Here is a 90,097-nt window from a genome sequence, read left to right on the forward strand (position 1 = left end):
GCAGCGCCCAGGGATGGGTTCACCGGGGGGCGCCTAGCTCGGTTCTGAAAATCCGCGTCCAGTGCTTCCCTGCCAGCAAACTAGCTAAAGAACTTGGCAGGGCTGGAATTAACTTAAGCGCGCTTGTAACGCCGTTACAATCGGCTGATTGGCATCCGGGAAGCGATACTCCGAGAGCTCCGCCACCGAAACCCAAGCCAACTCCTGTCCCTCAACGCCACGCTCTATCCCATCAAACTCGGTAACGCACCAGGTATCCAGGAATACCTGCTTGTCTCCATAATCGTGGCGGACTTCGATTAACGGCTCCATCGCCTTCACATCAATATCGAGCTCTTCCTTCAACTCGCGGGTCATGGCCTGCTGTATGGATTCATCGGCTTCGACCTTGCCACCGGGGAACTCCCAGCGTCCCCCCATGTGCAGGTGTTCAGGACGCTTGGCCAGAAGAATACGGCCATCAGCGCCAAGGATTACACCTACCGCCACATGAATATGCTTGATCGCTGCCCCCCCCATCAGGTGCGGTACTCCGCATTGATGGTCACGTACTCGTGGGAGAAATCACAGGTCCAGATATGCTCGCAGGTATCACCCCGCTGCAAATCCACGGTAATGGTAAATTCGGACTTGTCGAAGACCGCCTGTCCCGCCTCCTCGGTGTAACCGTCCGCACGACCACCCGCATCCACGATCTGCACATCGTCGAGAAAAATGGAAATCTTACCGGTATCCAGATTCTCCAGCCCCGCATTACCGATCGCCATTACCAACCGGCCCCAGTTGGGGTCAGAAGCGTAAAGTGCAGTTTTGACCAGCGGTGATTCGCCAATTTCAAAGGCAGTGCGCAGGGCCTCCGCGGAATTTCCCGCGTTGTTGACCTGTACCGTGACAAACTTGGTCGCGCCCTCACCGTCTTTCACGATGGCCTGTGCAAGCGCGATATGTACCTCAACAATCGCCGCCTTCAACTGTGCATAAGCCTCGCTGTTAACGTCACCAATCACCTCTCCGGTGGCGCCGCTGGCGATCAGCACACAGGCATCGTTGGTGGACGTATCACCGTCCACACTGATGCGATTAAAAGACGCGGCAACCGCTTCCTTCACCAGAGTATCCAGTATCAGCTGGGGGATTGCTGCATCGGTCGCCACATACGCCAGCATGGTCGCCATATTCGGCTGGATCATGCCGGCGCCCTTGGCGATGCCCGCAATGGTGATGGTTTCACCGGCAATCTCGACCGTCCTGCTCGCAGTTTTCGGGCGTGTATCCGTGGTCATGATCGCCTGCGCCGCAGCCTGCCAGGCATCGGACTGCAACCGGGCAGCGGCGGCGGGGATCGCATCCAGGATTCTCTGTACCGGCAGATGCTCACCGATCACACCGGTGCTGAACGGCAGTACCTGAGTAGGCTGAATACCCAGGGCCTGTGCTACGCCCTCGCAGCAGCGGTTGGCATCTGCCAGGCCGCGTTCACCAGTGGCGGCGTTGGCGTTGCCCGCATTGATGAGCAGCGCGCGTATATTGCCGGCGGCAATATGTTTGCGTGCCACCAGTACCGGCGCCGCGCAGAACGCATTCTGGGTGAAGGTCGCAGAGACACTGGCACCCTCGGCTACTTCGATTAACAGCAGATCGTCGCGTTGCCAGTTTTTTATCTTCGCCGGCACTGCAGAAAGGCGAACACCGGGAATTTGCGGCAGGGACTGCGCCATGTTTTTCACCATGTTGAGATGATTCGGATATTTGAAAGGAACAGAATTATATAAACGGCGAACGGAAAACAAAAAGGCCCGCAATCTATGCGGGCCTTTTTGTTCTGTCAGCCTGGGCTGATCAGGACGGAGTGGAAGAAGTCAGCTTGCCGTGACACTGCTTGTACTTCTTGCCAGACCCACAGGGACAGGGATCATTGCGGCCTACTCGAGGACCGCGTCGCGCGGGCTCCTGAGCGGCCTCTGTCTGGGCTTGGGTCTCAGCTTCCGGGATCGCGGATGCCTGTGCATGCTGAAGCTCGAGCTGCTGGCGACGCTGGGCTTCCAGGCGGCGCTGCTCCATCTCTTCCATCTGCTCACGGGTCATCGGTTCTACATGGGCCAGTACGCGGATAACTTCGTGCTTGAGGTTATCCAGCAGGCTCTGGAACAGGTGGAACGACTCGCGTTTGAATTCCTGCTTGGGGTTCTTGTTAGCGTAGGCGCGCAAGCCGATACCCGCGCGCAGGTGATCCATGCTGGAGAGGTGCTCTTTCCACAGCTGATCGAGTACCTGCAGCATCACCTGACGCTCGATGGTAGGCATCAGGTTTTCGTCACCGGTGCTCTCCGCAATACGCGCCAGCTTGTTCTGGTAGGCCTGCTGGGATTCTTCGACAATCTTCGCGCGCAGGCTCTCCTCGTGCAGGGTGCGGTCTTCGTCCAGCCACTGCTGAACCGGCAGTTGCAGGCCCAGTTCCGCCGCCAGTTGCTGTTCCAGCGCAGGAATATCCCACTGTTCTTCGACGCTCTGTGGCGGCACATGGGTAGAAATCAGCTCGTTTACCACGTCGTCGCGGATCGCGGTGATGGTGTCGCTGATGGAGTCCGCTTCGAGCAGTTCGTTGCGCTGGGAGTAGATCACCTGACGCTGGTCGTTGGCCACGTCATCATATTCCAGCAACTGTTTGCGGATATCGAAGTTGCGACCTTCTACACGGCGCTGTGCTTTTTCGATGGCATTGGACACCATGCGGTGCTCGATGGCCTCACCGCGCTCCATGCCCAGCATCTGCATAAAGTTCTTCACCCGGTCCGAGGCGAAGATACGCATCAGGTTGTCTTCCAGGGACAGGTAGAAGCGGGTCACACCCGGGTCGCCCTGACGGCCGGCGCGACCACGCAGCTGGTTGTCAATCCGGCGGGATTCGTGGCGCTCGGTACCGATGATGTGCAGGCCACCGGCCTCGATCACAGTCTCGTGGCGTTTCTTCCACTCGTCCTTGATCGCGTCGATTTCTTCATTGCTCGCCTCGCGGCCTTCGCGTTGCTGCAGCTCTTCGACTTCCGCTTCCCAGTTACCACCGAGCACGATATCAGTACCGCGGCCCGCCATGTTGGTGGCGATGGTGACGGTACCCGGGCGGCCGGCCTGGGCGATGATCTGCGCTTCTTTCTCGTGGAACTTGGCGTTCAGCACCTGATGCTCGATCTTCGCTTTCTGCAGCATGCGCGACATCTCTTCCGAGGTCTCGATGGAGGCAGTACCCACCAGAATCGGCGCTTTCTTGTCGCGGCAGTATTTGATGTCCTCAATGATCGCTTCTAGCTTTTCATCCTTGGTGAGGTACACCAGGTCGTTCAGGTCGTCGCGCTGCTTGGGCTTGTTGGTGGGAATTACCACCACGTCCAGGCCATAGATCTGACGGAATTCGAACGCTTCGGTATCTGCGGTACCGGTCATACCGGACAGTTTGGGGTAGAAGCGGAACAGGTTCTGGAAGGTTGTGGAAGCGAGAGTCTGGCTCTCGCTCTGGATCTGAACGTTTTCCTTCGCCTCCAGCGCCTGGTGCAGGCCCTCGGAGAGACGGCGGCCAGGCATGGTGCGGCCGGTGTGTTCGTCGATCAGTACCACCTGACCGTTCTGCACGATGTAATCCACATCTTTGTGGAACAGCACGTGCGCGCGCAGCGCGGCATTCACGTGGTGCAGCAGGCCGAGGTTACCCGGCGCATAGAGGGATTCGTCTTCTTTCAGCAGGCCGCCGCGGGTCAGCAGATCCTCGATCAGCTGGTGGCCGTCTTCGGTCATCTCCACCTGACGGGTTTTCTCGTCCACGGTGTAGTGGCCTTCACCGCCTTCTTCACCACGCTCAAGCTGGGGAACCAGCTTGTTCATGGCCATATACAGCTGGGAGGAGTCCTCTGCAGCGCCGGAGATAATCAGCGGGGTACGCGCCTCGTCGATCAGGATGGAGTCGACCTCATCCACAATGGCGAAGTTCTGTGCGCGCTGGGTACGATCTTCCTTGCGCAGTACCATGTTGTCGCGCAGGTAGTCGAAGCCGAACTCGTTGTTGGTACCGTAGGTGATATCTGCCTGATAAGCGGCCTTTTTGTCTTCCGGGTGCTGCTGGGATACCACGATACCCACGGTGAGACCGAGGAACTCGTAGACCGGACGCATCCAGTTGGCATCGCGGCTGGCGAGGTAATCGTTCACGGTAACGATGTGGACACCCTTGCCTTCCAGCGCATTCAGGTAGGCAGGCAGGGTTGCCACCAGGGTTTTACCCTCACCGGTGCGCATTTCTGCAATATGCCCTTCGTGCAGGGTCATACCGCCGATCATCTGCACATCAAAGTGACGCATACCGAGCGCGCGGTCACTGGCTTCGCGCACTGCAGCAAAGGCCTCCGGCAGGATCTGGTCGAGAGTCTCACCATCCGCAAGGCGCTGTTTAAATTCTTCTGTCTTGGCTTTTAGCGCAGCGTCATCCAGCGCCTTGTACTCATCTTCCAGCGCATTGATCTTGGCGACCACCTTGCGCATACGCTTGAGTTCCCGGTCATTTTTTGAACCGAAGACTGTTTTTATCAGTTTGCCAATCATTATTCAGAAACCACATTAATGCTGAGTGTGCCCCGCCCTCCCTGATTCAGGGGGCGGCGCGAAAGGGTGCAAGTAAACAGGAAGGCGCCAACGCCCGCAACCATTCAACGCCAACCGCCGGGCCCTGATGAAGCACAGGGCGCCAGACGATGCAGCGTTTCGAGCGCTGCCGCGCAATGATAGAGGATAGTTGTTATCTGCCGGTTCGGCGGATATAGGTGGCGGGGTCTACAGGACGGTTGTTCTTGTAGACTTCAAAATGGACATGAGGGCCAGTAGAGCGACCGCTCGACCCCATCAGGGCAATGATCTGCCCCTTCTTCACGATATCGCCCAGCTTGACCTTGAGCTCGCTATTGTGACCATAGCGTGTTTTGTAACCGTTGCCGTGGTTGATTTCCACCAGCTGGCCGTAACCGTAGCGATCTTCCGCCCAGGTCACCACGCCGGCAGCAACAGATACCACGTCGGAGCCATTCTTACCGGCGAAATCCACACCCTTGTGCCAGGAGCGACGACCACTGAACGGATCGGTGCGGTAACCGTAGCGGGATGACATCCAGCCGCGGGTAATCGGGCGCCCGGCAATGAACTGCTCGTCCTGCAACTGACGGCGGGCCATCAGAGAGTCCAGGGTGGAGAGCTGCATCTGGCGGTCTTCGATCTGATCCGAGAGGTCGCCGATGACTTCGAGGAATTCCGGGGGCTGGTAGGGGAGTTCGCTGGCGCCGCTGATGCCTGGGTCCTCCGGACCACCGACCGCGGGTACGCTGCCGAACTGGAACTCACCTTCGTCCAGCTTGGCAATAGTGGTGAGACGCTCACCGAGGGCATCCAGTCGGGTCAACCGCGCTTGCATCTCCGCAAGCTTGACCGTGAGTGCGGTAAGCTGCTCACGCGCCTGCTGATCGGCGTCATCGATCTGTTCCTGCTGCTTGCGCAGCGCCTTGCTCCATGCCTTGACCGCACGGGCATCGAAAACGTCGGATTCAGCAGTGGGCAGATTGGCACCCAGCCACAGGGCACCCACGGGCAGGCCCAACAGGCAGAGGCTGAGCAGCGCTTTGCTAAGCCCTCCAAAGTTGAAGCTGCGGGAGACACCTCCACGCTCATTGACGAGAATAATTTTCATATCAGGCGTGCAAGAATTGCGACATTATTTGTTTTATTTGGTTTAGTCACCGGGCCGGCTTTTGACGGCATCGAACCGGTGCGGGACTGTCGCTTCCTGCTGTCCCAGGGCCATCCCCATGGCCAGTGGTTGTCAGCACCTTATCCAAGTTACTGACTACCGGAACCTACTGCGCGCCCGATAGGGGCACGTAAAAAAGCCGGCAATTTCTGTGCCGGCTTTTGCGTCTGCGCCTCTTACACCGCCAGAATCGGCTTGACGTAAGAGATAGGCGCTTCCTGTTCGTCCTCGAAAGTCACCATTTCCCAGGCGTCTTCCTGCGCCATCAGGGTGCGCAAAGACTTGTTGTTCAGTGCATGGCCGGATTTGAAGGCCTTGAACTCACCGATCACGCTGGTACCCAACAGGTACAGGTCACCGATGGCATCGAGAATCTTGTGCTTGACGAATTCGTCTTCATAGCGAAGACCGCCTTCGTTGAGAATCCGGTACTGGTCGATAACAATCGCGTTATCCACACTGCCACCCTGCACCAGGCCCTTAGAGCGCAGATATTCGATTTCGTGCATGAAACCGAAGGTGCGCGCGCGGCTCACTTCCTTGACGAAGGAGGTGCTGGAGAAATCCACCGAGGAGCTGAGGTTGCGCCCCTGAAATACCGGGTGGTCGAAATCGATGGTGAAAGACACCTTGAAACCATTGAAGGGCAGGAAGCTGGCAACCTTGTCGCCCTCTTCCACCGTAACCGGCTTCTTTATACGCAGGAATTTCTTCGCAGCAGACTGCTCCTGAATCCCCGCGGACTGGATCAGGAATACGAATGGGCCGGCACTGCCGTCCATAATCGGAACTTCCTGGGCGGAAAGCTCGACGATCGCGTTGTCGATACCCAGACCAGCCATGGCAGACAGCAGGTGCTCAACAGTGGCAATGCGCACATCGCCTTTCACCAGAGTGGTGGAAAGCAGGGTGTCGCCCACGTTTTCAGCACGCGCTTCAATCTCAACCACCGGATCCAGATCGACCCGACGGAATACGATACCACTGTTTACCGGCGCCGGTTTGAGGGTCAGAACGACCTTTTTACCGGTATGCAGGCCAACACCAGTGGCTCGAATGGCATTTTTGAGAGTGCGCTGTTTGATCATCTATGTCTTGGTTCCCATTCGGTGAGCTGCGCACGAACCGCAGCGAGCCGGCGATAGTAACAGAAAATAAACGCCAAAACTACAAATAACGACCCGGTCATCCTTGTAGTCCAGGGCAGGGCTTTTCAGCTCTCATCCCTGTAAGCATAGCCCAGTGCGAGGACTGTAACGCCAACCTAGCGCACAGGAATGCCTTTAATTGTACGACCTGACCTATCAGCCGGTGATTAAAAAATGTTAACCCTGAAGCCAAAACCCATTAGTCAGGGCACTGGTCACGATTTCTGGCACTGTTCTGATGCCACTGAGGGTCGGAATAACCGGTACGGGAACCTGAAAAAGGTTTTCGACTGACGATTCCCTTTCTCAATGAATGCCCGCCTTTAACTGCAATGCCGTGAAATGACATGCATTGAATTGAAACAGTTCAGAGCAGTACCCCAGATTGTGCAGCGACGGGCTGAACACATCCTGAACGGGGTACTTCTCCTGGTGGCAGCTTCCCTGCGTCCACAACTTCATCCTGGCCCGGCGATGTCGAGAGATCGCGCCCTTGGAGGACACGCCCCGACATCGCACACCGGAGCGGGCGGAGACCCGGCCTGGCCGGCCGGGTGTAGACATGAGCAGATGTTTCCGCCCCACGACTCCGGTGGGTGCGGGACGGAATCAGTCTGCCTGGCGACGCAGGAATGCGGGAATATCGAGGTATTCCATATCCTGATCAGCCGGGTTTAGTGGCGGCATGGACCGCGCAGGGCGCTCCTTCTCCACCCGGCTACCACGCACTTCCTGGGTGTCACGGGCGGCCTCTGCCGGTGCGGCCGGACGTGCCGCTTCACGGCTCTCCGGGCGACGGGCGGTGTTATCCACAACCTTGGTGGGACGGGCAACCTGGGCGGTGGCCTCGCCAAGACCGGCGGCAACCACGGTCACGCGCATTTCATCACCCAGCTTGTCGTCGACCGCGGTGCCGATCACCACGGTGGCGTCGTCGGAGGCGATCTCCTGAACGATCTGGCCCACTTCTGAGTATTCACCCAGGGTCAGCTCCTGGCAGCCACCCTCTTCACTACCGGTGATGATATTCACCAGAATACCGCGGGCACCCTGCAGGTTGACGTTGTCCAGCAGCGGGCTGCGAACCGCTTTCTCAGCAGCTTCACGCGCACGGTTCTCACCGATGGCGGCGCCGGAGCCCATCATTGCCATGCCCATTTCAGACATCACGGTGCGCACGTCGGCAAAGTCCACGTTCATGATGCCCGGGCGAATCATCAGGTCGGCAATGCCCTGCACTGCGCCCAGCAGTACGTTGTCCGCCTCTTTGTACGCAGCCTTCATGGTGATCTTGTTGCCCAGCACTTCCAGCAGGCGATCATTGGGGATGGTAATCAGGGAGTCGACCTTGTCGCGAAGCTCGAGAATACCGTCTTCGGCAACTGTGGCGCGCTTGCGACCCTCGATCATGAACGGGCGGGTCACTACGGCAACAGTGAGGATGCCCAGATCCTTGGCGATTTCTGCAACGATCGGTGCACCACCGGTGCCGGTGCCGCCACCCATACCCGCGGTAATGAAAACCATATCCGCACCGGTCAGTACTTCCGCGATGCGCTCGCGATCTTCCAGTGCGGACTGGCGACCCACATCAGGATTAGCGCCCGCACCGAGGCCACGGGTAATGGTGTTACCCAGCTGCAGGATGGTCTGTGCCTCAACATCCTTCAGCGCCTGCGCGTCAGTGTTCGCGCAGATGAAATCCACACCATTCACTTCGCTGGCGATCATGTGCTTGACGGCATTACCGCCACCGCCACCAACACCAATCACTTTAATGACAGGCTTGTCCTGTACGCTATCTACGAGTTCGAACATTGCTGTTCCCCTTTTTTGCTCATGTCCAAATTTTAATTATCGATCCCGGTAATTATTTTCTGAATCAGAGGTTGCCTCTGAACCAGTGTTTGACCTTGTCCCACCACTGGTTTTCGCTGCGCTGAACCGTGGAGTTCTTACTGCCCTTGTTGTCTTCCACCTTGATCGCATACATCAACAGACCAACACCGGTGGAATAAATCGGATTGCTGACGATATCGGTCAACCCCGAAATTCCCTGCGGTACCGCGAGGCGCACAGGCATGTGGAAAATTTCCTCGGCCAACTCTACAGCGCCTTCCATTTTTGAAGAACCGCCGGTGAGGACAATTCCCGCTGCACACAGGTCTTCAAAGCCACTGCGTCGCAACTCCGCCTGAACCAGGGTGAAAAGTTCGTCGTAACGCGGCTCCACCACTTCCGCCAGCGCCTGACGGGAGAGATCCCGTGGTGCACGATCGCCCACACTGGGCACCTTGATGGTTTCCCCTTCGCGCGCCAGCTTGGCCAGGGCGCAAGCATATTTAATCTTCAGTTCTTCCGCGTGCGGCGTAGGTGTGCGCAATGCCATTGCAATATCATTGGTGACCTGGTCACCGGCGATAGGAATTACCCCGGTGTGGCGAATGGAACCGCCGGTAAACACAGCGATATCCGTGGTGCCGCCACCAATATCCACCATGCATACGCCCAGCTCTTGCTCGTCATCGGTCAGCACTGCATAGCTCGAGGCCAACTGCTCGAGAATGATGTCTTCCACTTCCAGACCACAGCGGCGGATACACTTTTCGATATTCTGTGCCGCATTTACCGCACCGCTCACCAGGTGAACCTTGGCTTCCAGGCGCACACCGGACATACCCAGAGGCTCCTTGACGCCCTCCTGGCTGTCGATCAGGTATTCCTGCGGCAGGGTGTGCAGGATTTTCTGGTCCGCCGGAATCGCTACCGCACGCGCGGCATCGATCACCCGATCCAGATCCTGCTGAGTAACTTCGCGGTCCTTGATCGCCACGATGCCGTGGGAGTTCAAGCTGCGAATATGACTTCCGGCAATCCCCGCATAGACAGAGTGAATCTCACAGCCAGCCATCAGCTCCGCTTCCTCAACCGCGCGCTGAATGGACTGCACCGTGGATTCGATATTCACCACCACGCCCCGCTTCATACCCGTGGAGCGATGAGAACCGATACCGACGATATTCAGTTCGCCGTCTCCGGTCACTTCACCGACAATCGCCACGACCTTGGATGTACCGATATCCAGACCGACGATCATGCGTGGTTCAGTTGTTTGTGTCATTGGATTTTCAACCTCGCTGGACGAATGCGCCGATCCACATTGAGCATGTCAGATCAGGGCCGGGCCCAGCTTTTTATCTGCCTGTTTTGTTGTCAGTTTTCTTTTGTGTCTTTTTGTTTCCATTGCACCGCAACTGCATTGTTATAGCGGGTATCTACACCCACGATTTTCTGCAGATGCGGCGCCAGTACACCGCGCGTCAGACTGAGGAAGCGATCCACTCGCTCCAGCAGTTCATCGTGCCCCAGCTGTAAGCGGATACCGCTCACCAGCTCGAGCTGCCAGCCCGCCAGATCGTCAAACGACAGGCGGCGCACTTCCATATCTTTTGTGGTGAGCAGCCCGGCCAGCGCCTGGTACTGGGCCATAATCCGCTCCACCAGTTCCGCATCCCCGGCAAGTTCCGGCAGACGCAGTTCCTTCATGTTTTCAGGTCTTGGCAAAAGCTCACCGCTGGCGATCAGCAGCTGGTCTCCGCCCCAGATAGCGAGAGGCTCGGCCTCTTCCACTACCACCTCAACACCGTTGGGCCAGCTGCGGCTGACCGAAGCATTAACAATCCACGGGTTGGCCATCAGTGCCTCCCGCATCTCGCTAATATCCAGCGAGAAAAACCCTTTGCGCAAATGCGGTAGCAGGATGTCTTCAACCTGTGTTTCCGTCACCGCGCGAAACGGTGCTTTTACCCGTACATTTTCCAGCGCATCCACACGGCTCAACTCTACCGCTGGAGCCTGTTGCCACAACCAGCGAGCGCTGTAGCCGAGCCCCGAGCCCACCAGCAGCAGGAATGCGACTGCCAGCAACAGCCGCAGCGGGCGCAGGCCCTTTTCCTCGTTCGGGTCCGGCAGCGCGCGAGCCCCTCGAGGCGCCGGCTTGCCGCGACCTTTTTTTTGCTGCTGTACCTTTTTTTCTCTCGCCACGTTTACGCTTCGCTAAACGGTCATCGGGACCGATTACTGATCCGATCCGGGCTTGTCACCGAGCCGCCATTCCGACAACTGCTGAGCAAGGCCACCGACATTGCCGGCACCCTGGGTGAGGACGATATCGCCGGGCTCCAGCAGATCCGCCAGTACCGGAGGTACCTGCTCTACCTTTTCCACAAAGATCGGGTCTATCTGGCCGCGGTTGCGGATACTGCGCGCTAGCGTACGGCCGTCCGCGCCAGGAATTACCGCTTCACCGGCGCTATATACATCCAGAAGAACCAGTTTGTCGACCTGAGAAAGCACCTGTACAAAATCTTCGAACAAATCCCGCGTGCGTGTGTAGCGATGCGGCTGATAAACCATCACCAGTCGACGCTCGGGCCAACCATCGCGCACGGTTTTGATGGTCGCCGCCACTTCGCGCGGATGATGACCATAATCGTCCACCAGCATCACCGGTTCCGCATCGCTGGCGTCACTCACCGGGTACTCGCCGTAAATCTGGAATCGACGTCCGACGCCCTGGAATCCGTTGAGGCCCTCGCGAATAGCTGCATCACTGACCCCTTCTTCGGTCGCCACTGCGATCGCAGCCGTCGCATTCAGAACGTTGTGGATCCCGGGGGTATTCACACATACATCCAGCACGCTGCCATCCGGTCGGTGCACATTAAAGAAACTGCGCAGCGGCTCCTGGCGCACATCAGTAATGCGAAAATCATTGCTCTCTTCAAACCCGTAGGTCGTCACCGGTCGCGCCATACGCGGAATCACTTCCTGCACATTGGCATCATCTCCACAGACCACGGCCAGGCCGTAAAACGGCAGGTTGTGGATAAAGTCGATAAAGATCTGCTTGACCTTTTCGAAGTCCCCGCCGTAAGTCTCCATATGATCCGCATCGATATTGGTCACCACGGTGACCATCGGCTGCAGGTGCAGAAACGAGGCATCGCTCTCATCTGCTTCAGCCACCAGATAGCGGCTCTCGCCCAAGGCGGCGTTGGCACCGGCGCTGTTCACCAGCCCACCGATCACAAAAGTGGGATCCTTGCCATCAGCGGCAAAGATCGACGCGATCAAGCTGGTGGTGGTGGTCTTACCATGCGTACCAGCTACCGCAATTCCGTAGCGGTAGCGCATCAGCTCACCGAGCATTTCCGCGCGACGCACCACGGGAATACGATGGTCCCGCGCGGCGATCAACTCCGGGTTATCCCCGTAAATCGCAGACGAGTTGACCACTACATCCACATCGCTGACATTTTCTGCACTGTGCCCAATCAGCACCTTGATACCCAGACTGCGCAGACGCTCGGTCACCTTGCTTTCGCGCAGGTCGGAACCGGAAACTTCGTAGCCCTGGTTCTGCAAGACTTCGGCAATACCGCTCATTCCCGCACCGCCAATACCAATAAAGTGGATGCGGCGAATACGACGCATGGCAGGTACGTGGTAGCGACGGTCGCCGTTATCAGTCATATTTTTCTCAGCAGTTTCTGAATTCTTTGATTCGCGAGACATATCAACACCCCATCTCTTCGCGACATACGTCCAACACCCGGTCGGTCGCATCAGGTCTGGCGACACGGCGTGCAGCCTCAGCCATTGCCAGTAATTTTTTCGGCTCGGCAAACAACTCCTCGAGTAATGCGGCGAGCTGGTCTGGGTCCAACGCATCCTGCTGGATCACTCGCGCCGCGCCGGCCTTTTCCAACCACTCGCCGTTTTTGGTCTGGTGGTCATCAATGGCAAATGGGAAAGGCACCATGATGGCACCGAGTCCCGCAGCCGCAATTTCAGATACGGTGAGTGCACCGGATCGACAGATCACCAGATCCGCTTGCGCGTAGGCACCGGCCATATCGCTGATAAACGGAACTACCTGAGCCTCTACATCGGCACGTTCGTAGGCTTCCTTTGCCAGATCCAGGTGACGCTGACCAGCCTGGTGTACTACCTGCGGGCGCTTGTCCGCTGATAGTTTTGCCAACGCTTGCGGCACCAGCTCATTGATCGCCACAGCGCCGAGGCTACCGCCCAGCACTAGCAGACGCAGCGGTGAGGACTTGCCCACCCGCTCAGCCGGCGCTGGCAGTTCTGCAATTTCTGAGCGCACCGGATTACCCACCTCCTGAGCGGCGGGCAAACCACTGGGGAATGCCTCCAGCACGCGACTGGCAATTTTCGCCAGCAAGCGGTTGGTAGTACCGGCCACCGCGTTCTGCTCATGGATGATCAGCGGTATCCCGGCGAGTCGTGCGGCAACGCCGCCCGGTCCGGTGGCAAACCCGCCAAACCCAAGCACCGCATCCGGTTTCACATTTTTGACCACCTGGCGTGCCTGCCAGATCGCTTTACTGATCTGAATGGGCGCTTTCAGCAGAGCTCCTGCACCCTTGCCACGCACCCCTTCCACCGTAATAAAGTGCAGCGGGATATCCGCCGCAGGAATCAGCTGCGCTTCGATACCGCGCATGGTACCAAGCCACTCGACCACGCCACCCTGCGCCTGCAGCGCACGGGCAACCGCCAGTGCCGGGAAAACATGCCCACCAGTTCCACCTGCCATCACCAGAAATTTTTTGCCGGTGAACGGCGCGTTGTCAGTCTGAGTCATCACGCCGCCTCCCCGGTTTTCCGATCACCCAGTTGCAGGGGATTGAAAATAGGCAGTTGTCGAATCTTGGCGATACTGCCCTCCGATTCCTTTTGATCACTGTTCAATTCTTTCTGTGCGCGCCACGCCAGGCCAAACAGGGCGAAACACACCACCAGGCTGGAGCCACCGGAACTGACAAACGGCAGCGTCAGCCCCTTGGTTGGCAACAGTCCGGAAGCAACGCCCATGTTGACGAAGGCCTGTCCGGCCAGCAGCACCGCAATGCCGAAGGTCAACAGTGCAGCAAAAAATTCCTGCTTCACCAGCGCCTTGCGCACCAACCGCAGCAGAGACCAGGTGAGTGCCACATAAAGACCTATCACAACCAGGCCACCGAACATGCCCCACTCTTCCGCCAGAATCGCAAACACAAAATCCGTATGCGCTTCCGGCAGGTAAAAAAGTTTCTGCACACTATTGCCGAGACCGACACCAAACCACTCACCGCGGCCGAACGCGATCAGTGACTGGGTCAACTGGTAGCCACCGGCATACTGTTCACCCCAGGGGTCGAGGAATGTCGTCAGTCGCTGCAATCGATACGGACTCACCAGCGCCATCAACACCAGCCCACAGGCCGCGAGCCCTACCAGCAAAAACGTGTGCGGCAGACGCGCGCCGGCGAGAAACACCATCGCCAGGGCAGTGCCGGAAATGACCACCACCGAGCCAAAATCCGGTTCCAGTAACAACAGTATCGCCACAATACCCAGCACAGAAATCGGCACCATAAAGCTGCTCCAGTGCCGCAACTTCTCGTGGCGCCGCGTCAGAAAGCTGGCGAAAAAAATCAGACAGCAAAACTTGGCAATCTCCGCCGGCTGCACGGTAATCGGGCCCAGGGCAATCCAGCGCATACTGCCGTTCACCGCACGCCCCACACCGGGAATCAACACCACCAGCAACATGCCGCAGGCGAAAATCAACAGGGTCCAGGACAGGTTGGACCAGGTCGCCAGCGAGACGCGGCTCACTACCAGTGCACCAAAAGCACCGGCAGCCAGGAACACCAGGTGCCGCTTCAGGAAATACCAGGCATCGTTGTACACGTCAGTGGCAAATGCGATAGAAGCCGAGGCCACCATCACCACACCGATACTGGCGAGCGCCAGCACACAGAACGGCAGGAGCCAGGCGAGCTCATCAATCTGATCATTCGCCGCCACTTTCAATTTGGTCTGATCCTTGCGGCTCACTGCGCACCTCCTGCGTCCTGCGCAGTATCGGCGTCGCTACCAGAGGCTGCGATCTGCTTATTGACCGCACGACGAAAATCTTCGCCGCGCGCCTCAAAATTCCGGTACATATCAAAACTGGCGCAAGCCGGCGACAGCAATACAAAATCACCGCTGTGCGCCATGGCAGTCGCTGCTGAGACCGCTTCATCCATAGTTGACGCTGGGGTCTGAGCTACTTTGTCTGCGAAGGCGTCCGCGATTCTGGGCCCGTCCACGCCGACGGTGACTAGTCCGCGCAGGGTGTGCGCGGCCGCCGCCAGCGGAGAGAAATCAGCTCCTTTGCCATCGCCACCCGCGATCAGCACGATCTTCCGCTCACCGTCGACAAGGCCATCCAGTGCCGCACGAGTGGCACCGACATTCGTGCCTTTAGAATCATTTACAAAAGTGATGCCGTCGCGATCCGCTACCCGCTCACAGCGGTGGGCCAAGCCGGTAAATGTACGCAACACCTCCAACATGGCAGACATAGGTAAGTCAACTGCAGTACCCAGTGCCAGTGCCGCCAGCGCATTGGCCACATTGTGACTGCCCACCATGCCCAGCTCGGCGGTCGGCATCAGCTTGTCGGCGCCCTGTGCCAACCAGCTTTCACCATCGGCGTAGATAACACCAAATTGCTGCAGGTCCGGACGATCCAGCCCGAAACTCCACTCGCGGCTTTCCCGCGACAGGGGCCCACGGGTCAGTGGATCCGCGCGATTGATTACGAACTGGCGCGCGTGGCGATATACCCGCTGCTTTGCCCGGTGATATGCGGCCAGGTTCTCGTAGCGGTCCATATGGTCGGCGCTGACATTGAGAATCGTCGCAACTTCGGACTGCAGCGAGTAAGTGGTTTCCAGCTGGAAACTCGACAACTCCAGCACAAACAGTTCCGGCAGCTTTTCTTGCCCGGTCAGCAGATCCAGTACCGGCACCCCGATATTGCCACCCACACGGACGTCCACGCCCGCGGCTTCTGCCATCAACCCCATCAGGGTTGTTACGGTTGTCTTGCCATTGGAGCCGGTAATCGAAATCACTTTGGGCGCAGGCTCGGCCGCTGCCAGCTCGCGGGCAAACAGCTCGATATCGCCAATCACCGGGATATCCGCCTCCACTGCCGCAGCAATCGCCGGTTCCGCCACACCGATACCAGGACTCGCGATAATCTCGCTAGCCGCCAGCAGCGTCTCACTGTTAAGAGGACCGCATTCCACAGGCACGCTGGGAAACTCTTCACGAAAGGCTGCGAGTGCCGGGGGCGCTTCGCGACTGTCTACCACAACCGGAGAAATACCCTGGCGCAGCAGAAAGCGCACTACCGATTGCCCGGTAGCGCCCAGTCCGATCACCACTTTTTTCTCTGAGGTTGCGATGAGGCTCATTGGCTCTTTATGTATTCCAGTGTGTGTTTAATTCAAATCAGCGCAGCTTGAGTGTCGCCAGACCGGCGAGCACCAGTACCACGGTAATAATCCAGAAGCGCACAATCACTCGCGGCTCTGGCCAGCCTTTCAATTCAAAATGGTGGTGCAGCGGCGCCATACGGAAAATACGTTTTCCGGTCAGCTTGAAAGACGCCACCTGCAAAATCACCGATACCGTTTCCATCACGAATACCCCGCCCATGATGAACAGTACGATCTCGTGGCGGGTGATGACGGCAATGATGCCCAGCGCTGCACCCAGTGCCAGCGCACCCACGTCGCCCATAAACACCTGGGCCGGATAGGTGTTGAACCAGAGAAACCCCAGCCCGGCCCCACCCAATGCAGCGCAGAATACGGCGAGCTCCCCCGCTCCGGAAATCGATGGAATATGCAGGTAGGTGGCAAATTCCACGTGTCCCACCAGATAAGCAATCACCCCCAGTGCGCCGCCAACCATGACCGACGGCATGATCGCGAGACCATCCAGGCCATCGGTGAGGTTGACGGCATTACTCGACCCGACCACTACAAAATATGTCAGCAGTACAAATGTGATGGGCCCCAGGTTGATCGCCACGTCCTTGAAAAACGGCACAAACAACTGGGTTTCCGCGGGCGTGGTCGCACTCATATACAGGTAAATTGCTGCGCCCAGCCCGGCAACCGATTGCCAGAAATACTTCCAGCGGGCGATCAGTCCACGAGAATTTTTTTCCACGACTTTCTTGTAGTCGTCTACAAAACCCACTGCACCAAACACAAAGGTAACCAGCAGGGTTACCCACACCAGCCGGTTGCTAAGGTCAGACCACAGCAAGGACGCGGAAAAAATTGCCGCGAGGATCAGGGTGCCACCCATGGTAGGGGTACCGGACTTGCTCAAATGGGACTGCGGGCCATCGTCCCGCACGGCCTGCCCCACCTGAAGCCGGTTCAGCCAGGTGATCATGCGCGGCCCTACCAGCAGAGAAATACCCAGCGCGGTCAGCGCGCCGAGAATGGCGCGCACGGTCAGGTAATTGAAGACCGAAAAGCCTTTCTCAAACTGTTGTAGATATTCAGCCAGCCATAGCAGCATCGTTAAAACCTTCTATTGATTCCCGTTGGTCAGTGCCTGCACAACCAGTTCCATACGCGCACTGCGGGAACCTTTCACCAGCACAGTGGTGTTTCCATCCAGCTCCGGCGCCAGCGCCCGAACCAGGGCCTCGCGCTCGGAAAAATTCCTTTGTTTGCTTGGGTGCCCAGCAGCAAATTCGATGCTCGCTGCCGCACTCAGGGTACCCAGGGTAAACAGTTGATCGACACCGCGTTCACGGGCCAGCTGCCCCATATCACGATGTGCGCGATCCGCTTCCGGACCGAGTTCTGCCATGTCTCCCAGAACCAATATTTTCTTGCCTTCCCGCTGCGCCAGTAGCTCGATGGCTGCACTGACGGAACCGGGATTCGCGTTATAGCTGTCGTCAATAAGCGCGGCTCCAGATACGCCGGTAAACGACTGCATACGGCCGCCAACACCCGCCAGCGCACTGAGCCCCGCAGCAATTTCCGCAACCGGAATACCCGCAGCGTAGGCACAGCCCGCGGCGACCAGCGCATTGTGCACATTGTGTTCGCCAAGCAACTGCAGTTGCACCGGGTGGGATACGCCCTCGATCACCAGATCAAAAGACGGGCACCCCAGTGCATTCAACGCGATATTGTCCGGGTGGATCGCACATTGATGCCCGAAACCAACCTCGAGGATACGCACACCTTCGGGCATTTCACCGCGCCAGTAATCCGCGTAATTATCATCCGCGTTAATGACCGCGATTCCACCGTTATCCAGGCTGGTGTAGATCTGCCCCTTGGCGGTAGCGATGCCATCGACGGAGCCGAACCCCTCCACATGCGCCGGCATCACATTGTTCACCGCTGTGATCCGCGGCTTTGCAATTCCGCACAGATATCCGATTTCGTTAGGGCCACTGGCCCCCATTTCGACGATCAGGACCTCGTGTTCCGGCGCCAGCGAAAACAGGGTCATGGGCACGCCGAAGTGATTGTTCAGGTTGCCCCGGGTAACGCACACCTTGTGACGCTGCCCGAAAATTGCCGCCAGCATTTCCTTGACGGTGGTTTTGCCGCAGGAACCGGTTATCCCGATAACCGGCCCATCGAACTGCTCACGACACAAGCGACCAATCTGGCCAAGGGCCACAGTGGTATCGGATACCAGCCACTGTGGCATCGCCGAGCCTTCGATGGCTTTTTCCGTCACCACCCCGAGAACCTTGCCGTCTACCTGGGCAAGGAAATCGTGGGCGTCAAAACTCTCACCGCGCAGGGCAACAAACACCGAACGTGCATCCAGCTTACGGGTATCGGTGCACACCGCATCGAACTCCACGGAGCCATTGACCAGTTCACCACCAAAACGCTGTTGCAGCTGTTGCAGGGAGAGCGGTGCGATCATCAGCGGCTTCCCTCCATTTCTTGCTCGGCTCTGCGTGCGAGAGCCTCGGCGGCCTGTTCGCGATCACAGAAATGTAATTTTTCTCCGGCGATCAGCTGGTAATCTTCGTGCCCCTTACCTGCAATCAGAACCGTATCGCCGGCGGCCGCTTCGCCAATGGCATAGTGAATCGCCTCGGCGCGATCGACCTTTACACTGCAGTGATCGCCGTCGGCGCCACCGTCAATGCCTTCGAGAATTTCATCCACAATTGCCTGCGGGTCTTCCCCGCGCGGGTTGTCACTGGTCACCACAGCATGATCGGCAAGTTCTGCCGCAATCCGGCCCATGGGCGCGCGCTTGCCGTTGTCGCGGTCTCCACCACAACCGAAGACACACCAGAGCTTGCCGCGGCAGTATGGACGAGCCGCCTCCAACGCCGCGCGCAATGCGTCCGGTGTGTGTGCATAATCCACCAGCACATTGATTCCATCCGCAGTCCCTACTGCGTTCGCGACACGCTCCATACGCCCAGGTACTGGCTGGATATTGGGGAACTCGGCAAGAATTTCCGCGAGCGGCATACTTGCGGCGCCCACAGCGGCAACGACCGCCAGCGCATTGTGGATGTTGAAATCGCCAATCAGCGGGGCGCGCAGCTCGCCTTCTCCCCAGGGGGTGATCAGATCCACGGCAAATCCGTCGTCAAGACGTTTCAGGTTGCGCACCTGAAGATCCCCGGACTGCAGCCCATAGGTAATCACCTTGAGTCCGCGCAGCTTGCAACGCTCTACCATCTGCGCACCGAACGGGTCGTCAATATTGATCACACCGCGCTTGAGCTTGGGCAAACCGAACAACTTTTCCTTGGCTGCGCCGTAGGCAGCCATATTGCCGTGGTAATCGAGGTGGTCGCGGGTCAAGTTGGTAAATACCGCGGTATCGAACACCAGCCCGTGCACTCGCCCCTGGGACAGTGAGTGGGAAGACACTTCCATGGCTGCTGCGCGCGCGCCCTGGGCATAAAACTCCGCATAATCGTGCTGCAGGCGCACCGGGTCTGGCGTGGTCAGGCCGGTCTCATGCAGGCTGATCGCGCCATCTTTCCAGACGCCATTGCCAATGGTGCCCATCACCGCAGCGCTGCCGAAATGCTTCGCCAGTAACTGGGAAGCCAGGTAGGCACAGGTGGACTTGCCATTGGTACCCGTTACCCCGACCAGGTACATGGATTCCGATGGATGTCCGTAAAAGCGCGCAGCGATCTCTCCCACTCGCGCAGCCAGCCCGGGAACAGTGACAACCTGCACGCCGTTGTGCTCTTCACTGCCCAGCACATCGCCATCCGCCAGCACTGCGGCAGCGCCATTGTCGATGGCAGCATCAATAAACTGACGCCCGTCTACTACGGTGCCGCGCAGTGCCATAAATACGTCACCGGCTTTGACCTGGCGGCTATCGAGCGCCACGCCAGTCACTTGGATATCCGGTATTCCCGCGTAACCCGGCACCAGGGTCACCAGGGAAATTTTTCGATTCAAAAATGCATTCTGCTGGTTCACGATGCAGTACCTCTCTCGTCCAGCTGCGTCGCCAACTGCTGCTCAGCAGGGGCAACCTTTTCCGGTGGCACCTGCAACAGGCGCATGGCACCGGTCATTACTTTGCCGAATACCGGCGCGGCCACTTCGCCGCCGTAGTACTTGGCATTACTCGGATCGTCGATGACAACCACCGCTGCGAGGCGCGGATTATCCGCCGGAACAAATCCGGCAAACACCGACCGGTAGCGATTATCGGCATAGCCGTCGCTACCCACTTTGTGCACCGTCCCGGTCTTGCCCGCCACCCGATAGCCTTCCACGGCGGCCCGTTTGCCGGTGCCCTCGGGGCCAATCACGGTCTCCAGCATAGCGCTCACCTGACGCGCCAATTCAGGCTCGACCACGTGTTCACCCGGTACCGGCTTTTTCCCTTGCGCCAAAATCAGCGAAACCGGGCGCTTGAGCCCGGCATTGGCGACGACACTGTAGGCCTGGGCCAGTTGCACGGCATTCACCGTTAAACCGTAGCCGAAGGCAAAGTTGGCCAATTCTATGGGATGCCAACGATCCCGGGTGGGCAGAATGCCCGGCGCCTCCCCGGGGAATCCGCTGCCAACCGCCTCTCCGAGCCCCAGACGGTAAAAAAGTTCACGCAGGGTTTCCGGCTCCAGATCCATCGCCACCTTGGTGATACCGACCTGGCTGGACTTGGTGATCACCCGGGTCAGATCAATTTCGCCGTAGTTCACCGGATCCAGCAGCGTCTTGCCCGGCAGGCGGATATAGCCGGGGCTGGTATTGATACGGGTATGGGGCGTGTAGCGCCCGGTCTCCAGTGCCGCCAGCGCAGTCAGCGGCTTAATGGTGGACCCCGGCTCGAATTGGTCGATCAGCGCACGGTTGCGCATCGCTGCTGCCTTTACCCCGTGACGATTGTTCGGGTTAAAAGAAGGTTGATTGGCCATCGCCAACACGTCGCCACTCTGGGTATCCAGGATCACCATAAAGCCGGAGGCGGCACCGTTTTCCGCTACCGCCTTCTTAAGCTCCCGATAGGCCAGGTACTGCAGGCGCATATCAATGGTGAGCTGCAGGTCGCGACCGGGGCGCGCCTCCTGCTTCACTGCCAGATCCTGCACCGTGCGCCCTTTCAGATCTTTCACCACCTGACGCTTACCTGCCTCTCCCGCAAGGGACTGCTCGTAGGCGAGCTCAAGCCCCTCCTGACCGAGGTCGTCAATATTAGTAAAGCCCAGCAACTGCGCAGTGACCTCGCCGGCCGGGTAAAAACGGCGGTATTCCTTCTTGCTGTATACGCCCGCCAGATCCAGGCCAAGCACCTTGTCGGCGCGCTCTGGCGTCATATGTCGACGGAGGTACATGAAGCCCTTGTTGCGATACTTTTCCAGTCGCTTGGCAAGACGCGCCGGCGGCGTACCCAACGCCGCCGCGAGCGCGCGCAATTCTTCCGCACTTGCCTCTTTCAACAACTGGGGATTTGCCCAGATGGTCTGCACCGGGGTGCTCACCGCGAGCAGTTCGCCGTTGCGGTCAAGAATGGAACCCCGGTAGGCGGCAATCTCTTCGGTGCGAATGGTGCGCGCGCGCCCCTGGTCCTGCAGGAAGCGGTAACCCTTGTCCTGCTCCGGCAATACCTGCAGACCCGCCAGGTGCACGATCAGGGACACGGCCAGCAGGCACAGCAAACCAGCCACCAGCGCAAAGCGCCAGCGGGCAATGCCCGGCTGTTGTTGCTGTTTTTTCACTGCACCCATGATCGAAATATTCCCTGCGCTTTTCGCGCACCTTTTATCTACTTGCTCTTTCGTCGTACTGCTTCTTGCTTCTTTTTATTACTTACTGTGGCTAACTATTTGACCAGTACCCGCTCTGCCGGTGTCGGAGCCCGCATATGCAGCTCCTCCCGGGCCACCTGTTCGATCCGGCTGTAGGCCGACCAGGCACCGCGCTCCAGCAACAACCGCTCCTGCTCGTAGCGCAACTCATCGCGATGGTGTTGCGCCTTTTCCAGCTGGGCGGTCAGCGCCCGACTTTGCTGGGTGGTGTGCACCACGCCCAGAGCTGAAACCATCAGCAGCCCCCAGAGTCCGGCCAGTAACCATCGGTTTCCGTTCAAATCCACCTCAACTCACTGCCATCAGCCCAGTCGCTCAGCCACGCGCATTACGGCGCTGCGCGACCGCACGTTGTCACCGATTTCTTCGGCCTCGGCCTTCACCGCCTTGCCCAGGGAACGCAGCGTGCGGTGAATCTGACTGTCCATTACCGGCAGGCCGCGCGGCAATTGCGGCCCCTTTTCCTGTTCTCGGATGAATCGCTTCACTATGCGATCCTCTAGCGAGTGGAAGCTGATCACCACCAGGCGACCGCCCGGCTTCAGCAGCGCCAGAGATTTCTCCAGTGCAGCCTTCAGATCATCCAGCTCCCCGTTGACGTGAATCCGGATGGCCTGGAATACCCGTGTTGCCGGATGCTTCCCTTTTTCCCAGGCAGGGTTGGCAGCTTTCACCACCTCAGCCAGATCCAGGGTGCGCGCAAACGGCTCTTCTACCCGCCGGCGCACGATAGCCCCAGCCATGCGGCGCGCAAAACGCTCTTCCCCGTATTCCTTGAACACCCGGGCCAGCTCGGCCTCAGACTCCGTGTTCACCCAATCCGCGGCACTCATTCCGCGGCTGGTATCCATCCGCATATCCAGCGGGCCGTCCTGCATAAAGCTGAAACCGCGCTCAGCCTGATCCAGCTGTGGTGAGGAAACCCCCAGATCCAGCAGAATTCCGCTTACCTGCCCGGCCATTCCGGCTGCGGCCTGATCCATATCGGCAAAGGATCCGTGCCAGATATCAAAACGCGGCTCACTGCCAAAACGCTCTCCGGCAAATTCGATGGCCTGGGGATCCTTATCCACCGCCAGCAGGCGACCGGCCTCTCCCAGCCGCTCGAGCACCAGTGCACTGTGGCCACCGCGCCCAAAGGTCCCGTCTATATAAAAGCCGTCGGGATCTACCACCAGGGCATCCACAGCCTCGCGCAACAACACACTGCGATGCAGATCTTGGGACACCCCGCGCCCTCCTGAATTTGTTAAAAATCGTTTGTGAAACTTGCTGCCGGAACCCAATTAGAGCGACAGAGATGCCATCTCTTCCGGCATCTCTCCGTCGCCCTCGCTGTCATCCAGCCAATCCATCCAGCGGTCTTCACTCCATAGCTCGAGCTTCTTGCCCTGACCTACGAGCATCAGTTTTTTCTCCAACCCGGCGTACTCACGCAGGGTCGGCGGAATCAGGACACGGCCATTGGCATCTACCTGCAGCTCGCAGGCATAACCAATCAGCAGCCGCTGTGCGCGGCGAGCAACCTTGTTGAAGCTGGACAGCGCTTCGATTTTAGGGAGAATTTCGCGCCACTGCGCCTCTGGATAGACGAGCAGGCAGCGCTCTTCCGTATGCGCAGTAACGACCAGCCGGCCACCACAATCTTCCAGCAGCGAGTCCCTGACTCGCGCCGGAATGGCCAGACGCCCCTTGGCGTCCATATTGATTGCGTGACTTCCCAGATACATGGATCAGCTTCCGCGATCGCCCCTGGCTCGGTTTTGATTGTGAAAGGCGAAAATTTGCGCGATTTGCCACAGGGATGCGTGATTAACCACTCACAACCACATTCATCCCACCAAGCCCCACAAAATTCCACTTTTCTCCACTTCCGACACTATAAATCTGGACGGCATAAAGTCAAGGAAATCGACAGTATCTCCAGAGAAAAAACCCAGTATTTTCGCGGCCTACAGGCGAAGTGTTTACATTTTGCGCGCAACCATGGGTGAGCAAATATGCAACAGAGCAAGCACTTACTTTGGCAAGCTGACAAGTTACTTTAAGTTTGAGTTGGAGCGCCCTGAAGCCAAACAAAAACCCGATTTGCGAGTGGACACTAACCGGACTGGCCACCGGAGGACGAGAAACGCGCCAGGGGCGCACAAGAAAGGATACGGGTGCCACCCCCCTCGAAGAAGACGGGAAAGCGGTACCAAGGACTCATGTTAGAACATCAGGGCATATAAAAATCAGCTTTTATTATTTTTAATGGGAGTCGAGTCGCTGTAGCTTTGCCGTATCCAAAATTTCATCAGGAATACACCGCAATGGGCTTTTCAGCAGGACTGAGCAAACAGAGCGCCACTACACGCACCTTCCATCACGGTGCGGACCTGGACGCGCTCAATCAGCGCTTCAAAGGCAGCAAGCCCAGTGAAATCATGCAGTTCACCATCGCCGAGGCGGAGAACCCAGTGGTGTTTACCAACTTCCGCCCACTGGCAGTGGCTTTCCTGCACCTGGTCACCCGCGCCAAACCCGATATCCCGGTGATCTGGGTGGATCACGGCTACAACACGCCGGAAACCTACCGTCATATCGAGAAAGTCATCAAGCTACTCGATCTGAACCTGTACACCTATTCCCCGAAAATGTCGGCGGCGCATTACAACGCGGTCTACGGTGGTATCCCCCCGCTGGACACCCCGGAGCACGACTTCTTCTCCCGCACGGTCAAGCTGGAGCCGTTCAATCGCGCGATGCAGGAACTGAAGCCCGACGTATGGCTGAACGGTATCCGCCACGATCAAAATGCCCACCGTCAAGGTCTCGATATCTTTACCAAGGGCAATCACGGCACCATCCGTGTGGCACCCATGTTCCACCTCAAGGAAATTGACGTGGAAGAGTACGTATACGAGAACGACTTGCCGGACAACGATGTGTACTTCGATCCAACCAAGGGCGAAGAGCATCGCGAGTGCGGGCTTTTACTGCAGAAATAAGCGGGAAGGCTCAGGAAGAGAGCCAGCTGCGCCGCAGCTGGCAAACATCGGAATTTGGTGAGTCAGCCGATAAGCCGGGTTCTGTCGCGGACAATCATTCATCTGGGATGCCTGTCGCCAGACACCTCAAGCGACCTACCCGCCCTCAGTGCGGGTCACACCTATAGAGGGCCTATTTGGTCTTGCTCCGAACGGGGTTTACCGTGCCGCGGACTGTTACCAGCCGCGCGGTGCGCTCTTACCGCACCCTTTCACCCTTACCTGTGCTCCCCCAAACCGAAATCCAGGGAAGCCATCGGCGGTCTACTCTCTGCTGCACTTTCCGTAGGCTCGCGCCCCCCAGGCGTTACCTGGCGTTCCACCCTATGGAGCCCGGACTTTCCTCCATCCCATCACCCGAAGGCGACGAAACAGCGATTGCCTGGCTGACTCGGCGCGAAGAGTAATGACCGCTGCAGGCAGATGCAAGCAGAACCTCCGGCCTGCGCGTCAATCACCCCGATCGCCCTACTTTTGCGCCAGCGACCAGTTATACAGCAGCTTTTTGTTTACCCCGGTAATCTCCGCCGCCACCGCGGCCGCACGCTTGGGCGGCAATTCGGCCAGCAACAGTTTCATCACCCGCTCAGCTTCCGCATCCAGCTCCGACGCCTTACCTTCAGCCGCCCCCCGCACCAGCAGCACAATCTCACCCCGCTGTTGATTGCTGTCGGCCTCCACCCATTTCACCAGCTCCGCCAGGGGCAGCAGGTGAATGGTTTCGAACGCCTTGCTGATTTCTCGGGCGATCACCGCCTCGCGGGTGTCGCCGAAGGCTTGCTGCATGGCGCGCAGGGTATCCAGCACCCGGTGCGGCGCCTCGTAAAACACCATGGTCCGGGTCTCTCCCGCGAGCTGCTGCAGTGCCTTCTCCCGCGCCAGTGGTTTAGCTGGCAGAAACCCCTCAAAGCTGAAGCGGTCACTGGGCAGGCCGGCCGCAGACAGCGCGGCAACAAAAGCGCACGGCCCCGGGATGGGCACCACGGTAAAACCGCGCTCGCGCGCTTCGCGCACCAGGCGATAGCCGGGATCGGAGATCAGCGGGGTACCCGCATCGGAAATCAGTGCCACCGTCTGCCCCGCTTCCAGACGCTGCAGAATTTTTGTGGTCCTCTGGTCATCGGAGTGGTCGTGGTACGCCACCAGGGGGGTATCGATGGAAAAATGGGAAAAAAGTCTCTGACTGTGACGGGTGTCTTCCGCCGCCACCAAATCCGCGGATTGTAGAACTTCGACCGCTCGCGGTACCATATCCGCCAAATTGCCAATGGGCGTCGCGACGATATATAGCACCGCTGTATCCAGCCCCATAGTTCACTCCAGAATAAGTTTTGTGGGAGAAGAATATGTCCGCCCTTTACCGGCGAATCCCCTTCGTTATCAATAGCCTGGCAGCCGCCACTCTGGCGCTGACCCTGGCCGGGTGCCAGACTCCGAGCACCGAGCCCGGCGCGCAGGTCCCGGCCAACACCGGCAACCCTGCCGTAGCGGACCGCCAGAATGCCATCCGCCTGTTGAATAGCGCCAACCAGTTGCCATCCCCGGAAAAAGACCGGGCACAGCTGCAGGCGGCCGCCATTCTATACACTCTGGGCGATAACGCGACGGTCCGCCAAGCTGCCGGCACCATCGATGCAGAGCAGCTGACAGACACCGAGTACGCCAAGTACGCCCATGTGTACGGTAGCGCCCTGGCTGCAGACGACGAGTTTTTCGCCGCGCTTGACCTGGTAAGCGCTCCGCGCCTCGAGCAAGCCTGGTTCCAGATCCCCGCCGATACAGCCCTGCCGCTGCGCAATCTGCGCGCCGACCTGTGGAGCCTGATGGGCGATATCGACAGCGGCATCGCAGAGCGCCAGCGCATTGCCCCTCTGGCCCTGGACGACGAAGCCATTGCCGCCAATAACGATGGATTCTGGCAATTGCTTACCCAGCTACCCTCCAGTGAACTCAAGCAGCGTGCCGCAGAGAGCCTGGACTCCAAAATGCGCGCCTGGTACCAGCTCGCCCTGCTTGGACGCGATACCCAGGCAGATATCAGCACCCAGCTGACCGCGCTCAGCCGCTGGCGCCAGCAATGGCCATCCCACACCGCCGTCTCCCACCCGCCCCAGGCGCTGCAGCTACTGGAACGCCTGGCGTCCCAGCGCGCGCAGAATGTCGCCCTGTTGCTGCCTCTCTCCGGTCCCCTGGGAAGCGCGGGACGCGCGATTCGCGACGGCTTTATGGCAGCCTACTACAGCGCCCTGGATGCCGGCGCCCCGACACCCCAGGTGCGGGTTTACGACACCGGCACCAGCCAGCAGTTTGAGGAAATCTACCAGACCGCCGTTAACAACGGCGCTCAAGCGGTAATCGGACCGCTGGACAAGAACAAGGTCGCCAATCTGCTGGCCACCGAAACCCTGCCGGTGCCGACCCTGGCACTGAACTATGGCGATCAGGGGCGACTGACTGACGACCTGGTACAGTTCGGGCTTGCCATCGAAGACGAAGCCCGTCAGGTGGCGCGACAGGCTTATCGACAGGGGCATCGCCAAGCGATGATCCTGGCCCCGGAATCCAGCTGGGGGCAGCGCGGCCTGGAGGCATTTACCGAAGAGTGGAACCGACTCGGCGGCACCGTCAGCGAGAGCCGCAACTATCGCGACAATACCAACTTTTCCCAGCTGGTCAGTGACTCCCTGCTGATCTCCGAGAGCAAGGAGCGCGAGCGGGAGCTGCGCAGCAAACTGGCAGCTCCACTGAAATTCACACCGCGTCGTCGCGGCGATGTGGATATGCTGTTCGTGCTCGCACAACCCCAGCAGGCACGACAGATCAAACCGATGCTGTCGTTTTTCTACGCCGGCGAGTTGCCCGTGTTCTCCACTTCGCAGATTTTCGCCGGCAACGTCGACCGTCAGCGCGATCGCGACATCAACGGCGTGCGCTTTACCGCACTGCCATGGCTGTTTGAAGATGACAACAAGACCAAGCAGAACATTGTCAAACAGGCGGCACCGGCACCCGCATTTGCTCGTCTCTACGCCCTGGGTGCAGACGCATTCCGCCTGTATCCGCGCCTGCCCATCCTGCGTCAATTCCCGCAGCAACAGGTATATGGCCTCACTGGCGCACTCAGCCTGAGCGCGGATGGCCGTATCGTGCGCGAGCAGATCTGGACCAAGATCGAGAAGGGAGCACCTGTGCCAATTACTACCGGTGAAACCGGTGTAATCGCCACGGATAGCAGTGCGAGCATCGATTAAACACAACTTACATTCATCCATAGAAAGGGAATTCCATGGATACCACCAGTATTGGCAACCACATGGAGGCCGTCGCCGAGCGACATATCACCGGTGCCGGCCTGCGTGTTGTGGAGCGCAACTTCCGCGGCCGTTTCGGGGAGATTGACCTTATCGCGCGCGACGGCAATACGCTGGTTTTTGTTGAGGTCCGCTATCGGCGCAACCGCAACTTTGGCGGTGCCGGCGTTTCGGTGGATTTCCGCAAACAGCGTAAATTGCTGGCCACCGCCAATGGTTATCTGCAATATCGTAAAATTGACTGCCCCTGCCGGTTTGATGTCATCACCATCGAGCGGGGCGAACGAAACGAATCCCTGAATATCGATTGGATTCAAAACGCCTTCGGGCAATAGGCTCATCCAGATGGAAACCACAGAGTAAATGGAACAGAGAGTTGTAACGCTGTTTCACCACAGCATTGAAGCAACAATGAATGCCGGTGAACTTTTGGCACCGCTGATTGCCGAAGCCAGCGAAATGATCGTGCACACACTGCTGGCAGAAAACAAACTCCTGATCTGTGGCAACGGTCTCAGCGGTGCCTTGGCGCAAAGCTTTTCCGCACAATTGATGGGTGGCTTCGAGCGCGAACGCCCCGGGCTTCCTGCGCTAGCGCTGAACGGGGACGCCATCACCACCGGTACGGTAGCGCGCAATCACGGTCGCGCAGAGTCCTACGCTCGCCAGATCAGGGCGCTGGGGCAGCCGGGAGATCTGCTGGTGATCATCAGTACTCACGGCAGCGATTCCAATCTGGTTCAGGCAGTGCGCGCCGCACACGACCGGGATATGGGCGTGCTCGCGCTCACCGGCGGCGAGACAGACGGCGACTGCACCGCCCTGCTGGATGTGCACGATATCGAACTGCGTGTACCGTCACCGGTCGCATCCGAGGTACACCAGGTCCACCTGCTAACCCTGTTCTGTCTGTGCGATCTTATCGACAGCAGCCTGTTTGGCGGATATGAGGAATGATCCATGCAATTGAATACAGGTAAACCATCTTTGACCCCATTAAAGCTGACCATTGCTGCCTGCGCCCTTTCCCTCGTGAGTGGTTGCGCAACGGTACTCGACGCCACCCACGACGGCCCCATTCAACCGGACCCGGGCGAGCGCACTTTCGGCACCTATATCGATGACCAACAGCTGGAAACCATCACCAAGGTCAATATCGGCAAGGCGCACCCGCAGTTGAAGGTGGCAAATATCGACGTAACCAGTTTCAACGGGGTAGTACTGCTCACCGGCCAGGTGTCCAGTAACGAACTGCGCAACCTGGCGGGTGGCACCGCACAGCAGGTGCACTCTGTACGTCAGGTCTACAATGAAATCCAGGTACGCGGCACCACGTCCGTGCTCGCCCGCACCAGCGATACCTGGCTGACCACAAAAGTAAAAAGTGTGTTGATGACCGACAAGGAAATCGACAGCGGCCGCATCAAAGTGATCACCGAAAATGGCGTGGTGTACCTGATGGGACTGCTCACTCGCCACGAAGCGGAAAATGCCGCAGAAAAGGCACGCACCGTGGGCGGTGTGCAGAAAGTAGTGAAGGCTGTGGAATATATCGACTGATATTCCAGATAGTTCGCGCAATAAAAAACGGAGGCCTGAGCCTCCGTTTTTTATTGCGCAAATGATGCGGATAAGCAGCCCGTAAAACCGGGCTGCTATCCAAACCGGCTTACGGGCGCTCCACAGCTACCGCTGTTGCCTCACCACCGCCGATACAAAGGCTCGCTACGCCGCGTTTCAGGTCGCGATTTTCCAGTGCAGCAAGCAGGGTCACGATGACCCGCGCACCGCTGGCGCCGAGCGGATGGCCGAGCGCACAGGCACCGCCATTGACGTTGACCTTGTCCCGCGGCAGATCCAGCTCTTTCATTGCCGCCATGGTGACCACGGCGAAAGCTTCGTTGATCTCGAAAAGATCCACATCTGCGGCGCTCCAGCCAGCTTTCTCCAGCAGGTTGGCCATCGCCGACACCGGTGCTGTGGTAAACCACTCCGGCTCGTGGGCGAACTGGCTCTGCCCTTTCAATACCGCCAGAATACGGATGCCGCGCGCCTTCGCTTCGCTCTCGCGCATCAGTACCAGCGCCGCTGCCCCGTCGGAAATCGAGCTGGCATTGGCCGCAGTAACGGTACCATCCTTGCGGAAAGCCGGACGCAGTTGCGGAATTTTGTCAGGACGGGCGCTACCGGGCCCTTCGTCCACGGACACTTCCACCTCGCCCTTGCGGGAACAGACGGTAACCGGCGTAATTTCGCGCTCGAAAGCACCGCTCTCGATAGCCGCATTGGCGCGCGCCAGTGACTCCAGCGCGAACGCATCCTGCTCCTCGCGGGTAAATGTGTATTTGTCGGCGGTACACTCGGCAAAGTTGCCCATCAGCTGACCGTCATAGGCGTTTTCCAGGCCATCGGTAAACATGTGATCGAGTACTTCACCGTGTCCCAAACGCATACCGGCACGTGCCTTGGGCAGTAGGTAGGGCGCATTGCTCATGCTCTCCATACCGCCAGCAACGACAACTTTCGCGTCTCCTGAGAGCAGTGCGTTGCGGGCCATCATGACGGTTTTCATGCCCGAACCGCACACCTTGTTGACGGTGGTGGTCGGGGTGCCCTCGGGGATACCTGCCCCCAGGGAAGCCTGGCGCGCCGGAGCCTGGCCGAGGCCGGCCGGCAGCACACAACCCATCAATACCTCATCCACATCGGCAGCCGCCACACCGGCGTCCGCGAGCGCGCCGCGGATGGCAACCGCGCCCAGCTCGGGGGCACTCAGACCCGACAGTGCGCCCTGCATCGCGCCCATGGGTGTGCGGGATATTCCTACAATGACCACGGGGTCTGTAACTTGCTCGCTCATGCTGTAATCACTCCAGATTTAACGGCAAACGCCACAAAAAGCTGACCAGCATTGCGGCGACTCGTATTTTCGCGGCAGATTATACCCCATCCCGGGGGGGCTTCGCCTATCCACCTTTCGTTGTATTGTCCATGGTAGTATCAGGCGCAAATTAGGGATAAACCGATCCCCCCGACAAGACTGACCTTTGACAACAGGAAGACTGCACCCATGGAAGTTTCAACCATCGTCTGGCTGGTAATTCTGGCTGCGCTGGCGTTTTACATCATCAGCATTTACAACAAGCTTGTATCCCTCAAGAACCGCTATGAAAACGCGTTTGCCCAGATCGAGGTGCAACTCAAGCGTCGCTACGACCTGATCCCTAACCTGGTGGAATCTGCCAAGGCCTACCTAAAGCACGAGCGGGAGACCCTGGAAGCAGTGATCAGTGCGCGTAACTCGGCGCTGGCCGGCCTGAAAGCCGCCGCCAGTAACCCGGGCTCCGCCGCGGCCATGGCAGACCTCGGCAACGCCGAGGGGGTTCTGGCCAACGCCCTGGGTCGACTGAACGTGGTCATGGAGGCCTATCCGGATCTGAAGGCCAACCAGACCGTTCAGCAAGTAATGGAAGAACTGACCAGCACAGAGAACAAGGTGTCCTTTGCGCGCCAGGCATTCAACGACGGGGTGACCGCATACAACACCTTCCGCCAGAGCTTCCCCCCGGTCTTCTTTGCCGGCTTCTTCGGCCACCGTGAGAACGGCAAGCTGCTGGAATTTGCCGATTCTGAAGTCTTCCAGGCTGCCCCCAAAGTCCAATTCTGACGCGCTGCCATGAACTTTTTTGAATATCAGGACAAAGCCCGGCGCAATTCCACCCTGCTGGTCGCGCTGTTCGCGGCGGCAGTGCTCGGTCTGATCGCCATTACCACCCTGTTTATTGCCGTGCTGACCCACTACTCCCGAGGACAGGGCTCGGCCGCTTCTGTCGGCGCCATGTTGGGCAACCTGGGATGGCACACGGTGGCCGGCATTGCGGTGACCATCGCCGCGATTATTGCCGTGGCGACGGCGTTCCGCCTGCGTCAATTAGCGGCCGGAGGGCGCGCAGTGGCGGAATCCCTGGGGGGAAAGAAGATCAATATTTCCCCCTCAGGCCTCGCGGAACAGCGCGCCCTGAATGTGGTGGAAGAGATGGCGCTCGCATCCGGGACCCCGGTGCCGGATGTCTACATCATCGAAGACGACGCAATCAACGCGTTTGCCGCCGGCTACAAGCCCGCCGATGCCGTGGTCGGACTCACCCGCGGCTGTATTGAACAACTCAACCGGGACGAGTTGCAGGGTGTTGTGGCCCACGAGTTCAGTCATATCTTCAATGGCGACATGCGCCTCAACTTACGCATTGTCGGCCTGCTGCACGGCATCCTGATCATCGGCTTGCTGGGCAGCTGGCTGCTGCGCGGCAGCTACTGGAGCGGCGGACGCGATAATCGGGGGCGCGCGGCCGCCTTGGGCATCGGCGCTGGACTGGTGGTGATCGGGTACACCGGCACCTTTTTCGGCAACCTGATCAAGTCGGCAGTGAGCCGCCAGCGGGAATATCTGGCGGATGCCTCGGCCGTGCAATTCACCCGCAGCAATCAGGGAATCGCCGGTGCGCTGAAAAAAATTGGCAACTACACAGCGGGCTCCAACCTGCACGCCGCAAACGCCAGCGAATTCAGCCACATGTATTTCGCGAGTAGCCTGAAACACTCACTACTTGGGATGTTCGCCACGCACCCGCCACTGGCTGCACGTATCAGCAGACTGGACCCCGGCTGGCAGGGCTGGAGTGCACAGGTACAAGGATCGCAACCGGCTTCGGATCTTACCGAAGCGGCGCGCCCCACCGCTGGCGAGCAGGTATCGCAGCTGCACGAGGCAATACAGGCTCCCCCGATGACCGCGCCTGCCGACACCGGCAATCCGTATCAGGCCCAGTTAGGCCAGGTACTGGAAACCGTCGACAACAATATTGCCTCCCCGTCCGCAGGGCATATGGCCCTGGGACGCGAGCTGCTGTCCCGGGTTCCGGCGGACCTCAAAGCCGCAGCCCATGATCCGTTTGTCGCCCGCGCCCTGGTATACGGCCTGTTGATAGCGCCGGAACAGCAGGCACTACAGCGCGACATCCTGGCCAGCGCAGCGCACCCGGCTGTACTGCGGGAATACACCAAAATTGGACCGGCGCTCAAACAGCTGCCCGTGGATTGCCGACTGCCACTGCTCGACCTGTGCATACCGGCACTCAAGGCACTGGCGCCCCAGCAGTACCAGATCTTCAAACGCAACGTGATCAAGCTGTTGCGTGCGGATGGCAAGATAGAAATCTGGGAATGGGCGCTCTACCGGGTACTGATGCACGGCCTGGAGGGCGCACCGGATTTTCAGCGCAAAGCCGGTAACGGTAGCGCCAAGAGCATCAGCGACGCGCATAGATTTCTCCTGGCCACCATGGCCCACGCGGGTCACGAGGCCTATCTGGATGCCCGCCGCGCCTACGACGCGGGGCAGACACATCTGGGGTTATCGCCCACCACCCTGCCCGCTCGCAGTGACATCACCCTGCAGAGACTGGACAAGGCACTGGCGATCGCCTCGGGTACCGCGCCGCTGAAAAAGCCCGCATTTCTCAAATCCCTCGCCGTAACCCTGGCCCACGACGGTGTGGTTGAAGGCACAGAGGTGGAATTACTTCGGGCAATTGCAGACTGCCTCGATTGCCCCATGCCACCGGTCGCCCTGAACGGCATCACCACCGCCACTGCGCCGACGGCAGATACAACCGCTGCCTGAGCAGCCCCAACCGCAAGATTTGAATTAGTGAAACGCAAGAAGCCGGCGTTAAGCCGGCTTCTTCATGTCTGCGGAAATCTTGATTCTGTCCGCTAGGTGTAGAGATGCTGGTAAACAGGACCAACACCCATGGTCCAAATGATAACTGAGCAAATCATAATGGTGACCAGCCCCACCAGCCCGATGGTAAGCACGGCACTTGCGTACAGAAAAGCACGCTCTTTACTCATATTCATCAGGATCGGTATACCCTCGTACAAAAGGTAAACCGAGTAGATTCCCGCAAGCCCCATCACAGTCACCACCAGCCACAGATGGGGATAGAGCATTACGATCCCCGCCAGCAGCACCGGCGTGGTAATGAAAACCGCCAACGCGGTGCCCTCGTAATGCCGCGTGGGCTCATCGCCCTCGACCCCGTAGGCCTTGGCCATCCAGTTTATAAACTCGCCCACCAGGTAGATCCCGACCAGCAGCGCGATGTAGGTAATCACCGCAAGGCTACCCCCACTGGCAGGGGTGAGCTTGGATACATGGCCGCCGAGCTCGAACCCGACCTGGGTAACGCCGATATACCCCGCAATACAGGGAATCAGCGCCAGAATCGGCACATGGCTGAAGAATACTTGTAGAAACGAGTGCTTATCGGCGCGAATCGCCTGCCACTCTTTGTCCGGGTTGGTAAAAATGCCGATGGTATGGCTTAGTAATCTCACGCGAGTCTCTCCTACGCACTGCTTGATTGCAGTATCGGAAGACCACCGCCAATTCACCAATCGATAACAGGAATAAGGCGTCAACTTTTACGCCAGCAAGCACCGAAGTAGAGCAGGAAAAGAGTTCCGCGACGGGAATCTGCGGGCGCAGACAAAACTCGAGGGCCGAGACAGTGCAAACCCCGGCACTGACCGGGGCGCACAGCCACTGACGGGTAGCGTTACTTGACCACCCGCAGAGAGGGCTTTTTGGATGGCTTTTTGAGCGTGGTTGGCGGGGTCGGCTCCGGCGGTTCCGGCGTTTCTTCCGGTTCGAATACCATACCCTGCCCGTTTTCCCGGGCATAGATGCCAACTACCGCCCCTACCGGCACCTGGATGTCGGTAGGTACACCGCCGAAGCGCGCGTTGAAGCGGATAGCATAGTTGTCCATGGTCAGTCCCATCACCGCGGTTTCAGAGACATTCAGGACAATCTGCCCATCTTCATTCACGTGCTGCTGGGGAACCAGCACACCGTTCATATGGGTGTCCACCAACAGGTACGGGGTGCACTTGTTGTCGGTAATCCACTCATAGAACGCCCGCAACAGATAGGGGCGATTCGGGGTCATCGGCGGCTTATTCAATCAGCACCTCAAGAGCGCATTTCGCGCTCAAATTCGGTCAGACTCTGCTGGAATGCTTCCCGTGCGAACAGGCGATCCATGTAGTCCAACAGCGGCTTGGCCTGTTTGGTCTTGGGCAGCGCGATTTCCAGCTGGTCCAGACGCCACAACAGGGGGGCCATACAGCAGTCCACCAGCGAGAACTCCTCGTTAAAGAAGTACGGCAGGTCGGTAAACATCGGCGCAATGCCCACCAGGCTGTCGCGAAGCTCTTTGCGAGCGGCAGCCACATCTTTGCCGCCGGCGAGGATCTTGTCTACCAGCGGACACCAGTCGCGCTCGATACGATGCATGATCTGACGGCTCTGCGCACGAGCTACCGGGTAAACCGGCAGTAGCGGCGGATGCGGGAAGCGCTCGTCCAGATACTCCATCATCACCTTGGTTTCGAACAGCACCAGATCGCGATCCACCAGGGTGGGCAGAGAGTTGTACGGGTTGAGGTCTGCGAGCTCCGACGGCTTGTCGTCTGGATCTACATCAATGATATCAACGGAAACACCTTTCTCCGCCAGGACGATACGCACCCGGTGGCTAAAGTGACAACGACCATCGGAAAAGAAGGTCATGGAGGAGCGCTTGTTAGTGGGCACACCCATTGTGGAACTACCTCAATCTACCGGCCGGTGTTAATCCGACCTTTTTCAAAACGGAAACCGGGCGGCTGGGCTGAACCGGAAAACCGGCCGCCCACCACCCGGAAAAACTGCTGGCTATCGCTTAGTGGTGAATATCTTTCCAGTATTCGCGATTCAGCAGCCAGGCAAAGATAAAGAACACCAGAATGAACGCCAGCACATAGAAGCCGATACGTTTGCGGGATTCCGCCATAGGTTCCGCAACGTATTCCATGAAGTTCACCAGGTCGTACACCGCCTGATCGTACTCCACGTCGTCCATGGAGCCCTTCACCTTGTTGACCTTCAGGCTACCGCAGTTGGCATCCATGATCGGGTTACCCAACTCATCGCGCACCACCTTGCCGTGATCGCGCTTGGGACCGGGTGCACATTCAGGCAGACCCTGGAGCTCCATCAGCACGTGCGGCATGCCCACATTGGGAAACACCTTGTTGTTCACCCCGGTCGGACGGCTTTCGTCCTTGTAGAAGCTTCGCAGGTAAGTGTAAAGCCATTCAGGAGAGCGTGCGCGTGCAACCAGGGTCAGGTCCGGGGGCGCGGCACCAAACCACACCTTGGAGTCATCCGGGCGCATGGAGATTTCCATCAGGTCGCCGATTTTGTCGTCGCCCAGCACCAGATTCTGCAGCATCAACTCATTCGGGATATCCAGATCGGTAGCGACACGCTCCCAGCGGGAGAAGTTCGCACTGTGACAACCCATGCAGTAGTTGACGAAATACTTGGCGCCGCGCTGCAGGGAGGGTTTGTCAGCCAGATCGATGTTGATGTGGTCCAACTCAACAGAGCTCTCCGCACCTACCGCCTTGATCGGCACAAACGCCAGCAGCGCAACAGTGATAAAGCCACCCACCAACAGAATGAAGGACTTGCTGCCAGACGGACTGGTAACACGAGCCGGCTCCGGATGCACTGCATCGCGGTTGGTCAGCCACGGAAGTACCGCGAAGAAGACTGCAAACAACAGCGATACTGCGCAGACAAACAGGCTCGCTTTCCAGTTGACCAGGGCCATCCACAGGAACATGAAGGCGAAGGCACCGCTGACGATCCAGGACGCCAACCCTTTACGGGTGGTCGGATTGGTCCAGATCGGCATGGTTACAAAGAACGCGAAGTAGAACAGGGTCGCTACCTGCGCCAGGAAATTACGTCCGGGGGTCGGAGACTTCACACCCAGATAGCCCAGGATGATGAACACCGCGGCAAACACCAGCAGCAGGACTTTCGGCAGAATACCCTTGTAGCGGATGGACCTTACCGGGCTCTTGTCGAGCCAGGGCAATACAAACAGGACCGCAATGGCCGCACCCATGGCCACCAGGCCGAGGAACTTGGCAGTCAGCGGACCGATGTCCATGGTCACTGCACGCAGCACAGCGTAGAACGGCGTGAAGTACCATACCGGGGCAATGTGTTCCGGCGTCTTCAGCGGGTTCGCCTCTTCAAAGTTGGCGTATTCGAGGAAGAAACCGCCCATTTCCGGGAAGAAGAACACCACCACACAGAATGCGAACAGGAATACCGCAATACCAACCAGGTCGTGCACGGTGTAGTACGGATGGAAGGCAACGCCGTCCAGCGGCACGCCGTTTTCATCTTTGTTCTTTTTAATCTCGATGCCGTCCGGGTTGTTGGAACCCACTTCGTGCAGCGCCAGGATGTGCAGCACAACCAGCAGCACCAGTACCAGCGGCAGCGCAATCACGTGCAAAGAGAAGAAGCGTGTCAGGGTAATACCGGAGATCAGGTAGTCACCGCGAATCCACTGCACCAGGTCTTCACCGATACCGGGAATAGCGCCAAACAGGGATACGATCACCTGTGCCCCCCAGTAGGACATCTGGCCCCACGGCAGCACGTACCCCATGAAGGCTTCCGCCATCAGGACCAGATAGATACACATGCCGAAGATCCACACCAGCTCACGCGGCGGCTTGTAAGAGCCGTACATCAGGCCGCGGAACATATGCAGGTAGACCACCACGAAAAACGCCGAGGCGCCGGTGGAGTGCAGGTAGCGGATAATCCACCCCATTTCGACATCACGCATGATGTATTCAACGGAGGCGAAGGCCCCTTCCGCGGAAGGGTTGTAGCTCATGACCAGCCAGATACCGGTCAGCAGCTGGTTCACCAGTACCAGCATCGACAGTACGCCGAAGAAGTACCAGAGGTTGAAGTTCTTGGGCGCGTAATACTTGCCCATGTGGGTATCCCACGCGCGGTAGATCGGCAGGCGCTGATCGACCCAATCACCCAATGCGGTTAACCAGTTCATACGGCGCCCTCCTGATCCACACCAATTACGATGACGTCGTCACTTTCATAGGAGTACGGCGGTACATCCAGGTTGGTCGGCGCAGGAACGCCCTTGTACACACGGCCGGCCAAATCGTATTTGGAACCGTGACAGGGGCAGAAGAAACCGCCCATCCACTCGCTGCCACCGAGGTCTGCAGCACCCACTTCCGGGCGGTACATCGGTGCGCAACCCAGGTGGGTACAGAGACCGACCAGAACCAGAGTCTGGGCCTTGATGGCACGATTTTCAGGATCGACGTAAGCAGGCTGATTGGATTCAGCTGACTGGGGATCGCGCAGCAGCGGATCCACTTTGACGAGGTTATCCAGGGACTCCTGGGTCCGGCGCACCACGTACACCGGCTTGCCGCGCCACTCGACGGTGACCATCTGGCCCGGCTCCAGTTTGCTGATATTGTATTTGACTGGCGCGCCGGCGGCTTTTGCCTTGGCGCTCGGATTCCAGGAGGCGACAAAAGGTACAGCGACCCCAACCGCGCCAGCACCACCTACAACTGAGGTGGCAGCGGTCAGAAATCTGCGACGCCCCACATTTACACCGTCATCACTCATGACGTAGTTCTCCCATCACAGCGCCCCGCATAACCTGCATCAACGCAAGCCCGAGGCTGACTGGCCCAAACCCAAAAATTCCGGAAACCTTCTGCGATAAATCTGTCTGGCCAGCATGTGCGGTGACTCAGGGTAACCCGCAAATGGCAGCGACGGTGCAGCCCCAACGGTTCAATACCAGAGAGAACAGAGCACCCGCACAGCGGCAATCGAGCTACCACTGCAAATCAGAGACTTAAATCAGAAACTCCCCTACAACTGGCCCGCTCGCTTGACCATAGAACAAAGTAGCCAAACCCCAAGTGCAAGCGGATAGAAATTCGCGCAATGTTAAAGAAAATGCCAAACCTATACAAGGCGAAACCGGAAGGGAACACCGGCAACCTCGCGGCGAACTGGCGGCATTTTAAACAAACAAGACCTGCAGCACAGTGCGCGGAAAGCCCTGCAGGCAAAAAAAAGCCCGGCATTTGCCGGGCCCAAAAATAAAGTAATTCTCGCTTAACGCTTGGAGAATTGCGGCTTCTTACGCGCTTTGCGCAGACCGACTTTCTTACGTTCAACAGCACGCGCATCGCGAGTCACGTAACCGGCTGCACGCAGCGGCTGACGCAGGGACTCATCGTACTGCATCAGAGCGCGGGTCAGGCCGTGACGGATAGCACCCGCCTGACCGAAGGAACCGCCGCCCTTCACAGTAACATTGATGTCAAATTTTTCGACCATATCGACCATTTCCAGCGGCTGACGCACGATCATGCGCGCCACTTCGCGGCCGAAGTATTCGTCCAGGGTACGACCGTTTACGCTGATTTTGCCTTCACCCTGCTGAATGAATACACGAGCAGTGGAGGTCTTGCGACGGCCGGTACCGTAATATTGAGTTGTTGCCATGAGAATGCTTTCCGTTTAGATCGACAGTTCAATCGGCTGCTGCGCCGCATGAGGATGTTCGCTACCCTTGTACACCTTCAGTTTCTTGAACATGGCGCGACCCAGAGGGCCTTTCGGGAGCATGCCTTTAACCGCACTTTGGATAGTGCGCTCAGGCGCCTTGTCGATCAGCTTCTCAAAGCTGATGGATTTCAGACCACCAGGGTAGCCGGAGTGGCTGTGGTAGATCTTGTCTTTGGCCTTGTTGCCGGTCACGCGGACCTTCTCGGCGTTGATCACAACGATGTAATCGCCGGTGTCCACGTGGGGCGTGTATTCAGGCTTGTGCTTGCCGCGCAGGCGGTGAGCGATCTCGGCGGAAATACGGCCGAGAGTCTTATCCGCAGCGTCAACAATGTACCAGTCGCGAGTTACCGCTTCCGGCTTGGCACTGTAAGTCTTCATGTTATAAAACACCTGTATGTGGCCCCGGAAATGGAGCCGTCCCACGAAAAGAGCGCGAATACTACATAAGCGCTCAGGGCATTTCAAGCCCAAATTTGACCATTATGTGACCAGCGGGAACCGTCAACTCCCGGAGCCCGCTCCACCCTATTCCGGACGGTGGGGCCGCGCCAGATACTCTCGCGACTGCATTTCCTGCAAGCGGCTGATGGTTCGATCAAACTCGAAGCGCAGCTGCCTCCCTCCATATAGGGACTCGATCGGCTCCGCTGCAGACACCACAAGTTTGACGCAGCGGTCATAGAACTCGTCGATCAGATTGATAAAACGGCGCGCCTGACTCTCCATGCGCCCATCCATTTGTGGAACGTTGGCCAGTAGCACTGTGTGAAACTCGCGCGCCAGCTCGATGTAATCATTCTGGGAGCGCGGACCGTCGCACAGTTCGGTGAACTCGAACCAGGCGACGTCGTCGGCAACCCGGTTGGCGACAATCGGACGCCCTTCGATATCCAGCGAAACCCGCTCCCGCACTTCACAACCCTCCACCATCAGACTGGCAAAGGATCGCTTCAGGCTCTCATCAGCCTCTTTGTCCAGCGGGGCGTGGTAGAGCTCCGCCATTTCCAGCGCCCGCAAGCGGTAATCGACCCCGTTGTCCACATTGACAACTTTGGTGTGTTCCAGCAGCAGATCGATGGCCGGCAGGAAGCGGGCACGCTGCAAGCCATCCTTATATAGACCTTCGGGAATAATATTGGAGGTAGCCACCAGGGTAACGCCGCGGTCGAACAGCGCCTGCAACAGATTGGCGAGAATCATTGCATCGGTAATATCGGACACAAAGAACTCATCGAAACACAGCACCCGCGCGCGCTCGGCGATCCGATCCGCAACTTTGTCCAGCGGGTTCTTTTCCCCCGCCAGGGATTTCAGCTGGCGATGGACATCGCGCATAAATCGATGGAAATGCGTGCGCTGCTTGCGCGCAAACGGCAGCGCCTCAAAAAAAGCATCCATCAGGTAGGTTTTGCCGCGCCCCACTCCACCCCAGAAATACAGCCCCTTCTCCGGACGACTGTCGCGTTTCCACAAACGGCGCAGGCGACCGACTACGCCGCTACTCGCCCCCTGAACTGTCAGCAGGCGCTCATACAGATCCTGCAATTCTTCCACTGCCGCGCGCTGAGCCGGGTCCTCGACAAAATCCGGCCGCTGCAGGTCGCGCTGGTAACGCTCCATGGGCGTCAGGTGCGCAGGCTCGTACGGGTGCTGTTCCGTGACCATTTATTCATTCAAACCGTTCGTAGAAACTGGCAACATTGCCGGAAAGGAGGCGGGGTCTCATAACCCCGAAGCCGCTTGAAAGGCCAGATACCGGCCCGATGGCGCGCACTTTACCAAATCCGTCGCGCGTTGGCACAAACCCAAACCGGGCGCGCGCGGGGTAATTGCGTATAATAGGGTCACCGTCATGGATGGCCGGTGCCACTATTTATCTTGAGGAGGAAGTAACGTGCACTCAACTTCGGTTTTAATTCTGGTCGGCGTATTCGGCCTCGCTCTCGGAGCCCTACTGGCCTTTCTGGCCACCCGCAGCCGCCAGAACATCGACCGCACCCAGGAATTGGAACTGCGCCTGAAAGAAGCGAACACCAAGCTGGAAGACTTCCAGCTACAGGTGAACGAACACTTTGACCAGACGGCCCAATTGGTTCACAACCTGACCCAGAGCTACAAAGATGTTCACGAATATCTTGCCAATAGCGCCATGCGCCTTTCCAGTCAGGACATCGGCCGCCAGATGCTGGAGGCCGGCAGCGGCCAGCTGAGCGACAACGACGAAAACCTCAGTGTGCTCCCGCCGCGAGACTGGGCTCCGAAGGAACCGGGTGCCAAAGGCACCCTGTCCGAAGACTACGGACTGGAAAAAGAGGCCCGCGCGCCGTCGCCAGCAGTTACCCCGCCACCCACAGAGGACGCGGTCAACCGCTGAGACACAAGCTCAGGCTGCCCCCCCACAAACGGGCTGCCCAGACTGCAGACACAAAAAAGGCGGGGTGACCCCGCCTTTTTTGTGTCTGCTACCAGCGAATTACAGGCTCTGGTAGTAGTCCATCAGGATCTGGGCCACTTCCGGGCGGGAGAATTCGGGGGGCGGTGCGATACCGTTACCCAGCATCTCGCGCACCTTGGTACCGGACAGCAGGATAAAGTCCTCTTTGGTGTGATCCGGCACATCGCGCATCATCACAACCCGATTCAGCTTCTTCGAGTAGGCGGTGTGGTCGGCACGGAAGATCTCGATCTCCAGCGCGCCCTCAGGCACCTTGTCATCGAAAACGGTCTGGGCATCAAACGCACCGTAGTAGTCACCTACGCCAGCGTGGTCGCGACCAACAATCAGGTGGCTACAACCACAGTTCTGACGGAATACTGCGTGCAGTACCGCTTCGCGCGGACCAGCGTACAGCATGTCAAAACCGTAACCGGTAACCATTACTGTGTTCTTGGGGAAGTAGTCTTCCACCATTTTGCGGATCGCAGCGTCGCGTACGTGTGCGGGGATATCGCCCGGCTTCAGCTGACCCAGCAGCATATGGATGAGCACACCATCTGCCTCTACCGCTTCCAGTGCCATCTTGCACAGTTCTTCGTGAGCGCGATGCATGGGGTTGCGGGTCTGGAAGGCAACAACCTTGCTCCAGCCGTGCTCTACGAATTCATTGCGGATTTCTACCGCAGTGCGGAATGTATCCGGGAAGTCTGCCTGGAAGTAGCTGAAGTTCAGCACTTCGATCGGACCGGAAATCAGCTGGCGACCGGCACCCTTGAAAGTGGCCACACCCGGGTGGGCGTCGTCCAGGGTTCCGAACACGTGCTCGGCCATGGTGTTTATCTGCTCGTCGCTAACGGTTTCAATGGCTTCGACATCCATCACTGCCAGCACCGGGTTGCCCTCTACGTTGGGGTCGCGCAGTGCGATACGTTTGGCGCCGGCGATAGCGGAAGTATCTTCCACCATGTTCACCACCGGTACCGGCCAGAAGAGACCGTCTACGGTACGCAGGGACTCTGCAACACTCAGGGAGTCAGCCAGATTCATGTAGCCGTGCAGCGGGTTAAAGTAACCAGCACCCAGCATCACCGCATTGGCCGCGGCGGCGGAGCTGACCACGATGGACGGCAGGGATTCCGCCTCATGCATCAATTGATGGTGGCGCTCACTGTCGTAAACAAAGCGGGGCTGCAGCTCGACACTGCCGTGTGGGCGAACCAGGGACATTCGGAACTCCTGAGATTGGTTACAGATTATTGGATCGAATTTTTGAGCGCCACATTATACGGATTCCAGCGCTGGCACCAAGCGCCAACAGTGCTGCAGCTTAGAACGCTTGGTGAGGACACCAGAACTCAAAGACGTATAATGGCTCCAAATCAAGGAGTCCCCGTGTCATTACAACGATTCTTGCAAGACTGGGCCATCCCGGCCCTTATCGGTCTCGCAGTAGCCGCAGCGCTACTGCTGCTGTTCCCCCACCTGCGGGGCCAGACCGAGAAATCGCCCGCGGTGGGGAGTTTCCAGGGCCCGGTATCCTATGCCAGCGCGGTCAATCTGGCGGGCCCGGCGGTGGTCAACATATTCACCCGCAAGGCCGTTCCTCAGCGCAGACACCCCCTCTACAACCATCCGCTTTACCGACGCCTGCTGGACAACATGAACCTGCCGCAACAGGAGCGGATGCAGTCCAACCTGGGCTCCGGGGTGATCGTGAATCCGAATGGTTACATTCTGACCAACTACCACGTTGTTTCAGGGGCTGAAGAAATTGCGGTGGTGCTTTCGGACGGCCGCGAGGCACAGGCCAAGCTGGTGGGCTCGGATGCAGACTTCGACCTGGCGGTACTCAAAGTTGAACTGGACGGCCTTACCGCCATTGAAGTCGGCGACCCGGACAACGCCCAGGTGGGTGACGTAGTCCTCGCCATCGGCAACCCCTTCGGCGTAGGGCAGACGGTCACCCAGGGCATTATCAGTGCAACCGGGCGCGACCTCGCGAGCACTGGCACCGGCAGCTATCTACAGAATTTCCTGCAAACCGACGCTGCGGTAAACCCGGGCAATTCAGGCGGTGCACTGGTAGATGCCTACGGAAAACTGCTTGGCATTAACACCTCAATCCTCAACCAGAGTGGCTCGACCGGCGGTATCAGCTTTGCGATTCCCGCCAATATTGCACTCAAGATCATGCAGGACATCATTGAGTTCGGCCGTGTAGTGCCCGGCTGGCTTGGCATCGAGGCCCAGACCCTTTCGCCACAGCTGGCGAGATCATTCAATCTGGCCTCCACCAACGGAGTCATCATCACCGCCACTTACAACCAGGGCCCGGCAGCGCTGGCCGGCCTCAAGCCAGGTGACGTGATCACCCATATCAACGGTGATCCGATCAACGACGGCAAACATGGGGTCGCCGCCATGGCAACCTTGAGACCCGGCGAAGTGGTGACCATTACCTATATTCGCGACCGTGAGGTTCGCACAACCCAGGCCACGGTATCGGAGAAACCGCAGCCGCAAGCCAGGGACTGATCCCGACAGTTACCGGCTCTCCGGCAAACCACAACCAACACCTGAACACGGAAGGGTTTGATCATGCTGAAAACACTGTGGATTCCACTGCTGCTTGCGCTAATGGCCGGAACCGCCAGCGGAGAGACCGACGAACGCGCTGAACTGCAAACCCTGCTCGACCGGTTTCTGACCGGCGCCGCGAGCGACATCCGGGTTCACCAGCGCTTCTGGGCCGACGACCTGATTTACACCAGTTCCAGCGGACAGCGGTTCGGCAAGCAGAAGATCCTCGAAGGTATGCACCCAGCAAAGAGCGAAGCGGAAGAAGGGGAAAAGCCCGAACCAAACAGTGTCCGGTATCGCGCAGAAGAAACCGATATCCGGCTATTCGGTGACATGGCGGTGGTGGCATTCAGACTGATCGCAGACAAATCACCCGCGGATAGCAATGGTGGTGCAAACACACCGGAAAGCGAATACTTCAATACCGGCACCTTCATCAAACGTGACGGCCAGTGGCGCGCCGTCGCCTGGCAGGCAACGAAAATTCCGGCCGCCCCCGCCCCCTGAATCGCACATGGGGTGACAAACAAAAAAGCCGCGGATAGAACCGCGGCTTTAGCACTTACCTGCTTACTTCAGACTGTCAGCGGATAACGGCGATCAATCCTCTTCCGCCACGCGGTATTCCGCAGATCTCGCGTGGGCCTCCAGGCCCTCTCCCCGCGCCAATGTTGAAGCGACACGCCCGAGCGTGCTGGCGCCCTGCGGCGAACAGTAGATGACCGAACTGCGCTTCTGGAAATCGTACACTCCCAGTGGCGAGGAAAAACGAGCGGTGCCGCTGGTGGGCAATACGTGGTTCGGACCCGCACAGTAATCACCCAACGCCTCTGCGGTATAACGGCCGAGGAAGATGGCACCGGCATTGCGGATACCCGGCAGATACTGCTCTGGCTGCTCTACGGAAACCTCCAGGTGCTCCGGAGCAACGCGATTAGCCAGGTCAACGGCTTGCTCGAGGTCCCGGACCCGAATCAGCGCACCGCGATCGGCCAGAGAGCGGCCGGCAATCGCCTCCCGGGAAAGGGTCGGTAACAGCTTTTGCAGTGAAGCTTCCACCGCATCCAGGAACGCCGCGTCCGGACACAACAGAATCGACTGTGCCTGCTCGTCGTGCTCCGCCTGCGACAACAGGTCCATGGCAATCCAGTCGGGATCGGTTTTACCATCACAGATCACCAGGATTTCGGAAGGCCCGGCAATCATATCGATGGCTACCTGACCAAACACCGCGCGCTTGGCCGAAGCGACATAAATATTTCCCGGGCCCACAATCTTGTCCACGCGCGCAACGGTTTCGGTACCGTAAGCCAGCGCGGCAACCGCCTGGGCCCCACCAATGGTAAACACCCGGTCCACCCCTGCGATAGCCGCAGCGGCGAGCACCAGATCGTTCAGCTTATCATCCGGTGCGGGCACCACCATCTGGATTTCATCCACGCCCGCCACTTTTGCCGGAATCGCATTCATCAGCACTGAGGACGGATAGCTGGCCTTACCTCCGGGCACGTAGATACCCACCCGCTCCATGGGGGTAATCTGCTGACCGAGAATAGTGCCGTCGACCTCCTGATACTGCCAGGACGACTGCAGCTGGTGCTCGTGATAATCCCGCACCCGCTTGGCCGCCAGTTCCAGCGACGCGCGACTGTCAGCAGAAATACGCTCCAGTGCAGCGTGTAGCTGGGCCTTATCCAGGCAATAATCCGCAGCGGATTGCAGGCTGCGCCGATCAAAGCGGTTGGTATATTCGATCACAGCCGCATCACCGCGCGTCTTCACCTGGCGCAGGATATCGGCAACGGCAGTCTCTACCTGCTGGTCCGCCACTGACTCCCAGTCGAGGAGACGATCCAGTTCTGCAGAAAACCCGGGATGTCCGGCATCCAGCCGGCGGATGGAAAATTCACTCATAGTCGTTCGGTCGAAGATGCGTTTGCGGAAAAGTCTCAGTCAGCTTTCTGCGCGTTTACCGCCTGCGACAGCTGCTCGATCAGCGCACTGATCGCACTGTATTTCATTTTCATGGAAGCCTTGTTCACGATCAGGCGACTGCTGATATCGGCAATATGATCCCGGGCCTCGAGGCCGTTCGCCTTGAGGGTATTACCCGTGTCCACGATATCCACGATCTCATCCGCGAGATCCATCAGCGGTGCCAGCTCCATCGCGCCGTACAGTTTGATGATATCCGCCTGACGTCCCTGGGCCGCGTAATACTGCTTGGCAGATTGCACAAACTTGGTCGCCACCTTGATACGACCACTGGGCAGCGCAGCCCCCTTGATACCCGCAGTCATCAGGCGACAGCGGGCAATGTTCAGGTCGAGCGGCTCATAGATATTACTGTCGTCATGCTCCAGCAGATTGTCCTTGCCAGCCACACCCATGTCCGCGGCACCGTGCTGTACATAGGTGGGCACGTCCGAGCCACGCAAAATCAGCAGGCGCACATTCTCCTGGTTGGTCGGAAAAATCAGCTTGCGGCTTTTGGAAATATCTTCCAGCGGCTCCAGGCCGGCCGCGGCCAGCAGTGGCAGCGTTTCTTTGAGAATGCGCCCCTTGGTCAGGGCAATGGTGATCTGCATAGCGATTATGATTATCTGATGCGCCCGGCGGGTGCCGGGCCGGAAGAAAGAGGCAAGCCCCCAATTCTCGCGGGAGCTTATCGGCTCAGGGACTGCCGCGCCAATAAAAATCTAGAATAAACCTAGACGGGAAACATATAGCGCCCGAGAAACTGGCGATCAACCGGGGACACGACGGATATTGGCACCCAGCTGCTGCAGCTTCTCCTCGATACACTCGTAGCCGCGGTCAATATGATAAATACGGTCTACGATAGTCGTCCCCTCCGCCACCATACCGGCAATAACCAGGCTGGCGGAAGCACGCAGGTCTGAGGCCATTACCGGGGCACCCGTCAGTTTTTCAACGCCGGTGACAATGGCGGTATTGCCCTCGAGAATAATATTCGCACCCATCCGATTGAGCTCATGCACCTGGATCAGGCGGTTCTCGAAGATGGTTTCGACTACCGTGCCCTTGCCTTCAGCCACCGCATTCATGGCGGTAAACTGGGACTGCATATCGGTTGGGAACGCCGGATAAGGCGCGGTGCGGAAGCTGACCGCCTTGGGGCGATTCCCCTTCATATCAAGCTCGATCCAGTTATCGCCGATGCTGATATTGGCTCCAGCCTCCTCGAATTTCACCAGCACCGCATCAAGAATATCCGCACGGGTGTGGGTAAGACGCACCTTGCCACGCGCAGCCGCGGCAGCGGCCAGGAAGGTCCCGGTCTCAATCCGGTCAGGCATGACAGTGTAGGAACAGGGGGCAAGACGCGACACCCCGTGCACACGAATGGTATCGGTGCCCGCACCCTCGATCTGCGCGCCCATGGCCATCAGGAATTCTGCCAGATCGACAATTTCAGGTTCCCGTGCGGCGTTGTGTAGCACCGAGGTACCCTCAGCCAGGGCTGCCGCCATCAGCAGGTTTTCGGTACCGCCGACAGTGACCTTCTCCATCACAATATTGGCGCCCTTCAGGCGACCATTACTGCGCGCGCGGATGAAGCCTTCATCGATGGTGATTTCGGCCCCCATGGCTTCGAGGCCCTTGAGATGGATATCCACGGGACGACTCCCAATGGCACAACCACCGGGGAACGAGACATTGGCAACCCCGTGACGGGCCAGCAGCGGTCCCAGCACCAGGATTGAGGCGCGCATGGTTTTCACCAGCTCGTAGGGCGCAGTCAGGTCATTGACCGAGCGCGGGTCAATTTCCACACCCAGCTTTTCGTCAATCGTGATTTCAGTTCCCATGCACCGCAACAGGGTGATCATGGTGGTGATATCGTTGAGGTGCGGGAGATTGTGAATCTGCACCGGCCCATCGGCCAACAGCGTTGCTGCCAGAATCGGCAACGCAGAGTTCTTGGCCCCGGAAATCTTTAGCGTTCCGGAAATGGGGCTGCCCCCTTCGATAATCAGCTTGTCCATTCGATCTGGTTTCCCATTGCGGAGCAAAAAACTGGACACAAGCCTAGTTTGTGTCCGGACTACATTTATTCGCCGGCTTCTTCGGGCGTAAGGGTTTTCATCTGCACGGCGTGCAGGGTGCCATCGGCGATCTTTTCGGACAGCGCTCCGTACACTAGCTGCTGCTTTTTGAGGCGGCTAAGGCCATTGAACACCTCGCTGATAACCGTCAATTGAAGGTGGCTGCCCTCAAAGGACACTTCAACCTGGCTTCCGGGAATTTGCCCTTCAATCAAGGCTTTGATCTGATCTGGTTGCATAGATGGGGCTTACAGTCGTGTTAAAAACGCGCAAGTGTACTGGAATAAGCAACCCGGCGCAGCCGTGATTCTCGCGACTGCGCCGGGTCCTTACGCACTCTCACGCATCCGGGCTCATCAGCCCACTTTGTCCGCCGCCGACCAGCTGGCGATGACCCTGTCGATATCGCCGCCGTTGGTCTGCATGGCCTGAGCGAACTGGCCGCGGAAGGTTTTACCGAGGTTGACGCCATTCAGAATCACGTTGATCAGCTTCCACTGCCCGCTGCGATTGCGAACGAGGGTATAAGAGACCTTGGTAACACCCTCTTTACTGCGCACTTCCTGCAGCACATTGACCCGATTACCGCTCGGGGCAGAACCCGGATTCAGCACCTTCACATCCATAGTGCCAAAGGTGGCAACACCTCGGGCAAACGTCGCTACCAGGTCGCGGCGGAAAGCACTGGCAAACTTAGCGCGCTGGGCCGGGGTCGCCTGCTTGGCGTACTTGCCCATTACTCCGCGGGCGATAAAGTCGAAGTCCACCACCGGCGCCAATACCCGATCAACCGCGGAGTAGTAGCCTTGCGGGTTAGAATTGACCTTTTTACCCTCGCTTCGGATTACTCCAAGCAACTCGTTTGAGACCCCTTCGATCACGGTGTACGGGTTCTGCGCCGCTGAGGCAAAAGGTGCCACGCAACACAGCAAGAAAACGGATAACAGTGCCCAAACGCGGGCTGTAATCCGCTGATCAGATTTCCGGACTTGGATGGTCATGGCGGGCGTTCTCACAGAATATCTCCCATTGGCAATTCGTCCCTTGGATGCTCACCACAAGAAAAAGTGTCGTGGCGATGCCGATATTTTTCGCTGGTGTGCTGGAGAGACCGATTTTCCGTTCGGTCTTTCTCGGTAGCTGACAATAGCGGCGGCAAACTATACCATGGCGGCGCTTCGGACAAGCGGCACTGGGTCACTTTCGCCGTGCTGACCGCGGTCACGCTCCCCGGCCCACGAAACTCTGGCACGACGGCTCCTGCCGGGTTCAGCCGGCAGGCCGAGCGGTCAGGCCAGTACAGAATCCCATCAGCGCTTACCGAGTCTAGCTGCGCAACGACATTTGCGGCGCGACCGACATTAAAAGGTTAGCACGTCAGCCTGCGGGGCTGCGGTACCGCAATCCGATGCGCCGAACCGACAACGCTTCTCTAAACTGATACTAGATTTTGTGCAGGTCCACTTTTCACGGCCTCCGCACCTTGGAACCCAGAAGAGCATTACTATGGGAAAAGAACTAATAATTGAGGCGGGACGCCGCACCATCTCCATGGAAGCCGTTGCAGTAGCAGCGTTGGAGCAACGAATCGGCAACGGATTCCAAAAGGCCTGTGAACTGATCCTTGCTTGCAAGGGCCGCGTGATCGTATCCGGTATGGGCAAGTCCGGCCATATTGGCCGCAAGATTGCCGCCACTCTCGCGAGCACCGGCACCCCCAGTTTCTTTGTCCACCCGGGTGAGGCCAGCCATGGCGACCTGGGCATGATCACCCGTCAGGACCTGGTCATAGCCATCTCTAACTCTGGCACCTCCGCAGAGGTACTCACCCTGCTGCCCCTGCTCAAGCGCCTAGGCATTCCCATGATCAGCATGACCGGCAAGCCGGACTCACCGCTGGCACAATCCGCCGATGTAAACCTCGACATCGCCGTCGATACCGAGGCCTGCCCGCTCAATCTGGCACCCACCTCCTCAACTACCGTCACCCTTGTGATGGGTGATGCACTCGCGGTGGCGCTGCTCGAAGCGCGTGGCTTTACCGCCGAGGACTTCGCGTTTTCCCACCCGGGAGGCGCACTGGGTCGCCAGCTGCTTTTGAAGGTGGAAGATGTTATGCACGCCGGCGACGAATTACCCCAGGTAGCGCCGGAAACACCACTTTCCACCGCACTGCTGGAGATGACAAGCAAGGGCTTTGGTATGACAACTGTAGTCGACAAGGGCGGACACCTGCTGGGCGTATTTACTGACGGCGACCTGCGCCGAGTGATCGACCAGAAGCAGGAGCTGGATAGTGCCACCATGGATCAAGTGATGAGCCGCCGCCCCAAAACGGTCAGCGCCCACACCCTCGCCGCAGAGGCACTGCGCATCATGGAAGACAGCAAGATCACCGCACTGGTGGTCGAGGATCCCGAACACCACCCCATCGGGCTCCTGCATATGCACGATATTTTACGCGCCGGGGTCATCTGACCCACCTGTCGCCCCCCACACCTGGGCGCACAGACACCCGCTTACAAAAATTTATAGATAGAAGGCCCCCCGTGAACCAGCAGCAACTGCACACAGAACAGGACATCCGCAACAAACTGAGCCAGGTACGCCACCTGATCCTTGATGTGGACGGCGTTCTTACCGATGGCCGCCTGTATTTCGACAACCACGGTAATGAGCTGAAAACCTTCCACACCTTGGACGGCCACGGTATCAAGATGCTGCAGCAATCCGGTGTCGCGGTGGCGATTATTACCGGCCGGCGCAGCTCCCTGGTGGAAAAGCGCGCGCACGACCTGGGCATCACGCGCCTGATCCAGGGGCGGGAAGACAAGTACACCGCGTTTCTGGAGCTGTTCGCAAACGAACCTTACGATATGCAGCACATTGCCTATATGGGCGACGACTATCCGGACCTGCAACTGATGACGCGGGTTGGCTGCCCGATTGCGGTTCCCGATGCGGCACCACCGGTACGCGAGCGCGCACTGTTTGTTACCGAGCGGAGCGGCGGAATGGGCGCGGTTCGCGAAGTGTGCGACCGGATAATGCACGCGCAGGACACCTTCAATGCCGCCCTGGCACCTTATCTCGCCGATGACGGAAGGTAACCTTTAGCGCCATCGCCTGAACCAACAGGCCACTGCGAAGACTAAATGAGCGGCCATCTGTGAATGACCGCCCACTCAAGGAAACGAAAACCGAATGCGCACCTGGTTCCCTCTGGTCATTGTTGTCACCCTCATCTCCCTGGGGTTGTGGTTTACTGAAAGCCCGCCCGAGCAGTTGATGGGCAAGCGCCCCACCCAGCAGGAACACAATAAAGCCGCAGATCTCATCATCCGGGATGCACGCACGCGCCACTTCAGCACGGAGGGCACGCTCGCCTATGAAGTGGATGCCAAGCGCGTGACATTTTTCCAGTTCGCCCGCCGCGATCGTGCAGACCTCACCGAACCGCGCATGATGTTCTATCAAGGAGAGGATTCCCGCTGGCGCACTGAATCCCGATCCGGAGTGGCCTTTAACAACGGCCAGCGTGTGGTTCTGCGCGGCGATGTCACGATCCGGGAGCTACCGGAGCCGGGCATCACCCTGCGCACTCCGAATATTGTGATCAAGCCACGCGAAGAATTCGCCGAAACGAATAAACGCGTTACCATTACCGACGGTCCGAATCGCACCACAGGCAAAGGCCTGCGCGCCGACCTGAAAAAAGACAAAGTAGAAATCCTGTCTGACGTGGAAAGCAGCTATGAAGCCCAATGACTCGATCCACCCACCGGCGCGCAGCATCGTCCGCGCAGCCTGTGCAACCTTCCTCGCCACGCTGCTGTTCGCTGCCAATAGCCACGCTCTGCCCAATGACCGGGAGCAGCCGGTCAAGGTTTCCGCCGACAAACTGGAAGCCAATCGCAGCAAGAATCTCTCGGTGTACAGCGGCAACGTGGTGATCAGCCAGGGCTCCCTGCAGATTCGCGCCGATCGCGTAGAGGTACACGGCAACACCAAAGGTGAAATCAACAAGGTGGTTGCCACCGGCAAGCCTGCGCACTTTCAGCAGCAGGTAGAGGAAAGCGCCACCCCGGTCAAGGCGCGCGCCAAACGTATCGAATTCCTGGTCAGCAGCGATGCCCTACAGCTCACCGGGGAAGCGTTTGTCGACCGCGATGGCAACACCCTGTCTGCCGAGCGTATTGATTACGACCTCAACAGTGAGCAGATGCAGGCCCAGGGACAATCAGAGCAGAAGCGGGTAGAGATGATCTGGAAGCCGGAATCCAAACCGGCACAGAACGACCAGTAAGCGGCGCCCGACCAACACACAATATTTAACAAGTGGGCTGCCCGCAGCGGCCCTACAGATACCGGATTGCAACATGCCGACGCTCAAAGCGTTACATCTCGCCAAGCAGTACAAGAAACGCAAAGTCGTTCAGGACGTTTCCGTGAGCGTATCCAGCGGCCAGGTAGTCGGCCTCCTTGGCCCCAACGGCGCCGGTAAGACCACCTGCTTCTACATGATCGCTGGTCTGCTCCAGGCAGATGCCGGACAGGTAATGATCGATAGTGAAGACATTACCGGCTATTCGATGCACGGCCGCGCGCGCAAGGGTATCGGCTACCTGCCCCAGGAAGCATCGGTATTCCGCCGCCTGTCGGTGGCGGACAATATCCTCGCCATCCTGGAGACACGCAAGGACCTGAACCGCAGTCAGCGCCAGGCGCAGCTGGAGGCACTGCTGGAAGAGTTCCATATCACCCACATCCGCGACAGCCTGGGCATGGCCCTGTCCGGTGGCGAGCGCCGGCGGGTCGAGATTGCGCGCGCCCTGGCCACCAATCCCGCCTTTGTCCTGCTCGACGAGCCATTTGCCGGGGTAGACCCCATCTCGGTCAACGATATCCAGCAGATCATCCGCCACCTGAGGGATCGCGGCATCGGCGTACTGATCACCGATCACAACGTGCGCGAGACCCTGGATATCTGCGAGACCGCCTACATCGTCAGCGAAGGGCATATTATCGCCTCAGGCAACCCCAAAGACGTCGCCCAGAACAAGCAGGTAAAAGACGTGTATCTGGGACACGAGTTCACCATTTGACCGAAACACGGGGGATCCATCTGCTCAATCCCCCGCATTCCTAGACGGCCATCACAAATAATACCGGCGCATCCAAAAGCAAAAGTCGTTTCGGCACGCTTATTGCTTAACCTGCCTCTTGTGTTCCGATTTGCCCCGGGGTAGTCTGCAGGAAATGAGCTTTACGCCGCCGTAACAGATACAGATTCTGTACAGCGCACTAACGCCAGATAATTCTGCCGGCACACCCCTTTATGAAGCAGTCACTCCAGTTAAAACTCGGTACCCAGCTGACGATGACGCCGCAGCTGCAGCAGGCCATTCGCCTCTTGCAGCTGTCCACCCTGGACCTGCAACAGGAAATCCAGTCGGCGCTCGACAGCAATCCGCTACTGGAATCGGACTTTGATGAGCACGCTGGCGAAACCCACCAGGATCAGAACACCCCTGCCAGCTCCGAAGGCCAGGAGCGCGAAGCTGCCGAGCGCGAGAGCGCCCGCGAGGCGCAGAACGACTCCACTGCCGACGGCGACTGGAATAGCGAAATTCCGGATGACCTGCCCGTCGACACCCGCTGGGATGACATTTACACCAGCGGCAGCTACACCGGCGGCGAAGGGGAAGACTTCGCCCTGGAGCAGCGCAATGCGGTATCTGAGAGTCTGCAGGATCACCTGCTGTGGCAGCTCAACCTCACCCCGCTGACCGATGGCGACAAGCTCATTGGCGAGTCGCTGATTGACGCCATTGCCCCCAACGGCTTTCTCGATTCAGACCTGGACGAAATGGCCGCGTCCCTCGAAGTCGAAATCGAAGAGGTACTCGCGGTCCTGAAGACCATCCAGCAGTTCGAGCCGGTAGGCTGCGGCGCGCGCGACCTGCGCGAGAGCCTGCTACTGCAACTGCGCCAGCAACCAGTGGAAACGCCGTGGCTGCCCCAGGCACTGATCGTGGTGGATCAACACCTGGACCTGCTGGGGAAGCGCGACTTCCGCCAGTTGAGCCGCCGCACCCGCCTCAGTGAGTCACAGCTGGGCGAGGTCATGCGCCTGATCCAGACCCTCACCCCCTACCCCGGCGAAGCTTTTGGCGGCGAGGAGCCCCAGTATGTGGTGCCGGACGTTATCGTGAGCCGCAAGCAGCAGCGCTGGGTGGTGGAACTCAACCCGGAGACCACCCCCAAGCTGCGCATCAACGACGCCTACGCATCGCTGATCAAGCGCGCCGACAACTCCAGCGAGAACAACTACCTGCGCGACAACCTGCAGGAAGCGCGCTGGTTCCTGAAGAGCCTGCAGAGCCGCCACGAGACCCTGCTCAAGGTCGCCAGCTGTATCGTGGAGAAGCAGCAGGGCTTTTTCGAGCAGGGGCCGGAAGCCATGAAGCCCATGGTGCTGGCAAACATCGCCGAAACCATCGGCATGCACGAATCCACCATCTCCCGGGTGACCACCCAGAAATACATGCTCACCCCGCGCGGTGTATTTGAACTCAAATACTTCTTCTCCAGCCATGTCAGCACCGACTCCGGTGAGGACGCGTCCTCCACCGCCATCCGCGCGCTGATCCGCAAGCTGATCGACGCCGAACAGCCACGCAAGCCCCTGTCGGACAACAAGATCACCCAGGAGCTGGATTCGCAAGGAATCAAGGTGGCTCGCCGCACCGTGGCGAAATACCGGGAATCCATGGGCATCCCCTCCTCCAGCGAGCGAAAACGACTGGTCTGACCATTCGGGTCACTGAACAGGGGCGCGGCAACCCTCCCGCGATCATTTTCTGCGCGACCAATGCATGGACATTGAGTGTATCCTTCCATTCTGGCGCACTTCCTAGTAGGGTTGCCGCCCTGTGCGGGGGTGCTGCCGGATTGTGTTGCACCCGATGAGGAGAAATCCATGCAGATCAATATCAGTGGCCATCATGTTGACGTAACTCCGGCCATTCGCGATTACTGCCTGACCAAACTGGACAAGCTCTCCCGCCACCACGACCTGATCACCAATACGCAGGTCATACTTTCCGTCGACAAACTCATCCAGAAAGCCGAGGCGCGGGTTCACGTGAACGGCAAGGATGTTTTTGCAGATTCGGAATCGGAAGATATGTACGCGGCGATTGACTCTCTCGCCGACAAACTCGACCGGCAGCTGCTGAAACACAAAGAAAAGTTACGCAGTCACCGCTAGTCGTAACACAACCAGGTTACCGGCTGGCCTGTACCGCTAGATCATCAGTAAGTTATGACATTGGACGCACTACTCTCTCCCCGCCTGAGCCTTTGCCACCTGGCGGGGAGTAGCAAGAAAAAGCTGTTACTCAACATCGCCCAAGCGATTTCAGAACAATACCCCGACCTGGATTCCGATACCGTTTTCAACCAGCTGGTAGCCAGGGAGCGCCTTGGCTCCACCGGTATTGGTGAAGGTGTCGCCATCCCGCACTGCCGCCTCCCCGGCTGCGAAAAGCCCATCGGCGTGCTGTGCACCACCTCCCCAGCGGTAGACTTTGATGCCATCGACCGCCAGCCTGTCGACCTGCTGTTTGCCCTGCTGGTGCCGGAGAACTCGGAGCAGGAGCACCTCGAGACCCTGGCAGAGATCGCCGCGCTATTCAGCGACAGTCGGGTGCGCGAAAAACTGCGCGAAGCCGACACCAGCGACGAGCTGTACGCACTGGCAATCAACAGCGCCGCCGCGGCATAATAGCCAACGCACACATCCGGCTACCCTCCGTCGCCGGATGACCAGCCCAAGTTAGCCATTCCGGTCGCGCAATAGCGCCCGGAATCAGCAAGGAGTGCTTGTTCCATGCGCCTGGTCATAATCAGCGGCCGCTCCGGCTCCGGTAAAAGCTCCGCTCTGCAACTGCTGGAAGATGTGGGCTTCAACTGCATCGACAACCTGCCCGCAAGCCTGCTGCCGGAACTGATCCGCCGGGTCGCGGAACAGCCCCCGCAGGAAAACACCCAGCTGGCACTCGGCATCGATGCGCGCAATTTGTGGCACGACGTACGTCAGGCGCCCAAGGTCATCAACGACCTGCGCGAAAGCGGTATCGACTGCGACGTCATCTATCTGGATGCACGCTCACCGACGCTGGTACAGCGCTTCAGTGAAACCCGCCGCAAACACCCCCTGAGCGATAGCCGCACCCACTTGCTGGAGGCGCTCAACCATGAAAAAGAGCTGCTCGCGCCCCTCGCATCCATGGCCGATCTGGTTATCGACACCAGCAGCCTCAGCCTGCACCAACTACGGGATCAGGTGAAATCCCGCGTGGTGGGCAAGGACTCCCCCGGCATGGCGATCTTGTTCCAGTCATTCGGTTTCAAACACGGTGTGCCGGTGGATGCGGACCTGGTTTTCGATCTGCGCTGCCTGCCCAACCCCTACTGGGTTGCCGAGTTGCGCGACAAGACGGGCCAGGATCCCGAGGTGGCCGATTTCCTGCGCTCGCATCAGGAAACCGAAGACATGCAGCGCGATATCACCAGCTTCCTCGAGCGCTGGCTTCCCTCATATCAACAGAGCAATCGCAGCTACACCTCAGTCTCTATCGGCTGTACCGGCGGTCGCCATCGATCCGTGTATATGGTCGAGCAGCTGGCCAAAACCTTTGCCAGCCAATTTGAGAACATCCAGATTCGCCATCGCGAACAACAGAAGAAGTAACGAGCCCTGCTCCCCGGAAGAAAACCGTCCATGCAAAAGAGCCGTATCACCATCATCAACAAACTCGGGCTACACGCCCGCGCCGCCAGCAAGTTTGCACAGACCAGCGCGCGCTTCTCTTCCGAAGTCAAAGTGCACTGCCAGGGCAAGGCCGTCGATGGCAAGAGTGTGATGGCGCTGATGCTACTGGCCGCGGGCAAGGGCGTGGAACTTGAGCTCGAGGTTTGCGGCCGCGATGAAGACCTCGCACACGAAACTATTTGCGCGCTGATCAACGACCGGTTTGGCGAAGGGGAATAAGGACAGGTAGCCACTCTCCAACGCTCAACCGGTATAATACCGCCACTCAAAGTGCTCGCAGACAGCAGGTAACTCTGTGCCCAACCCCGCCAATGCCGACTTCAAATTCCGCGCCCAGAACCAGCTCGGCGAGCTGTATGCTGCGCTGGATAGCGGCACCGGGCGCGAAGTGCAGCGCATGCTGCACTCCCTGTCCCCACAGAGCATTGCGCAACTGCTGGAAAGTTCACCGCCGCGTATTCGCCAGGTTCTTTGGAAGCTGATCGATCGCGAAGTGGAAGGCGAGGTCCTGCAGGAACTCACCGATGACGTTCAGAGCCAGATTCTCGCCACCATGGACACCGAAGAGATGGTGGCCATCATGGAGGGCCTGGACGCGGACGATGTGGCCGATATTCTCCAGCAGCTGCCCGACCGGGTGATGGGGGAAGTGCTCTCTGCGATGAGCGAGCACGACCGCCAGCGCGTGGAAAGCGTTCTCGCCTACGACGAGGAAACCGCCGGCGGCCTGATGGATACGGACATCGTGTCCGTGCGCCCAAATCTGCACCTGGACGTGGTCCTGCGCTACCTGCGGCGCCATGAACAGCTTCCGGAATCCACTGACAACCTTTTTGTGGTCAATCGCAAGGGCCGCTTTATCGGCCTCCTGCCGTTAACAAAACTGCTCACCACTGATCCCTCCGTCACCGTGCGCGAGGTGATGATCACCGACGTGGAGCCGATTCCCGCGCATATGCCGGACGACGAAGTTGCCCAGCTGTTTGCCAAATACGACTGGATTACCGCGCCGGTAGTAGACGAAGACAAGCGCCTGCTGGGGCGCATCACCATCGACGATGTGGTCGACGTTATTCGCGAAGATGCCGATCACTCGCTGATGAGTCTGGCCGGCCTGGACGAGGAAGAAGACACCTTTGCCCCGGTAATCCGCACCGCACCGCGCCGCGCCGTGTGGCTGGGGATCAACCTGCTGACCGCCCTGCTTGCCTCCTGGGTCATCAACCTGTTCCAGGGCACCATTGACAAGGTGGTCGCCCTGGCGGTGCTGATGCCTATTGTGGCCAGCATGGGCGGTGTGGCCGGCAGCCAGACACTGACGGTAGTGATACGCGGTATGGCCCTGGGACAGGTCGGGCGCAGTAACCTGAGCTGGCTGCTCTCCCGTGAGCTTGGCTCCGGGGCACTGAACGCGATTCTCTGGTCTGCCGTCATGGGCGGTATCGCTGCGCTGTGGTTTGGGGATACCCGCATTGCCCTGATTATCATTGCGGCCATGGTCATCAATCTGGTTACCGCCGCATTTGCCGGTGCCATACTGCCGGTCGCCCTGCGCGCCATGCGAATCGACCCGGCGCTGGCCGGCGGCGTCGCCCTGACCACGGTGACCGACGTAGTAGGCTTTTTGTCATTTCTTGGTCTCGCCACCATCTTCTTTGCCTGACACAGGCTTGCGAACTAACTTTTCAGAGACATTACATGCACAACTCCGACGATTTCGAAGAATTTGAAGACGACCTGCCGAAGAGCAAGACCCAGGTCAAAGAAGAGATGCACGCGCTCCAGGAATTGGGCAAGCGGCTGACCGAGCTGAATGCGGCGAAACTGGCCGAAGTACCCATGGATCCGGACCTGACCGAAGCCATCGAAACCATGCACCGGATCAAATCCCGCGAAGCGCGACGCAGGCAGCTGCAGTACATCGGCAAGCTGATGCGCAAGGCGGATGTGGAGGCCATCGAGGCAGTGCTGGAAAAGCACAAGGAGCAGGATCACCTGCACCTGCGCTTTGACCGCATGGCGGAGGAGTGGCGGGAACGCTTGCTTACACAGGGTAAAGAGGCCCAGAGCGCATTCTTTGACGCCTTCCCCGGTGCCGACCATCAACAACTGCGCACACTGGTTCGTGAAGCCAACAAGGAAATCGCCAACAAAAAGGCGCCGACAAACCAGCGAAAATTATTCCGCTACTTGCGTGATTTTTTTATGCAGGACAGTTGAGCACGCTACTGTGAACCCTGATCAGTGAGAGCCTCGGTCAGCTCGGTGCGTACGATTTTTATCACCGCTGGATTCTGCGGAACCCAGCGGTGCAGGCTAACCGGTACCTGGTAAGTATTCCCCACAGGGAGGCGGGAACTGGTGTGGGGCACGATGGTAGCGTCATAAGGCGTCCAGATGGATACCGGGGCAACCCCCTCAAGCACTTCCGTATCCCGATTCAGGTTATCGAGAAACTCACTGCCGATACGCAACTGACGCCCACCTTTGTACGGCAGCAGATGCGCCCACAGACTGCCAAAATGGGGGCTGGAGAGCGCAATAAATTTGTGTACCTTTTCCGCACCGCCCATTCTCTGCAGATAGTAGCGTGCCACGATTCCACCCATGCTGAACCCCACCAGCGCGCATGTCTCCCCGTTGCCACTAACCTCCTCCACCAGGTCTCGCAACTGTCTGGCCATGGGCTCCATTCCATACCAGCCGCTGTTGGCTTTCAGATTGATTGTGCGTGCGGTAAATCCCGCCTCTCCCAGAGCGCGCTGCATCCGCAACATTGACTTGCCCCGGTCAAAGATTCCGGGAATCAGAATCGCAACACGGCTTTTCTGCATCATCCACTGCTCGGGTTAATCCGGTTCGGCTATTCAATAAGATTAGAAGGCAACAAGGCAGGCGGGAAACAAATCGGGCCCGGGGATTGAATCCGCGGGCCCGAAAAATCGACAAGTCAAACCTGACCGCAGTCAGTTTGCGCAATCAGCTGGTACACGCCTCAGCCACGTTCACCGGCTTTCCCGGCTGGGCTACCTCCGCCGGTTTCGGCAGAGGCTTGATCAGCACCAGTAACAACGGCAGCAGAGTCAGGGATCCCAGCAGTGCAGCGGACATGGCCAGCGCCGTCAGCAGGCCAAAGTAGATCGAAGGCACAAACTTGGACAGCGCCAGAATCGAGAACCCGGCAATGATGGTGATTGCGGTATAGAACATGGCGCGGCCAATGGTTGCGTGACTACGGTGCATGGTCGCGACGTAATCGCCATCTTTCGCAAACTCCTCACGGAAACGGTACAGGTAGTGAATCGCGTGATCCACGCCGATACCCACGGTGATCGCGGCAATGGTAATGGTCATCATATCCAGCGGAATATTCGCCAGCCCCATACCACCCAGCACCACACAAGCCGCCAGCATATTCGGCACCAGCGCTATTACCGCCAGCCACAGTGAGCGAAACAACACCAGGAACATCAGCAGGATGCCGGCAAACACCGCACCCAGGGTCAGAATCTGGGACTTGAACAGGCTCTGCAACATATTGTTGTACAGCACCAGCATGCCGGTCTGGCGAATATCCTCCGCGGCGATGCCCATGTCATTTTCCGCAAAAGCGTAAATACGGCGGATCAACTCATCCCGGCTCAGGTCCGGATCGGATTCAATCACCCGCATGGTAATCCGCGCCTGCTGCTGTTGCGGAGACCAGTACGGAGAGACCAGTACCTGATTGATCTCCTCTGGCAGGCTCTGGCGCGCCACGGCCAGCTCGAAATCATTCAGACCACCATCGTTCAGATCCTGCGCCACCTTGTACAGGGTGGCGAGCGATTGCACCTTGCCGATTTCCGGCTGCGCCTCAAGGAAGTCGTGCAGCTGTTCAATCTGGTTCAGGCCAGCTACGGTAAACCAGTAGGCATCCGGGGCCTGACTTTCACTGCTACCGGCAAAAGGATCATCTGCCGCGAACGGGTCTTCCGCAGCAAACGGGTCGGCCTCATCCGCAGTCGCTTCGTCACCGCCAAAGTCTGTAGCGAACGGGTCCTCCTCCCCTTCACTCTCCCCCTCAAATGCCGGCGCTGACTGCTCAGGCTTGTTCAGTACCACATCGAGATTGATGGTGCCGCCGAGCCGCTGGTCGATGACCAGCATGCCCTGGTGGATTTCCGTGGAATCATCGAAGTAATCGATAAAACGGTTTTCCACTTTCAGGCGGCTGATACCCACGGCACTGATCACTGCCGCGATCACCGCCACCCCCAGCACCACGGCCTTGTGGTTATCTGCAAAGCGGGAGAACACCTGGGTGAACGCGTGGGAATTGTCACGGCCCTGCCCCGCATCCCGCTTCTTGAGCAGCATCAGGCTCGCGGGAAGAATCAGGAATGAAAGCACCAGCGCCATGGTCACGCCGATACTCATCATCCAGCCAAAGTCGATCACCGGGCGAATACCACTGACCACCAGCGAGATGAAAGCCACCATGGTGGTGAGACCGGTATAGAGACACGGCTTGGCCATGAACGCGACGGTCGCGGAAGCCAGCTGGAAGCGATCCCATTCCGGGTATTGCGCGAAGTACTCGCGGTAACGCACTGCAAGGTGGATGGTGATGGCGAGGGTAATAATCAGCAGCAGGGCCAGGAAATTGGCGGAAATGACCGTCAACCGCCAGTCCAGCCAGGACAGCAGGCCCAGCATCATCACAGCCGTGGTCACACAGGTAACCAGGGGCAACAGAACCCAGCGCGGCTGACGGAAGATCAGCAACAGGGTGATCACGATAAACGCCAGGATACCCGCGCCAAATACCACCAAGTCACTCTCGATAAACGCAATCATGTCCGAGGTGATCATGGTCAGACCACCCAGGAACAGCTCTGCGCTGCCGTCGTACTGGGCGAGGATTGCACGAACTTCTTTTACCCGGTCCCGGGCCGCCGCTTCCTGGGCGGTGCGGTGTTGCAGGTACTCTGCGCTCACCACTTCCAGCCGCTGAACCTCAGCCTCGCTCAGCCCCTCGGTATTGCGCTGGCGACGCAATGCATCCCGCTCGCGTACCAGGTCCAGGCCCTTTTTGTCGAGGTCGAGGTTGAGCATCATGGCGGTGGTCTCGCCATCGGCGCTCAGGATCAGATCCTTGTAGATGGGACTTTCCAGAAACTCCTTGCGCGCGAGTTCCCGGTCGACGCCGGGGGACGACAGGGTACGGATACCATCCGCCACATCGGAAATCGAAAGTTTGGGGCTGTACAGCAGCGGCACGTTCAGGACCGACTGTACGCCGGAGACGCCCTGCACCATTGCCAGCTCGTCCTGCAGACGGCGCATGGTGGCCAGGGATTCATCGCTGAACAGGTCGCCCTCCTTGTAGCGATAGGTCACCACCAGGAAGTCACCGGAGTTGTAGCGCTCGGAAATTTCGCGGAAGAAATCCAGCGAATCATCGGTCTCCAGGGTCAGGGAGTCCGCGGACGCATCCAGTTTGAATCGCGGCAGACCCGCGGCGGCGGCGATGGTGAGCAGTGCCACCAACGCCAGCACGGTTTTCGGGTGTCCGAGTACCAGTTTCTCGTACCAGGTCTTCAAGCCCAACAGCATAATCAATTCGCTATATTCGTAATCGGGATGTACATCTTGCGGCGTTGCACTTTCGTACACGCCAGTCTTCTGCCCGGGGTTCTACTTATCCACGTGGCCCAGGTCGCGCTCCGGAAACAATACGTCGCGCACCTTCTGCTTCAACTCCTTGGGTCCGGGGAAGCCCCCGTCGCGCTTGCGCTCCCAGATCAGCGTGTCGCCCACGTGAATCTCGAACACACCACCGCTGCCGGGCTTGAGCGCAACCTGCTCAAGGTCGTTTGCGAAGGTGTAGAGCAGCTCCTGAGCCATCCAGGTGGCACGCAACATCCAGTTGCACTGCACGCAGTAGTGAATGGTGACGGCATTTTGCATATTTTTTGACCTGATGTCTGCGTATCAGCTCTCACCCCAAGGGGGTAATAGGCTCTGCTCAATCCCGAGCTGGCTCAGAATTCTGGCGACCACGAAGTCGACAAGATCTTCTACAGACTCCGGCCGCTGGTAAAAGCCCGGGCTCGCCGGCAGGATCACCGCACCCATGCGGGTGAGCTTCAGCATGTTCTCCAGGTGAATCTCCGAGTACGGCGCCTCGCGCGGGACCAGGATCAATTGCCGGCGCTCTTTCAGCGCAACATCCGCAGCCCGCTCAATCAGGTTATTGGAGGCTCCACAGGCAATGGACGACAGTGTACCGCCACTGGCCGGACAGATGACCAGGCTGCTGGCCGCACCGGTTCCGGACGCCACCGGGGAAAACCAGTCGCGCTTGCCGAACAGGACCAGCTGACCGGGTTCTGCATCATATAGCTCGCGCAGGAAGTCTTCCGTGCGCGCTTCGTCCTCCGGCAGGGCAACCGGGGTTTCGGTATCAATCACGATGCGCGCAGCATCGGACAGCAACAACCATACCCGCACCCGGGCCGCCAGCAGGCACTGCAGCAATCGCAGGCCGTACTGGGCGCCGGAGGCTCCGGTAATCGCCAGGGTGACGGTCTTGGGGAATGTCGGCTCAGCCAAAGAGGTACCCACTTACGCCCCGGTGCGGGGCTATTTGCCGTATTTCTGTTCCAGGGCGTTTAGCAGCCGCTGGTGTACACCGCCGAAGCCACCATTGCTCATTACAATAACGTGACTGCCGGGGGCAGATAGTTCGAGCACGGATTCTACCGCAGCGTCGATACTGTGGAGAACCTTCGCCGGCACGGTTGAATGGTGAACCACCTCATCCAGGGACCAGTTCATCCCCTCGGGCTGGTACCAGAGCACCACGTCGGCCCCGGCGCAGGCGCGCGCCAGCTGGTTCTGATGATGTCCCATACGCATGGTATTGGAGCGCGGTTCAATCAACGCGATAACCTTGTCCCCGCCGACCTTGGCGCGCAGGCCGTTGAGCGTGGTCTCAATGGCCGTGGGATGGTGGGCGAAATCGTCGTAGACACGGATTCCCCGGATATCCCCCAGGCACTCCATACGCCGTTTCACCCCGCCAAATTTGCCCAGCGCCTCCGCCGCAACCGCCGGCTCCACGCCCACATGACGCGCAGCCGCCATCACAGCCAGGCCGTTTTTCACGCTGTGCAGCCCGGTCTGCTCCCACGCCACACTGGCCACGGTACTGCCTTCCAGCTGCACATCAAAGCGGCTGCCGTCAGCGGCCACATTGAGTGCACACCAGTCGCCGAGGCACACATCCTCATCGCTGGCCACGTCAAAGCGCTGCACTTCGCTCCAGCAGCCATGCTCCAGCACCTGGGTGACCGCATCTTCCTGCGCGGCAATGATCAGGCCCGAGCCGGGCACGGTGCGCACCAGATGATGGAACTGACGCTGAATAGCCGCCAGGTCATCGAAGATGTCGGCGTGGTCGAATTCGAGATTGTTGATAATCAAGGTGCGCGGACGGTAGTGGACAAATTTGGAGCGCTTGTCGAAAAACGCGGTGTCGTACTCATCCGCCTCCACCACGAAAAACGGGGTACCGCCCAGACGGGCGGAAACATCGAAATTCTGCGGCACGCCGCCGATCAGGAAGCCCGGGTCCATGCCCGCGTAGTCCAGCACCCAGGCCAGCATACTGGCGGTGGTGGTTTTGCCGTGGGTACCGGACACCGCCAGCACCCAGCGCCCGCCGAGGAAGTGGTCACACAGCCACTGGGCTCCGGAGGTGTATGCGAGCCCCTTCTCCAGTACCGCTTCCACCGCGGGATTTCCCCGCGATAGCGCATTGCCAATAATCACCAGATCCGGTGCCGGATCCAGCTGTGCGGGGTCGTAGCCCTCGGTCAGCTCGATGCCTGCACGCTCCAACTGGGTACTCATGGGCGGGTAGACGTTGGCATCTGAACCGGTCACCCGATGGCCTTCCGCCACCGCCAGCTGGGCCAGGCTGCCCATAAAAGTGCCACAAATACCTAAAATATGAATATGCATGCCAGATGGTTCGCTCTAATCCGTGGAAACAGGTGCCGGGTGAGACTGCCAATTCGCGCAATCATTCCTGCATATGCACCGTTTTTTTGGCGCTCTGTGCGTTCCGGCCCGGTTTTTGCTGCCATTCCAGAGGAGGAAATGGCGCTGCCCGGATACCGCTGTGCAGACGATGGCGACGGCAATTCACATCTGCCGTCAAACCCAGTGAATTCAAGGCCGCGCAAGCTTATCACGGGTTTTTCCCGCAGTAAGTGTCGAATGTCCGCAATTCCATGCAATTGCCATATGAATACATTAGACTTCGCGCCGCGTGAGGTAGCCGACAGAAGCCGCCCGCCAGCAACCACGCCACTGCGTGGCGACTTAGACGAGAAACAGCGACTGCAGCCATAGGATAGACATGTCGAAGAAGAACGCATTTTACGCGCAATCCGGCGGCGTTACCGCCGTCATCAACGCCTCCGCTTGTGGAGTCATCGAGACTGCCCACCAGCACGGCGACAAGATCGGCAAGATCTACGCCGGTCTGAATGGTATTGTCGGCGCCCTCCGCGAGGAGCTGATCGACGTCAGCCAGGAGAGCCGTGACACCATTGCCGCACTGCGCCACACCCCCTCCGGTGCCTTCGGCTCCTGCCGCTACAAGCTGAAGAGCCTCGAGCAGAACCGCGCCGAGTACGAGCGTCTGATCGAAGTGTTCAAGGCCCACAACATCGGCTACTTCTTCTACAACGGCGGCGGCGACTCCGCCGATACCTGTCTCAAGATCTCCCAGCTGTCGGAAAAGATGGGTTACCCCATCCAAGCCATCCACATCCCCAAGACCGTGGACAATGACCTGCCGTTCACCGACAACTGCCCAGGCTTCGGTTCCGTCGCCAAATATGTCGCGGTTTCCACTAAGGAAGCGGCGCTGGACGTTGCCTCCATGTGCGCCACATCCACCAAGGTCTTTATCGTCGAAGTGATGGGCCGTCACGCGGGCTGGATTGCCGCCGCCGGCGCCCTCGCCCAGGAAGAGGAAGGCGATGCGCCGCACATCATCCTGCTGCCGGAAGTCGCCTTTGATAAAGCAAAGTTCCTGGCCAAGGTACAGCAGACTGTCGCCGACAAGGGCTACTGTGTGATCGTTGCCTCCGAAGGCGCCCAGTACGAAGACGGCACCTTCCTCGCCGACGCGGGCAGTGTCGACGCCTTCGGCCACAAGCAGCTGGGCGGTGTAGCACCGACCCTGGCCAAGATGGTCAAGGACGAGCTGGGCTTCAAATACCACTGGGCATTGGCCGACTACCTGCAGCGCGCCGCGCGCCATATTGCGTCTGCCACCGACGTGGAGCAGGCTTACGCGGTAGGCAAGGCCGCGGTGGAAGCGGCGGTTGCCGGCAAGAACGCGATCATGCCCACCATCGAGCGCAATGGCAGCTCCGCCGCCGATTACAGCTGGAGCATCGGCGAGGCTCCGCTGTCCGAGGTGGCCAACGTCGAGAAGTTCATGCCCGAGGAATTTATTTCTGAAGACGGTTTCGGTATCACTGAGGCCGCCCGCAACTACCTGGAGCCGCTGATCCAGGGCGAAGACTACCCGCCCTATAAAAACGGCATCCCCCAGTACGCGCGTCTGAAGAAGGTGCTGGTAGACAAGAAGCTGGAACAGGGCTTTGACGTTTAATCGCTAAGCCAATCCCGCTAGTCTTTCCAGATAAAAGAAAGCCTCCATCCGCGATCGGATGGAGGCTTTTTTGTTGACGCGCAGACCGCGGTTTGCGGTCCGATTGTTTATCTAAACATTCAGCAACAGGTGCTGGCGTTCCCAGGGTGAAATCTCCCGGTGGAACAGGCGCATTTCCTCATATTTCACCGCGGCGTACAGCTGGCAGAAGTCCTCTCCCATCGCCGTGCGTACTTCCTCTGCATCATCAAAGATCCGCAACGCCTCATCAAAGGTCTCCGGGATATAAAAACTGGCTTCCTGGTCTTCATTCAGCTCAGATGTTGCGGGCGCGCTGGGTTCCACCCCGTTCACCATGCCCAGATACCCACACACCAGGCTCGCGGCAATGGCCAGGTAGGGATTGGCATCCACACCCACCACACGATTTTCCAGACGGCGGTCCTGGGCACCGGAGTGCGGCACCCGCAGACCAGTAGCGCGATTGTCATAGCCCCAACCGATATTGGTGGGGGCACTGGAATTGTCGGCCATCTCAAAGCGCCGGTAGGAATTCACGTTGGGGGCAATGAACGGCATGATTTCCCGCAGATGCTTCTGGGTGCCGCCGATAAAGTAACGGAACAGGTCCGAGGCACTGCCGTCGTCCGCGGAAAAAATATTTTTCCCGGTGTCGCAGTCCACCACACTCTGGTGGATATGCATGGCACTACCGGGTTGGTCGCGCATGGGCTTGGCCATAAAGGTGGCAAACATGCCGTTTTTCAGCGCCGCCTCACGAATAATGCGTTTGAAGTAGAACACCTGGTCCGCCAGCAACAGCGGGTCACCGTGGGTAAGGTTGAATTCCACCTGTCCGGCACCGTCTTCCTGAATAACCGAATCGATGTGCAGGCCGGCGGCTTCGGCGTATTCGTAGATGGTATCGATCACCGGTCCATATTCATCGATGGCAGTCATCGAGTAGGACTGTAGGGAAGTCCCCGAACGCCCGTTGCGGCCCACCGGTGGCTGAATCGGCTCGTTGGGGTCCACATTCGGCCGGGTCAGATAGAACTCCAGCTCCGGCGCCACGATCGGCTGCCAGCCCCGGTCACGGTACATTCCAATCACGCGCTTCAACACATTGCGCGGTGCGCAGGGGATGGGATTACCATCGAGGTCGAGCAGGTCGTGGATAATCTGCAACGCCGGAGTCTTTGCCCAGGGCACCGCCATAGCGGTGGACATATCCGCTACCAGCGCCATATCACTCTCGGCCCACTGGTTTTCGATATCCATTTCCACATCCTGACCGGTAATGGTCTGATAGAAAATGGAAATAGGCAGGAAGATCGGGGCCTCCGGAGAGAACTTGTTCAGCGGCATCGCCTTGCCGCGCGACATGCCATTCAGGTCCGGGACTATGCACTCCACCTCATCCAGACGACGGCCATCGAGATAGGCAAGAAAGGCTTCGGGCAGAGTGTCCAGCCAGGAATTAGCGTCGGGCTGCGTCATATAGGCTCCGGTGATAGGAATTGAAGCCCGCAGTGTAAAGGAAAGTGTGTGTCACCGGAGAATTATCCCCACAGGCGCAACCGGTCAGTCTTCCAGCGGGTCCATAAACTCGGGGCCAGAGCTCCGCACCAACGCGGTAGCGAGCACTTCATTGGTAGTGTCGGGACTGATGGTCGCGGCGGAGAGATACTCCCTCTGCACCGCGAATACCGGCAGGACTTCAGCAGATGCCGCACACGCCCGCTGGTACTCCAGAATGGGATCGCAAAAGTAGGCATTACAGATATCCGCACGCATTTCTTTGGGCAGACTGCACCCACTGCTGGTCTGATTGATACAGGCCCCCTCGATGGATCCCTTGGAAACACGGGACAGGTACAGGGCCGCAATCTGATCGTCGTCAAGCGCCGGGTTTTCATCCATGGTCCGGCGCATACTCAGTGGTGACAGATAAGCGTGGTCCCGCCCCGACGAGCAACAAGCACCTTTGCACATGCCACACAGGTGGTCGCTAACCAGCTCTACTTCGGGCTGATCGCGGAATACGTTTTCATGCCGACGGTTTTTCTCGCGAGGGGCCCAATTCTGATCGTCCTGCGGAATGTCTGACGCGCAGGCAAAGCTGCGAGCCTCTGCAATGACCTTGTGCAGATGCGCACGATAATTTTCTATGCGCTCGGAAGAAACCGGCACCATCCGGGTGCGCCCGGTGGGAATAACCATGAGGCTGGCGGATTGCTGCGAGAGACCGGGAAAAGCCTGCTGCGCGGCTTCAAGCAAACGGAGGTTTTCCGCTTCCTCCTCCACAATGCGCGCCTGGATTCTGGCTTCATTTTCCGCCCGCGCGAGACGCCTCTCCCGTAATTGCTCCCGGTGAAACTGCAGCTGGGACTGGAACAGGTTAATGGGCAGGTTGCGATGCCGCTCGATAAAATTGCCGCATTCAAAGGATGCACAGACAGCAAACGTTTCATCGTCTTTACGGGGGATAGCGCTGTTGAACAGAGGCGTTTCGCACACACGGCAGAGCCCGGCAGCCAAAGTTTCATCATCCATGATTAATTCCTTTTTATTCTCCCGCAGGGTCCGGGCCTTGGCAAAAATCCCTAGCCCAAAACCCTATGAGGCATCGAGCCACTTGTACATGACGAACGCATCTACATAGCCCGCAGTGGGATGATTGAAGGCCTGCGGCAAGCGCCCCACCTCATCGAAACCCAGCTTCTTCCACAAGCGTACCGCCCCCGCATTGGTGGAGGCGACGAAATTGAACTGTATCGCCTTGTACCCGAGTTCCCGGGCAACCTGTTGAGAGTGCTCACACATGGCAGAAGCGAGCCCTCTTCCGCGGGCATGTGCAGCGACCATGTATCCGCAGTTGCACACGTGCGCGCCGGGCCCTGCCTGATTCGTTTTAAGGTAGTAAGTAGCGAGGACCTCCCCACCTGCCTCGCAGACATAGGTCTTGCGCGGCATTTCCATCCAGATTCTGTAGGCTTCCTCACGTGAGGTATCCGGCGCATAAGCGTAGGTATCTGCTGCTGCAACCACCTGATGAAAGATCGGCCAGATCTGCTCGAAATCCATTGGTCGCGCTTCTCTAATTTTCATCGTCAGCGTCCTACCGATTTGATTCTGCATGGCACAGCCATGAGGAGCCAGGTAGCTTTGGCACTAGACCGTGATAGCGCCCGATCACAGCGCTGGCTAAGCGACAAACCGCATAACTGCTCATGTAAGAAACCTGTTTAGCGAGGTTTATTTTTTGTCAGAAAGCGCGCTTCATCCGCCGCATTGGGGACCACACAGACTGGGTTTTTGCCAAACAGCTGATAGCGGTTACGCGCGATACGATCATACATCCAATCCCGCAATGCGCGCGGAATCAAACGTAAACAGGTCAACGCAGGCCACGGCAACGGAAGTTGTTTGAAGATACGAAGTATGGCATCAGACTTTACATACATCTGATCCCCTTCTACCAGGAGCATGGTTTCGTATTCATCCAGCGGCAAGCCGAAAAAAGAGAGAATCGCCTGCCCTTCATGCGACTGTACGGTGGCGAGTTTGAAGTGGCGATCGCGGTCGAATTTCAGTAAAAAGCGCGCCCACGCTGAGCACAGGCGACAAACGCCATCAAACAGAACCACCCTGTCCCCTTGTTCCAGGTAAGGGGCGGTAATGGTCCGACTATCTTCCGTCATACTGCAGCGTCCCTGATCAGAAATTTCGAGGCAGCCACGGGAATATAAAACAAAAAAGGCCGCTCGGGATATTCCGGAGCGGCCTTTGCCAACGGGTACGCGTTTAATACACCCGCTGCGTTTCTCAGGAATCCAGTACGCTGCGCACGAAGTCGGTCAGTTCCTGGTCCTGGCTGTTTTCGAAGAAACAGGCCTGGAAGCGCTCACCGGTTACCGCGGTTTTCACCAGTTCCGGATCGATGGCCTTGAGACCGTCCAGATAGGCTTTACCGGTGGCTTCCTTGATATGGTTCAGGATGCCGGCATTGGCCACCTGAGACTCTTTGCGCTCCGGCGGGTAGCCCTGGCCTTTCACACCGGTAAAGGCTTTTTCAAACATGTAGCGGATATTCAGTTCCGCCCCCCAGCCAAAGCCCTTGGCAAAGGGAATGGCCAGCGCGTTGCCATTGTTGATCTGGGCGAACAGGAAGGCGTCCGCCGGATCGATGCAGTAGCCACAGGTCACACCGGGATAGGCGTTCAGGGACATCAGCGCGCCCTGACCGGTACCACAGCCGCTCACCACAAAGTCTACCGCCTTGGAGTTCAGCAGCAGGCTACCCATGATCCCGAGATGGATGTAGGTCAGACGGTGATCGTTATCGTCACTCATGCCGGTGTTGTAGACGGTGTGTCCCAGTTCGCCGGCGACGTCCTGCAACTCTTTCAGCACGATGGCGTTTTTGGACGCCTGGCTGAATTCGTTCATCAGTGCGATTTTCATAATTGCTCTCCTGTTGCCCCGGGATACAGGGACCGGAATTTGTTTCGCCACCAGGTGTGCATTATTTGTACAAATCGTACCTGGCGCGGCCTATTATCTGTCCGCGCATTATAAGTGTTTGGCCGATTATTTAAACCGGTCAGGCAGGTTTGCAAGGCAGGTGCACAGTCACTGGTCCCTTCTCCCGGGCAAGCTCCTGCAGAAAAGCCCGACGCCCCCCAGAGCGACGGCGGCAAACAGGGCCACGGCACGGGGAGATTCCAGTACCAGCAAAGTGAGCGCCGAAACAACAATCCACAGTATCGGAATCAATACCACCCCCCAGAGTGCGGGGCCTCGCAATACGAGCAGGGCAATCCCGAAGGTAAACAGGGCCGTGGGATCCGGATGCAGCCCAAAGAACTCGGCCTGCCGCCAACCGCCACCTGCAGCGAGCGTTGTGAGAGGCGGGCCGATGAACGCAATCAGTACGAGGAAACTACCGATCAACAAAGATAGCGAGGGACGCGGTCGCGCTCGTGCGCAGCCGAACCCACTCCATGCGATACCAGCCAGCAGTGCCCCCTGCAACAGCCACGCCCAGCAGAGGTAATCCCCCGCCCAGTTGAGAGTTACATAGCGCTGGGCAAAAAATGCCACAGCGACAAACCCCCAGGGAAGCGCGAGCAGTAACAGGGCCAGACGGGCGCGCCCGCGGATCGCCACAACCAGCGCAATGATGCCCAGTGCCAGGAAGGCCCACTGCAACGGCCAGAAGTCCTCCCCCATTCTCGCCAGCAGGCGAAAATACACATCGCCACTAAAAGGGATAAAGTCCTGCAGCTGATAACTGGCCCAGTCACTCATCTTTCTTCTGTTGGTTTTCGCTGTTGGTTTTCATTGCGCGTTATTCACAGGGACTCAATAAAACGGACCATGCGCTGCCGGGCGGCAGCATCGGGCATGGGGCCTTTACCCGCCTGCATGTTTTCATTCATGTGCGGTACCCGGGACGTGGCGGGAATGGCGCAATTGATCGCCGGGTGACTGACAATAAACTTCAGCAGAAACTCCGCCCAGGTGCGGCATGCGAACTCCTGCTGCGCCCATTCGGGTACTGCTTCCCTGCGCTTCAGGCCCTTGATCAGGCTGCCTCCGTCAAAGGGACGATTCGCAATGACCGCAATGCCTTTTTCCCGCGCTAACGGCAATAATCGCCGCTCCGCTTCCCGGCGGGTAATGTTGTAAGTGAGCTGACAGAAATCGATGTCCTCACTCGCCAGTATCTGCTCGAACTCTGGGTGGCGCCGACCGTGAGAGGTGGTTATTCCCACGTAACGGAGTTCACCAGCGGCTTTCATTTCCCGCAGCACCGCAAGATGTTCACGCCAGTCGTCAATATTGTGTACCTGCACCAGATCGAACTTATCCACACCCCAGCGGCGCGCGAGGCTCGCAACCTGTTCCCGGGTGGTGCCACCGGCGGGGCTCCATACTTTTTCCGCGGAAAACAGGGATTCCGGTTTACCCAGACGCTTCAGCGCATAGCCGATCGTATCCGCGGCGGAACCGTACATGGGGGAGGAATCAACCAGGCCGCCGCCGTTGGCAAAAAACGCCTCGAGTACTTGCGTGCGCGCAGCGAGTAGCTGCGGGTCGTCGCCCACATTAAAGGTACGCCAGGTCCCCATCCCGATCACCGGCAGCGCTTCTCCACTGCTCGGGATTGCCTTTGTGGCTATCACCTTTGTGACCGCCGCCTCCCGTGCATTAACGCGGCCAGGCAGACCCCACACACCGACGAGGCCCGCGGAGAGCATCTTGATAAATTGTCTGCGCAGATACTGACCTTCCATGGTTTTCTCCCCTCATTGGGTTTCGAGAAACAGGTTATCGGTGTGAGCGAAAAGCTTCCGGTCGCATGATCGCAGTGGCGAACACCAGGATAAAGCAGCCCAGTACGAACACCTTGTTGACGAACCAGTTACTGCGCCAGATGGTCCACTCGGGTTCCGACAGAAACAGCGCGAATTTGCTGACGATGATGACAATCTCGATCACCGCCATGGCGATGGCCAACTGCCGCGCGTAAGGCGCTCTTGTTACCAGGACCCACCCCAGCCAAACGTGAGCCAATGGCCACAAATCCCAGTAAACGTGGCTGTTCCACGGCTCACCATTGCCAAGCGCAAAGGCAATGGGAAACAGTTATTTGATAAATACCGTCCACGCCGCCAGCACAAACAGGAAATGCGCAAGGAACAGGAGCCAGCGGCTCTGCGACGCCATACGCTCGTCAGGCATTCACACGTTCCCGCAACACTTCAGCCGCCAGCTCAAACGAGCGCAGCCGCGCGCGATGATCGTAGATGGCGCCGGTAACAATCAGCTCATCCACCCGGGTGCGCTCGAGAAAGCGATCGATCCAGGGCGCGATGGTGTCCACCGTACCCACGGCGCTTTCCGCCAGTGCCTGCGCCACCTGCGCGCGCTCACTGGGCGCGGCGATGGTGGCCGGGTCCGCTACCGGCGGCTTCAGGGGGCCCGGCATTCCCCGGCGCAGGGCGACGAACTGCTGCTCGATGGAGGTCATCAGCTGACGCGCTTCGTCGTCACTGTCCGCGGCAAACACATTGATTGCTGCGGCCACATAGGGGGCATCCAGGTGCTCGGAAGGCTGGAACTGCTCGCGATACAGATGCAGCGCCTGATCCAGCATGGCGGGGGCGAAATGCGAGGCGAAGGCAAACGGCAGTCCCAGGGCAGCCGCCAGTTGGGCACTGTAGAGACTCGACCCAAGTAACCAGATCGGTACCTGCAGTCCGACACCGGGCACCGCGCGCACGCGCTGTCCAGGCTTTTCCGGGGCAAAATAGTGCAGCAGCTCGCGCACATCCTGGGGAAACTGGTCCGCAGCATGCAGGGGATCCCGGCGCAGTGCCGTCATGGTGGCGCCGTCGGTGCCCGGGGCGCGTCCCAGCCCCAGATCCACGCGATCGGGATAGAGCGCCGCCAGGGTGCCGAACTGCTCGGCAATCACCAGCGGCGCGTGATTGGGCAACATCACCCCGCCGGCAGCCACCCGGATTTTTTCCGTTCCTGCGGCGATATATCCCAGCGCCACCGCGGTAGCAGCGCTGGCGACCCCGGCCATATTGTGGTGTTCCGCCATCCAGAAACGCCGGAATCCCTGAACCTCTGCATGCTGTGCCAGGTCGAGGGAGTTCTGCAGCGCCTGGCGGGCACTGCCGGTATCGGTGATTGGGGAAAGGTCCAGTAATGAGTAAGCGCGCACATCAGCTCCTTTTTGGACAAAATTTGGACGACGACCGGTTCACAGCTTTAGTCAGTAAAACAAATCAGTAATTCAAATAGTAACGATCTAACAAGCGCAACTGAATTGTGAACAATCTTTAACCACAATCCGTCATTTGCCAAAAACTTTCGATACGATTCAGGTCTGGCGTCGTTTGCATTAATATCGTTCCGTCACAACGGGCACATTCAATGGTCATTACGCTTCACCCTATCGGCCTGCTCATTTTTGCCAGCATCTGTATCTGCTTACCGCTGATACTGCTGCTGTGGATGGTCCCGTGGGGCAACCGGCGAGCCAATTACTGCCTGGCGCAGTTGCTGGTGATCAGCTGTACCATTGCCGCGGCGCAGCTGCCGATGACTACGCAGCCTTCCCAACCCCCGTCCTACTACTACATATTTTCACTGCAGTTATTACCTGGCCCACTACTCTACTTTTTTACCCGGCTGCTGACACACCCCGACTTCAGTTGGCGACGACACTACCTTCTGCATCTTTTGCCGGCCCCCCTGATGGCGCTGATCTGGTGGTTACAGCAACCTTTGTCAGATAGCGGGTTACTCAATTTTCCCTGCCTGCGCACGTCCGAGTGTGATGCAGTGTTTCAGGCGCGCTTTATCCACCGCTCCAGCACCTACTTGTCCCTGATTGGCTATGGCAGTGCTGCATTGTGGGCATTGCGCCCACACCTCAAGCGCATCAAAGCGCAGTATTCGGAGATTGATCACGTGCACCTGCGCTGGCTGAAGGTGCTACTGAGCTGTTACGTCGCGGCAGCCCTAGTGGCCGTCGGTATCGAAATCCACAGTTTTACCCATGAGCGACTCCATCTCACTACTGGAGTTTTGCAGAGCCTCTCGCCGCTGGTGCTGAGCCTGATGCTGGGCTACTTCGGCCTGCAACAGCGACAAATCCAACTGGACGCGGACACGCCCCGGTTGCACCGCAATCCGGAGCCCCCCGCGATGGGGGTAACAAAAGCACAGAGTGAAGATCAGGATTCACCATCTGACAGCACTGAAAAATATCAGACCAGCAGCCTGACGGAATCCGCCGCCGCAGCCATCTGGCAACAGCTGCAACAGCTGATGCAGGAGGACAGGCCCTATCTGAAGCCGGGACTGAAAATTGCTGAGCTGGCCCAGAACCTGGATGTACCGGTGCACCACCTCTCGGAAAGTATCAATGGATTCGCCAAACAGTCGTTCTACGACTTCATCAATCAGCGTCGAGTAGAGGAAGCGGCACGCTTGTTGAGCCATCCGCAGTATGCCCATTTGTCGGTCACGGACATCGGCCTGCAGGCGGGATTCAACTCTAATTCCACCTTTTTCTCGCACTTCAAAAAACGCTTGCAGGCTACGCCAAAGCAGTTTCGCCAGCTACAGGAACGCACCTGCACCGCCGGCGAGAAAACCTCCTAACCCGTTGATTTAAAACATTTTTTAAATCCGGATTTGCAAATCAACATTGCAGGTCCGATTTTTTTGTGCGGTTTTCCAAACCCGGAAGTAATCCTGTGCTCTCCCGGCTATAACGCAATGGCTGAAATTTCGGCGCCACCGTATCGCGCCGGCAGCCGCTATAGACCAATAAAAATTTACGCCAGGAGAGACTATGAAAGCCCTTCGATTTTTACCCCACGCATTGGCCACGGCAGTGGCTGCGCCGATTGCCCCCTGGGTCACTGCTTCAGAACTGGAGGAGATCACGGTCACCGCCCAGAAACGTACTCAACGCCTCGCAGAAGTACCGATCGCCATTACCAGCTTCAGTACCGAGAGCATTGAGGAAACCGGTGTTCGCCAGCTACGGGAAGTTGCCGAGTTCGTACCAAACCTGTCCATCAGCTCTGGCAAAGACTTCGACTCCACTGTCAGTATCCGCGGTGTCGGCGCCAGCAGCCGCAACATCGGCTTTGACACCCGTGTCGGAGTCTATCTCGACGGTGTTTACCTTGGGCAATCGCCCGCGCTGAATCAGGAACTGCTGGATCTCCAGCGTATCGAAGTATTGCGCGGTCCACAGGGCACGCTGTTCGGTAAAAATACCGTGGCTGGCGCCATCAACCTGGTTTCCCGCCAGCCCGGGGATACTCTGGACGGCAGCCTCAATGTGGAGTACGGCAACTTCAACGCGCGTCAGGTCTCCGCTTCACTAAGTGCTCCGTTGTCCGACGTATTATTCGGCAAAATTGCCCTCAGCAGCCAACAGCGCGGCGGGACTCAGACCAATACCCTCAGTGGCAACATGCTCAATGAACAGGATGGTGACGCCTATCGTGCACAGCTAGTCTACGATGCCGGTGGCAGTTTCACCGCCAACCTGGCCATCGATGGCACCGAGGGCGAACGCCTGACTTACGTCGGCGAGCCGGTGACCGACACCTTCGGCATGACCCCGGATACCGCGGCGCCCGCAGACGATACCGTAGCCATGAACCACGACCCGATGGAGTTCCGGAAAATCCGCGGTAGCGCCCTGACCATGAACTGGGACCTTTCCTCCGGGTTTGCGATCAAGTCCATCTCCGCCGCACGGGATACGGAAATTTTTTACCGCAACGATGTGGACTACTCACCGCTGGATCTCGCGGAGCTGCGCTACGCAGACAGCTACAAGCAGGTTACCCAGGAATTCCAGCTGATCTCGCCGGAAACCGAAGACCTGCAATATGTAGCAGGCCTGTATCTGTACCAGCAGGAGGGCGACAGCCTGCGCCAGATTGTCAGCTCACCAACCGCCGCCATGTTGTTCGGCACCAATCCGGAGGTACCGGTTACCACCGATGGCACCGTCGACACCAACAGCTTTGCTGTATTTATGAACGGTAGCTACCAGCTCAGCAGCCAGTGGAAACTGGGCTTCGGCTTCCGCTACTCGGAAGAAGAAAAAGAGGTGGACTGGAGCATCGACGGTTCCGGCTCCGGCGCCTTCGCCATGGGCACCGGCAGTGTCGACGACAGTCGCACAGACAGTCATTTTTCACCCAATGTGGTGCTGAACTACGCATTCACCCCCGATGTTCACGGCTACGCCAAATACGCCGGTGGTTTTAAAAGTGGTGGTTTCAACCTCGACTTTATCGGCCAGAGCGACCTGGAAGCGGGTATCGACTTCGACAAGGAAACCGTCGACAGCTATGAGATTGGCCTGAAGGGCACCGCGCTGGATCGCAGCCTGAGTTTCAACCTGGCGGCCTTCCAGTCCAATTTCACCGACTACCAGGTGAACCAGTTCATAGATCTCGGCGAAGGGCGCACTTCCATTTCCATCCGCAATGCGGCGGAAGTGGAGACCCGTGGCCTCGAAGCAGAATTCACCTATAGAGCCAGCGATTACCTGCAGTTGAACGCGGCCCTGGGTCTGCTGGATGCGAAGTTTTCAGATTACCCTGGCGGCGGAGCCGGCGGTGCCGATGTCTCCGGTAACAAGCTGCCGGGAGCATCCGATTACTCCATCAACTTGGGGGCCCAGTACCGCTACCCGATCATGTCCATGGGCGTAGAAGTCATGGCGCGGATCGACTACTCCTTCCGCGACGACTACTACAACACCGCGGACAACGAGCAGTACCGAACCCTGATGACCGGTGACGTGGTCCAGTATGGCTGGGTAGAAGATATTGAGCTGGTTAATGCGCGTATTGGTGTGATCAGCGACTCTGAAAGCTGGAGTGCCTCCCTTTGGGCGCGTAACCTGCTGGATGAAGAATATCTGACAGACACCTCCCGCGATTTCTTCGGTACCCTGACCCAGTTCAAGGGCATGCCCCGCACATACGGATTGGAAGTCGGCTACCGCTTCTGATCCCAAACCTGCCCGCCGCAGGCAGCGCCTGCGGCGGGCTTTTAACGACTCCGATAACAACATTAAAAACCAACCTGAGATGTCCCCATGAAGAGACTGTTGATGGGCCTCGGCGCCATATTGCTCGCACTCGTGGTCATTGTGCTGGTGCGCACCGCACATTACAGCCCGCCACCACTTTCCCAATCTCCCGCTACCCAGGCGCAGACAGCCCGCACATTCAACCCACAGTTTGATAGCAGGCAGATCGCCGGTAACCTGTCGCGGGCGATTCAGTTTCAAACCGTTTCCTCAGAGCTGCAAAACCCTCCCACCAAGGCGCAGTTCGAGCAATTTCTCGACTGGCTTGCGCAAACCTATCCACAGGTACACACGCAACTCGACGTACAGCCACTGGGGATAAATCCGGAACAACCCTATACCCGGCTGTTTACCTGGCGCGGCAGCGACCCCGCCCTGCAGCCGGTCATGTTTTCCGCCCATTACGATGTGGTCCCGGTGATCCCGGGTACCGAAGACGAATGGCAACACCCGCCCTACAGCGGCGCTGTGGACAACACCCATATCTGGGGCCGCGGGGCATTGGACGACAAGGGCGCCGCCATCGCCCTGATGGAGGCCGCCACGCAAATGCTCGCGGAAGGCTTCCAGCCCCGCCGCACGCTCTATATCGCCCTCACCAATGATGAAGAAATTGGCGGACCCAGTGGCACCGCCGCGGTGGTGGAAAAACTGAAGAATGACGGTGTGCAACTGGCCTGGACCCTGGACGAAGGCTCCTTCGTGCTGCGCGGATTCGTCCCCGGAATCGACCAGGACGTGGCCAGTATCAATGTGGCAGAAAAGGGTTTCCTCACCCTGGACCTGATCGCCAGGGGCGAGGGCGGCCACTCTTCCATGCCGCCAAAGGAAACAGCCGTAGATACCCTGGCCAGTGCACTGATGAAGCTACAAGCTTCGCCTATCTCCGGCGGGCTGGAGGGGCTGAGTGCAGAGATGTTCGATGCCATCGCCCCACATATGTCGTTCGAAAAGCGCATGCTGTTTGCCAATCGCTGGCTCTTCGGGGGCCTGATCGACCGCGCACTCAGCACCAACCCCGGCACTGCCGCCATGTTGCACACGACCACAGCCCCCACCATGCTGCGCGCCAGCGTGAAAGCCAACGTACTCCCCATCGAGGCGGTGGCGACAATCAACTTCCGCCTGCATCCCCGGGATACCGAACAGACAGTTGTGGATTACCTGAACACTACCGTCGATGATCCCCGGGTCACTGTGGAGGTCCACGATAGCCGCAGCCCGTCGCGAGTCTCCAGTACCGAGCGCGCGGGGTATCACGGGGTCGAGCATGCTACCCATAGCACCTATGACCACGTCATTACGGCACCCGGACTGACCGTGGGCGGTACCGATAGTCGTCGCTACCAGGTGGTAGCGGAAGACAACTACCGCTTCAACCCCATGATCGTGACCCGCGATGACATCAAGGGCTTCCACGGCACCAACGAGCGCATCACCATCGACAATATGCTCAAGGCAGCGGAGTTTTACAGTCACCTGATGGAAACTGCCGGCAGTCAGTAGCCGCTGCGCCTTCTCAGGGAGCCGGTGGCAATGCTGACGGTTCCCAACTGCTATCCGTATCTATCCCTGTCTATCCCTATCACCAATATCAACCTTCCCGCTCGCTGCCGCATTCTGTTAACATCGCGCCCGCAAAACCTAAGGGGTGGCGAACGCCTGAGATGCCGCCGGATCAGACCGATCCGGCCCGCAAACCCTTGAACCTGATCCGGCTAATACCGGCGTAGGAATAGGTCCCCGGTGCGGCGCCCCGCACTCCCCTCTTTTCTCGTCGAACTCCGGGTCTCTCACCGATTCGAACGAGAGAGCCATGAATTCCAAAAACGACTTTGCCCCGCTTATCAAGCCCCTGGCCCAGGCTGTCGGCCTTGCCACAGCAGTTGTCAGCGTTGCCGTATCGGCGGAAAACGCTATCGAAGAGGTGGTTGTCACCAGCCAGTTGCGCGAGGCCACGCAGCTCGACACCCCCACCAGTGTGAGTGTTCTGGATACCGCCGCCATCAAAACCCGCGGCGCCACCAATCTCGAGCAGTTACTGAACCTGGCGCCCAACGTCAACTTCTCCAGCGGTGCATCCCGCGGACGCTTTGTACAGATTCGCGGTATCGGCGAGCGCAGCCAGTTTATCGACCCGGTAAATCCCTCCGTAGGCCTGATCGTCGACGGTATCGACTTTACCGGCCTGGGCCTCGCCGCCAGCACTTTGGATATGCAACAGGTGGAGATCCTGCGCGGTCCACAGGGTACGGTATACGGCGCCAACGCCCTCGCGGGCCTGGTCAACATGACCAGTAATGCACCGAGTGAAAACCCGCTCGCCAGAGTGTCTGCTGAAGCGGCCGAATATGGCTCGCACACCCTTTCCGCGGTAGCCAGTGGCCCGCTGTCCGAGCGGCTGAGCTACCGCTTTGCCGTGCAGAATCAGCAGTCCGACGGCTATGTACACAACCGTTATCTGGACCGCAAAGATACCAACAACATCGATGAGACCTTGGGCCGCGGCAAGCTGCGCTATCAGGCCAGCGATGACCTGCAGCTGGACTTCACAGTGTTCTATCTGGATGCGGACAACGGTTACGACGCCTTCACCCTGGATAACTCCCGTAACACCCTGTCAGACCAGCCGGGCTGGGACCGCCAGGAAACCCTCGCGGGCGCGCTAAGCACCCAGTGGGGCGGCAGCGACCTGTTTACCATCAAGTCCGTACTCAGCGCCGCCAGCTCCGACACCGAATACGGCTACGACGAAGACTGGACCCACGTGGGTTTCCATCCCTGGGAATACAGCTCTACCGACAACTACCTGCGCGATCGCGACAACCTGAGCGCGGATGTGCGCCTGGTTTCCACCGATGAGAGCCTGCTGTTTGGCGGCAGCACCGGCTGGGTGGCCGGGGTTTACCTGCGTACCGAGGAAGAAGCCCTGCAACGCAACGCCAGCTTCGCCAGCCAGTTTGACACCGACAACGCGGCGCTTTACGGACAGCTGAATAGTGCAATTGGCGCGCGTTTTGAACTGATTACCGGCCTGCGACTTGAACAGCGCAGTGCGGATTACACCGACTCCCTCACCGTCACCAGTGACACCCGCGAAGACCTGTGGGGTGGCAATATCACACTGAGGTTCAGCGCCAGCGACACCACCATGGTTTACGCTACCATGTCCCGCGGATACAAAGCGGGCGGCGTCAACGGCCGTATTATCTCCGCCTCCGCCAGCAACCCGGATATTGGCAGCGATACTTTCCTGTTCGACACAGAAAGCATGCTGAACTACGAACTGGGGGTTAAAGGCGACTGGCTGGAGAGCCGTCTGCAAGCCCAGGTCGCCGCGTTCTATCAGGACCGCAGCGACGTTCAGGCCAAACAATCGATTTTCAATCCGGAGGATTTTTCCTTCGACGATTACCTGGCGAACGCCGCCGGCGGCCACAGCACCGGTATCGAGGCTGAAGTCACCTTTCAGGCAAGCGATGCGTTACAACTCTTCGCCACCTTCGGCTGGCTGAATGCGGAATTCGAGGACTTCGTCAGTAGCACCCACGTAGATGCCCGCGATGACAACACTGGTGAAACCTCACTGGTCACCCTCGACGGTCGCGATCTGGCCCACGCACCCAACTACCAGTTCTTCACCGGTGCCGAATACGCCCTGACAGCGAACCTGATGTTCCGCGTGGAAGTGGAAGGCAAGGACGACTTTTATTTTTCCAACAGCCACAACGAAAAATCCACTGCCTACGAGCTGGTCAATGCGCGCCTTACCTACCGCGGCGATGACTGGGATATTGCCCTGTGGGGACGCAATCTCACCGATGAGACAATCTACACCCGCGGCTTTTATTTCAGTAACCAGTTCGGTAACAACCCGGCCAACGGCTACGCGCCGGAGGCCTACTACCAGCTGGGAGAGCCGCGTGTAGCCGGTGTATCCGCGAGCTATACTTTCTGATTTGCCGAAAAGAACCGGAGCCGAACACCATGGAATCCTCTGCTGAACCGTCCTTGAAACTGTCTGTGGAAATCAGCATGTACCCGCTGCAAAACGAGTACCTGCCCGCGATCAGGGACTTTATCGAACGCCTGCACAACCACCCGGAACTGCAGGTGATCAGCAACACCATGAGCACCCAGGTGTTCGGTGACTACGATCCGCTGATGGATATGCTGAAAACGGAAATCCGCACCTCTTATGAACAGTTTGGCCGTGCGATTTTCGTGTGCAAATTTATCGACGGCGACCTGAATCCCAATCTCGGCGTGTAAACGGAAACCGCGATCATGTTCAGTCCGGAAGTGCGCGAAGCCATCACCAGCTCCCTTGCCGCCATGTCCCTGTGGGAAGTCGCAGCGGTGATACTCGCGCTCGCCTATCTGCTACTGGCAATGCGGGAAAATATCCTGTGCTGGTACGCAGCTTTCGCCAGCACAACGATCTACCTGTTCCTGTTCTGGGACGTCAGCCTGCTGATGGAATCGGCACTGCAGGTCTTTTATCTGTTGATCGCGGTATACGGCTGGTGGCAGTGGCGCCACCGCAACGATGCCAGCAAGGAACGCCATATTCACCGCTGGCGGGCCCGCACCCACCTGCTCGCGTTCTGTTTTATCGGATTACTGACCCTGTTGTTCGGCTATGTGCTGGACAACTACACCAGCGCCGCCCTGCCCTATCTGGATTCCTTCACCACCTGGGGCGCAGTAGTGACTACCTACATGGTCACGCGCAAGGTCATCGAGAACTGGCTCTACTGGATTGTGATCGACGGTGCTGCCATTTACCTGTACATCGACCGCGAGCTGTACCTTACCGCGGTGTTGTTTGCGCTTTATGTAATTCTGGTGATTATCGGGTTCTTCCAGTGGCTTTCTCTCTACCGCAAACAGCAGGGCATGCTGCACGAGGGTTCTCCTACCAACAGCGTGACATCTGCCGCCGAGTCCCACCGTGACGCTCCCACCGGCTGATCTCCTGCCGGCGGACTGGCCTCTGTGGAGCACTAGCCAACCGACGCTGCTCAAGCCCCTCACCCAGGGGCTAACCAATCGCAGCTTCCTACTGGCAGCGGGCGAGGACAGGTTGGTACTGCGGCTCAATTCCCCGATCAGTAATGCTTTGGACCTGAACCGCCCCGCGGAAGCGGAAGCACTACATCTGGCGGACTCGGCAGGGCTCTGCGCGCCGCTGGTGTACTGTGATCCGGAATACCGCTATCTGGTTACCCGCTATGTTTCCGGCACTCCTCTGACGCTAGAGGGGAATCGCGGTATTCCGCAGTTGGCGCAGCTGCTGCAAAAGATTCACCAGCTACCGCCTATAGCCGCACATCTGGATATTGAGCAGAAGATCGCCAACTACTGGGCGTCGATCGACCCCGGCGACGTTTTTTTCGAGTCGTTGCACAGCCTACAGCGCAGGGTACAGCCCAGTATTGCCGCCACCCAAACCGCGCACTCCTCACCTGCCCTGTGCCATAACGACCTGCTGGCGGACAACCTGCTGGTAAGCGCGAGCGGGCAGCTATATGCGATCGACTGGGAATATGCAGCAAGCGGTGATCCTTTTTACGATCTCGCGGTCATTGCCGAGGGCTACGGCATGGATGCCGCACAGCAATCGCACCTGTTGCAGCAGTATCTGGCACAACCGGTCGATCACGAGGAGATGGCCCGACTGGACCAGTGGCGAGTGATTTACCGCTACCTGTCGATACTCTGGTACGCGGTACAGCTTTCCAATACCGACGCCGGCGTGGAGAAGCGGAATTTTACCGCCGTGCTGCGCAGTGAAATCGACGCGATCAGGAAGGCGTTGTCCCGGTCAGGGCACTGAGAAAAATGTCCCGGTAATCTTCAGCATCGAATGCTAGCGGGTTACTGGCAGCCGCCGCATCCGCAACCGCCATGCGTCCGATCCGCTCCGCCTGCTCCCCATCGATACCAATCTCCTGCAATGTGTTTGGAATTCCCAGGTCCAAGCGCAACTGATAGACCCACTCCAGCACACCGCCAAATCCAGGATTGGGCAGATCCAGGTGGCGCGCCAGCCGCTCCATGGGCTCGCCGATCGCACGTTCATTGGCGCGCAGTACATAGGGCATCAAGATCGCATTGAGCAGGCCGTGATGTGCGTCAAACAGCGCCCCCAGCGGATGCGCCAGTGCGTGCATTGCGCCCAGCCCGCGCTGGAAGGCAGTGGCCCCCATGCTGGAAGCCACCAGCATTTGCATACGTGCATCCAGGTCGTTGCCATCGGCCACTGCTCGGGGTAAATACACACTGATCAGGCGCATCGCCTCCAGTGCGATGCCCTCCGCCATGGGATGAAAACTCGGCGCACAAAAAGCTTCCAGATTGTGGGACAGGGCGTCCATTCCGGTGGCCGCGGTGATATTGGCCGGCAGGCCGCAGGTGAGCTCCGGATCGAGAATCACCTGTGCGGGTAACATCCTGGGGTGGAAAATAATGCGTTTAATCTCGGCTTCCTCGTCGGTAATGACCGAGGAGCGCCCCACTTCAGAACCGGTGCCCGCAGTGGTAGGCACCGCGATCACTGGCGCCATGGCGTCTTCATTCACACGCAGATAGTTATCCTCCACATCCTCAAAATCCCACAGCGGACGACTCTGCCCCGCCATCAACGCAATCGCCTTAGCCGCATCCAGTGCGGAACCTCCGCCCACCGCAAGCACCCCATCGTGCTCACCAGTGCGGAATACCGTCAGCCCTTCAATCACGTTCTGGCCGGTAGGGTTGCCCTTAATGTTGGCGAACATGTCGACGCGCAACCCATTTTCCTCACAGTGGTTGAGGATATTGTTGATAAACGGTAGTGAAGCCAGCCCCGGGTCCGTTACCAGCAGGGGGGCGCGCATGCCGAATTCGAAGCACAGGGATGGCAGCTCCCGCACACGTCCCGCACCGGCGCGGATGGCCGTGGGGTAATTCCAGTTGGCAGAGAGATGTGGGGCACGAACTTCAGTCATTGCAAAATCCACGGTCGGGAAAACCCGGCTTACAGGGTTGTTTTCAGGTGAAAAGATTTCGGGCGCGTCACATGCTCGAAGCCAACACTCGACAGGGTGCAGCCGCGACCGGATTTTCTGACCCCGGTCCAGGCCAGCTCCGGATCCAGGTAATCGCACCGGTTGAGAAATACCGTACCGGTATGCAAACGATCCCCAAGGGCAATGGCCGCTTCCGTATCCGCGGAATAAATCGCAGCGGTGAGGCCGTATTCACTGTCGTTCATTAACGCCAGGGCCTCGTTATCATCGGCGACCGACATCACGCCCAGCACCGGCCCGAAAGACTCTTCACTCATCACGCGCATCTCGTGATTCACACCGGTGAGTAACTGCGGTGCCATATAGGCACTGCCCCGTCGATCCAATGCAAAATCCCCGCCATCGATGTGAGCCGTGGCACCCTGCTGCACCGCTTCATCAATCTGGTCCCGCACAAAATCTGCGGCTTCTGCCCGCACCAGGGGGCCGAGGGTGGTATCCGGTTGGTCTGATCGACCGAGACGAAACTGTTGAATCAAGGGTATCGCGCGCTCGATAAATGCATCGAATAGCGAGTGATGAACGTAAGCGCGCTCGATACCGCAACAGGATTGCCCGGAATTGAAAAATGCACCGTCCACCACCGACGATACTGCGTAATCGATGTCGGCATCGGAACGTATATAGGCCGGGTCTTTTCCACCGAGCTCCAATCCCAGAGAAATAAACCGCCCTGCCGCTGCGGCCTCTACCGCCGCGCCCCCGGCCACGGAACCGGTAAACGCGACATGCTGTACATCGCTGCCGATAATGATCTGCTCGGCATCGCGATGCCCGAGATGCAGATACTGGAACACCCCTTCCGGCAACCCGGCTTTGGCAAATGCCTCCACCATCCGTTCGGCACACAACGGAGTTTGCGCCGAGTGCTTTAGCAGCACGCTGTTACCAGCGAGCAATGCAGGCACCACCGCATTGACCGCAGTCAGGTAAGGATAATTCCACGGTGCTATGACGAAAGATACTCCGAGGGGCACCCGCCGGATAAAACGCTGAAATCCAGATTTCTCCGGCAATCGGATATCCGCCAGGGCGGGCTCGGCCAGCGCGGCCATGGTCAGGGCGCGCTCGGCAAAGCCATCTATCTCGCCGCCCGCATACGCGATGGGGCGCCCCATCTGCCAGCAGATCTCCTCGGCCAGGGTGGCCTTTTTCTGTTGCAGCATCGACACTGCCCCGCGCACCAGCGCCACTTTCTGCTGCAGTGGCACTTCGGCCCAGCCAGGCTGCGCGCGCTGGGCGAGATTGAGCGCGTTCTGGATTTCATAGTCCGTGGCGAGAGGGCGCTCGATGTACAGACTGTTATCTATCGGGGAAATACAGCGAAGTTTTTCCATAGGGCTCGAGGGCTTCCTGCCGATACCGGACACTGTGCCGGCCAGATGAATTGCTAGATGATTTCAAAATAGCGCTGCAGTTCCCATTCGCCAATATGACGGCGGTACTCGCGCTCTTCCCACTCGCGGCTTGCAGCAAAGTGATCGACGAAGGCATCGCCAAACAGATCCCGGGCAGCCGCAGATTCTTTGAGCCTTTGCGCCGCGTCCCACAGGGTGCGCGGCAGCGCCAACTCTGCGGGATGATCCGCGGCATAGGCATTGCCGTCCACCGCATCTCCCGGTTGCCAGCCCTGTTCAATACCGTAAATACCGGAGCCCAATGCAACCGCCAGCGCCAGATAGGGATTGGCATCGGCAGCGCCGAGGCGGTATTCCTGACGCTGCGACTTGTCACTTCCGGGAATCACCCTCAGCGCGGCGGTCCGGTTTTCTACCCCCCAGGTAGCGTCGGTCGGTGCCCAGAAGCCAGGAATCAGCCGGCGGTAACTGTTGATCGTGGGCGCCACCATACACAGTAATTCCGGCATCAGACGCTGCTGGCCGGCAAGAAACTGTCGCTGAACATCGCTCATCGAATGGGGGGCGTCCTTAGCGAAAAAGGCCGACTTGTTGTCGCTCTTGTTGCGCAGCGAAAGATGGATATGCCCACTCTGGCCGGGATAGTCATTGGACCATTTGGCCATAAAGGTCGCCATTAACCCACGTCGCTCCGCCAGCACCTTGATAAAGGTCTTGAACAGCGCCGCCTTGTCACCCGCCGCCTCCACACTGTCTACAGTGATCGCCGCCTCGAGCACTCCCGGACCGGTCTCGGTATGTAGCCCTTCTATGGGGAAATCCATCTGCTGTGCCAACTCGAGGATCTCGTGGTAGAGATCCGCGTGCACCGAGTTGCGGATCATCGAGTAGCCGAACCAGCCCGGAGTGAAAGGCTTGAGGTCGCGATACCCCTTGGCGCGGGCGGAGTCCGGCGTTTCGTCGAACACAAAAAACTCGTACTCGAGCGCGCCATAGGGCGCAAACCCGGCCTTCTCGCAGCGCTGGATCACCCGCCGCAATAGGGCCCGCGGGCATACCACCTCGGCGGAATCGGAGAACTCCGCCAGAAACAGCAGCATCCCGTCCTCGAATGGGACCTCACGACAGGTGTAGGGCAGAATCCTGACCGGCGCATCCGGATAGCCGGTATGCCAGCCGGTGTAGCGGGTGTTATCGTAAAGCTGGTCCTGCACATCCCACCCCAGCACCACGTCACAGAAGGCAAACCCATGGTCCAGCGCGGAGAAGAATTTCTCGCGGCTCATGTACTTGCCGCGCATCACACCGTCGTTATCAAACAAGCCCACCTTTACGTGGGTGAGGCCGCGGGCCTCCACAATGCGCTTGGCATCCGCGATGCTGCGAACCTGGCGCGGACTGGGTACAGGGTCATCACTGACAGCGCTCGAGGAAGACAGGGAGTTCGTTGCCGCCGGGGATGATGGCAGCTCGGTGGATTCGTCCATGCTGGGCTCCGTTATTGTGACCGAGCCGTCGCCTCCGGCGACGGACGGATTCCTGCACTCAGCATAGTTCACGGGCGCGGGCTCTGCCGGTACAGATCACCAAATCCGAACAAAATTTGAGCAGTCACGCTGACGGCTATGTTAGCGGACGCTCAGGGTATATAATCCGGCCTCCAAATTTTTGACCCACACAACTTCATTCAGGACCAGCAATGAGCTTCGACAAGGTTTCCCCTGGCAAAGAACTGCCCAACGATATCAACGTAATCATCGAGATCCCGGCCAACCACGATCCGATCAAATACGAAGTCGACAAGGACGCAGACGCGGTATTCGTAGACCGTTTCGTAGCTACCCCGATGTTCTACCCGGCCAACTACGGTTACGTACCCCAGACCCTGTCTGAAGACGGCGACCCCCTGGACGTGCTGGTTGTTGCCCCGTACCCGGTAATGGTTGGCTCCGTAATCCGCTCCCGTGTGATCGGCGTACTGAACATGACCGACGAATCCGGTGTAGACGCCAAGCTGCTGGCGGTACCGCACACCAAGCTGACCAAGCTGTACGATCACGTCAACGAAATCGGCGACCTGCCGGAGCTGCTGATCAAGCAGATCGAGCACTACTTCGAAAACTACAAAGCGCTGGAAGCGGGCAAGTGGGTGAAAGTAGACGGCTGGGCCGACGCTGACGCTGCACGCAAAGAAGTTATGGCTTCCCGCGAGCGCTACCTGAAAGAAGAAGGCTAATCGCCCGACTCTTTTCAAAAAGCCGGCTTTAAGCCGGCTTTTTTGTGCCTGAAATTAACGCTCCAACTATTTCCCCAACTTCCTCAACGCTCGCGGCGAAGGTGCCGATACCGGGTACAGCCTTGTGAGACCTTCGAAAAAAGGGA

General features: G+C 58.5%; 83 protein-coding genes, 1 other RNA gene and 1 riboswitch. Of the genes, 31 read left to right on the forward strand and 53 right to left on the reverse strand.

Translation table 11 applies throughout. The annotated features are described in order from the left end of the window. Nucleotides 1–108 precede the first annotated feature (108 nt). The 19 genes from mutT to mraZ all read right to left on the reverse strand — a co-directional run bounded on the left by mutT (nt 109) and on the right by mraZ (nt 23,868). Nucleotides 109–519 carry an 8-oxo-dGTP diphosphatase MutT gene (gene mutT / locus B4U49_RS16370; RefSeq protein ID WP_078085685.1) on the reverse strand — a complete coding sequence of 137 codons (411 nt, stop codon included), beginning with the start codon at nt 517–519 and terminating at the stop codon, nt 109–111. Then, nucleotides 519–1,718, reverse strand: coding sequence for a bifunctional glutamate N-acetyltransferase/amino-acid acetyltransferase ArgJ (gene argJ, locus B4U49_RS16375; protein WP_078085750.1), 1,200 nt, complete (start codon nt 1,716–1,718; stop codon nt 519–521). The genes mutT and argJ overlap by 1 nt, the downstream gene beginning before the upstream one ends. A 121-nt stretch (nt 1,719–1,839) precedes the next feature. Further along, complete coding sequence (secA, locus tag B4U49_RS16380; protein ID WP_078085686.1) at nt 1,840–4,590, reverse strand: preprotein translocase subunit SecA; 2,751 nt, start codon at nt 4,588–4,590, stop codon at nt 1,840–1,842. Nucleotides 4,591–4,783: 193 nt separating this feature from the next. Next, nucleotides 4,784–5,722 carry a M23 family metallopeptidase gene (locus B4U49_RS16385; RefSeq protein WP_078085687.1) on the reverse strand — a complete coding sequence of 313 codons (939 nt, stop codon included), beginning with the start codon at nt 5,720–5,722 and terminating at the stop codon, nt 4,784–4,786. A gap of 236 nt (nt 5,723–5,958) precedes the next feature. Further along, nucleotides 5,959–6,870: a UDP-3-O-acyl-N-acetylglucosamine deacetylase gene (gene lpxC, locus B4U49_RS16390; RefSeq protein WP_066966379.1), complete on the reverse strand. Its 912-nt coding sequence runs from the start codon at nt 6,868–6,870 to the stop codon at nt 5,959–5,961. A gap of 669 nt (nt 6,871–7,539) precedes the next feature. Next, complete coding sequence (gene ftsZ / locus B4U49_RS16395) at nt 7,540–8,748, reverse strand: cell division protein FtsZ (RefSeq protein WP_078085688.1); 1,209 nt, start codon at nt 8,746–8,748, stop codon at nt 7,540–7,542. 64 nt (nt 8,749–8,812) lie between these two features. Then, nucleotides 8,813–10,051, reverse strand: coding sequence for a cell division protein FtsA (gene ftsA / locus B4U49_RS16400; protein WP_078085689.1), 1,239 nt, complete (start codon nt 10,049–10,051; stop codon nt 8,813–8,815). Nucleotides 10,052–10,143: 92 nt separating this feature from the next. Then, nucleotides 10,144–10,974 carry a cell division protein FtsQ/DivIB gene (locus tag B4U49_RS16405; protein ID WP_078085690.1) on the reverse strand — a complete coding sequence of 277 codons (831 nt, stop codon included), beginning with the start codon at nt 10,972–10,974 and terminating at the stop codon, nt 10,144–10,146. Between the two features lie 33 nt (nt 10,975–11,007). After that, nucleotides 11,008–12,465: a UDP-N-acetylmuramate--L-alanine ligase gene (gene murC, locus B4U49_RS16410; protein WP_078085751.1), complete on the reverse strand. Its 1,458-nt coding sequence runs from the start codon at nt 12,463–12,465 to the stop codon at nt 11,008–11,010. 43 nt (nt 12,466–12,508) lie between these two features. Continuing rightward, the gene (gene murG / locus B4U49_RS16415; protein WP_078085691.1) at nt 12,509–13,603 is read right to left on the reverse strand and encodes an undecaprenyldiphospho-muramoylpentapeptide beta-N-acetylglucosaminyltransferase; all 1,095 of its coding nucleotides are present in this window, start codon (nt 13,601–13,603) and stop codon (nt 12,509–12,511) included. Further along, complete coding sequence (ftsW, locus tag B4U49_RS16420; RefSeq protein ID WP_078085692.1) at nt 13,603–14,841, reverse strand: putative lipid II flippase FtsW; 1,239 nt, start codon at nt 14,839–14,841, stop codon at nt 13,603–13,605. Before ftsW ends, murG begins: the two co-directional genes overlap by 1 nt. Continuing rightward, the gene (murD, locus tag B4U49_RS16425) at nt 14,838–16,253 is read right to left on the reverse strand and encodes a UDP-N-acetylmuramoyl-L-alanine--D-glutamate ligase (RefSeq protein ID WP_078085693.1); all 1,416 of its coding nucleotides are present in this window, start codon (nt 16,251–16,253) and stop codon (nt 14,838–14,840) included. Before murD ends, ftsW begins: the two co-directional genes overlap by 4 nt. Nucleotides 16,254–16,290: 37 nt before the next feature. Beyond that, nucleotides 16,291–17,376, reverse strand: a complete 1,086-nt coding sequence (gene mraY / locus B4U49_RS16430; RefSeq protein ID WP_078085694.1) for a phospho-N-acetylmuramoyl-pentapeptide-transferase — start codon at nt 17,374–17,376, stop codon at nt 16,291–16,293. Nucleotides 17,377–17,388: 12 nt separating this feature from the next. Next, entirely contained in the window at nt 17,389–18,759 is a 1,371-nt protein-coding gene (locus B4U49_RS16435; protein WP_078085695.1) for a UDP-N-acetylmuramoyl-tripeptide--D-alanyl-D-alanine ligase, read from the reverse strand. Continuing rightward, the gene (locus B4U49_RS16440) at nt 18,759–20,279 is read right to left on the reverse strand and encodes a UDP-N-acetylmuramoyl-L-alanyl-D-glutamate--2,6-diaminopimelate ligase (protein WP_239692676.1); all 1,521 of its coding nucleotides are present in this window, start codon (nt 20,277–20,279) and stop codon (nt 18,759–18,761) included. The genes B4U49_RS16435 and B4U49_RS16440 overlap by 1 nt, the downstream gene beginning before the upstream one ends. Nucleotides 20,280–20,296: 17 nt before the next feature. Beyond that, nucleotides 20,297–22,057, reverse strand: a complete 1,761-nt coding sequence (locus B4U49_RS16445; protein ID WP_078085697.1) for a peptidoglycan D,D-transpeptidase FtsI family protein — start codon at nt 22,055–22,057, stop codon at nt 20,297–20,299. 95 nt (nt 22,058–22,152) lie between these two features. Further along, nucleotides 22,153–22,425 (reverse strand): cell division protein FtsL, encoded by a 273-nt coding sequence (gene ftsL / locus B4U49_RS16450; protein WP_239692677.1) that lies wholly within the window; start codon nt 22,423–22,425, stop codon nt 22,153–22,155. A gap of 15 nt (nt 22,426–22,440) precedes the next feature. Further along, a complete protein-coding gene (gene rsmH, locus B4U49_RS16455; protein ID WP_078085698.1) occupies nt 22,441–23,367 on the reverse strand; it encodes a 16S rRNA (cytosine(1402)-N(4))-methyltransferase RsmH in 927 nt (308 codons plus the stop codon). A 57-nt stretch (nt 23,368–23,424) separates the two neighbouring features. Next, complete coding sequence (gene mraZ / locus B4U49_RS16460; protein WP_078085699.1) at nt 23,425–23,868, reverse strand: division/cell wall cluster transcriptional repressor MraZ; 444 nt, start codon at nt 23,866–23,868, stop codon at nt 23,425–23,427. Nucleotides 23,869–24,450: 582 nt separating this feature from the next. On the opposite strand from mraZ, the gene B4U49_RS16465 reads away from it, so the two are divergent. Continuing rightward, nucleotides 24,451–25,128, forward strand: a complete 678-nt coding sequence (locus B4U49_RS16465; RefSeq protein ID WP_181253886.1) for a phosphoadenosine phosphosulfate reductase domain-containing protein — start codon at nt 24,451–24,453, stop codon at nt 25,126–25,128. A 54-nt stretch (nt 25,129–25,182) separates the two neighbouring features. On the opposite strand, the gene rnpB is transcribed toward B4U49_RS16465, so the two are convergent. Further along, nucleotides 25,183–25,561, reverse strand: an RNA gene (gene rnpB, locus B4U49_RS16470) — RNase P RNA component class A. Nucleotides 25,562–25,635: 74 nt separating this feature from the next. Then, a complete protein-coding gene (rsmI, locus tag B4U49_RS16475) occupies nt 25,636–26,478 on the reverse strand; it encodes a 16S rRNA (cytidine(1402)-2'-O)-methyltransferase (protein ID WP_078085700.1) in 843 nt (280 codons plus the stop codon). A 35-nt stretch (nt 26,479–26,513) separates the two neighbouring features. Here rsmI and B4U49_RS16480 point away from each other — a divergent pair, with 35 nt between their 5' ends. Genes B4U49_RS16480 through B4U49_RS16495 form a run of 4 tightly spaced genes read left to right on the forward strand, consistent with a single transcriptional unit; the run spans nt 26,514 to nt 30,038 of the window. After that, entirely contained in the window at nt 26,514–28,418 is a 1,905-nt protein-coding gene (locus B4U49_RS16480) for a penicillin-binding protein activator (protein WP_078085701.1), read from the forward strand. Nucleotides 28,419–28,453: 35 nt separating this feature from the next. Next, nucleotides 28,454–28,813, forward strand: coding sequence for a YraN family protein (locus B4U49_RS16485; RefSeq protein WP_078085702.1), 360 nt, complete (start codon nt 28,454–28,456; stop codon nt 28,811–28,813). Between the two features lie 28 nt (nt 28,814–28,841). Further along, nucleotides 28,842–29,435, forward strand: coding sequence for an SIS domain-containing protein (locus B4U49_RS16490; RefSeq protein ID WP_078085703.1), 594 nt, complete (start codon nt 28,842–28,844; stop codon nt 29,433–29,435). Between the two features lie 3 nt (nt 29,436–29,438). After that, nucleotides 29,439–30,038, forward strand: coding sequence for a BON domain-containing protein (locus tag B4U49_RS16495; RefSeq protein ID WP_078085704.1), 600 nt, complete (start codon nt 29,439–29,441; stop codon nt 30,036–30,038). 109 nt (nt 30,039–30,147) lie between these two features. On the opposite strand, the gene B4U49_RS16500 is transcribed toward B4U49_RS16495, so the two are convergent. Beyond that, nucleotides 30,148–31,338, reverse strand: a complete 1,191-nt coding sequence (locus tag B4U49_RS16500; RefSeq protein ID WP_078085705.1) for an acetyl-CoA C-acyltransferase — start codon at nt 31,336–31,338, stop codon at nt 30,148–30,150. A gap of 210 nt (nt 31,339–31,548) precedes the next feature. On the opposite strand from B4U49_RS16500, the gene B4U49_RS16505 reads away from it, so the two are divergent. Continuing rightward, nucleotides 31,549–32,145: a LemA family protein gene (locus B4U49_RS16505; RefSeq protein WP_078085706.1), complete on the forward strand. Its 597-nt coding sequence runs from the start codon at nt 31,549–31,551 to the stop codon at nt 32,143–32,145. A gap of 9 nt (nt 32,146–32,154) precedes the next feature. After that, nucleotides 32,155–34,161, forward strand: coding sequence for a M48 family metallopeptidase (locus B4U49_RS16510; protein WP_078085707.1), 2,007 nt, complete (start codon nt 32,155–32,157; stop codon nt 34,159–34,161). Nucleotides 34,162–34,253: 92 nt separating this feature from the next. Here B4U49_RS16510 and B4U49_RS16515 read toward each other — a convergent pair whose 3' ends face one another. The 8 genes from B4U49_RS16515 to zapE form a co-directional block, all read right to left on the reverse strand. Further along, a complete protein-coding gene (locus B4U49_RS16515; RefSeq protein WP_078085708.1) occupies nt 34,254–34,877 on the reverse strand; it encodes a Yip1 family protein in 624 nt (207 codons plus the stop codon). A gap of 221 nt (nt 34,878–35,098) precedes the next feature. Further along, nucleotides 35,099–35,491, reverse strand: coding sequence for a ClpXP protease specificity-enhancing factor (locus tag B4U49_RS16520; RefSeq protein ID WP_078085709.1), 393 nt, complete (start codon nt 35,489–35,491; stop codon nt 35,099–35,101). A 23-nt stretch (nt 35,492–35,514) separates the two neighbouring features. Then, nucleotides 35,515–36,144 (reverse strand): glutathione S-transferase N-terminal domain-containing protein, encoded by a 630-nt coding sequence (locus tag B4U49_RS16525; protein ID WP_078085710.1) that lies wholly within the window; start codon nt 36,142–36,144, stop codon nt 35,515–35,517. A 121-nt stretch (nt 36,145–36,265) separates the two neighbouring features. After that, nucleotides 36,266–38,467 (reverse strand): ubiquinol-cytochrome c reductase, encoded by a 2,202-nt coding sequence (locus B4U49_RS16530; protein WP_078085711.1) that lies wholly within the window; start codon nt 38,465–38,467, stop codon nt 36,266–36,268. Then, entirely contained in the window at nt 38,464–39,063 is a 600-nt protein-coding gene (gene petA / locus B4U49_RS16535; protein ID WP_078085712.1) for a ubiquinol-cytochrome c reductase iron-sulfur subunit, read from the reverse strand. Before petA ends, B4U49_RS16530 begins: the two co-directional genes overlap by 4 nt. A 501-nt stretch (nt 39,064–39,564) precedes the next feature. Next, nucleotides 39,565–39,957 (reverse strand): 30S ribosomal protein S9, encoded by a 393-nt coding sequence (gene rpsI / locus B4U49_RS16540; RefSeq protein WP_078085713.1) that lies wholly within the window; start codon nt 39,955–39,957, stop codon nt 39,565–39,567. A 15-nt stretch (nt 39,958–39,972) separates the two neighbouring features. Further along, nucleotides 39,973–40,401, reverse strand: coding sequence for a 50S ribosomal protein L13 (rplM, locus tag B4U49_RS16545; protein ID WP_010132512.1), 429 nt, complete (start codon nt 40,399–40,401; stop codon nt 39,973–39,975). A 147-nt stretch (nt 40,402–40,548) separates the two neighbouring features. Next, nucleotides 40,549–41,688, reverse strand: a complete 1,140-nt coding sequence (gene zapE / locus B4U49_RS16550; RefSeq protein WP_239692678.1) for a cell division protein ZapE — start codon at nt 41,686–41,688, stop codon at nt 40,549–40,551. A gap of 229 nt (nt 41,689–41,917) precedes the next feature. Between zapE and B4U49_RS16555 the strand changes: the two genes are divergently transcribed. Beyond that, a complete protein-coding gene (locus tag B4U49_RS16555; protein ID WP_078085714.1) occupies nt 41,918–42,397 on the forward strand; it encodes a Z-ring associated ZapG family protein in 480 nt (159 codons plus the stop codon). 99 nt (nt 42,398–42,496) lie between these two features. On the opposite strand, the gene sat is transcribed toward B4U49_RS16555, so the two are convergent. After that, complete coding sequence (gene sat / locus B4U49_RS16560) at nt 42,497–43,687, reverse strand: sulfate adenylyltransferase (protein WP_204903069.1); 1,191 nt, start codon at nt 43,685–43,687, stop codon at nt 42,497–42,499. A gap of 165 nt (nt 43,688–43,852) precedes the next feature. On the opposite strand from sat, the gene B4U49_RS16565 reads away from it, so the two are divergent. After that, entirely contained in the window at nt 43,853–44,995 is a 1,143-nt protein-coding gene (locus B4U49_RS16565; RefSeq protein ID WP_239692679.1) for a S1C family serine protease, read from the forward strand. 63 nt (nt 44,996–45,058) lie between these two features. Then, the gene (locus B4U49_RS16570) at nt 45,059–45,547 is read left to right on the forward strand and encodes a nuclear transport factor 2 family protein (protein WP_078085716.1); all 489 of its coding nucleotides are present in this window, start codon (nt 45,059–45,061) and stop codon (nt 45,545–45,547) included. A 93-nt stretch (nt 45,548–45,640) separates the two neighbouring features. Here the strand turns inward: B4U49_RS16570 and hisD are convergent, their stop codons facing one another. The 5 genes from hisD to B4U49_RS16595 all read right to left on the reverse strand — a co-directional run bounded on the left by hisD (nt 45,641) and on the right by B4U49_RS16595 (nt 50,030). After that, nucleotides 45,641–46,954 (reverse strand): histidinol dehydrogenase, encoded by a 1,314-nt coding sequence (gene hisD, locus B4U49_RS16575; RefSeq protein ID WP_078085717.1) that lies wholly within the window; start codon nt 46,952–46,954, stop codon nt 45,641–45,643. Nucleotides 46,955–46,989: 35 nt separating this feature from the next. Beyond that, nucleotides 46,990–47,628: an ATP phosphoribosyltransferase gene (gene hisG / locus B4U49_RS16580; RefSeq protein WP_078085718.1), complete on the reverse strand. Its 639-nt coding sequence runs from the start codon at nt 47,626–47,628 to the stop codon at nt 46,990–46,992. Nucleotides 47,629–47,787: 159 nt separating this feature from the next. Continuing rightward, nucleotides 47,788–49,050 (reverse strand): UDP-N-acetylglucosamine 1-carboxyvinyltransferase, encoded by a 1,263-nt coding sequence (gene murA, locus B4U49_RS16585; RefSeq protein ID WP_078085719.1) that lies wholly within the window; start codon nt 49,048–49,050, stop codon nt 47,788–47,790. A 65-nt stretch (nt 49,051–49,115) separates the two neighbouring features. Beyond that, complete coding sequence (locus tag B4U49_RS16590; protein WP_078085720.1) at nt 49,116–49,349, reverse strand: BolA family protein; 234 nt, start codon at nt 49,347–49,349, stop codon at nt 49,116–49,118. Between the two features lie 117 nt (nt 49,350–49,466). Continuing rightward, nucleotides 49,467–50,030, reverse strand: coding sequence for an MlaC/ttg2D family ABC transporter substrate-binding protein (locus B4U49_RS16595; protein WP_239692680.1), 564 nt, complete (start codon nt 50,028–50,030; stop codon nt 49,467–49,469). A 586-nt stretch (nt 50,031–50,616) separates the two neighbouring features. Here B4U49_RS16595 and B4U49_RS16600 point away from each other — a divergent pair. From B4U49_RS16600 to yjgA, 12 genes are all read left to right on the forward strand, one after another. Next, a complete protein-coding gene (locus B4U49_RS16600; protein ID WP_143735713.1) occupies nt 50,617–51,588 on the forward strand; it encodes a KpsF/GutQ family sugar-phosphate isomerase in 972 nt (323 codons plus the stop codon). A gap of 71 nt (nt 51,589–51,659) precedes the next feature. Then, on the forward strand, nt 51,660–52,220 hold the full coding sequence (locus tag B4U49_RS16605) for a KdsC family phosphatase (RefSeq protein WP_239692681.1): 561 nt from the start codon (nt 51,660–51,662) through the stop codon (nt 52,218–52,220). Between the two features lie 94 nt (nt 52,221–52,314). Next, nucleotides 52,315–52,878 carry an LPS export ABC transporter periplasmic protein LptC gene (gene lptC / locus B4U49_RS16610; RefSeq protein ID WP_078085722.1) on the forward strand — a complete coding sequence of 188 codons (564 nt, stop codon included), beginning with the start codon at nt 52,315–52,317 and terminating at the stop codon, nt 52,876–52,878. Beyond that, nucleotides 52,865–53,416 carry a lipopolysaccharide transport periplasmic protein LptA gene (lptA, locus tag B4U49_RS16615; protein WP_078085723.1) on the forward strand — a complete coding sequence of 184 codons (552 nt, stop codon included), beginning with the start codon at nt 52,865–52,867 and terminating at the stop codon, nt 53,414–53,416. The genes lptC and lptA overlap by 14 nt, the downstream gene beginning before the upstream one ends. A gap of 73 nt (nt 53,417–53,489) precedes the next feature. Next, nucleotides 53,490–54,215, forward strand: coding sequence for an LPS export ABC transporter ATP-binding protein (gene lptB, locus B4U49_RS16620; protein WP_078085724.1), 726 nt, complete (start codon nt 53,490–53,492; stop codon nt 54,213–54,215). A 233-nt stretch (nt 54,216–54,448) separates the two neighbouring features. Further along, nucleotides 54,449–55,924: an RNA polymerase factor sigma-54 gene (locus B4U49_RS16625; RefSeq protein WP_078085725.1), complete on the forward strand. Its 1,476-nt coding sequence runs from the start codon at nt 54,449–54,451 to the stop codon at nt 55,922–55,924. A 168-nt stretch (nt 55,925–56,092) separates the two neighbouring features. After that, nucleotides 56,093–56,383, forward strand: a complete 291-nt coding sequence (gene hpf / locus B4U49_RS16630) for a ribosome hibernation-promoting factor, HPF/YfiA family (protein WP_078085758.1) — start codon at nt 56,093–56,095, stop codon at nt 56,381–56,383. Nucleotides 56,384–56,437: 54 nt separating this feature from the next. After that, nucleotides 56,438–56,899, forward strand: coding sequence for a PTS IIA-like nitrogen regulatory protein PtsN (gene ptsN, locus B4U49_RS16635; RefSeq protein ID WP_078085726.1), 462 nt, complete (start codon nt 56,438–56,440; stop codon nt 56,897–56,899). Nucleotides 56,900–57,004: 105 nt separating this feature from the next. Next, a complete protein-coding gene (gene rapZ / locus B4U49_RS16640; RefSeq protein WP_078085727.1) occupies nt 57,005–57,868 on the forward strand; it encodes an RNase adapter RapZ in 864 nt (287 codons plus the stop codon). Between the two features lie 30 nt (nt 57,869–57,898). Continuing rightward, entirely contained in the window at nt 57,899–58,168 is a 270-nt protein-coding gene (locus B4U49_RS16645; RefSeq protein WP_078085728.1) for an HPr family phosphocarrier protein, read from the forward strand. 76 nt (nt 58,169–58,244) lie between these two features. After that, the gene (gene mgtE / locus B4U49_RS16650) at nt 58,245–59,612 is read left to right on the forward strand and encodes a magnesium transporter (RefSeq protein WP_078085729.1); all 1,368 of its coding nucleotides are present in this window, start codon (nt 58,245–58,247) and stop codon (nt 59,610–59,612) included. 35 nt (nt 59,613–59,647) lie between these two features. Beyond that, complete coding sequence (yjgA, locus tag B4U49_RS16655; RefSeq protein ID WP_078085730.1) at nt 59,648–60,169, forward strand: ribosome biogenesis factor YjgA; 522 nt, start codon at nt 59,648–59,650, stop codon at nt 60,167–60,169. A 5-nt stretch (nt 60,170–60,174) separates the two neighbouring features. Here the strand turns inward: yjgA and B4U49_RS16660 are convergent, their stop codons facing one another. The 5 genes from B4U49_RS16660 to mpl all read right to left on the reverse strand — a co-directional run bounded on the left by B4U49_RS16660 (nt 60,175) and on the right by mpl (nt 65,959). Next, entirely contained in the window at nt 60,175–60,786 is a 612-nt protein-coding gene (locus tag B4U49_RS16660) for a lipase family alpha/beta hydrolase (protein ID WP_239692682.1), read from the reverse strand. Between the two features lie 142 nt (nt 60,787–60,928). Continuing rightward, nucleotides 60,929–63,547, reverse strand: a complete 2,619-nt coding sequence (locus B4U49_RS16665; RefSeq protein WP_078085760.1) for an efflux RND transporter permease subunit — start codon at nt 63,545–63,547, stop codon at nt 60,929–60,931. Nucleotides 63,548–63,628: 81 nt separating this feature from the next. Beyond that, entirely contained in the window at nt 63,629–63,901 is a 273-nt protein-coding gene (locus B4U49_RS16670) for an Rdx family protein (RefSeq protein ID WP_078085731.1), read from the reverse strand. A 24-nt stretch (nt 63,902–63,925) separates the two neighbouring features. Beyond that, nucleotides 63,926–64,558 (reverse strand): flavin prenyltransferase UbiX, encoded by a 633-nt coding sequence (locus B4U49_RS16675; RefSeq protein ID WP_275078292.1) that lies wholly within the window; start codon nt 64,556–64,558, stop codon nt 63,926–63,928. Nucleotides 64,559–64,576: 18 nt separating this feature from the next. Continuing rightward, complete coding sequence (gene mpl / locus B4U49_RS16680) at nt 64,577–65,959, reverse strand: UDP-N-acetylmuramate:L-alanyl-gamma-D-glutamyl-meso-diaminopimelate ligase (protein WP_078085732.1); 1,383 nt, start codon at nt 65,957–65,959, stop codon at nt 64,577–64,579. Nucleotides 65,960–66,359: 400 nt separating this feature from the next. On the opposite strand from mpl, the gene B4U49_RS16685 reads away from it, so the two are divergent. Continuing rightward, complete coding sequence (locus B4U49_RS16685) at nt 66,360–67,628, forward strand: 6-phosphofructokinase (RefSeq protein WP_078085733.1); 1,269 nt, start codon at nt 66,360–66,362, stop codon at nt 67,626–67,628. A gap of 111 nt (nt 67,629–67,739) precedes the next feature. Here the strand turns inward: B4U49_RS16685 and B4U49_RS16690 are convergent, their stop codons facing one another. The 9 genes from B4U49_RS16690 to B4U49_RS16730 all read right to left on the reverse strand — a co-directional run bounded on the left by B4U49_RS16690 (nt 67,740) and on the right by B4U49_RS16730 (nt 75,369). Further along, entirely contained in the window at nt 67,740–69,128 is a 1,389-nt protein-coding gene (locus B4U49_RS16690; protein ID WP_078085734.1) for a glutamine synthetase family protein, read from the reverse strand. Between the two features lie 84 nt (nt 69,129–69,212). Beyond that, nucleotides 69,213–70,184, reverse strand: coding sequence for a hypothetical protein (locus B4U49_RS16695; protein WP_078085735.1), 972 nt, complete (start codon nt 70,182–70,184; stop codon nt 69,213–69,215). Nucleotides 70,185–70,247: 63 nt separating this feature from the next. Then, complete coding sequence (locus B4U49_RS16700) at nt 70,248–70,739, reverse strand: GNAT family N-acetyltransferase (RefSeq protein ID WP_078085762.1); 492 nt, start codon at nt 70,737–70,739, stop codon at nt 70,248–70,250. Nucleotides 70,740–70,876: 137 nt separating this feature from the next. Next, the gene (locus tag B4U49_RS16705) at nt 70,877–71,332 is read right to left on the reverse strand and encodes a thiol-disulfide oxidoreductase DCC family protein (RefSeq protein ID WP_078085736.1); all 456 of its coding nucleotides are present in this window, start codon (nt 71,330–71,332) and stop codon (nt 70,877–70,879) included. Nucleotides 71,333–71,456: 124 nt separating this feature from the next. After that, a complete protein-coding gene (locus tag B4U49_RS16710) occupies nt 71,457–72,095 on the reverse strand; it encodes an RpiB/LacA/LacB family sugar-phosphate isomerase (RefSeq protein WP_078085737.1) in 639 nt (212 codons plus the stop codon). Between the two features lie 168 nt (nt 72,096–72,263). After that, on the reverse strand, nt 72,264–72,941 hold the full coding sequence (locus B4U49_RS16715; RefSeq protein WP_078085738.1) for a DUF6064 family protein: 678 nt from the start codon (nt 72,939–72,941) through the stop codon (nt 72,264–72,266). 44 nt (nt 72,942–72,985) lie between these two features. Continuing rightward, entirely contained in the window at nt 72,986–73,930 is a 945-nt protein-coding gene (locus B4U49_RS16720) for an aldo/keto reductase (RefSeq protein ID WP_078085739.1), read from the reverse strand. 34 nt (nt 73,931–73,964) lie between these two features. Beyond that, nucleotides 73,965–74,210 carry a hypothetical protein gene (locus B4U49_RS19300; protein WP_204903070.1) on the reverse strand — a complete coding sequence of 82 codons (246 nt, stop codon included), beginning with the start codon at nt 74,208–74,210 and terminating at the stop codon, nt 73,965–73,967. A gap of 160 nt (nt 74,211–74,370) precedes the next feature. Next, nucleotides 74,371–75,369 carry an LLM class flavin-dependent oxidoreductase gene (locus B4U49_RS16730; protein WP_078085740.1) on the reverse strand — a complete coding sequence of 333 codons (999 nt, stop codon included), beginning with the start codon at nt 75,367–75,369 and terminating at the stop codon, nt 74,371–74,373. Between the two features lie 212 nt (nt 75,370–75,581). On the opposite strand from B4U49_RS16730, the gene B4U49_RS16735 reads away from it, so the two are divergent. From B4U49_RS16735 to B4U49_RS16765, 7 genes are all read left to right on the forward strand, one after another. Further along, nucleotides 75,582–76,817, forward strand: a complete 1,236-nt coding sequence (locus tag B4U49_RS16735; protein WP_078085741.1) for a helix-turn-helix transcriptional regulator — start codon at nt 75,582–75,584, stop codon at nt 76,815–76,817. Nucleotides 76,818–77,010: 193 nt separating this feature from the next. Beyond that, nucleotides 77,011–79,203, forward strand: coding sequence for a TonB-dependent receptor (locus tag B4U49_RS16740; RefSeq protein ID WP_078085742.1), 2,193 nt, complete (start codon nt 77,011–77,013; stop codon nt 79,201–79,203). A gap of 87 nt (nt 79,204–79,290) precedes the next feature. Continuing rightward, complete coding sequence (locus B4U49_RS16745; protein ID WP_078085743.1) at nt 79,291–80,790, forward strand: M20 family peptidase; 1,500 nt, start codon at nt 79,291–79,293, stop codon at nt 80,788–80,790. Nucleotides 80,791–80,921: 131 nt separating this feature from the next. Further along, a riboswitch (TPP riboswitch) is annotated at nt 80,922–81,037 on the forward strand. A 63-nt stretch (nt 81,038–81,100) separates the two neighbouring features. After that, nucleotides 81,101–83,242, forward strand: a complete 2,142-nt coding sequence (locus B4U49_RS16750; protein ID WP_078085744.1) for a TonB-dependent receptor — start codon at nt 81,101–81,103, stop codon at nt 83,240–83,242. A 29-nt stretch (nt 83,243–83,271) separates the two neighbouring features. Next, entirely contained in the window at nt 83,272–83,556 is a 285-nt protein-coding gene (locus tag B4U49_RS16755) for a hypothetical protein (RefSeq protein WP_239692683.1), read from the forward strand. A gap of 15 nt (nt 83,557–83,571) precedes the next feature. Next, nucleotides 83,572–84,258 carry a nicotinamide riboside transporter PnuC gene (pnuC, locus tag B4U49_RS16760; protein ID WP_078085745.1) on the forward strand — a complete coding sequence of 229 codons (687 nt, stop codon included), beginning with the start codon at nt 83,572–83,574 and terminating at the stop codon, nt 84,256–84,258. Then, nucleotides 84,239–85,123: a choline/ethanolamine kinase family protein gene (locus B4U49_RS16765; RefSeq protein WP_158078647.1), complete on the forward strand. Its 885-nt coding sequence runs from the start codon at nt 84,239–84,241 to the stop codon at nt 85,121–85,123. The genes pnuC and B4U49_RS16765 overlap by 20 nt, the downstream gene beginning before the upstream one ends. Here B4U49_RS16765 and B4U49_RS16770 read toward each other — a convergent pair. Genes B4U49_RS16770 through B4U49_RS16780 form a run of 3 tightly spaced genes read right to left on the reverse strand, consistent with a single transcriptional unit; the run spans nt 85,092 to nt 89,202 of the window. Next, entirely contained in the window at nt 85,092–86,276 is a 1,185-nt protein-coding gene (locus tag B4U49_RS16770; RefSeq protein ID WP_078085764.1) for an iron-containing alcohol dehydrogenase, read from the reverse strand. The two genes, B4U49_RS16765 and B4U49_RS16770, sit on opposite strands and share 32 nt — an antisense overlap. A 29-nt stretch (nt 86,277–86,305) precedes the next feature. Then, entirely contained in the window at nt 86,306–87,694 is a 1,389-nt protein-coding gene (locus B4U49_RS16775) for an aldehyde dehydrogenase family protein (RefSeq protein WP_078085747.1), read from the reverse strand. 53 nt (nt 87,695–87,747) lie between these two features. Continuing rightward, the gene (locus tag B4U49_RS16780; protein ID WP_078085748.1) at nt 87,748–89,202 is read right to left on the reverse strand and encodes a glutamine synthetase family protein; all 1,455 of its coding nucleotides are present in this window, start codon (nt 89,200–89,202) and stop codon (nt 87,748–87,750) included. A 212-nt stretch (nt 89,203–89,414) separates the two neighbouring features. Between B4U49_RS16780 and ppa the strand changes: the two genes are divergently transcribed. Then, nucleotides 89,415–89,951, forward strand: a complete 537-nt coding sequence (gene ppa, locus B4U49_RS16785) for an inorganic diphosphatase (RefSeq protein ID WP_078085749.1) — start codon at nt 89,415–89,417, stop codon at nt 89,949–89,951. The last annotated feature ends 146 nt before the right edge of the window (nt 89,952–90,097 follow it).

It is taken from the genome of Microbulbifer mangrovi (assembly GCF_002009015.1).
In the GTDB taxonomy this organism is placed as follows: domain Bacteria; phylum Pseudomonadota; class Gammaproteobacteria; order Pseudomonadales; family Cellvibrionaceae; genus Microbulbifer; species Microbulbifer mangrovi.

Bases quoted from the DNA above. Each gene is read 5' to 3' on its own strand.
- mutT (WP_078085685.1), bottom strand. From the start codon at position 519: ATGGGGGGGGCAGCGATCAAGCATATTCATGTGGCGGTAGGTGTAATC.
- argJ (WP_078085750.1), bottom strand. From the start codon at position 1,718: ATGGCGCAGTCCCTGCCGCAAATTCCCGGTGTTCGCCTTTCTGCAGTG.
- secA (WP_078085686.1), bottom strand. From the start codon at position 4,590: ATGATTGGCAAACTGATAAAAACAGTCTTCGGTTCAAAAAATGACCGG.
- B4U49_RS16385 (WP_078085687.1), bottom strand. From the start codon at position 5,722: ATGAAAATTATTCTCGTCAATGAGCGTGGAGGTGTCTCCCGCAGCTTC.
- lpxC (WP_066966379.1), bottom strand. From the start codon at position 6,870: ATGATCAAACAGCGCACTCTCAAAAATGCCATTCGAGCCACTGGTGTT.
- ftsZ (WP_078085688.1), bottom strand. From the start codon at position 8,748: ATGTTCGAACTCGTAGATAGCGTACAGGACAAGCCTGTCATTAAAGTG.
- ftsA (WP_078085689.1), bottom strand. From the start codon at position 10,051: ATGACACAAACAACTGAACCACGCATGATCGTCGGTCTGGATATCGGT.
- murC (WP_078085751.1), bottom strand. From the start codon at position 12,465: ATGACTGATAACGGCGACCGTCGCTACCACGTACCTGCCATGCGTCGT.
- murG (WP_078085691.1), bottom strand. From the start codon at position 13,603: ATGACTCAGACTGACAACGCGCCGTTCACCGGCAAAAAATTTCTGGTG.
- murD (WP_078085693.1), bottom strand. From the start codon at position 16,253: ATGAGCCTCATCGCAACCTCAGAGAAAAAAGTGGTGATCGGACTGGGC.
- mraY (WP_078085694.1), bottom strand. From the start codon at position 17,376: ATGCTGCTATGGCTGGCTGAATATCTACAACAGTTTGAGAAAGGCTTT.
- B4U49_RS16435 (WP_078085695.1), bottom strand. From the start codon at position 18,759: ATGATCGCACCGCTCTCCCTGCAACAGCTGCAACAGCGTTTTGGTGGT.
- B4U49_RS16445 (WP_078085697.1), bottom strand. From the start codon at position 22,057: ATGGGTGCAGTGAAAAAACAGCAACAACAGCCGGGCATTGCCCGCTGG.
- mraZ (WP_078085699.1), bottom strand. From the start codon at position 23,868: ATGTATCTGGGAAGTCACGCAATCAATATGGACGCCAAGGGGCGTCTG.
- B4U49_RS16465 (WP_181253886.1), top strand. From the start codon at position 24,451: ATGGGCTTTTCAGCAGGACTGAGCAAACAGAGCGCCACTACACGCACC.
- rsmI (WP_078085700.1), bottom strand. From the start codon at position 26,478: ATGGGGCTGGATACAGCGGTGCTATATATCGTCGCGACGCCCATTGGC.
- B4U49_RS16480 (WP_078085701.1), top strand. From the start codon at position 26,514: ATGTCCGCCCTTTACCGGCGAATCCCCTTCGTTATCAATAGCCTGGCA.
- B4U49_RS16485 (WP_078085702.1), top strand. From the start codon at position 28,454: ATGGATACCACCAGTATTGGCAACCACATGGAGGCCGTCGCCGAGCGA.
- B4U49_RS16490 (WP_078085703.1), top strand. From the start codon at position 28,842: ATGGAACAGAGAGTTGTAACGCTGTTTCACCACAGCATTGAAGCAACA.
- B4U49_RS16495 (WP_078085704.1), top strand. From the start codon at position 29,439: ATGCAATTGAATACAGGTAAACCATCTTTGACCCCATTAAAGCTGACC.
- B4U49_RS16500 (WP_078085705.1), bottom strand. From the start codon at position 31,338: ATGAGCGAGCAAGTTACAGACCCCGTGGTCATTGTAGGAATATCCCGC.
- B4U49_RS16505 (WP_078085706.1), top strand. From the start codon at position 31,549: ATGGAAGTTTCAACCATCGTCTGGCTGGTAATTCTGGCTGCGCTGGCG.
- B4U49_RS16510 (WP_078085707.1), top strand. From the start codon at position 32,155: ATGAACTTTTTTGAATATCAGGACAAAGCCCGGCGCAATTCCACCCTG.
- B4U49_RS16520 (WP_078085709.1), bottom strand. From the start codon at position 35,491: ATGACCCCGAATCGCCCCTATCTGTTGCGGGCGTTCTATGAGTGGATT.
- B4U49_RS16525 (WP_078085710.1), bottom strand. From the start codon at position 36,144: ATGGGTGTGCCCACTAACAAGCGCTCCTCCATGACCTTCTTTTCCGAT.
- B4U49_RS16530 (WP_078085711.1), bottom strand. From the start codon at position 38,467: ATGAACTGGTTAACCGCATTGGGTGATTGGGTCGATCAGCGCCTGCCG.
- petA (WP_078085712.1), bottom strand. From the start codon at position 39,063: ATGAGTGATGACGGTGTAAATGTGGGGCGTCGCAGATTTCTGACCGCT.
- rpsI (WP_078085713.1), bottom strand. From the start codon at position 39,957: ATGGCAACAACTCAATATTACGGTACCGGCCGTCGCAAGACCTCCACT.
- rplM (WP_010132512.1), bottom strand. From the start codon at position 40,401: ATGAAGACTTACAGTGCCAAGCCGGAAGCGGTAACTCGCGACTGGTAC.
- zapE (WP_239692678.1), bottom strand. From the start codon at position 41,688: ATGGTCACGGAACAGCACCCGTACGAGCCTGCGCACCTGACGCCCATG.
- sat (WP_204903069.1), bottom strand. From the start codon at position 43,687: ATGTCCCTGGTTCGCCCACACGGCAGTGTCGAGCTGCAGCCCCGCTTT.
- B4U49_RS16570 (WP_078085716.1), top strand. From the start codon at position 45,059: ATGCTGAAAACACTGTGGATTCCACTGCTGCTTGCGCTAATGGCCGGA.
- hisD (WP_078085717.1), bottom strand. From the start codon at position 46,954: ATGAGTGAATTTTCCATCCGCCGGCTGGATGCCGGACATCCCGGGTTT.
- hisG (WP_078085718.1), bottom strand. From the start codon at position 47,628: ATGCAGATCACCATTGCCCTGACCAAGGGGCGCATTCTCAAAGAAACG.
- murA (WP_078085719.1), bottom strand. From the start codon at position 49,050: ATGGACAAGCTGATTATCGAAGGGGGCAGCCCCATTTCCGGAACGCTA.
- B4U49_RS16590 (WP_078085720.1), bottom strand. From the start codon at position 49,349: ATGCAACCAGATCAGATCAAAGCCTTGATTGAAGGGCAAATTCCCGGA.
- B4U49_RS16600 (WP_143735713.1), top strand. From the start codon at position 50,617: ATGGGAAAAGAACTAATAATTGAGGCGGGACGCCGCACCATCTCCATG.
- lptC (WP_078085722.1), top strand. From the start codon at position 52,315: ATGCGCACCTGGTTCCCTCTGGTCATTGTTGTCACCCTCATCTCCCTG.
- lptA (WP_078085723.1), top strand. From the start codon at position 52,865: ATGAAGCCCAATGACTCGATCCACCCACCGGCGCGCAGCATCGTCCGC.
- lptB (WP_078085724.1), top strand. From the start codon at position 53,490: ATGCCGACGCTCAAAGCGTTACATCTCGCCAAGCAGTACAAGAAACGC.
- B4U49_RS16625 (WP_078085725.1), top strand. From the start codon at position 54,449: ATGAAGCAGTCACTCCAGTTAAAACTCGGTACCCAGCTGACGATGACG.
- hpf (WP_078085758.1), top strand. From the start codon at position 56,093: ATGCAGATCAATATCAGTGGCCATCATGTTGACGTAACTCCGGCCATT.
- ptsN (WP_078085726.1), top strand. From the start codon at position 56,438: ATGACATTGGACGCACTACTCTCTCCCCGCCTGAGCCTTTGCCACCTG.
- rapZ (WP_078085727.1), top strand. From the start codon at position 57,005: ATGCGCCTGGTCATAATCAGCGGCCGCTCCGGCTCCGGTAAAAGCTCC.
- B4U49_RS16645 (WP_078085728.1), top strand. From the start codon at position 57,899: ATGCAAAAGAGCCGTATCACCATCATCAACAAACTCGGGCTACACGCC.
- yjgA (WP_078085730.1), top strand. From the start codon at position 59,648: ATGCACAACTCCGACGATTTCGAAGAATTTGAAGACGACCTGCCGAAG.
- B4U49_RS16660 (WP_239692682.1), bottom strand. From the start codon at position 60,786: ATGATGCAGAAAAGCCGTGTTGCGATTCTGATTCCCGGAATCTTTGAC.
- B4U49_RS16665 (WP_078085760.1), bottom strand. From the start codon at position 63,547: ATGCTGTTGGGCTTGAAGACCTGGTACGAGAAACTGGTACTCGGACAC.
- B4U49_RS16670 (WP_078085731.1), bottom strand. From the start codon at position 63,901: ATGCAAAATGCCGTCACCATTCACTACTGCGTGCAGTGCAACTGGATG.
- mpl (WP_078085732.1), bottom strand. From the start codon at position 65,959: ATGCATATTCATATTTTAGGTATTTGTGGCACTTTTATGGGCAGCCTG.
- B4U49_RS16685 (WP_078085733.1), top strand. From the start codon at position 66,360: ATGTCGAAGAAGAACGCATTTTACGCGCAATCCGGCGGCGTTACCGCC.
- B4U49_RS16690 (WP_078085734.1), bottom strand. From the start codon at position 69,128: ATGACGCAGCCCGACGCTAATTCCTGGCTGGACACTCTGCCCGAAGCC.
- B4U49_RS16695 (WP_078085735.1), bottom strand. From the start codon at position 70,184: ATGGATGATGAAACTTTGGCTGCCGGGCTCTGCCGTGTGTGCGAAACG.
- B4U49_RS16700 (WP_078085762.1), bottom strand. From the start codon at position 70,739: ATGAAAATTAGAGAAGCGCGACCAATGGATTTCGAGCAGATCTGGCCG.
- B4U49_RS16705 (WP_078085736.1), bottom strand. From the start codon at position 71,332: ATGACGGAAGATAGTCGGACCATTACCGCCCCTTACCTGGAACAAGGG.
- B4U49_RS16710 (WP_078085737.1), bottom strand. From the start codon at position 72,095: ATGAAAATCGCACTGATGAACGAATTCAGCCAGGCGTCCAAAAACGCC.
- B4U49_RS16715 (WP_078085738.1), bottom strand. From the start codon at position 72,941: ATGAGTGACTGGGCCAGTTATCAGCTGCAGGACTTTATCCCTTTTAGT.
- B4U49_RS16720 (WP_078085739.1), bottom strand. From the start codon at position 73,930: ATGGAAGGTCAGTATCTGCGCAGACAATTTATCAAGATGCTCTCCGCG.
- B4U49_RS16735 (WP_078085741.1), top strand. From the start codon at position 75,582: ATGGTCATTACGCTTCACCCTATCGGCCTGCTCATTTTTGCCAGCATC.
- B4U49_RS16740 (WP_078085742.1), top strand. From the start codon at position 77,011: ATGAAAGCCCTTCGATTTTTACCCCACGCATTGGCCACGGCAGTGGCT.
- B4U49_RS16745 (WP_078085743.1), top strand. From the start codon at position 79,291: ATGAAGAGACTGTTGATGGGCCTCGGCGCCATATTGCTCGCACTCGTG.
- B4U49_RS16750 (WP_078085744.1), top strand. From the start codon at position 81,101: ATGAATTCCAAAAACGACTTTGCCCCGCTTATCAAGCCCCTGGCCCAG.
- B4U49_RS16755 (WP_239692683.1), top strand. From the start codon at position 83,272: ATGGAATCCTCTGCTGAACCGTCCTTGAAACTGTCTGTGGAAATCAGC.
- pnuC (WP_078085745.1), top strand. From the start codon at position 83,572: ATGTTCAGTCCGGAAGTGCGCGAAGCCATCACCAGCTCCCTTGCCGCC.
- B4U49_RS16770 (WP_078085764.1), bottom strand. From the start codon at position 86,276: ATGACTGAAGTTCGTGCCCCACATCTCTCTGCCAACTGGAATTACCCC.
- B4U49_RS16775 (WP_078085747.1), bottom strand. From the start codon at position 87,694: ATGGAAAAACTTCGCTGTATTTCCCCGATAGATAACAGTCTGTACATC.
- B4U49_RS16780 (WP_078085748.1), bottom strand. From the start codon at position 89,202: ATGGACGAATCCACCGAGCTGCCATCATCCCCGGCGGCAACGAACTCC.
- ppa (WP_078085749.1), top strand. From the start codon at position 89,415: ATGAGCTTCGACAAGGTTTCCCCTGGCAAAGAACTGCCCAACGATATC.